We start from the raw sequence: 112,594 nt of genomic DNA on the forward strand, positions 1-112,594 counted from the left end.
AATTCGCGATCCTTCAACGCGGAAGGCAGCAGCCGTGGAATGTTACCGCGCTTGCCGACCAGATCCGCCGCGAACTTTCCGGGCCCTTCTTTCGCGGCGACAAGCAGATCGAACTCAGCGTCTCGATGGGAATCGCAGTCGCTCCCGAGGACGGCGCCGAGACGGACGTACTGCTCCGCAACGCCGGCGTCGCGCTCTCGCAGGCCAAGGCGGACGGGCGCAAACACGAGCGCTTCTTCACCAGCGAGATGGCCTCCCGCATCCAGGCCCGTCACGCGCTCGAAGCCGACCTTCGCCTAGCGCTGCAGAACGACGAACTCGAGTTGCACTACCAGCCGCTCTACGATCTGCGCCAGCAGCGCATCTGCGGCTTCGAAGCGCTCGTGCGCTGGAACCATCCGACGCGCGGACGCGTGCCGCCGATGGAGTTCATTCCGCTCGCCGAGGAGGTCGGCCTTGTCGTCGATATCGGGCGCTGGGTCCTGAAAAAAGCGTGCAGCGAAGCATCGTGCTGGCCGGAAGACATCAAGATCGCCGTCAACGTCTCGGCGATCCAGTTCACCAGCAGCGATCTGCTGGCCGATGTCGATGAGGCAGTCGCGGAGGCGGCGATATCGCCGGCGCGGCTGGAACTGGAGATTACCGAAAGCGTGCTGATGGAAAATCTCGACGATACGCTGCCGATCCTCCATGCCCTGAAAGAGCGCGGCACCCGGATTTCCATGGACGATTTCGGCACCGGCTATTCGTCGCTGAGCTACCTCAGCAGCTTTCCCTTCGACAAAATCAAGATCGACAAGTCCTTCGTCAGCGGCATAGCCGAAAACAAGGAAGCCTACGCGATCATGCACGCGATCATCCTGCTCGGAGATGCGCTCGGCATGCGCGTCACGGTCGAGGGCGTCGAGACGGCCGAGCAGAAGAGCCTGCTCGAAAGCGAGGAATGCGACGAGATTCAGGGCTACTACATCAGCCCGCCGGCGCCGGCACCTGATGTCGCTCGCCTGCTTTCGGCATCACGCTCCGGATCCATGGCGAAGGCGAGCTGAGTGCTTCATTGCGACTCGTGTCCGGAAGCTTTATGCGGTAGCCCAGTTTTTGCAAAATCCCGGTGACACGCATGTTCGAGGCCAAGGCCTTCTCTCCCTTCGAAAGCCTCGCGGCCGAACTTATTCCCTATGCCACGGAGGGCGATGACGGGTCTCATGATCTTGCCCATATCCTGCGTGTCTTCCGCAATGCGATGCGCATACACGCGACAGAGGGCGGCAACGGTCGAATCCTGTCCGCCGCCGTGCTGCTCCATGACTGCGTCGCGGTCGAAAAAAGCTCGCCGCTGCGCTCCAAAGCTTCGGCGCTCGCGGCACAGAAGGCGTCCGGCATCCTGAAGGAACTGGGCTGGACGGCAGAGGAAATTGCGGCCGTTGCACATGCGATCACCACACACAGCTTTTCCGCCAACATCACGCCGGAAACCCTCGAAGCGCGGATATTGCAGGATTCCGACCGCCTCGACGCAATCGGCATGGTGGGCGCGGCGCGCTGTTTCTATATCGGCGGGCGCATGGCTTCCGGCCTTTATGATCCGTTCGACCCGGCTGCCGAACACCGCCCGCTCGACGACCGGCGCTACGCCATTGACCATTTCCAGACAAAGCTGTTCAAACTTGCCGACGGATTTCAGACGGCGGCAGGACGCGCCCTTGCAGCCGAACGCGACAAAGGTCTTCGGGGTTTCCTCGCGGCGTTCATGGACGAGATTTAGGAGAACAGAATGCGCGTCAGCGATCTTTTTATCTATCCGCTCAAGAGCGCCCGCGGCATCGCCATTCCTTTCTCGGCGGTCGACGCCTTCGGCCTTCCCGGCGACCGCCGCGCCATGGTGACGGATCCGGCCGGTCATTTTATCACGCAGCGCGAATTGCCCGCACTTGCTCGGATCGAAGTGCGACCCGAGCCGAACGCTTTCCGGCTGCTGATGGCCGGAAAGCCGGATATTGCCGTGCCAGTGCCGCAGCCGGACCGCCGGATGGATGTCGTCGTCTGGAAATCCTTGGTAAATGCCGCAGTTGCCGACGACGAAAGCAATGCGCGGCTTTCCGAATGGCTCGGACGTGACGTGAAGCTGATTTTCTTCGATGGCCAGGCGCGACGCATCGCAAGTGCCGAATGGGCGGGCGATGGGACGCCTGTGACGTTCGCCGACGGCTACCAGATCCTGGTGACAACGACCGGTTCGCTGAAAGCGCTCAACGCCAATCTCGCCGCGCATGCGGAAGGCAGCGTCGGCATGGAGCGCTTCCGGCCGAACATCGTCATCGAGACCGACGAAGCCTGGCCGGAAGACCGCTGGGCGGCAATCGAGATCGGCGGCATCCGCTTCGATCTCGTGAAGCCCTGCGCGCGCTGCATCATGACGACGCAGGACCAGATGACCGGCTCGCGCGAGGTTCCAAGCCCTATGCCCGCGATGGGCCGCATCCGCATGTCGGCAGACCGCCGCGTGCCGGGCCCGATTTTCGGCTGGAACGTTACGCCGCGCGGCACCGGCAGCATCGCGATCGGCGACGCTGTGACCGTCGTCGAGGAACGGCCGGAAGGCTGGGCGTTCAAGGTGCGCGCGGCGGATTAACGGCCCGCCAGCGCGGCATCGATCTTCGCCATCACCTCGTCAGGCAGCGGTCCCTTTTCCAAGGCGCCGGCGTTTTCCTCAACCTGGGCGACGGTGCGGAAGCCAGGAATGGGCAGCGTGCGCGGCGAGCGTGCCCATAGCCAGGCAAGAGCGCCTTGTGTCAGCGTGCGGCCGCCGGTGGTCAGCAGATCGCGAACGGCCTCCAGGCTTGCGGCGAATTCCGGCGCGATGCGCCCATCCTTGAAATAGACCATCCAGTCGAGGCTTGCGCCGCGGACATCCTTGGCGCCGACTGCCTTGTCCGCGGTGAACTTGCCGGTGAGAAGCCCCATGGCCAAGGGGCCGCGGTTGATCGACAGCAGGCCGTTCTTCTCGATCACATCGATCATGGCCGGAACCGGCTCGAAGACATTCATCGTATGCTGGACGGAAACAAAACCATTGTGGCCTGCGTGGCGGGCGGCGCGATCCGGGAAATCCGTGCTCCAGCCGAAGGCGTCGATCTTGCCTTCGGCCTTCAAGGCCTCGAGCACGCCGAAAACTTCGTCTGAAGCTTCCAGCGGAAAGTCGTTCAGGTGGAATTGCAGGAGATCGAGCCGCTCGCGCTTCAGCCGGCGCAGCGAGGTTTCCGCCGATTGGCGGATGAAAGCCGGATCGGCAAAGGCGCCCGTTGCCTGCTTCGATTTCTCGTCGGTGGCAAAGCCGAATTTCGTGGCGATGACGATATCGTCGCGGTTGCCGATCGCGCGGCCGACGACCTCTTCCGAATGCCCGGCGCCGTAATTCGAAGCCGTGTCGAAAAAGCAGATACCGAGATCGACGGCGCGGTGAATGGCCTCGATCGACTCTTCGTCATCGACCTCCCCCCAGCCGAGCGGCACGTCGCCTGCGAAAAAGGGCCCGCCGATCGCCCAGCAACCCATGCCGAGCCGCGGGATTTTGCGGCCATTCCAGAGCATGATCGTTGTCGCATTATCTGTTTTCGTCAGCATGAAAATCCTCCTTGAACAATACCGGCAGACATAGGGAGAGCGCCGGAACGGATAAACCGCCAATTCCGCAACATGTTTTTCAGCTGTGAAAAACGGCTCTCAGACCGAGAGTTCGTCCGGCGCGGCAGGAACGGCCCTGAGAGATGGATTGAGCGCCTTCAGGGCAGCCTGAATGAACCCCTCGCGGGCGACAGCCGATTCGATGCCGCGCGGCTCGTAGACATGGCGATGCAGGAAAAAGCCCGTCAGCCGAAAGGCCGCGCTCAGACTGTCGAAGTCTGCGGCATCATTGCCGTCGGCGCGCAGAAAGGCCGGAAGCACGAACATCTTGTCGGCCCAGGGGGCCCCGGCTGCCCGGCTGACCGCCCGGCCGGATTTCGGCGAGACGTAGGCAAGATCGGTCCGCGCACCGGTTGCGGCGCATTCGGCAAGATCAAGGCCGAAGCCGAGATCGTTGAGCACGGCAAGCTCGAAGCGGACGAAGAGCTCGCCGGCATCCGCTGGATTGTGGAGATTGTCGAGGATGACTTCGAGCGCATCGTAAAGATGCGGATGCGGGTCGCGCTCCGGCAGAAGCCGCAAAAGCGCGCCCATCGCCTGCACGCCGTAGACAGCGGTGGCCGTCTCCATAAGACGCGCGGCGCGCAACCGCAGCGGTTCGACGCGGAACTCGCCGAGATGCTCGTCGAGGCGCGCGCGCCAGATGATATCCACCTCGTTGCCGGGCTGAAGCACCGGCTGCATCGCTCGTGAGCGGCCGGAGCGCACGAGGCCGAGATGCCGGCCGCGAGCACGCGTCATCACCTCGGCGATGACGCTGGTCTCACCGTGGCGTTTGACGCCAAGAATGATTGCATGATCCTGCCACTGCATCAGAAAACGAACCTTTAGCCCTGGGCATCAATCCTAACGCAGGCCGGGCCTTATGTCATGAAGCCGGGCCCAATTCGGCCGTCGGAAACAGCTTCTCGAGGAATTCGCGCATCGCGCTTTCGTCGAAGGGCTTTACGAGAAGCGGCACGTCCTGGAGGTCCGGCGGGAAATCCTGCGTATCGGAATAGCCGCTGACGAAGCCGAAAGGAATGCCCGTGTCATTCAGATGCCGCGCAAAGCCAAAGCTCATTGTCTCGCCGAGATTGACGTCGAGCAGCGCAAAATCATAGCTTTCCGACTTCACGGCATCCATCGCCTGATCGAGGCCGCTTGCGATATCGATGGTCTCCACGCCGACGGCGCGGAGCATATCTTCCGCTTCCATCGCGATGATGAGACTGTCTTCAAGGACCAGAACACGGCTTGCGTTCATGATCTCCGCGCCCTTCGCTGAACGCCGCTTACGGCGCACACCGCCTGCTTAACCCGCATCTCTACCTCTGGTACCCCAAATAACCCGATTACCGGGCCATAGCCATGCGACCTGAGTGAGCCGCTTTTCCGATTTTTGTCGATAGGCAGCAAAATAGGAGGAAAGGTGGCAGACCGAACTTATTTTTAGTTTGACCGATTTGCATTCAAAAAAGACGTGACCGCAGAAATTTTATGGGCGGTCGCTTGGTTTGGCCAAGCCGGCGGCCTCTCTCAATCGGTCAACGCGGAAAGTCGAGCCCCATTTCCCGGAATCGCTCCGGGTCGTCGCCCCAGTTCTCGCGGACCTTGACGAAGAGAAAGAGGTGGACCGGCTGCTCGAGGATTTCGGCGAGTTCCTTGCGGGACGCCGAGGAGATCGCCTTGATCGTCTCGCCGCCCTTGCCGAGCGTGATCTTCTTCTGGCTGTCGCGCTCGACATAGATCACCTGTTCGATACGCACTGAGCCGTCCTTGCGCTCTTCCCACTTTTCCGTTTCGACGTGGGAGGAATAAGGAAGCTCCTGGTGCAGGCGCAGGAAGAGCTTTTCGCGGGTGATTTCGGCCGCGAGCTGGCGTATCGGCAGATCGGAAATCTGGTCTTCCGGATAGTACCACGGCCCCTCCGGCAAGGTCTCTGCCAGGTAATCCATGAGGTCGTCGCAGCCGGAGCCGTTCTCCGCCGAGATCATGAAGGTTCGGTCGAAGGCGATCTTTTCGTTTGCGGCGGCGGCCAGCGCCAGAAGGTCCTCGCGCTTGACGCGGTCGATCTTGTTGAGCAGGAGTATCTTCGGCTGCCGCACCTCCTTCAGCCCTTCCAGGATCGCTTCCGCGTCGCCGCGCAGGCCGCGCTCGCTGTCGATCAACAGCACGATGAGATCAGCATCCCTGGCGCCACCCCAGGCCGACGTCACCATGGCGCGGTCCAGCCTGCGGCGCGGCTTGAAGATGCCGGGCGTATCCATAAAGACGATCTGCGCATTGTTGTGGATCGCAATGCCGCGGACGATGGCGCGCGTCGTTTGCACCTTGTGGCTGACGATCGACACCTTTGCGCCGACGAGGCGGTTCACCAGTGTCGATTTTCCGGCATTGGTCGGGCCGATCAGGGCGACGAAGCCGGAATGCGTTTCGCCATTGGTTTCAGGGGCGCCTTCATGCGCCATGTCGTTTTCTTCGGTCATTGTCCCGTTCAATTTCCGGCAGAGGATTTCTGCCAAATGCCTTCGCGTTCCAGCATCTTCGTCGCGGCGACCTGTTCGGCCGCACGCTTCGAGCGCTCGACGCCCGTTTCCGGCTTCACGCCGGCGACTTCCACCGTCACCGTGAAGCGCGGATCATGATCCGGCCCGGTGCGTTCTTCAACCCGATATTGCGGCGTGACGCCGAATTTCGCGTGAGACCATTCCTGCAGCTCGGTCTTGGCGTCCCGTTTTGCGCCATCGGCGCGGGTCGCCCGCTTCTCCCAGTATTTCAGGATGAAGCAGCGGGCGACTTCGAGGCCGCCGTCGAGATAGAGCGCGGCGATCAGGCTTTCGACCACATCGGCGCGCACGTTCATCATGCGCTTGCCGGTAAGTTTCTTTACGTCGGCGCCTGTGCGGATGAAGAGATGCAGGCCAAGCTCGTCGGCCACTTCCGCGCATGTCTCGGCGCTGACGAGCTGGTTCAGGCGCACCGACAGTTCGCCTTCCCCGGCCGTCCCGAAGGTGCGGAAAAGCAGTTCGGCGATGCAGAGGCCGAGCACACGGTCGCCCAGGAATTCCAGGCGTTCGTAATTGCCGCCCTTCTGAGCGCGGGCGCTCGCATGCGTCAAAGCCCGGCCCAGGCGCTCCTTCTCGGCGAACTCGTGGCCGATCAAGGCCTCAAGCCTCATCCGGTCCGCCGCCGAAAGCGTCTGCACTTTGCTCATTCAACAACCTTGAAGAGGCGGTCCCACCGCATGTTGGCCGGCCATTTCCAGATTTCGCGGAACGATGTGTCGTTGCCGAGCGAGAAGAAGATGACGCTGGCGCGGCCGACAAGGTTTTCCGCAGGAACGAAGCCGACGTCGAAACGGCTGTCGAGGGAATTGTCGCGGTTGTCGCCCATCATGAAGTAATGGCCTTCCGGCACGACGAAGTCCTGCGTGTTGTCGCCACGCGAAACGGGCGACTGGTCGAGCGTGTCGTAAGTCTTGCCGTTGTCGAGCGTTTCGCGGAATACCGGCACGTCTTCGCCCGGATCGAGCTTGTAATCCGAAGTAAAGACGCCGTCCGTCACCTTCGGAACCGGCTTGCCGTTGATATGAAGCACGCCATCCGTCACTTGGATGTGATCGCCCGGCAGGCCGACGACGCGCTTGATGTAATCGATGTCCGGGTTCGGCGGGAAGCGGAAGACCACGATATCGCCGCGATTCGGCTCGGAGCCGAAGATGCGGCCGCTGAAAAGGTTCGGCGAAAAAGGCAGCGAGTATTTCGAATAGCCGTAAGCGAACTTGTTGACGAAGATGTAATCCCCGACGAGCAGGGTCGGCATCATCGAGCCGGAGGGAATGGTGAACGGCTGGAAGAAGACCGTCCGGATCACCATCGCCAGCAACAATGCCTGAATAATGACTTTAATATTTTCCCAAAGGGCGTTCGGCTTGGTTTCGGCTTTTTCGGACACGCAGTCTTGTTCCTTAAGGGCGCCGCAGCGGCGCATTCTCTATTTGCTTCTCTCTAGCGGCTTCGGTCGGTGGCGGCAATGCCGCGAACATTAAAAGCGACGGCACGCCGTTGCTCATGCGCTTTCCGGCAGGGCTTCAATGATCACGAATGCCTGAGCAAGCGGGTAATCATCGGTGATCGTCAAATGGACCATCGCCTTGTGCCCGGTGGGCAGCATTGACTGAAGCACGACGGCGGCACCGCCCGTCAGTTGCATCGTCGGCTTGCCGCTCGGCAGATTGACGACGCCTAGATCCTTCCAGAAAACGCCTTGCGCCATGCCCGTTCCGAGCGCCTTCGAGCAGGCTTCCTTGGCGGCGAAACGCTTCGCATAGGATTCGGCACGGTTGGCGCGGCGGTCGGAACGCGCCCGCTCGATCTCGGTGAAGCAACGATGGGTGAAGCGCTCGCCGAAGCGCTCGAGCGACTTTTCGACGCGGCGGATGTCGATGAGATCGCTGCCAATACCGATGATCATGCGATGCCTCCCTGTCGAAACGAAATCATACGGTCGGAGTATCCTGCGCGGGATGGGCAAGGCGAAGGCGCGCCCGCTCCATCAGCCTCTCGCGGCGGCGGACCTGAAAGCCCTTCACGGTGTAAAACGTCAGGACATAAAGCACAACGGACGTGATGACGGCCGGAGGAATGGCGCCGACGAGCATGGGCTCCAGCACCGGCTTCCAGAGCTCGGTGAAACGGAGCTTATGAAAAAGCTCCGTCAGATCGACGGACTGCCCGGTCATCGCATTTTCGCGCATGAGAAGCCGATGACCGATTTCCCAAGTCGCCGCCCAGATGAAGGGATAAGTGAGGGGGTTGCCGAAGGCTGCCGTACCGAGTGCCGCCGCCACCATGTTTCCGGAGAGGACATAGGCGAGCACGAAGGCCATGATGAAATGCACGCCGATGAACGGCGTCCAGGATACGAAGACGCCGGCTGCGACGCCCATTGCCACGGCGTGCGGCGGAGCCGTCAGGCGCAGAATGCGCATCTTCAAATAGCGCAGCGGACGCAGAAAGCCTTTGCGGGGCCAGAAGAGTGCCCGCATCCTTTCGTAAAATCCTGCAGATTTTCTGCGGCGAAACAGCATGGCGGCTATTTAGTGCAACGCACGTCGCCATGACAAGAGCGGTAAACTCACGGGGCTCGCCTCAGCCGCCGTCGAAGCTCTCCACCAAAGGGCGCGCGTCATGCATGGCGCCCTTTCGCATCCTTGGAAGTATAGACCCGCAATCAACGGCTACGGAACAGGCCCCGGTCGACCTGACGCTGACGGTATTCAAGATCGATACGGTCATACGAACCATTGAGGTATGCCATTTCACGTTCCTGTACGCTCGGAGCGCGAAGAGCGCGGGCGATTTTCTTGATCGGAGTAAACATAGCGTTGGCTCTTTCTTTCGTTCATTCTCTGATGATCCGAAGATAGGTGCTGCAGTGCACAATTACCAACGCTCTAATATAGGTACAGCCATGCATAGGATGCACGCCTCGCCTTTCTGGCGCGCGAATTCTGCAATAAAGCGGTCATAAAATGTGCAGACGCCTCAGTCGTAGAGGCGCCGTACCGTCGCGATGCAATCCAGATCCTTCAGCTGGGCCAGCAGCTGGTTGAGCTGGCGGAGATCCCAGACTTCGACATCGACCGCCATTTCGGTGAAGTCCGCGGCGACGCGCACCGTGTTCAGGGAACGGATATTCACGTCAAGGCCGGCAACGGACTGCGCCACCTTGGCCAGCGTGCCCGGCTCGTTCAAAGCGTTGATGAGCACGCGCGCCATGAAGCGCGACTTGTTGGCCTCGTCAAGATCCCAGCGCACATCGATCCAGCGATCGGGCTGATCATCGAAACGCTGCAGCGCGGACGACTGGATCGGGTAGATGGTGATGCCCTTGGCCTTCTCCATGATGCCGACGATGCGATCGCCGGGCACGGCGCCCGCCGGCGCGAACTGCACGGCGATATTGCCGGAAATGCCGCGGATCGGGCCCATATCGGCATCAGTCTCCGCCTCCGTCTTGGCCTTGTCCGGCACCTTGAAGATCATGCCGGAGGCACTGCGGACATTGAACCAACCGTCATCGCCACTCGGCTTGACGGTAACGCGCTCATCCTGATGGTCGGGATAGACGGCGCGCAGGACATCGAGCGACGACATCTCACCCCGGCCGACGGCAGCGATCGCGTCTTCGACATCCTTCTGGCCGAGGCGGTGCAGCGCCGGCTTCATCGCGTCCCGGGAAAATATCTTTCCCGCCCGCTCAAAAGTGCGCTCCAGAATGCGATGGCCGAGACCGGCATATTGCTTGCGGATCGCCAGGCGCGTGGCGCGGCGGATGGCCGCGCGCGCCTTGCCGGTCACGACGATCTCTTCCCACGCAGCTGGCGGCACCTGGACACCGGAGCGGATGATCTCGACCTCGTCGCCGTTCGCAAGCCGCGTCACCAGCGGCATGATGCGGCCGTTGATCTTGGCGCCGACGGTGGTGTCACCGATATTGGTATGGACGGCATAGGCGAAGTCTATCGGCGTTGCGCCGCGCGGCAGGGCGATCAGCTTTCCCTTCGGCGTGAAGCAGAAGACCTGGTCCTGAAACAGCTCAAGCTTGGTGTGTTCGAGGAATTCTTCGGGGCTGTCGCCTTCGGCAAGCGCCTCGATCGTGTGGCGGAGCCATGAATAGGCATTGGATTCGCGCGAGAGAAGGTCGCCCTCGGTATTGGTCGCACCGTCCTTGTAAAGCGCATGCGCGGCGATGCCGTATTCGGCGATCTCATGCATGCGCTTGGTGCGGATCTGCAGCTCGATGCGCTGGCTGGAGGGACCGACGATCGTCGTGTGCAGCGAACGGTAGTCGTTCTGCTTCGGCGTCGAGATGTAATCCTTGAAGCGGCCAGGCACAACGCGCCACCGCATATGGACGATGCCGAGCGCGCGATAACAGGCCGGAACGTCTTCGACGAGGATACGGAAACCGTAGACATCCGAAAGCTGCTCGAAGGAGAGCGACTTCGACTGCATCTTGCGGAAAACCGAATAAGGCTTCTTCTGGCGCCCTTTGACCTTGGCAGTCGTCAGGCCGTTGGCCACCAGCAGGTCATGCAATTCCGTTTCGATCTTCTTGACCAGGCCCTCATTGCGCTGCGAGAGTTCCTGCAGACGCTTGGTGACGGTTTCGTAGGCCTCCGGATTGATGTGGCGGAAGGAGAGTTCCTCCAGCTCATCGCGCATGTCCTGCATACCCATGCGGCCCGCGAGCGGCGCATAGATCTCCATCGTCTCCTCGGAGATGCGGGCGCGCTTGTCCGCCGTCATATGGTCGAGAGTGCGCATATTGTGCAGGCGGTCGGCCAGCTTGACGAGCAGCACGCGCACATCGTCGGAGATCGCGAGTAGCAGCTTACGCAGGTTCTCCGCTTGCTTGGCCTTCTTGGTGACAAGATCGAGCTTCTTGATCTTCGTCAGGCCCTCGACCAGCCGGCCGATATCCTCGCCGAAGAGCTCATCGATTTCGGCACGCGTCGCCGTCGTATCCTCGATCGTGTCATGCAGCAGGGCGACGGCGATGGTCGACTCGTCGAGATGCATGTCCGTCAGGATCGCGGCGACTTCGAGCGGATGCGAGATATAGGGATCGCCACTGGCACGCTTCTGCTGTCCATGCTTCTGCATGGCATAGACATAGGCTTTGTTCAGCAGAGCTTCATTGGCGTCGGGCTTATACTTCTGCACCCGCTCCACGAGCTCGTACTGCCGCATCATCCCGGAACTACTCCAATAAAAACAAAAGCGCGCCAATCACCGATTGGCGCACGCACAGGCAATAATATGCCTTAGCAATAAAGGCGCAAGATTGACGATTGGTAATCGTCCCGCGACTTCTTAGTAGTCGTCGCTCTTTTCCGGCGGCACGAGGCCTTCGATACCGGCAAGGAGCTCTTCTTCCGACATCTGATCGAAAGTAACCGTCTCGGGCTGATCGTCCTGCTCCAAGCCGTCCGCAGCAGCAGCGGCGCCAGCGGCAATAAGGCTGGCCGGATCAGGCTCAGGCTCATCGACTTCGACGTGCTTCTGCAGCGAGTGGATCAGGTCTTCCTTCAGATCGTCGGGAGACAGCGTCTCGTCGGCGATTTCACGCAGCGCCACGACGGGGTTCTTGTCGTTGTCACGATCGATAGTGATCGAGGCACCCTGGGAAATCAGCCGGGCGCGGTGGCTGGCAAGTAGAACCAGCTCGAAGCGGTTCTCAACTTTGTCGATGCAATCTTCAACTGTGACACGGGCCATTGCCTGTCCTTTACGGTCGTGATTTCGGGATTAGCATGCCCGATACAATTAAAAGCCGGCGAATTCAAGTTTTTCGTGCACGGTCCCGCCGTTTATGCGCCGTCCTGCTAAAATTTTCGAAGGAATGTGACAATTCCACCGTTAGTTGCTTGGAATATGCCGAATCGTGCCCTAAATCTCCTTTATATGAATAATTCATAAATTAAGAATTATTCTTTCTTCGTTTAATTAAGCCATTGTTTTTATGGAATTTTGACCGAAGAAGATTTGGATTACTCTAATTGGATTGGCAAGCGATGTTCGACCCACGCGAAAAAATTGCACTCTTCATAGACGGCGCCAACCTCTACGCTGCATCCAAGAGCCTTGGCTTCGATATCGACTATCGCAAGCTGCTGAAAGCATTCCAGAAACGCGGATACCTGCTGCGCGCCTACTACTACACCGCGCTGATCGAGGACCAGGAATATTCCTCCATCCGCCCGCTGATCGACTGGCTCGACTACAACGGCTACAAGGTCGTCACCAAGCCTGCCAAGGAATTCACCGACTCCATGGGCCGCCGGAAGATCAAGGGCAACATGGATATCGAACTGGCGATCGACGCCATGGAGCAATCCGAAACCGTCGACCACTTGGTTATCTTCTCCGGAGACGGCGATTTTACGACTCTGGTGGAAGCCCTTCAGCGCAAGGGCCGCAAGGTGTCGATCATCTCCACGATGGCCACCCAACCGCCAATGATTGCCGACGACCTGCGCCGCCAAGCGGATCACTTTATCGATCTGCTGTCGCTGAAAAGCGAGATTGGCCGCGACCCGTCCGAACGCCCACAGAAGCCTGTCGAGATCGCCCCGGCGAGCGACTTCGAGGAGTAATCCTCAATCCAAAGCCTCGAACAGGATCGGCTGGGCGCCCTTCCAGAGCACCAGGTTGCCCATATCCGCGAGCTGCTCGCGGCCTTCGACGATCGTCAGGAAATGATTGCCAGCAAGGGCGCCCATCTTGCTCGCAAATGACGAGCTGCCATAGGCAAAGAGCAGTTCCGTCTCGCTGTGTCCGCCCGGATAAAGCAGAATATCGCCGCGCGACGGATGGCGGGTGTGGTTTTCGAAATCCACGCCGAACTGATAATCGCCGAGCGGCACCCAGACCGCCTCCCCGCTCCAGCGCGAATGGATGGTCCGATTTCGAAAAGGCAGCAGCGACGTAAACGCCGCGCAGGTCTTCGGCGCCCTCTCAATCTCCAGCTTCGCCACGAAGACATGCGACGCGACCGAAATCTTCAACCTTCGCATCGGTCAGCGATTGTCCTTCAGCAGGCGGCTCTTCTGCCTGTTCCAATCGCGTTCCTTCTCGGACTCGCGCTTGTCATGCAGCTTCTTGCCCTTGGCGAGCGCCAGTTCCATCTTCGCCCGGCCGCGGTCGTTGAAATAGATCTTCAACGGGATCAGCGTCATGCCTTCACGGTTGATGCCGGCGCGCAGCCTGTCAATCTCGCGACTCGACAGCAGCAGCTTGCGGCGGCGGCGCGGCTCGTGATTGAAGCGGTTGGCCTGCAGGTATTCCGGCAGGTAGGAATTGATCAGCCAGATCTCGCCGCCTTCATCCGACGCGTAAGATTCGGCGATATTGGCCTTACCTTCTCGCAGCGACTTGACCTCGGTGCCCTTCAAGACGATCCCGGCCTCATACGTATCGATGATTTCGTAGTTGAAGCGGGCCTTGCGGTTTTCGGCCACGACCTTCTTGACGACGCGCTCGCTGCCTCTGGGGGCCATGATTTATTCCAATTCCTTGCAGGGGCGCGCGCAAAACCGCGCCCTCATTTCCTGCCCTTATGTAGGGAAGCAGCCGGAACTTGTGAAGACAGACGCCGCCCGCCTTCACGCTCCGCTCAGTTCAGCAAACCGGCGTGGCGCATGGCGGCGTCGATTGCCGCTTCCGTTGCCGGCTCTAGCGTGGAGATGAGCGGCGAGCGCACGTTGCGGCTCATGCGTTCGAGCTTATGGAGGCCGTATTTCGCGCCGCAGAGGCCGGGCTCTAGGAAGATCGCCTTGTGCAGCGGCATCAGGCGGTCCTGGTATTCGAGCGCCTTCGTGTAATCGCCCGCAAGCGTCGCCGCCTGGAACTCGGCACAGAGACGTGGTGCGACATTCGCCGTCACCGAAATGCAACCGACGCCGCCATGGGCGTTGAAGCCGAGGGCCGTCGCATCCTCGCCCGAGAGTTGGCGGAAATCCTTGCTGCAGGTGATGCGCTGTTCGGAGACGCGCTCGATCTTGCCGGTCGCATCCTTGACACCCACGATGTTCGAATGCGCCTTGGCAAGCGCGCCCATCGTTTCCGGCGTCATGTCGACCACCGAGCGGCCGGGAATGTTGTAGATATAGATCGGCAGCCTGACGGCCTCGGCGACCGCCGAGAAATGCGCGATCAAGCCTTTCTGCGTCGGCTTGTTGTAGTAAGGCGTGACGACGAGCACGGCATCGGCGCCGGCCTTCTCGGCGTGCTGGGCAAGCTCGATCGCCTCGCGCGTATTGTTCGAGCCTGCGCCTGCCATGACCGGCACGCGCTTGGCCGCCGCTTCGATGCAGATTTCCACGACCCGTTTGTGCTCGGCATGCGACAGCGTCGGAGACTCGCCGGTCGTGCCGACCGGAACGAGACCGCTGCTGCCTTCCCTGATCTGCCAATCGACATGGGCGGCGAAGGAGGCTTCATCCACCAGTCCGGCATCAGTGAAGGAGGTGACGAGGGCGGGAATGGATCCCTGGAACATGCGCAACTCCTCACGGCTGATATCCACGCTTCAGCCGCATTCCTTGAATATAGGTTGCGCACCATAAAGCGGCGAAATCGCCGCGACAAGCGCGCATGGATCGGTTTAGGGCAAATTCCGACATCAAATGTGAACGAATTTTACCGGTTTCGGTAAGGTTTCATTAAGAGGCCTGTTGCGAAACTCAAGGCATATTTTCCTCGCGAGTATCCCGGATGAAAAGAGCTGTGTTGATCCTCTCCGCCCTCGGCCTTTCGGCCGCCGCGTGGAGCAGCGCCGCCGCGCCGCTGCCTGACACGAGCGCTCCGGTGCCCGAGATAAAGCCGATCGGCTTCGTGCCGCAAACCTCCGTGCCGGAATCGATCATGACCGGCGCCATTCCGCGCAGCACGACCGTCGCGCCCGTGAGCGGCAGCTTGAAGGCCGGATTAGACGCGCTTTCCGACAAGAATCCGCAGCAGGCCATCTCGATCCGCAACGGCATGGGCAAGGGGACGCTCGACCGGCATATCCTGACATGGGCGATCGCCGTTTCTGGCATCAAGGGCGTGCCTTCCTACGAGATTGCCGGCGCCGCACAGGAACTCAAGGGCTGGCCGGGGCTTTCCAAGCTGCACGCGAATTCCGAGCGCGCGCTCTACGACGAAAATCCGGACCCGGCAGCGGTCCTTGCGGCCTTCGGCGATACCGCACCGGAAACGACCCCGGGCGCGATGATCCTTTCGCGCGCACTGGTTTCTGCGGGCAAGCAGGCGCAGGCCGAGAAATATATCCGCAAGGTCTGGCGCAGCGAAGCGCTGGACAAGGAGACGGAAGACAAGATCCTGACGGAGTTCTCGGCTCTGCTTGGTGCGGCCGACCACAAGGCGCGGATGGAATATCTGATGTATCGCGGCCGGACGGCACAGGCCAAGCGCTTCGGCGACATGGGCCAGGCGCAGTCTCTCCACAAGGCATGGTCGGCAGTCGCAGGCAAGGCTGCCAATGCCGGCGCGCTTCTGAATGGAGTCGACAGCAAGTGGTCGAAGGATCCGGGCTATCTCTTCGCCCGCGTCGAATATCTGCGCAAGCAAGACAAATATGCCGAAGCCGCCAAGCTTCTGGGGCAGATGCCCTCCGTGCGCGATGCGCTGGTCAATTCCGGCGAATGGTGGAACGAGCAGCGTATCGTCAGCCGCGGCCTCGTCGACCAGGGCCAGTTCAAGGAAGCCTACCGCATTGTCGCCAACCACGTCGCGACGAACCCGACGGACATCGTCGAAGCCGAATTCCATGCCGGCTGGTACGCGCTGCGCGGACTGCAGGATCCGGCAACGGCCGAGACGCATTTCCGCAAGATTCTGCAGGTTTCGAACGGTCCGATCTCCGTTTCGCGGGCCTGGTATTGGCTGGGTCGCGCGGCCGAAGCCGGCGGGCCTGGCAAATCCGCTGAATTCTACGCAAAGGCAGCAAACTTCCCGAGCACTTTCTACGGCCAACTCGCGGCCGAGAGGCTGGGCCGCAAGACGCTTAACGTCTCCTATCCGTCGCCGAGCGCCGAAGACCGGCAACGCCTCCAGTCCCGCGAGGCGGTGCAGGCGATTTCACGGCTTGAGGCCGCTGGCCACGGCTGGCGCGCGGCCAGCCTTTACCTGGCGCTTGCCGAGCAGTTGCAAAGCGCCGGCGAACTTGCGATCCTGACGGCGCAGGCCGAACGCTCCGGCGACCATCACCTGTCGCTCCAGGTCGGCAAGATCGCCTATTCGCGCGGCATGGATGTCGCCGCACTTGCCTTCCCTGTCGGCGTCATCCCCGCGAACGCGAATATCTCCGGCTCCGGAAAGGCGCTTGCCTATGCGATCGCCAGACAGGAGAGCGCCTTCAACCCCGCCGCCGTCTCGGCCGCCAATGCCCGCGGCCTGCTGCAGTTGCTGCCCGGGACTGCCAAGTCCGTCGCCAAGCGCCACAACATCACCTATTCCGCCGACAAGCTGACGGCAGACGCCGGCTACAACGCGACACTCGGCGCGCATTATCTCGGCGAACAGATCGACGCCTTCGGCGGCTCCTACATCCTGACCTTCATCGCCTACAATGCCGGGCCGAAGCGCGTGCCCGAATGGATCAGCCGCTACGGCGATCCGCGCGGCAAATCCATCAACGAGATCGTCGACTGGATCGAGCGCATCCCCTTCCCCGAGACGCGCAACTACGTGCAGCGCGTGATGGAGAATTACGAGGTCTACAAGGCGCGCCTCGGGCAGACGCCGGACATCGAGCGCGACCTGATCGGCGGGCGCTCGTCATCCTGATTTCCTTCTGTGCTGAAGCAGGCTAGATTTCCTGAAGATAAATCGGGAAATCGCAATGTTTTCAAGCACCACTAACGGCTTCGAGGAGAAGACATACCTATCGGCCGACGGCCTCAAGCTCTACTCCCGCCACTATGGCGCCGGGAATCCGGCGGGATCCGCCTCGCCGCCAGTGATCTGCCTTCCCGGTCTGACGCGCAATTCCCGCGATTTTCATCAGCTCGCGCTGACGCTCTCGGAGGATCCGGAGCGTCCCAGGCGCGTGATCGCGCTCGACTCCCGCGGACGCGGCCGCTCGGCGTGGGACGACAACAAGCAAAATTACAATCTCGCCGTGGAAGCAACCGACGTCCTGACCACTTGCGCCGCTTTCGGCATTACACGTGCCAGCTTCATCGGCACCTCGCGCGGCGGGCTGATCCTTCATTTGATCGCCGAGATGAAGCCAGATCTGCTGGCATCCGTCGTTCTGAACGATGTCGGCCCGGTGCTCGAACCGGAGGGGCTTCGGCATATTCAAGGCTATCTCGCAAATCCACGAAGGCCCCGCGACTGGGACGAGGCGGCCAGGTTGCTTCGGGAATTGCACGAAGCGGAGTTTCCCGCTCTTTCCGCCGATGACTGGCGCGGCATGGCCTACGCGATCTATCGCGAAACAGCCGATGGGTTGGCCGCGGATTTCGATCCGGCCATCGCCGAGGCGATGATCGCCGCCGACTTCAACAGGCCGGTGCCGGATCTGTGGAAGCAGTTCGACGCAATGGCGGAGATGCCGCTGCTGGTCATCCGCGGCGAGAATTCAAAACTGCTGTTAAAGGCAACGGTCGAAGAGATGCTGAGGCGTCATCCGGCAGCACGGCAACTCATCGCAAGACGTCAGGGACACGCACCGCTGCTGCATCGCGATGAAGTGGCAGCGGAAATCCGTCGCTTTCTCCACGATCTCTGACGGCAAAGCCGCCTCCGAGCCGCCGGATGCGAACATCCACCGCGCAAAAAGCCCGGCTCGAAAGCCGGGCTTCCCGATTTGACCGATGGTCAGATTAGAACGAACGCTGCAGGCGGAAGAAGCCCGTTACGCCGTCAACGTCTTCAGCATCGTCGAAATCCTCGGCGACGTAGTTGACAGTGACCTTCGTGGAGAGGTTCTCAACGATTTCGTAGTCGAGCGTGACACCAGCGCGCCATTCGCTGCCGCCGTCGAATTCGCCTTCATCGTCGGACTCGATGTTGTTGGTGTACTGAACAGCCGGGGTGATAGTGAACTTGTCGGTTGCCTTGACAGCGTACTGAGCAGCGATTGCCCATTCGCCGTTGGCGTAGTAGTCCGACACACCGCTTGCCCATACACCGGCAAGACCGAACGTGCCCGGGCCGATGTCTGCATAGATGATGCCACGGATGGCGCCATCTTCACGGTCGATGTCGTAACCGCCGAGAAGTTCCCAGCTGATGGCACCGAACTTGCCGCCAACAGCAGCATCGATACCGACGTTGTTACCACCATTAGAGGGGAAGGTCCCCACCGGAACACCGCCAATCGCGCGAATTTCATCGCCGGTGCGTGTCAGCTCTTCAACAGCGATACCGGCGTAGAAGTCGCCAGAGTCATACTGGTAGCGGATCGCGTTGAAGTTGGTGTTGTTGTTGATGGATTCCGTTTCACCGGAGAAGTCAGCATCCCACCAGTTGACGAACTTACCAACGCGGAAGCCGGCGATGTCGATGTAGGCTTCATCGATAATCGTGTCGTTCTGGTCGTCCTGGCTGTTGGCAACGCCGTTCGGGCGGAAGTTCGCCTGATAGACGATAACGCCGGTGAGCGGGCCGTATTCGGTGTCGCTCTTGGCCGTAAAGGCAACCTGACCGCGGGTACGGGCAGACCAGTCTTCGCCGCCATAGATCTGGTCAGCAACGTCACCAGCGGACCAGTCAACCTGGAAGCGGATGTAACCCTGGATCTTGAGGCAGGTTTCGGTGCCTGGGATGTAGAAATAACCAGTGCCGTAAGCGTCGCAGACGCGAACGTATTCAACCGGCTCCGGCTCGGCAGCGACGATGGCGTCGGCAGCCTGGGCGCCGGAAACTACTGCGAGAGCAGCAGCGGAGCCGAGAAGAAGGCTCTTGATTGTCATAGTGACCTCCAATTCAAAGTTTCGATCGGGTCTGGGATTTTTCGCCGTTAGAGCAGCGTTCCCTGCCCCATCCCCATGTTTCAAGAAGTCGGACGATCAACCGCCCTCGCTTCCGAAGTTGAAAATACAAGACCGCGCCTCTCACGCAATCACCAACTTACGCCTTTGTGGTATTTGCATCCGCCTTACCGGCGTCCTGTTGCTGAAAGGCCACAAGTTGGGCAGGCGCCGCCGCATTTCTTTATGGTTTGTTAAGAAACTGCCGGTTTTGCAGGGGTTTAGCATCGCCTCACATATGTGGCACGACGCCTCCTGTGCCGCATTGATACCAATTTCCGGTCGGATTCGGCGGCGTTTACGACGGCCCCGCAATGCGGGCATGGATGAGGGGGCACCCGAATTGACGATGCTTCACCGCACGAATCACTGCCTAGCAAGGATTGATTCTTCGCACGCGATTCTGATCGCGGATGAATTCGGTTTCACGGCAAGCGCATCGGCCGGGACGATGTACGATCCTGCGTAGCCGCATGACGTCCATGGGAACTTCAGCGTGAATTGTGGCTTCGCAATTTTCCGCTGTTGCGGCATCACTTCATCACAATCCGAAATCCTCTCGAAATCGCTCGATCTGGTGCATGCGCTGATGCAGGATCGTCACGATACCGATGTCGCCGTTGCTGAGCCGTCGCCAATAGACGAAATGCCTTTCGTAGCGAAAGACATAGCCATCGACTCCGAACTCCGCGGGAACCGGGCCTGACAGCACCTCGTGCGTTTCTATTCTGTCGGAAGCTGCGAACAGGCCGGTGAGATAGCGGTCGGCCACTCAGCACCCCATGTACTGGTAGATTTCGTCCAGACGGTGAGACGCCGCCTGCTGGATGCGGACGGGCGCCATTCTTGACTATGTCGCGTTGCGCGCGATGACGTCGGCCGCCGAGAGCGGATGGTAGGCGGACTCGGGGGCGGCGAAGGCATGAGTCAATTCCGCTTTCAGCCGATCGAATGCTTCTTTGTCCGCCCGTTCCTTGTCGCGGCGGATCAGGTCACGAATGTACTCGCTGACATTTTCGTAGGAGCCCGTCTCGCCGACATTGGCGGCAACGAAGTCGCTGAGTGCTCCGCGGAGACGGACCGTCATCGTCGTTGTACGGGACATGGCGGCATCCTCGCATGCTTTCTGTCTTCAATATAAACTAAAATGAACACGCGAAGCACGAATGGGCTGCCTACCCCGCGCCCTCATCACCGGCTTTGTAGGAAGCATCGACAACCCGTTCGGCACGAGGTTGTCACCCATGTCTTAGGTACGATCTGTTACCGATGTCTCCGGGTCGGACAATGGGGGTGGTGGCGGAGAGGAAGGGATTCGAACCCTCGATACGCTTTTGACGTATACTCCCTTAGCAGGGGAGCGCCTTCGACCACTCGGCCACCTCTCCGGTGGGAGCCCTGATAGAGTCATTCGACAGGTGAAGCAAGCGCTTTTTCGGCTTCCGCCCGAGAGAAAACGATGCTGCGATCTCAGACCAGCAACTGCTTAAGATCGGCGGCGGCGTCCGCCAGCACGGCCTTGTCGGGATTGATTCCCGATTCCAGCAGCTTCTTGCCCGTCACATAGGCTTTCGCGTCGTTGATCGCGTCGACGGCGATGAACTGGCCGTTCCGGAAATACCAGATGGAATGGGCGCCTTCGCGGGCGCCGGGGCGAAGGAGGGTTTCGTCGTAGCCGAGGTTGAAGCCGGCGATCTGCAGCTTCACGTCATACTGATCGGACCAGAACCACGGCTTCGGCTCATAGGGCGCATGACCGCCGGCGATGACCGCGGCGGCGGCGTCGGCCTGGTCGACGGCGTTCTGCACCGATTCGAGCCTTATCTGCCCATCGTGCCAGGGCTGCACGGCGCAATCGCCGGCGGCAAAGATCGAAGGGTCCGAGGTGCGGGCGAATTCGTCGACGAGGATGCCGTTCGCAACGTCGAGGCCGGCTTCCTTGGCCAACTGGTCGTTCGGCACGACGCCAATGCCGACGATGACGAAGTCAATGTCGATCACTGAGTCGTCGGAGAGCTCGGCGCCGCAAACATGTCCGTCCCTGCCGACGAGACGCTTGAGCCCGGTCTTTTCGCGGATCACCACGTCATGGCTCTCGTGGATCGCGCGGATGATGTCGGCCGTCTCCTTGGCGGCGACACGCTGCAAGATGCGGTCGGCCATTTCGATGACGGTCACTTCGAGGCCGCGATGGCGCGCGACGGCTGCCGCCTCGAGACCGATATAGCCGCCGCCTATAATAAGGACGCGCCGGCCGGGGCGCATCTCGTCGGCCAGAAGGTCCGCGTCGCGCTTGTCGCGGGCGACATAGACGCCGTTAAGGTCGCCGCCGACGGCTGCCGGCAGCTTGCGCGGCGTCGAACCCGTGGTCAGCGCCAGCGTGCCGTAGTCAAGAATCGAGCCATCCTGCAGCGCCACCTGCTTCTTGTCGCGATCGATCTGCTCGACCCAGGTCGCGAGACGGATTTCGACATTGTTGTCCGGATACCAGTGTTCCGGGCGGAACAGCAGGCGATCGAAGGTCATCTCGCCGAGCAAATATTTCTTCGAGAGAGGCGGGCGCTGGTATGGCAGAACGTCCTCGGCGCCGATGATGGTAATCGGGCGGGTGTCCTGTAGCGCGCGCAGCTTTGCGGCCATCGCGAAACCAGCCTGCCCCGCGCCGATGATTACCAGTCTGTCCGTCACTATCCCACTCCCAGAAGCAGCGTCATTATATAAAGGCGAGAGGTACCCCCCGCCCCTGGCGCCGTCAACAGGAAGCCGATCTTGCCCGTCAGCCGATCTCGATCCAGCGGCGCTCGTGGAACGACTGTGCCATGGCGTGAACAGACTTCTCTATCCTGAGACCGTCTTCGAATGTCACCAAGGACGACGGGGCGCCGGAAATGGCGCGGATCAGCTCGCGGCATTCGATGATCTTCAGGTCGTTGAAGCCGAGGCCATGGCCGGGTGCGGGAATGAAGCGGTCGTAGGGCTGGTGTGCGGGTGCTGCGAGGATCTTGCGGAAACCCTGCTCCGTGCCACGGCCTTCGGCTTGGTAGAGCTCGAATTCGTTCATGCGTTCCTGATCGTATGCGATTGAGCCTTTCGAGCCGAATACCTGCAGTGCGATGCGGCCCTTGCGGCCCCAGGCGGCACGGTTTGCCATCAGCACGGCGGAAATGCCGCCGCCAAGTCGCATCAGGACGTTCGCGCCATCGTGATTCTCGACGGCACGGCGACCTCCCTCCTTCGTGGGGCGGTCGGCATAAGGCTTCACCATATCTGTAATGACGGCCTCGACGTGGCCGAAGAGATACCAGAGCAGCGACAGCGGATGCACGGCGAAATCGTCAAGCGCGCCGTAACCGGAAGACAGTTCGCTCTTCCAATAGAAGACGCCGTCCGGGTCGGCCATGAAATCCTCGTCCATCTCAACGCGGATGTGGTTGACGGTGCCGATCGCGCCCTCGCCGATCAGCGTCTTGATGTGCCGCATCACCGGGTTCTGGATATAGTTGTAGCCGAGCACGGCGACTTTGCCGGAGGCCTTTGCCGCTTTCAGCATCTGCTCGGCTTCGGCAAAAGCGGGCGCCATCGGCTTCTCGCACCAGACATGCTTTCCGGCTTCGAGCGCCGCAATCGCCATTTCGGCATGGAACTGGTTCGGTGTAGTAACGGAGACGACGTCGACCTCCGGATCGGCAATCAGCGCTTTCCAGTCGGCCGCCGCCTTTTCGAAGCCGAATTCGGCGGCGCGCGATTTTGCGAGGTCCGCATTGGCTTCGGCGAGGTGCACGAGCCTTGGGCGCTCGACATCACCGAAGACAGTTTTCACCGCATTCCAGGCCAGCGCGTGGCACTTGCCCATATAACCGGTGCCGATCAAACCGATGCCAATTGGCTTCATTTCCACCACCTCCTCCATGTCCGTGGCTATTTTTGGAATATTTGGACCGTTTTGACAAGCCGGCATGGCTGCGTCATCTGCGCCAGGCAACGCCGAATACTGTTCAAAACCCTTCAATTCCACGGGAATAAAAACAGTTAGGATCGAAAAGCGAAATCATTTATGCTTTTGAATATGGAATATTTGTTTCATCTTCTGGACCGCCTGCATGGATAACGACCCCAAGAGATTCGTGCGCGTGCCCCGCGATTTCGAAAGCCTGCGCAGCACGATCATCGAGCGCAAGGCAAGCATGCCGAAGCGGCTGGCGCAGGTCGCTGCCTTTGCGCTCAGCCATCCCGATGAGATCGCCTTCGGCACAACGGCAAGCATTGCTGCTGCTTCGGACGTCCAGCCGTCGACGCTGGTGCGACTTGCGCATCACCTCGGCTATGAGGGTTTCTCCGATCTCCAGAGCATTTTCCGCGAGCGGCTGCGCGACAGGACGCTGAGCTATGAGGAGCGCCTCGCCACGCTGGAGCAATCCGGCGGTGCCGACGAGGACGCCAATCTGCTTTCAGGGTTCATCGCCGCGGCCACCCAGTCCATCAACCGCATGGCGGCGACGGTCGGGACGGAAACATTCACCCGGGCCGTCGACATCTTGGCTGCGGCGGATACCATATATCTTATAGCGAAACGCCGCTCCTACCCGCTGACGGCGCATATGACCTACGCCTTTTCGAAACTAGGCATCCGCCACCAGATCGTGGCCTCACCGAACGGGGTCGATCCGGAGATGGTACAGTTCGCAACGCCGAAGGATGCGGCAATCGCGGCCAGCTTCTCGCCTTATGCTGCCGATAGCCTCAGTCAGGCCGAAGGGCTGGCTGATCGCGGCGTGCCAGTCGTCGCGATCACCGATTCGGCTTTCTCACCGCTTGCGGCCTGCGCTGCCTGCTGGTTCGAAGTTGCCGAAGCCGACTTTGCCGGCTTCCGCTCACTTTCCGCCTCCATGGCGCTGGCGATGGCGCTGCCTGTGGCGATCGCCGAGCGCCGGCGCAAGTTTCACCACCCGAAAACCTCAAAAGAGAAAATGGAATAAACATTCCGAATTGACAAAAATACGGAACTAATGTTTCATTATTCAAAATTTGCAGGCGGCAATGCCCTGCACGAATCCAGCGGGAGGACATCATGGCACAACCGAATCCGGGTCCGCGGCCCGAGCCGTCTCTTGATGTGATCACCATCGGCCGCTCGTCCGTCGATCTCTATGGCCAACAGATCGGCTCACGGCTGGAGGACATCGGCTCTTTCGCCAAATCCGTCGGCGGCTGCCCGGCCAATATCGCGATCGGCACAGCCCGCCTCGGCCTCAAGTCCGGCCTGATCACCCGCGTCGGCAATGAGCAGATGGGCCGTTTCATCATCGAGCAGTCGGCGCGCGAAGGTGTTGCGACCAAGGGCATCAAGACCGACAAGGAACGGCTGACGGCCCTCGTGCTGCTTGCGGTGGAAGGCGAAGGCGTTTCGCCGATGATCTTCTATCGTTCGGACTGCGCCGACATGGCGCTCGACGAAGACGATATTGACGAGGACTTCATCAAGTCGTCGCGCGCGGTTCTCGTGTCCGGCACGCATTTTTCCCGCCCGAATACGGAGGCCGCGCAGCGCAAGGCGATCCGTATTGCCAAGGCGAATGGGCGCAAGGTGATCTTCGACATCGACTACCGGCCGAATCTCTGGGGGCTTGCCGGCCATGCCGAAGGCTTCGAGCGCTATGTGAAGTCCGACCGCGTCTCTTCCAAAATGAAAGAGACGCTGCCGGATTGCGATCTCATCGTCGGCACGGAAGAAGAAATCCTGATTGCTTCCGGCGCGGACGACGTGCTTGGAGCACTGAAGGAGATCCGCCGCCTTTCCGCGGCAACGATCGTGCTGAAGCGCGGCGCGATGGGCTGCATCGTCTACGATGGGCCGATCGCCCACGATCTGGAAGCAGGCATCATCGGCCAGGGCTTCCCGATCGAGGTCTTCAACGTGCTCGGCGCCGGCGACGCCTTCATGTCCGGCTTCCTGCGCGGCTGGCTGAAGGACGAACCGCTGAAGACCTGCGCGACCTGGGCCAATGCCTGTGGGGCCTTCGCCGTCTCCCGCCTGCTCTGCTCACCGGAATATCCGACCTGGGCGGAGCTCGACTTCTTTTTGAAGAACGGCAGCGAGCATCGGGCGCTGCGCAAGGACGAGGCGATCAACCACATCCACTGGGCATCGACGCGCAAGGGCGACATTCCGTTGCTGATGGCGCTCGCCATCGACCATCGATCGCAACTCACCAGCGTCTGCGACGAGCTGGGCATCGACTACAAGGAGATCGTCGCCTTCAAGCGGTTGGCCGTCGAGGCGGCGGCACGCGTTGCCGATGGCCGCGATGGTTATGGCATGCTGATCGACGAACGGTTCGGCCGCGATGCCTTCTTCGATGCGGCGGCCAAGAACTTCTCCTGGATCGGACGGCCCGTCGAATTGCCGGGTTCAAAGCCTTTGCGCTTCGAGTTCAGCCAGGACATCGGCTCGCAACTCGTCGAATGGCCGCTCGACCACTGCATCAAGTGCCTCTGCTTCTATCATCCGGACGATCCGGCCGATCTGAAGAGCGAGCAGCAGGAGAAGCTGCGCACACTCTTCGAGGCGGCGCGCAAGGTGGGCCGCGAACTGCTGGTCGAAATCATTGCCAGCAAGAACGGACCACTGACCGACGGCACGATCTCGACTGCCATGGAAGAGCTTTACGCGCGCGGTATCAAACCCGACTGGTGGAAGCTGGAGCCGCAGGCTTCGACAGCTGCCTGGAAGAAGATCGAGGCCGTGATCGCCAAGAACGATCCGTGGTGCCGCGGTATCGTGCTGCTGGGGCTGGAGGCGCCCGCCGAAGAGCTCGTGAAAGGCTTCGAGGCCACGCTTGCTGCGCCCTCCGTCAAGGGTTTTGCCGTCGGCCGCACCATTTTTGCCGACGCGGCGCGCGCCTGGCTCTCTGGCAACATGAATGATGAGGAAGCGATCGCCGATATGGCCGGACGCTTCCGCCGACTGACCGAGGCCTGGTTGAAAACCCGCGGGCTGCATTAATTAAGAGCATTTGGGAGGTGCCCGATGGGCAAGACAATCCGATTGACGATGGCGCAGGCTGTTGCGCATTTCCTAACGAAGCAGATGACCGTGATCGACGGCAGGAAGGTACCGATCTTCGGCGGCGTCTGGGCGATCTTTGGCCACGGCAATGTTGCCGGCATGGGCGAAGCTCTCTATCAGGTGCGCGGCGAGCTGCCGACCTATCGCGCACATAACGAACAGGGCATGGCGCATGCGGCGATCGCCTATGCCAAGGCGAGCTTCCGCCAACGCTTCATGGCCTGCACGAGCTCGATTGGCCCTGGCGCCTTGAACATGGTGACGGCAGCCGGCGTCGCGCATGTCAACCGCATCCCGGTGCTCTTCCTGCCCGGCGACATCTTCGCCAACCGCGCGCCCGATCCGGTGCTGCAGCAGATCGAGGATTGGGGCGACGGCACGGTTTCGGCCAACGACGCCTTCCGCCCGGTCTCGCGCTATTTCGACCGCATTACCCGCCCCGAGCAGATCATCACGGCGCTCAAGCGTGCCATGCAGGTGCTGACCGATCCGCTCGACTGCGGCCCGGTGACGCTCTCGCTCTGCCAGGACGTCCAGGCGGAAGCCTTCGATTATCCGGCGAGCTTCTTCGAAGAAAAAGTCTGGATAATCCGCCGTCCGCAGCCGGACACCGATGAGCTCGCTTCTGCGATCGCGCTCATCAAGTCCGCCGAAAAACCGGTGATCATTTCCGGCGGCGGTGTGCTCTATTCACAGGCGACGAAGGAACTGACAGCCTTCGCCGAGGCGCACGGCATTCCTGTCGTCGTCAGCCAGGCCGGCAAATCGTCGATCGACGAGCGCCACCCGCTGGCACTCGGCTCCGTCGGCGTCACCGGTACGTCGGCTGCCAACGCCATTGCAGAGGAAACCGATCTCATCATCGCCGTCGGCACCCGCTGCCAGGACTTCACCACCGGCTCCTGGGCGCTATTCAAGAACGACAAGCTGAAGATCCTAGGCCTCAACATCGCCGCCTACGATGCCTACAAGCATAACGGTCAGCCGCTGGTCACCGACGCCCGCGAGGGCCTGAAGGCGCTGTCGAAGGGGCTTGGCGGCTGGAAGGCGCCGGCAGCACTTGCGGAAAAGGCGACGAAGGAAAAGAATCTCTGGATGGATGCTGCCAACAAGGCGATGGCTTCCACCAATGCCGCCCTGCCCTCGGATGCGCAGGTGATCGGCGCGGTGACCCGCTCGATCGAACTGGAAAAGGCGATCGGCCTTTGTGCGGCAGGCGGCCTGCCGGGTGAGATGCACAAGCTGTGGCCAGCCACAGCCCCCGGCAGCTACCACATGGAATACGGCTTTTCCTGCATGGGTTACGAGATCGCCGGCGGCCTCGGTGCGAAGATGGCGAACCCGGACAAAGAGGTCTTCGTTCTGGTCGGCGACGGCTCCTACATGATGCTGAACTCCGAGCTTGCGACCTCGGTGATGATGGGCATCAAGGTGAATATCGTTCTGCTCGACAACCGCGGCTACGGCTGCATCAACCGGTTGCAGATGGAAACGGGCGGCGCGAACTTCAACAACCTGCTGAAGGACTCCTATCACGAGGTGATGCCGGAAATCGACTTCCGGGCGCATGCCGAGAGCATGGGCGCCATCGCGGTCAAAGTTTCCTCGATTGCCGAACTGGAAAAGGCGATTGCCGATTCGAAGAAGAACGAGGGTACCTCGGTCTTCGTCATCGACACCGATCCGCTGATCACGACGGAAGCCGGCGGCCACTGGTGGGATGTCGCAGTGCCGGAAGTGAGCCCCCGCCAACAGGTCAACAAGGCTCATGCGGCTTACGTAAAGGCACGCGCCGCCCAGCGCGTCGGCTGATCGGCTGCTGCCATTTTACTGGAAGAGCGGTCCCGCTCTTCCAACAATGCCTTTAAGGAGACTATTGATGAAGGCCAAACTTGGCATGTCGCCCATCGCCTGGTGGAACGACGATCTTCCTGAGCTCAGCGACGATGTGTCCCTCGAGGAATGCCTGCGGCAGTCGCGCAGCGCGGGCTTTACCGGCATGGAAAAGGGCCGCCGTTTCCCCGAAGACCCGCAGGTGATGCTGCCCATCCTGCGCGCCGCCGACGTGACGCTGTGCGGCGGCTGGTTCTCAGGCACGCTAGTCGACGAGGAACTTGCCGCGAACAAAGACCGCATCGCCCCGATGATCGAGTTGTTCAAAGCGGTCAATGCGCCCTGCATCGTCTATGGCGAGGTCGGCCGCTCCATCCAGGGCGACCGCTCCAAGCCGCTCGCGACCAAGCCGCGCCTCCCCGATGACGAGATGAAGGCCTATGCGCGCCGCGTCACCGAGTTCGGGGAATGGTGTGCCGAACAGGGCATGCCGCTTTCCTATCACCATCACATGGCCGCCGTGGTCGAAACCGAGCCGGAACTCGACGCCTTCATGCACAATTCCGGCGAAGGCATTCCGCTGCTGCTCGATGCCGGGCATCTGGCCTTTGCCGGCGGCGACGTGCTGCGCGCTATCGACAACCACCACGCCCGTATCAACCATGTTCACGTCAAAGACATCCGCAGACCTGTCGTGGATGGACTGGACCGCAGCCGGCAGTCCTTCCTCGACGCGGTGGCGCTTGGCGCCTTCACCGTGCCTGGCGACGGCTCGCTCGATTTCGGCGCCATCGTCCAGCGGCTCGCCGATTACGGCTATGAAGGCTGGTTCGTGGTCGAGGCCGAACAGGACCCACGTAAAGCGCCCCCGCAGAAGATGGCCGAGATCGGCCATGCTGAATTGATGCGCGTCATGACGGCTGCGGGTTACACGGTGGAAACGGAAGGCTTTCCCAAGGGGTAACGGGAGACCCTACCGGGTCTTTGGAGCAAGACGCAGCGCGGCACATCCCTTCTCCCGTCGGGGAGAAGGTCGCGGCAGCCGGATGAGGGGGCCGCCACCCACTAACGTACGAGGAGAAACACCATGCCAAACCTCAAGGTGAAGCCGTCCGGCACGAGCGGCCGCGTCATCCATGTCACGCCGGAAAGCGCCGGCTGGACCTATGTGGGCTTCGACCTCCACCGGCTGAAGCCGGGCGAAACGGCGTCCGGCGCGGCCGGCGACCGCGAGATCTGCCTCGTCTGGGTGAGCGGCAAGGGCAAGGCGACGGCCGGCACGGAGGATTTCGGCACGCTCGGCGAGCGCATGAGCCCGTTCGAGGGGGCGCCGCATGCGCTCTATATCCCGATGGAATCAACCTGGTCGGTGACGGCCGAGACCGATCTGGAGCTCGCTGTCTGCTCCGCTCCCGGCGGCGGCACTTACCAAGCCAAGGCGATTCCGCCCGGCACGCATCCGTCGCTCACACGCGGCAAGGGCACGAATGTCCGCTACGTCAACAATATCATGCCGGAGGACGACGGCTCGGCGCATTCGCTGCTGGTCGTCGAAGTCATCACGCCCGGAGGCCATACCTCTTCCTATCCGCCGCACAAGCACGACCAGGACAACCTGCCTCACGAAAGCTTCCTCGAAGAGACCTATTACCACCGCCTGAACCCGCCGCAGGGCTTCGGCTTCCAGCGCGTCTACACCGACGACCGGTCGCTGGACGAGGTGATGGTGCTGGAAGACGGCGACGTGACGCTCGTTCCCAAGGGCTATCACCCCTGCGCCGCGACGCATGGCTACGACCTATACTATCTCAACGTCATGGCCGGTCCGAAGCGCATCTGGAAATTCTACAACGCACCCGAGCACGAATGGCTGCTGAAGGCTTAGCGCCGCGTTCGATCGCTAAATAATCTGACAGCGCGAAAGCCGCGCAGGTGGTTCACTGCCTCCATCCAATCAGAAAGGATGGAGGATCATCACCATGCGCGGCTCAAGCTTCATAATCCCCGGCCCGGCAGTTCCGTTCCTCGCAAGCGGCGCAGCCATGGCTGCTTGCGGTCCTCATCGCAACGGTACGCTGGTTTGCGCGTAAGATGGTGGAACGGCGCAACCGGAATGCTCTGCTCGAGCTTCTCGATCTTGGCTTTTCGAGCCACAGCCACTTCAGTGCCTCCTTCAAGCAAGCCTTCGGCCAGACGCCGGCCGAATTTCGGCGCTCGGCGCGACTGAAGTGAACCGCAGAACCGATCGCTAAAGATTTCGACAGCGGCGATCCGGCTCCTGATGATCTTATGGTCCCGTCCCGATCAGGGGACGATCAACCGGAGGATCATCAGATGAAGAAGACCACATGCGCTGCCTGCGACTGCGAACTCGGTCCCGGAGCCATTAGCGTCAAACTCGGCGGCAAGATCGTCGAGGTGTGCTGCGAAGAATGCGCCGCAGCGCTGAAGGAGGCCGACGCCGCTGCAACCACAGCGGCGACCGGCAAGAACTAGACCTCTCCGGCGGCTAGAGCCTTTCCGGGCTAGATATCGAGCGCCAGATGCGGCCGGCCGTTCGATGTCTTGCGCGGCGAGACGCCGTTCGTGTCAACCTGCGCGTTGATGCGCTGGCGGAAGGCGGAAAAGCTCTCGAAGGTCACGACATCCACCGGTTCATCGAAATGGATTGTGATCTTGTGAAGCCCGCCGCCGGTCTCTGCGAGTGCCAGAACCTTGCCGGAAACGGCTGGTTCAGGTAGCGGCCGCGCACCTGCGAGCCGACGGAGAGCGCCGCGATGGGATCGGCGTTCGGTTTCGTTGCGAGAGCCGACAGCGTGTTCCAGTCACGCACGCCATGCTGCTGGGCAACGAGTTCGAGTGCGGCACTGTGCGAAATCGCACTACCGCGCGTTTCCATCGCCTGACGAAGCCGCTTTGCCTGCGCCTTCAGTTCATCGATGGGAAGATAGGTCGTCATGTGTTCAGCCTTTCGGAAGGCATGCCATTTCGACTGCAAAGGGGAGCTCGCATTGCCGTCAGTCAGCATGCACCAATTGGCTGCGACGTGAACTTCGAGGGCTTCACCATGGACTTTCATCCGCGAGCGGCCGGCGCCTCGAACCAGCGCCTGATATGGGCGACACCGCTCGTCCTGTCAAGAACGCCCCAGAATGGACCGCCCTGCCCTCCACCGATCGCTGAAAATCAAGGGATTTCCTGTCCAGCCACGCATAAGGCTCAAATTCTATTGATCCTGTTCAATACCTGTCAGCATTCTTGCGTTACCTTTCAATCGCACAACGAGTGGAGGCTAATATGGCCTTTCAGACGCACCTCAACGACGACAATAACGAGCAGGAGAAATCCTACCGAGATTTCTCGCTCGACCGGCCCGGCAAGATCATTTTCGTCGGCCATCACCTCAGCACCGGCACGCAGGTCCGCTGCCTGATCCGCACCATCAATCTCGCCGGCGCCGTCCTCGAAGTGAGCCCGACGCTCGAGGTTCCGAACCACTTCTTCCTCGAAATTCTCGGCATCCGCGACGAGATCGGCTCGACGGTCGTCAAGCGCGAAGGCGAGCTCGTGACGATCAGCTTCAACATGCTGATCAATGCGGAATTCCTGCATCATGTGCTGCGCCTGAGCTTCGAAGCGGACGTCTGACGCGCTTCGCCTTCGGGTCGGGACGGCGGGCGCTGTCGCGCGCGGCAAACCACACGATCAACGGCAGGAGCCACCGCAGGCCGTCCCATTCCGGCTCGTCGAGCGGGTCCGCGAAAGGGTCGCGGCGGCCCGTTCTGTTTCTTGTCTCCAGGTCGTTCCAGAGAATTACCCAGTTGAGAAGCATTGTCAGGTTCTCCATCTATCTGTTGGAGCACTTGAACTAAGCCTTCGCCGTCGCCGAATGTAGAGCTTGCGGAAGAAAGGGGGTTTTCAGAAATGAAAGACGCGAACTGGGACGATCTTCAACTCTTCTTCCACGTGGCGACCGCCGGCGGACTGTCGGCAGCTGCGGCAAAGACCGGCCTCAGCGCGCCGACGATCGGTCGGCGCATGCTGGCGCTGGAGCGCGCCACGGGCCGCGCGCTCTTCACACGCGGTCCGACCGGCTATCTGCTGGAAAAGGACGGCACGGCCCTTCTGGAGCACGTGCGCCTGATGCAGGAGGCCGCGCAATCGATCTCCGACTGGCGCGGCGAGGTGCTGACCCTGCCGATCGTTTCGACGGCGGCCGACAGCTGGACGTCGCGTTTCATCGCCGACCACCTGGCAAGAATCTGGACGCCGAAAGACCGGTTCCGCATGTGCTACAAGACCTGCGATATGAATATCGATTTCACCTACCGCGAAGCGCATATCGCCATCCGGCACAGCCGCCCGGAAAACGGCAATATCGCAATCCGGCGATCGGTGACGGTCGCGCACGCCGCCTACCAGGCGGCAAGCTTCGATAATGACAACCGCAATTGGATTTCGCTCGGCACCGACACCGCCATCACGCCGGCGGACAAATGGACCTTCGAGCAGCCGGACTCCTGGATTACCGGCTGGACGAATACGCCGCACATGCTTTTCCACCTGATCCGCGGCGGCGCCGGGCGCGGCGTGCTTCCGTGCTTCATAGGCGATGCGGAGCCCAGCCTGGCGCGCGCCGGACCGATCATCGAGCCGCTCACCTATGACATGTGGATCACCGCGCATGACGACGAACGCCAGCGGCCGGAGGTGCGCGCAGTCATCGACAGACTGGCAGCGCTCTTCGGCGAGAACGAGCATTTGTTTGCGGGACGGAAGATCGGCGGGTGAGAGGAGCGCGAGCCCTTTGCCCACGCTCTTCTTCCGGTGGACCGATCAAGCAACTAGGCGGCGCTCGATCTCATCGACCGGCATGTTGGTATAATCCTTGGGGACCTCCGCCGAGATGGCTGCCAGCGCTTCGGCGCTCAGGTTCGGCCTCAAAGTACCGAGCGCCTTGGGCGGCGCCACCAGGATGATGCGGCGAGCGTTCTTTTCACGGACCAGCTTATCCAGCTTCGCAGCGATCTGCCTCAGAAAATCGGCTTCCGCCTGCGCCTGCCAGTCCGTTTGCTCCATGGCGCTGCCGCTCGTGCCGTCCGGAGCGTGGGCCCGTCCCGGCTTGTCGGAGCCGAGTTCGCGGGTGGGCTCGCTGGGTTGGCTCAGCGTTTCATGCACCTGCAGGTTCATGAGAAGCGCATTGCCTGCATTGCGCATGATCAAAGCCTTCGCACCATCACAGACCACAACCCATGATTCCCACGGCACTTTGATGTCAGCCATTTTCGTTTCCTCTTGATGGATTATTCGAAGCGAAACGCTTCATCGACAGAGGCAAAACGTACAGTAATTGAAAGAGTTCGGAGGGTCCACGCATAAATCGATTCGGAGAGGTGATCCGATACCTGAACTCGCGAAATCAGGCTTGTGCGCCTAAAAACAAAATTAGCTTTCATTAAAATTGTCCCGATCCGTTTGACGAATGCGAAAAGCATTCCTGTGACGCTATGCGACAACAGGGTCAGGATGAGCTGGCCTAGGGAGAGCCGCGTCATGTCCATGCTCCGAGCAACGCACCTTGCTACGGTCAGATCGGAACTCTACGACGTACGCTGGGAACAGTTCGATGTGCGGCGCCCGGCCCGCATCGTCGCCGTCCGTCCATGCCTGACGGGCATCTCGCTTCGAAGCGCGGAAATCCTCGATATTTCCCGCGGAGGTGCCACCTTCGTCGTCTCGTCGACGGCCGGGCTGCCGAAACACTACTATCTCAACATTCTCGGCCTTGCCTATCGAATCGGTTGCGCGGAGGTCTACCGCAACAACGAGCGCATCGGCGTCCGCTTCATCAACGTCATGGATCCTGAAATCCTTCGACGCGTCGTGCGCGCCGATTTCATGGCCGGCAACATCGAGGCAATGGAAGCGCGCCGCTCGACGCGCATCGAAAGCAGACCGTAGGCTAGTTCGCGCGCTATGAAATAATCTTCCTTGCCTTGAGGATGGCAGCGCCTATTGTTGGCGCGATTTTTCATCGTCCCGGGAATCTGCATTTCGATGTCCGCCTTTTCGCGCTTCACGCCACTGGTCAGCGCCCTTCCTTCCACCGTTCCCTTTGTCGGTCCCGAGGCCATCGAGCGCCAGCGCGGCCTCAAGGTCGAGGCCCGCATCGGCGCCAATGAAAACGGCTTCGGCCCCGCGCCCTCCGTGCTTGCCGCGATGCGCGAGCAGGCGGGCGACATCTGGAAATACAACGATCCGGAAAACTTCGATCTCCGCGAGGCGCTGGCTGCCCATCTCGGCGTGACGGCTGCTAACATCGCGATCGGCGGCGGCATCGACGAACTGCTCGGCCAGATCGCCCGCATGGTGATCGAGCCGGGAATGCCGGTCGTCACGTCGCTCGGCGGCTACCCGACGTTCAACTTCCATGTCGCTGGCTTCGGCGGGCGGCTGGTGACGGTGCCCTACGCCAACGACCGCGAGGACCTCTCCGGCCTGCTCGATGCGGTGAAACGCGAGAACGCACCGCTCGTCTACTTCGCCAACCCGGACAATCCGATGGGTAGCTGGTGGGATGCGGACAAAATCATCGCCTTCGCCCGCGCCCTTCCCGAAACCTGCCTGCTGGTGCTCGACGAGGCCTATAGCGAAACCGGCCCTGCCGGCTCGCTTCCCTCGATCGAGGCGCTGATCGGCCTGCCGAACGTCGTTCGCACCCGGACCTTTTCCAAGGCCTATGGCTTAGCAGGGGCCCGGGTCGGCTATGCGATCTCGACGCCCGGCACGGCTCTGGCCTTCGACAAGATCAGGAACCACTTTGGCATGAACCGGTTGGCGACGGCGGCGGCACTCGCCGCGCTCAAGGATCAAACCTATCTCGCTGAGGTCGTCGGCAATATTCATGCCGCGCGCGAGCGCATCGCCGCAATCGCCCGCGCCAACCAGCTGTCGCCGCTGCCGTCCGCCACCAACTTCGTCGCGATCGATGCGGGACGCGACGGTGCCCATGCCCGCTCGATCGTCGAAGGGCTGATGCAACACGGCGTCTTTATCCGCATGCCGGGGGTCGCGCCGCTCAACCGCTGCATCCGTGTCAGCGTCGGACCAGAGCCGGATATGGCCCGCCTCGAGGAAGCCCTGCCCCAGGTTCTCCGCTCGCTGGGTTAGATTGAAACGTTCTGTTGGCTCTAAACGGAAAACCCGCGCCGGCCTTGTTTCTGCCGGTCGCGGTTTCGGTTCTCCCGGCTCAGGCTTCGTCCAAAGCGCCCGCCAGCCCCTCTTTTTGAGGTTGTTATTTCTCTCGATTACTCCTTCGTGCCGGAGACGGTCTCAGTGGACCGTCATCCACTCGCGGGCGGCGCGGAGTGCCGCGGCGAGCTGCATCTTATCCATCGTGGCGGCGACATCGGCGCGAAGCTCGGCAGCACGGTCGTTGCCCTTGATCGCGGCGATGTTCAGCCACTTGTGCGCGGCGACGAGATCGACGTCGCAGCCGCGGCCTGTTGCATACATCAGTCCCATTTCGCAGAAGATATCGGCGTTGTTGTCGCCACCCATGGTGGCCATTTCAGCATTGTGCATTTCAAAGCGTGCCATCGGTTTAATCCCTGTTTAGCCTGTTATCGACTTGCCCTGTTTTACCTTCCGCGCCGTGCCGTCTATCGCAGCTTTCGGTCCCGTCGGTGTGGCGGGTTTGCCCCGCTCGTTTGATGGCTCCACTATGCCGGCACGCATTCAAAAAACGCCTAAAATGCATGATTAATTTGAGACAAACAAAGTGCAAACACTTGGTAAAATTGGGTTTTCGTTAAACATCGGAGTCCCTGCGCATTAAGGACTTTTCGCACAATTTTACGAAAGATTCATATTTGAAAATCAACCTTTCGTTCACCACAAAATCAGCCCGCAAAAAGAGAAATGGAAAAATCCGGCGCAAAAGCACGCTGGAAATCGGCGATTTTCACCGACGCGGATATTCACCTTTACGTTCGCGTCAGTTATTTTCGCCGCGCTCAGGACATCAGGGAGGAAAAGATGATCCGTACACTTATTCTTGCGGGCGCCATGGCGCTTTCAGCCAGCCTTGCTTATGCGGAGGAGCCGATCGTTGGCAGTTGGAAGACGGACTCGGGCGAAACCGCCCAAATCGCTTCTTGCGGTGGCAGCTACTGCGTAACGCTGAAGACCGGCAAATTCGCCGGCAAGAAGATCGGAACGCTTGCCGGCACCGGCGGCACTTATAATGGCGAGATCACCGACCCGAAAAACGACAAGACCTACAGCGGCTCGGGAAGTGTTACCGGCAATTCGCTGAAGATGAAGGGCTGCGTGCTCAAGGTGCTCTGCAAGTCGCAGAGCTGGACGCGGCTTTAAGACGCCCAGTCCGTCGCAAAGTCGACCTTGCGCTGATTTTTGCGACGGACATTTTCCTTGGAATTTACTGACAACGAGTTTGGCACGAATGTCAGGAATCCACGACAACATCGTGGTGTCAGGGGACCCAGTCGGCCCCGAAACGATCGGAAATCATTTAGAATAGGTTTTTGCCGTCGCTCCTCGGATCACCGTTTACCTGATGAGGCGTGTAAAGATCGGTCCGGACCCGTCGCCGCCATGGCCTTGCAAGATTTTCCGGATCAATTTTGATGTCAGTGACAGCAACAGCGGGCATACCGTTCTTAGGGCATTGTGCTGCCCACTGACCATCTGGAGCGGCAATTCCCGAGGGAACGGCCGTACTCTGGGGTGCAAGGGTGGAATAGCTGATCCAGTAAATATTGCTTGCCGCATGCCCCAATACCTCAGCGGCAAATGCCGGAGCATTAGAAGGGCTATCTCCTGCTGTCGAAAACAGGACGCAATCGACATTAAGTTTCTCGTATTCGATGAATATCTCGGGATAGTGCGCTTCCATGCCGATCGCGCAGCCGAAACGGAAGCCATCCACCTCAAAAGTCACTGGGATCTTCCCCGGCGAATACATGAACGAGATTTTCGTGTTCGATAGCAGGCGCTCATCATAGCGCGTCACCAGCTCCCCACGGTCGGAGACGACATAAAGGCTGTTATGCGGCCGGTGCGGCGAGGTGAGCTGATGGACGGAACCGAATATCGTCCAAAGCTTAAGCTCGTTCGCAAGTCTTCTGGTCGCTTCCAGTTCCTCGCGCAAAGCGCCCCATTCGAAGCGCGTCCAGTCGGAAGGCCCGATTTCTCTAGGCCCGATTTCGGACATGATTCGTTTATGTGGCCAGCAGGTTGTTCCTTCCGGAAAATGTAAGAGGCGAGCCCCTGCCTTATGAGCTTCCTCCATGAGGCGACGCATTTCTGCTGCGCTGGCATGAAGCGCCAGAATTTCACGGGGATCGTTGAACAGTGATGTTTGCGCTACAGCGATCCGCATTGAATGGATAGCGGGCTTGTCTGGCGGCCGGCGAATATGTTGGAGAGCTGCGGTGTATGATTCGCCGGTTTTGGCCGCGCGAGCACGTACACGGCGTTTGAGATTTCCGTTTTGCGTCATTGTCAGGCCTTTCACGTCCCGGACGCAGTTCCCCAGCAACCCACCCGAAACGATCGGACCAAGACAGCGACCCGAGACAGAAGTCCCTTTGCCTCCGTTCAAGACCATGCTGGGGAAGGTCTGGGAGGTTAGGCGCAGGCCACGCCAGAACAAGATTGTCGGGCAAGTGCCGATTCGTCAAGCTGTCGCAAAATCCCCCGATTAAAGCGACACTTGTGTGTCTGACTTTTGAACATTGCAAAACCAATCCTCGACCCGCGCCGAAATATCTTCAGCAGCGACGGCCGCCCTCAGCACCATGCTTCGAGTGACCGTCGCTTTCAGCCCTCGGGCTTTCCCGTGTCAGCGGGCGCGCTGGTTGAAGAGGATCTTCTGCGCTTCCTTGTCGTCAGCAATATTCGCCTGGCGTTCGCGCTCTTCCTTGCCGACTTCGATTCCCCTTAGAACCGCCGGGCGCCGGTGCATGCGCTCGAACCAGGCCTTGAGGTTCGGAAACTCGTTGAGGTCCTGGCCCTGGCGTTCATAGGGGATGACCCAGCCGATTGAGGCCATGTCGGCGATCGAGTATTCGCCGGCGAGATAGTCCCGCCCTTCCAGCCGCCTGTTCATGACGCCATAGAGGCGGTTCACTTCGTTGGTATAGCGGTTGATGCCGTATTCGATCTTCTCCGGCGCATAGCTGCGGAAGTGGTGTGCCTGGCCGGCCATCGGGCCGAGGCCGCCGACCTGCCAGAAGAGCCATTCTTCCACCTGCACGCGCATCCGCTCGTCCGTGGGATAGAACTTGCCGTGTTTGCGGCCCAGATATTGGAGGATGGCGCCGGATTCGAAGACCGAGATAGGCTCGCCGCCGGGGCCGTCCGGGTCGATGATCGCCGGCATGCGGTTGTTCGGCGCGATCTTCAGGAAGTGGGGCGCGAACTGCTCACCCTTGCCAATGTTGATGTACTTCACCTCGTAGGGAACGCCGAGTTCCTCGAGCATGATGCTGATCTTAAAGCCGTTCGGGGTCGGCCAGTAATAAAGTTCGATCGGTGCCGTCATCAAAATCTCCTTTGCGGGACTCAACACATAAGTGGCAGGGCGCCGCCTTCAAGCCGTCAACCATTGTGAACGCCAAATGAACCGGGACCTCAGCACCCGTTCAGCCGCGGTGTGGCAAGACTTATCTCAACGATAAGACGCATCTCGGCCCAAGGAACATGGACGTGCTTATTCTGGCAAGACGCTTCACCGTCATCACGCTGTTCGCGGCGGTTTTCGCGATCACATTTTCCGCAGCCGTCGTGCGCGGCGGCGGGGGCGGCGCACAGTCGCATTTCGGCGCGAACTACACCTGCCTCAATGTGACCAGCCCCTTCTGCACCGGTATGCGCTAAAATATTCCCCGGCGGGCTGCAGGCGCGTCGCTTGCTTGTTAATAAGGGCAATCTATAATGTGCCATGAGCAAAAGAATCTCTCCATTACCTCTTGATATTTCCTCGCCGCCTGCCTTTGAACCGCAAAGCTTCGACGATCCGGCACAGGCGGTCGACGCGCTAACAGCGCTTTACGAACGCAATACCACCTTCCTGATCGACAGTTTTTCGGAGCTTGCCAAGGGCGCGCCGATCACGTCGCGCTACCGCGCCTTCTACCCTCAGGTCAGTATCGAAACGACTAGCTTCGGCCATGTCGACTCCCGTCTGTCCTACGGGCATGTGACGGCGCCGGGCGTCTATACGACAACGGTCACCCGGCCGAAGCTTTTCCGCCATTACCTGAAGGAGCAGTTGGCGCTCTTGATGAGGAGCCACAACGTTCCAATCGTCGTGTCCGAATCCTCGACGCCGATCCCGCTGCATTTCGCCTTCGGCGAAGGCGCGCATGTCGAAGCCTCCGCCTCGACCTTCATCGACATCCCGATGCGCGACCTCTTCGACACGCCGGACCTCAACACGACCGACGACGAGATCGCCAACGGCGAATATATCCCGCCGCCGGGCGAACCCTCGCCGCTTGCGGCTTTCACGGCGCAGCGCATCGATTATTCGCTGGCCCGGCTTGCCCATTACACGGCAACGAGCGCGCAGCACTTCCAGAACTTCGTGCTCTTCACGAACTACCAGTTCTACATGGATGAGTTCTGCGCCTGGGCGCGCGAGACGATCGCCAAGGGCGGCGGCGAGGACGGCTACACAGCCTTCGTCGAGCCGGGCAACATCATCACACACGCCGGATCGAGCCAGCCGGAAACCGATGCCACGCCCCCCCGCCTGCCGCAGATGCCGGCCTATCACCTCAAGAAGAAGGGCCATGGCGGGATCACCATGATCAATATTGGCGTCGGCCCCTCCAACGCCAAGACGATCACCGACCACGTGGCCGTACTGCGCCCGCATGCCTGGCTGATGCTCGGCCACTGCGCGGGCTTACGCAACAGCCAGCGGCTCGGCGACTACGTGCTGGCGCACGCCTATATGCGCGAGGACCATGTTCTCGACGACGACCTGCCGGTCTGGGTGCCGATCCCCGCACTTGCCGAAGTGCAGGTGGCGCTGGAAGCGGCCGTCGCCGAAATCACCGGCTACCAAGGTTTCGAGCTGAAGCGCATCATGCGCACCGGCACCGTCGGCACAATCGACAACCGCAACTGGGAACTGCGCGACCAGCGCGGCCCGGTGAAGCGGCTGTCGCAAGCGCGCGCCATCGCACTCGACATGGAATCGGCAACGATAGCCGCCAACGGCTTCCGCTTCCGCGTGCCTTATGGAACCCTGCTTTGCGTTTCCGACAAGCCGCTGCATGGCGAGCTGAAGCTGCCGGGCATGGCGACGGCCTTCTACCGAACGCAGGTCAACCAGCACCTGCAGATCGGCATCCGCGCCATCCAGAAGCTCGCGGCGATGCCGCCGGAAGCACTGCATTCGCGCAAGCTGCGCAGCTTCTTCGAGACTGCCTTCCAGTAAGGTCTTACCTCGCCGTCTCCAACTTTGTGCGATCCGCAAGCATCTGCGGATCGACATCGCGTGAGTCCGCAACTTGCAGGCCGGCGATGACTACCGCAAATATCGCGAAAGCAACCACGAGCCGCGCAAAAAACGAACGGATATCTGTCTCGTGAAATTCTTCGCGAGCCTGCTCGTTGCGCCGCGCCCAGATGAGACTTGCAATGGCGACTTCCAAAACTCCCATGTCCTTCACTCCTTCGAGGTTATCGATGGAGCTTTGTCGAATGCGCGACGGCGATTTCGACATTCAGGCCTGAACAAAGATTTTTTTCTTTGCTGTCGAATTGCGTCTAGTCTCTTCGTCAACAGGCTGTGAGAGGAAGCCGGGAGGAAGTAGCCATGAAATATCTGTGCCAGGTCTGGTTCGAGCCGTCCGTGCTCGAGCGCATGAGCGAAGGGGAGAAGAAGAGGGTCGACAGGGATTCGCGCGCTTATGACGAGGACCTCGTCGCCAGCGGTCACATGATCCAGGCCGAGGCGCTGCAATCGCCGAAGAGTGCGGTGACCGTTCGCGTTCGCAGTGGCGAGATGTCGGTGACCGACGGCCCCTATGCCGAAACGAAGGAACAACTCGGCGGCTTCATCCTCATTGACGCGAAAGACCTGAACGATGCCATCCGCGTTGCCGCCGGCATTCCGCTGGCAAAAGTCGGCAGCATCGAAGTTCGCCCCATCTACACTTTCGGCTGAGGAGGCATCCATGAAGTTTCTTTGCCAGTTCTGGTTCGATACCGAGAAAAGCAAGCTGGTTCCGCAGGAGGAATGGGATGCACTGACGCAGGAGTGCATCGCCAGCGACGACCTCTGGCAGGAGCGCGGTTTCCTTCAGGAAGCACTTGCGCTGCGCGAGCCGGCGTCAGCCGTCACGCTGCGAATCCGGAAGGGAGCGACAGTCGCCACGGATGGTCCATTTGCCGAAATCAAGGAACACCTCGGCGGCTTCGTCTTGCTCGAAGCCAGGGATATGGAGGAAGCGAAGTCCATCGTCTCGACCTTCCCGATCCTGAAATACGCTTCGGTCGAAATACGCCCCGCCTATTCGGTCACGGACGGGAGATAGGTCAATGCGCTATCTCTGCCTGATCTATAATCCCGCCGACATCGACGGTACACTGACGCCGAAGGAGGGCGACGAGCTCGTCAAGGCGCATTTCAGCTTCGATGAAGAGCTGAGCCGCGACGGCATCATGATCCACTCCGATGCGCTGGAGATGCCGGAGAAAGCGACCGTGCTGCGAGTCCGCAACAACATGCTGCAGGCGACCGACGGCCCTTATGTCGAAACCAAGGAGCATCTTGCAGGTTTCTACGTCATCGAAGCACGGGACGATCAAGCGGCGAAGGAGATTGCGGCACGCATCCCCTCCGCGCGTGTCGGCGCCGTGGAACTCAGGCCGGTGCGGATACTGACTTTACCGGAGTAGCATTTGGAGAAACTGATCGAAGACATATACCGGTCGCAATCGCGCAGGGTTCTGGCAACGCTCATCCGCCTGCTCGGCGATTTCGACCGGGCGGAGGAAGCGCTGCACGACGCCTTTGCGGCGGCGGCTCGCACATGGCCGCGCGACGGTGTTCCCGCCAACCCGTTTTCATGGCTCGTTTCCACGGGCCGCCACAAGGCGATCGACCATATCCGGCGGCGCAGGCGCTTCGATGCGTCGCTGCAGGATATCGAGGACAGTTTTTACGGCGAGGCCGATACGACGGAGATCGGCGACATGGAGCTTATTGGCGACGACATGCTGCGGCTAATCTTCACCTGCTGCCATCCGGCCATTCCGTCGGATGCGCAGATGGCGATGGCGCTGCGTGAAGTCTGCGGGCTGACGACCGAGGAGATCGCCCATGCATTCCTCGTTCCGGCACCGACCGTGGCACAGCGGATCGTGCGGGCGAAAAGCAAGGTACGGACGGACCGCATCCCGTATGAAGTTCCCGACCTCGACGAACTGCCCGAGCGGCTCGACCGCGTGCTGCACGTCATCTATCTCGTCTTCAACGAAGGCTATTCAGCGTCTTCGGGCACGGAAGTGGTCCGAACGGACCTGACGGCCGAGGCGATCCGGCTGGCGCGGCTGGTGGAAGACCTGCTGCCGCACCCCGATGTTGAGGGACTGCTTTCGCTAATGCTGCTGCAGGATTCGCGCGGGCGGGCGCGGCGCACTGAGGATGGCGGCCTGATCCTACTTGCCGAGCAGGACCGGTCAGCCTGGGATCGCAGGAAGATAGAGGAAGGCCTGGACCTGCTGCGGCGGGCGATGGAGCCCAGCGAGGTCGGTCTCTACACCGTCCAGGCCGCTATTGCCGCCGAACATGCCAAGGCCGAGACGCCGGAGGCCACGGATTGGCCGCGCATCGCCGCCTATTACGACCTGCTGACTACGGCACAGCCCTCGCCGATCGCGGAGCTCAACCGGGCGGTGGCGATCGCAATGTCGGAGGGGCCCCAAAGAGGCCTTGAGATCGTCGACGGCATCCTGGCATCCGGGAAACTCGGCAGCTATCACCTTGCGCATGCCGCACGCGCCGATTTCCTGCGCCGGCTCGGCCGCCGGGCGGAGGCGATCGCTGCCTATGAACGCGCGCTGTCCCTCTGTCAGCAAGGGCCAGAGCAGGCTTTTCTGCGCAAGCGGATATCAGAACTGACGGCGGCGTCCGAGCGGCAATGAGATCGCGGTTCCCGTCAGAGCGGAAACGATGATCAGCAGATGCGCATTGATGCTTGCCTGAGCAAGCGCATCGAGCGCCGCCTTGCCGGTCGATGCGCCCAGGGCAACGGCGCCTGCGGTAATGCCTGCCGGATAAGTGCCAACGCCGCCCGGCGCATGGACGGGCAGTACTGAGGAAAGCTCGCCGCCGAGCGCACCGCCGAAACTCGCCGTCAGCGGCGAAACGCCCATGAGGCTGAGCGCCCAGGCGAGCACGACGACCTTCACCAGCCAGTTCACCGCCGTCATGGCCCAGGCGCGTGCGAAGGCTCTGGCATTTGCGGGCAGGCCGATTTCGATTTCCGACAGGAAGCCCTGCGCCTTGGCGGGAAAAAGTCTGAAGCCGAAGCGAAGCAGCGGCCTGCGGATCACGAAAGCCGCGACCGGCAAAAGCAGGAATGCGGCCCACAAAAGCCAGGCCAGAAGGGCATTCGGGGCGGCTGCCGCAAATCCGATGCCGGCTGCGGCGAGCAGCGCGTGCAGATCGAGCAGGCGCATGACCAGAAGAGCGGAGGTTGCCCGCGTCAGCGGAATGCCGAATTCCGCGCGCATGAGAACCGGAAAGCTCGTCTCGCCGGTGCGGAACGGCAGCATGATATTGAGCAGGTTATGAATCTGCGTCACCCGGAAAAGCGTGCGGAACTGGCCTGCCGTCTCCCGCGGGAAGTAATCGAGAATGCGCCACGTCCGCAGGAAGTAGGTGCTGGTCAACAAGGAAAGCGCCACAAGGATCGGTATCGCGCCGACGGTGGCCCACTGGGCGATGATGGCCGACCATCCCCAGAACCACTCGATGAAAAGCGCATAGGCTGCGACGATTACGACCGTCAGCAGCGTCATGCGATTGCGCGCCAACCAGGATTGTCGGCTAGCGCCAACCGGAGAGTTCATGTACTAGGCTTCCTGACTTCAGCGGACAAAACGCCGCTCGACTGGCCGTTGCGGCCTTTTAGGAGCAATAAGAGTTGCAGACAACGTCAGAGTCGCTTCGAAGCGCAAATGATCTAGACCAATCGCTCGAACTTTCGCTTGTGGTGCCGGTTTTCAACGAGGAAGAAAGCGTCGGCCCGCTTGTCGAACGGATATGCGATGCGATGGTGACATACGCTTGCCCGTGGGAGCTTATCCTGGTCGATGACGGCAGCACGGATGCCACGCTCGTCAATGCCCGCAAGTATCTCGGCCGTGAAGGGCTGGCGCTCAGGATCGTGGAGTTGCAGCGCAACTTCGGCCAGACCGCCGCGATGCAGGCCGGCATCGACACGGCGCGGGGCCGGCTGATCGCAACGATGGACGGCGACCTGCAGAACGACCCGAAAGACATTCCGTCGATGGTTTCCGAACTCGAGCGCCGCGAACTCGATCTCCTGGTCGGCTGGCGCAAGAACCGCAAGGACGCTCTGCTGTTGCGCAAGATCCCGTCCTGGTGCGCCAATTACCTGATAGGCCGCATCACCGGCGTGAAGCTGCACGACTACGGCTGCAGCCTGAAGATCTACCGCGCCTCGATCATCAGGCAGGTGAAGCTGATGGGCGAAATGCACCGCTTCATCCCCGCCTGGGTCGCCGGCGTCGTCCCGAGCTCGCGCATCGGCGAAATGGCCGTCACTCATCACGCCCGCCAGCACGGTCAGTCGAAGTACGGCATCTCGCGGACCTTCCGCGTGATCCTCGACCTTTTGTCGGTTATGTTTTTCATGCGCTACAAGGCGCGGCCCGGCCATTTCTTCGGCTCGCTCGGCCTCGGCCTCGGCGCACTCGCGGCGCTGATCCTGCTTTACCTGTTCTTCGACAAGTTCATTCTCGGCAACGATATCGGAACCCGTCCAATGCTCATGGTCGGCGTCGTCCTGCTGCTGTCGTCCGTGCAATTGATCACCACCGGTATTTTGGCGGAGATGATCGCCCGCACCTACTATCGCGACGACGCCTCGCCGAATTACATCGTCCGGCAGATTTTTGATGGAAGCGACGTTTGACAGGCGGCGGGGCGACCCGCTGATGCAACGGTTCTGCAGCACGATTGGCAGCGCGAGCATGCTGCTTGCCGGCTATTTCCTGCTGAACATCCTACTGCGCGCCGCCCTGCCCCACTCGCTGGAGCTCGACGAGGCGGAGCAGACCTTCTACGCGCAATATCTGCTGGCAGGCTACGGTCCACAACCGCCGTTCTACAACTGGATGCAGTATGCCGTCGATGCCGTTGCCGGACCGTCGATCTGGGCGCTGAGCATTCCGAAAAACGTCCTGCTCTTTCTATGTTACCTCTTTTACGGTCTTGCCGCGCGCGAGATGCTGAAGGACCGCACGCTACAGGCTGCGGCGATGCTCGCGCTGATTACGCTTCCGCAGGTCTCTTACATGGCGCAGCAGGACCTGACTCATACGGTCGCGCTACTTTTCGCCACTTCGCTGTTCCTCTTCGGCTTCTTCCGGACGCTGGAGCGCCCGAGTCTTCTCAGCTTTCTCATTCTCGGCATCGCAACCGGGGTTGGCATCATCTCGAAATACAATTTCGCACTGATGCCGCTCATCGCGGTGGCGGCTGTGATCCCGGATCGGGAATGGCGGCAGCGCCTCCTCGACTGGCGGATTCTGCCGGCGTTTGCGATTGCGCTGGCAATCACATTGCCGCATCTCCACTGGCTTTACGGCAACGTCGAACTGGCTTCCCACGGCACGCTAAGCAAGATGATCGATAGCCGCGAGGCGAGCGACCTGTTCCCGGCAGGTAAGGGCCTACTCTCCCTTCTTATTGCGATCATTGCTTTCGCGGCACTGCCGATCGCGATTTTCGCCGCTGCCTTCCGGCGCGATTTCGTCCATGGACTTTCGGCGGGCGACTGCTGGACAAGACTGATGGAGCGCATGATGGTCATCAGCCTGATCGCGATCGTCGCGGTGATCCTCGTGACCGGCGCAACCCATATCCGCGAACGCTGGCTCGATCCGTTCCTGCTCATTCTGCCTATTTACATCTTCCGCAAGCTCGAAGTGGCAGGCGCCGATCTCTCGCTTGGGCTCAAGCGTTTTCTCAACGTCGTTCCCGTGCTGATGGCACTCGTGCTGATCGCGCTTGCGGCAAGGGTAACCGGGGCGGAGTTCATCGGTTCCTACACGAAGCTGAACGTCCCCTTCGCTGATTTCGCCAAGGCGATGACGGACAACAGGCAGCCTCCCGCCCTCATCATTGCGAGCGATCGCTATGTCGGCGGCAATCTCAGGCTCCAACTGCCGGACGTGCCAGTGATAATATCCGGCTTTCCGAACCCCGGAATCGCGATGAACGCTGCGGCCGCGCGGCCGATCCTCGTCGCCTGGCGGGGGCCGAATCCGAAAGAAGCGCCGATGCCGCCGGAAATCTCGACCTGGTTGAAGCAAAACGGCTTGGAACCCGACGCGATCGGCTCGCTGGCGCTCCCCTACCACTTTGGCAAGAGCGGCGACACCTATGCGCTCGGCTTTGCCTGGCTTGAACGGAAATGAAATGAACGAGGACATGGACAAGGCCCGCGACACCGACATGCGGTGGGTTTTCGCGCTGCTTGCTGCATATTTTCTCGTGCAGATCGCGGTCCGCCTGGCCATGCCGCCGACGCTCGGACTCGACGAAGCCGAGCAGGCCTTCCGCTCGCAATGGCTCGCCGCCGGCTATGGACCCCAGCCGCCTTTCTACAACTGGCTGCAATATGCCGTCTTTTCGCTCGGCGGCGTCTCGCTGCTTTCGCTTGCCGTCGTCAAGAATGCCCTGCTCTTTACATCCTACCTGCTTTACGGCCTGACAGCACGGATGATCCTGAAAAACAGCATGCTCGCCGCAATCGCGACGCTAGGACTTTTGACGCTTCCGCAGGTCGCATTCGAAATGCAGCGCGACCTGACGCATACGGTCGCGGTGTTCTTCTCCGGCTCAGTCTTCCTCTACGGATTTATCCGGTCGCTCAAGAAGCCGGATATGCTCTCGTATCTCGTGACGGGCGTCGGCATCGGCATCGGCCTGCTGTCGAAATATAACTTCGCCTTGCTACCGGCCTCGGCGCTTCTGGCGGCACTGCTCGATCCGCCGATGCGCAAGCGCGTCTTCGACTGGCGTACGGTCGTGACCGCGGTCACAGCATTCCTTATCACCCTGCCGCATCTTTTCTGGCTGAAGGACAATCTCGGCTTCGCCACGGCCCGGACACTGGAAAAGCTGACCGACAGCGGCAACGCGAGCTATGCCATGCAGGTCGTCATGGGTTCAGGGTCGCTCGTTCTGGCCGTGATTGGCTTTTGTGCGGTCACGTTACTTGTCTTCGCGGTCGCATTCGGCAAGCCGTTTCTCTCGGCATTCTCCGGCAGATCGGCATGGACACGGCTCCTTGAGCGCATGATGCTTTTTTCCATCCTCGGCATCCTGCTTCTCGTCCTCTTCGGCGGAGCGGCCCATGTCAAAGACCGCTGGCTGGTGCCGCTCTTCTTCATCATCCCGCTTTATCTGTGCCTGAAGATCGAGGCATCGCATGTCCAGTATTCGAATCCTCTGCGCCGTCTTTTGCCGATCCTCGCGATAATCATGATTGCCGTTCCCGGTATTCTCTTCGGACGCATTGCGGCTGCCACCCTGAACGGCGACTACGAGCGCTTGAACATGCCCTACGCCCAACTGGCGGCCGCACTCCGGCAACAGGGTGAGCCTGCCGCGGTTTTGGCGGAAGGCAGCCTGCTTGCGGGGAATTTGCGGAAGGACCTTCTTCCGGCGACCGTGATTTCAACGGACTATCCAGGGTTCAAGCCTGCAGTCTCGATCTCGAAAAAACACCCGCTTCTCATTGTCTGGCCGCTCGGCGCTGCGGAAGGCAATGCCCTGCCCGGCAGAGCGGCCGAATGGCTGAAATCAGTGCCAGAACTCAGCAGCATCGCGCCCGAGATTTCGATAATCGAGGTTCCGTATTACTACGCCCGGAACCGCGATTCCTATCGTTTCGGTTACGCGTGGGTCGCCCCGGCGGATTAGGTTTTCAGCTCCTTCCACGCCGCATCCAGCGCAATCTTTGCAATCCGCGCCATTTCATCGACCTGCTCATGGGTGATGACCAGCGGCGGTGAAGCGAGCATGCGGTCGCCGGTGGCTCGCAGAACGAGGCCGTTCGCAAGCGCGTGGTTGCGGACGAGCGCGCCAGCCGCGTCGGGCTTTTCGAAGCGGGCGCGCAACTTCTTATCCGCCGTGAGTTGCAGGGCGCCCATCAGGCCGATGCTGACCGCTTCGCCGACGAGGTCATGATCGGCCAGCGCGCCCCAGGCTTCGGCGAAGTAAGGGCCAATATCGCCGCGAACGCGGTCAACCAGCTTTTCGTCCTCGATGATGCGCAAATTTTCCAGCGCCGCAGCGGCGCAGACCGGATGGCCGGAATAGGTGAAGCCGTGATTGAAATCGCCGACCTCGTTGATCAGCACATTGGCGATGCGATCGCTGACGAGCACGCCGCCAATCGGCAGGTAGCCCGATGACAGGCCCTTTGCGATCGGCGCCAGATCCGGCTCGACGCCGAAATACTGATGGCCGAACCACTCGCCAAGGCGGCCGAAGCCGCAGATGACCTCGTCGTTGACGAGCAGGATGTTGCGCGCCTTGCAGATGCGGCCGATCTCCGGCCAGTAGGTTTCCGGCGGAATGATGACGCCCGCCGCACCCTGCACCGGCTCCGCAACAAAGGCGGCGACATTCTCCTCGCCGAGTTCATCGATCTTTGCCTCCAGTTCGCGGGCCACCTTGAGGCCGAATTCCGCAGGCGAAAGGTCGCCGCCCTCGCCATACCAATAAGGCTGGCCGATATGGACGATGCCGGGGATCGGCAGGTCGCCCTGTTCATGCATGTATTTCATACCGCCAAGGCTGGCGCCGGCGACCGTCGAACCGTGGTAGCCATTCCTGCGGGCAATCACGATCTTCTTCGAAGGCCTGCCAACAGCACTCCAATAGACGCGCGCCATCCGGAACCAGGTATCATTGGCTTCCGATCCGGAGCCGGTGAAGAAGACATGATTGACGCGCGGGCCGGCATGCGCGGTCACCTTCTCGGCGAGCAGGGTCGTGGGCGTGCTCGTGGTGCCGAAGAAGGTGTTGTAGTAGGGCAGCTCGTTCATCTGCCGCGCGACGGCATCGGTGATCTCCTTGCGGCCGTAGCCGACATTAACGCACCACAGGCCTGCAAAACCGTCGAGATACTTCCTGCCGTGGTTATCCCAGATATAGACACCTTCGCCGCGCTGGATGATGCGCGTGCCATCGGCATTCAGCTTCTTCATGTCGGAGAAGGGATGCAGATGGTGGGCGGCGTCAATGGCGGCGAGATTTGAGCGCTGGTAAGTATCGGACATGATTTGCAAAACACCTGCGGAGATTGAAAGGCCCGTCTCAATGAGCTACGACCTTGGGCTTGTCCGAGGGGATTTTCAAGATCATGACGGCTGACATCATGCACGGCAAAGCTGCGGTGGGCGAACCGCGGATCGAAATCCTGCTCGTCGGCATGAATGGCGATTTGCGCGGTAAGCAGATGCCGCTGGACGCTCAGAAGAAGATCCGGGAAGGCGAGGTGCGGCTCCCCTCCTCGACGCAGTCGCTCGACATCTGGGGCGACGATAATGATGACATCACCGGCCTGTCGCTAACGATCGGCGATCCGGACGGCAATTGCATAGCTGACGAGCGCAGCCTTGCGCCGATGCCCTGGGCGCCGGAAGGCTCCATGCAGGTGCTGGCGACGATGCACGAATTCGACGGCAGCCCGAGCTTCATGGATCCGCGGGCGATCCTGGCAGCGGTGCTGAAGCGCTACGACGAACGCGGCCTCACACCGGTCGTCGCGACGGAACTCGAGTTCTACGTCATGGAACAGGACTGGCGGGATACCGGCCGTCCTTCACCGCCGAAAAGCCTGACCTATCGCGGCGAGCCAAACGGATTCCAGCTCTACGACATGAGCGCCGTCGATGCGCTCGACGATTACTTGCAGACGGTGCGCGCCTATGCCAAGGCGCAGAACCTGCCTGCGGAGGCGACAACGGCCGAGTTCGGTCCCGGACAGTTCGAGATCAACCTGTTGCACCGGCCCGATGCACTGGCGGCGGCCGACGACTGCATTTACCTGAAGCGCATCGCCGAACAGGCGGCTCGCAAGCATGGCCTCAAATCGACCTGCATGGCCAAGCCCTATTCCGAACACGCCGGTTCCGGCCTGCATGTGCATGCCAGCGTCATCGACAGAGAAGGCCGCAACATCCTCGACGCCAGGGGCGGAGAGCCGACGAAGCTGAAATCCGCCTGCGCTGGGATGCTGAAGACGATGCGCGAAGCGCAGCTGATCTTCGCGCCTTTCGCCAATTCCTACCGCCGCTTCCAGCCAGGCTCCTTTGCGCCTATCGATCTCACCTGGGGCAACGGCCACCGCGGCACGGCTATCCGCATCCCGGACATGAACGGACCGGCAGCGCGGATCGAGCACCGCGTCGCCGGCGCGGACGCCAATCCCTACCTGCTGCTGGCCGCCATCCTCGGCGGCATACTGCTCGGCCTCGATAACGAGCTCGACCCCGGCGAAGAGACGACGCCGTCGCATGTGCCGGCAAACGCGGCGCGGCTGACGCATGATTTCCTGACGGCAGTGGAAGCCTTTCGCGCATCACCCTTCGTCGCCGACATCTTCGGCGAGCGCTACCGGAAGCTCTACGGCGACACCAAGCACAAGGAAGCAGTCACCTATCTGCGCACAGTCTCGGACTTCGACTATCGGACTTATCTGCCGCGGGTTTAAAGCTTGCTGAGATACGCGTTAAAGCGAGAACTCTCCCTCTGTTGATGTTACGCGCCGCAGCGCGGCAAACACCTGCCTCATAACCATCTCAAAGGTGGACCGGGCTGTGTACAAGTCGTAGAATAAACTTCCTGAGGCGGAGGCTTCCGAAAGGAGCGCGGCAAATGGCTATCTTCATGGACCGGCATGAACTGACGGGAACCACAGCCGCCGACGTTGCCGAGGCACATCGCAAGGATCTCGAGATTCAGGACCGGTATGGGGTCAAGTTCCTCACCTACTGGTTCGACCAGCGGCGTGGAACCGCATTTTGTCTCATGGACGCGCCCGACGCGGAAACCGCCCAATGCGTGCACCGCGAAGCGCATGGTTTCGTCGCCGGTGAGGTTGTCGAAGTCGCTCTGTCGGCCGTTGAGGCGTTTCTCGGCCGCATTCATGACCCTGAGCCGGCGCCTGGGCAAGTCTCAAGCGAAGTGGATTCGGGCCACCGGGCAATCCTGTTCACCGATATGGTCGGCTCGACCGCGATGACAACGCGCCTCGGCGACCGAATGGCGACCGAATTGGTCAGGGCGCATGACTCGGTTGTGCGCAGATGCCTCGACCACTGGTCAGGCCGCGAGGTGAAGCACACCGGCGACGGCATCATGGCGACGTTCGCCTCGATAGCTGCGGCCGTCGATTGCGCAAGAAACATCCAGCAGGAATTCAAACGTTACAACCGCGGAAATCCTGAGCCGATTCATGTTCGCATCGGATTGGATTGCGGCGAACCCGTCGAGGATAGCAACGATCTGTTCGGCTCCACGGTGCAACTTGCAGCACGATTGTGCGCAGCCGCCGCAAGCGACCATATCCTGGTGTCGGAGAACATTTTTCGGGAGTACAGCACCACCGATATCTTCACGCACGCGATGCGCCGGCGGTTGAAGGGATTTTCGAAGCCCGTGCTCGCCTTCCAATGCGACTGGGCCGATGGTGGCGTGAAGAGGGAAACTAAGCCGCAGGCTCCCGCCGCTCGGCCTCATTGACCTGCGCGGCAAGACCCTGCTTGACCAGCACCTTAAGCTCTTCGGGATGCAGCTTGATGGAAATGTCGCGTGCGAGCGGCAGAAGCTCGCCGTCCATGACGCAATTGGCCTTTGCCCTCAGCTTCGGGAAATGCAGATGCACTTCGGCCGGATGCATGACCATCACGTCGGCGTTTTCGCGCACCTTGCCGCGCAACATGTCGATGGCAAGGCGGGCGACGCCGATCGGCTTCAGCGGCTTTGCCGTGTAGAAGCCGAGCTCGCCGCTGCGCAGGTTGTCGGCATACAGCAGCGCGTTCTGGCCAAAGGGGTTGTTGGACACGGAAACGGCCGATACGCGACGCGTCTCGCGCATGCCGAGCGCCTGGAATTCGACTTCGAATTCAGGCGGGTTGAGCACGACGCCGAAGGCTGCGCGGACGCTGGCGCGCATCTTGCCAAAGCGGGAGCGATAGCTGAAGGAGTTGCGGTAGCGCACCATTCGCGCATGAAGCCCCGCCGAGAACTGATGGATGAAGGGCCGGCCGTTGGCGCTAGCAATGTCGACATGATCGACCTCGCCGGTCGCCAGCACATCCAGCGCCTGCCAGATATCGAGCGGCACTTTCAGCGAGCGGGCGAAGAGGTTCATGGTCCCGGCCGGTACGACACCGAGGGCGACGCCGTTCTTCCAGGCGATCGAGGCCGCCGCCGAAATCGTGCCGTCGCCGCCTCCCGCGACGATGCCGTCGATGTCGTCGCGCCGGGCAGCGCGCTCCATCGCAGGAACGATCTCCTTGCCGGAAAAGACGATAGCCTCGAAGTCATGTCCCGCTTCCCGGAAGGTCGCCTCTGCCCGCTTTTCGTAGGCCTCCATATCGGTGGTCCGGAAGGTACCACCGTCTTTGTTGAAAAAACCTACAAGCTTCATCAGGCGTGCCGTTCCTCGCGTCGTGGCTTCTCGTTCCAAGTCCCTTAAGATGGTTGGAGCCGCCTCGTTTTCAAGCGCGGCATGCCTTTAGCTGCCGTTTGTCTGCGAAACCCAAACGCAAATTTTGCAATGGACATGTGCACATAGCAGGACGCTGCACTGCGAAAAACGCACTCGACGCCCATGGCGCGATCCCCCATAACTTCAATTTTGGAGACCCTTGTTTCCACCTCCCGCCATAGAACGGCCGACATCCGCCTCAGCGCCCGCTCTCCGGATGGTTTGCCCTGCAGACATGCCTCAGGAGCTCCCGTGAGCCAGATCGCCGTAGACGATTCCATCGATTCCAGTTTGGCTTCGGAAGCCCCCTCGCCGATGGCGGTCGCTCTGGTGCAACTGGCGCTTGCCTGTGGCGGCTTCGGCATCGGCACCGGCGAATTCGCCATCATGGGCCTGCTACCGAATGTGGCGAACACATTTTCGGTCACGACGCCGCAGGCAGGTTACGTCATCAGCGCCTATGCGCTAGGCGTCGTCATCGGCGCGCCGGTGATCGCCGTTCTCGCCGCCAGGATGACGCGCCGCTCGCTGCTTCTGCTGCTGATGGGCATTTTCGTGGCCGGTAATATCCTGAGCGCTCTTGCGCCGACCTTCCAGAGCTTCACCGTGATGCGCTTGATCACCGGCCTGCCGCACGGTGCCTATTTCGGCGTCGCGGCAATCGTCGCCGCCTCGATGGTGCCCGTGCACAAACGGGCGCGCGCCGTCGGCCGGGTCATGCTGGGTCTGACAATCGCAACCCTGCTCGGCACGCCGCTCGCCACCTTCTTTGGCCAGTCGCTCGACTGGCGCGTCGCCTTCACCTCTGTCGGCGTCATCGGCCTCGTGACCGTGGCACTCATCTGGTACTACGTGCCGCGCGACCAAGTCGCGGACGGCGCCAGCTTCTTGCGCGAGCTCGGCGCCTTCAAGCGGCCGCAGGTCCTCTTGACGCTCGGCATCGCAGCCGTCGGCTATGGCGGCATGTTCGCGATGTTCAGCTATATTGCCGGCACGACCACGAAGGTCGCCATGCTGCCGGAGAGCATGGTTGCCGTGATGATGGTCCTCTTCGGCGTCGGCATGAATGCCGGCAACGTCGTCGGCTCCTGGCTTGCCGACAAGTCGATCATGGGGACGATCGGCGGTTCGCTGGTTTTCAACATTGCCGTGCTGACACTATTTTCGCTGACGGCATCGAGCCCTATCATGCTGGCAGTCTGCGTGTTCCTCGTCGGCTGCGGCTTTGCGGCCGGTCCTGCGCTACAGACGCGGCTGATGGATGTCGCCGCCGACGCACAAACACTTGCCGCCGCCTCCAACCACTCCGCCTTCAACATCGCCAATGCGCTCGGCGCCTGGCTCGGCGGCCTCGTGATTGCCTCGGGCTACGGCTTTGCTGCAACGGGTTATGTCGGCGCCGTCCTGTCCTTCCTCGGCCTCTTCGTCTATTTCGCGTCGCTACGCCTGGAGCGCAGCAGCTGGAGTGCATGAAGGATCGCGCAGTTCGTGGCCCTCCGGGCGGCAGAGAGCATATTCGTCGCCCCAGGCCGCCAGTGCTCGGATGACCGGCTTCAACGTTTCGCCGAGCGGCGTCAGTGCATATTCCACGCGCGGCGGCACGACCGGATAGACGGTGCGCGAGACGAGGCCGGATTCTTCCAGTTCCCGCAGCTGCTTGGTCAGCATGCGCTGCGTCACCGCAGGCAGCTTCCGGCGCAGCTCGTTGAAGCGCAATGTTCCGTCGATGAGGTGGAACAGGATCACGCCTTTCCATTTTCCATCGACATAGCTCAGCGCCGCCTCGACCGGACAGCCGGGGAAATTCTTCGTCAGCTTGGCGCGGGGCAGAGACATTTACAGTATCCTTTTTGGTACTACGTACAGAATTTGTGCATTCTTGCGCGCTTGGAACATAAGACGCATCTAGCCTCTGTGCAACGAACACAGGAGTTTTCCATGCGCGCCGTCGCCTACAATATCCCACAGCCCATTTCCGCCGAAACCTCGCTGATCGATGTCGACCTGCCAGTCCCGGAAGCGACCGGGCATGACCTGCTCGTCGAGATCAAGGCCGTCTCCGTCAATCCGGTCGATGTGAAAGTGCGGGCGCATACGGCACCGCCTGCAGATGAATTGAAGGTTCTCGGCTGGGACGCCGCCGGCATCGTCAAGGCCGTCGGACCGGATGTCACACTCTTCAAGCCGGGAGACGAAGTCTACTATGCCGGTGCGATCAATCGCCCGGGTTCGAACGCGGAGTTTCATCTGGTCGACGAGCGCATCGTTGGCCGCAAGCCGAAGAGCCTCGATTTCGCGGCCGCTGCCGCACTACCGCTGACGTCGATCACCGCTTATGAAGCCTTGTTCGACCGGTTGAAGGTTCAAGATCCCGTGGCGGGGGCCGCACGCTCGCTCCTTATCATCGGTGGCGCCGGTGGTGTCGGCTCGATCGCCATCCAGATCGCCCACGCGCTGACCGATCTGACGGTCATCGCAACCGCCTCCCGTCCCGAAACACGGGCCTGGGTGAAGGAACTTAGCGCGCACCACGTCGTCGATCACTCGAAGCCGATCGCGCCGCAGATTGCCGCCCTCAGCATCGGCGCTCCGGGCTTCGTCTTCTCGACAACCAACACCGACAGCCATATCGCCGACATCGTCGAGTCGATCGCACCGCAGGGCCGCTTCGCGCTAATCGACGATCCAAAGGTGCTCGATATCGTACCCTTCAAGCGCAAGGCAGTTTCGGTGCATTGGGAACTGATGTTCACACGTCCGCTCTTTTCGACACCTGACATGATCGAGCAGCATAAGCTGCTCAACAGGATTTCGGAGCTTGTCGATACCGGCAAGATCCGCACCACGCTCACCGAAACCGTCGGCACGATCAATGCAGCCAATCTGAAGAAGGCGCATGCAAGGGTCGAAAGCGGCCGGATGAAGGGCAAGGCGGTACTCGCCGGTTTCTGACCAACGCCGATGTTCACGCACAATGCCGCGGAAGGTGCGGCATTGTGGCTCACCAACCGCTGCCGCTTGACTTTTCTCAATCGGAGGGGCAGGTCTTGCGGCACGCGGATGACAGCTGTTTTCCGCGAATAATCAACGGAGCCATCAACACGATGCCAAGCGACAGTAGCAGTCGATTGCCCTTGCCGTACCGGGCCGCCGTGCGCTGACCGACTCCTGTCGGGCTCGCCCGTCGGACGCTGCGGCGGATCGACGGAAAGGCGAGCCAATGAACTTCAATCGCTTCCCCCTGCGGGCAGGCCATGCCGCCCGTTTCTTCACCAACGACAGCCTCGGAGCGGTCACCACCGCAGAGCACGTCGAGCGTCTAAATACACTCGAAACCTCGGAGGCAGCGGCGACCCTCGCCGCGCTTCCGCAGCTGAAGGCCGTCCGTATTCTCGGCAGGCCGGAGCTGCACAACGCTGCCGCAATCCTCGCCAAGATGCCGGTCGAGCATGCGGCGCGGCTCCTCAACGCCGCTGCAAACGACCGCGTCGCCGATCTCTTCCTTGAACTGAACGAGGATGCACGCGCAACCCTCTTCGCAAAGCTCGACCACCCGACTGCGCTCGCCGTCAAACATCTGTTGGGCTATCCGCCGCGCACGGCCGGCGGCATCATGACGACCGAGTTCGTCAGCGTGCCGGACAGTTGGACCGTTGCCGAAACACTGGACCATGTTCGCCAAGTCGAGCGCTCGCGCGAGACGGTCTATGCGATCTACGTCCTCGACGCGGCAACGCAGGTGCTGACCAATGTCGTGACACTGCGCCGCCTCATCACCGGCGAACCGCAGGCGTCGGTTTTTTCCGTTGCGCAGAAGGGCGGCCTCGTTCGCTGTCACCCGTTGATGACGCAGGAGGACGTCGCCCGGCTGATCCGCAAGCACAACCTGCTGGCGCTGCCGGTCGTCGACGATGACGGCCGCATGCTCGGCATCGTCACCGTCGACGACGTCATCGACACGATGATTGCCGATACGACCGAGGACGCCCAGAAGTTCGGCGGTATGGAAGCGCTCGGCAAGCCTTACATGAAGATCGGCTTTCCCGGCATGATCCGCAAACGGGCCGGCTGGCTTTCGGCCCTCTTCCTCGGCGAGATGCTGACGGCAAGCGCCATGCAGTATTTCGAGGGCGAGCTGGAAAAGGCGATCGTGCTGACGCTCTTCGTGCCGCTCATCATGAGCTCGGGCGGCAATTCCGGATCGCAAGCAACTTCGCTCATCATCCGCGCCCTGGCGCTCGGCGAGCTCAAGCTTTCGGACTGGTGGCGCGTGTTCTTCCGCGAGTTGCCGACCGGTATCGTGCTTGGCGCCATCCTGGGGCTCGTCGGCCTTGCCCGCATCGTGCTGTGGCAGAAGATCGGGCTCTATGACTACGGCGAGCACTGGCTGCTGGTCGCCGTCACCGTGTTCGCAGCCCTGATCGGCATCGTCACCTTCGGTTCGCTCTGCGGCTCGATGCTGCCGTTCCTGCTGCAAAGGCTCCGCCTGGACCCCGCCAGCGCCTCGGCCCCCTTCGTCGCCACGCTGGTCGACGTGACCGGTCTGGTGATCTACTTCTCGGTCGCGCTGCTCATCCTCAGCGGGACGCTGCTTTAGGGAAACCGTTCCTTCGAGGCTCCGCAGCTTCGCCTTTAGGCACCTCAGAACGAGACGAGTGAAGAGGGTGCAGAAGGTCTCGGCGTCTCCGCATTCTCCCTCATCTCTGTGCTTGTCACAGAGATCCAGCCACGGCGCGTCCGCCTCGTGATTGTTTCTTCAATGAGAAGGGAGTCTTGCGCGCCCAGGATTTGGGCGCGCTGGATTCCTGTGACAGGCACAGGAATGAGGGAAGAATATATGACAGCGCCAGGCGGCAAGCTCGTATTTGCCGCAGCTTTGCCTGGGACCGAAGCGCTTGAAATGCTCCCTCATCAACTGACTTGATGAGGGGAGTCAGGGACAAGCTCCCGGCACCATCAAAGGCTGGCTCGCATGCCTCCGTCCGCTTGGCCGGCCGACTTGGCGAACGTGCAAGATCCTACCTTTCCTTCGGCAGCTTCAAAGGGCCATGGGTCTTCATGCTGCGGATGGCGAAGTTCGAGCGGATGTCGCTGACATTCGGGAGCGTCAGCAGCGTGTCGGTGAGAAGCCGCTCATACGCCGCAAGGTCCTCCACGACGACTTCGGCCAGAAAATCCGCGCTTCCCGAGATCAAGAAGCAGGAGACGATCTCCGGGATCGCCAGGAGAGCCGCCTGCTGGGACTCCGCATTTTCGCGGCTGTGATGGATGACCTTGAATTCGACGAAGACCGTGAGCCCCAGCCCCACCTCCTTCCGGTCGATATCGGCACGGTAACCCCGGATCACACCCGCCTTTTCCAGGTTCCGGATTCGCCGCAGGCAGGGCGACGGCGAGAGGTTTACCTTTTCGGCGATTTCGACGTTGGTAGCGCGCGCATCCTCCTGCAGGCATTCGAGGATGGCCAGATCGAATCTATCCAGTTTTGGCATATTCAGTAACTTCTATTTTCATTATTGGCATATCATTGCTGATAACATGTCTTTCACGCCATAGATAGCAAGGACATGCTTCGGCCTTTCGGAATAGTCTTTTCCTCAGCCGGAACCGATCCGGACCAAGGAAGGATAAACCGATGACCAGCTTCAGCGTCACCAACGAGAAGTCCGCATCCCTCATCACCGGCTATGCGGGCGGAACCGTCACGGTGCTCATCTGGGCAACGTGGCTTCTTGCGACCCGCCACAGCGCGGCAACGCCGCTCGGCTCGATCGATATCGGGCTCATCCGCTACGGCGTCCCGGCACTTGCCCTTTCGCCCGTTTGGCTCAAAACCGGCCTGCTGCCGAAGGGCGTTCCCTTGCATCTGCTGGCATTGATGGTAGCCGGCGCCGGGGCCGTCTTCTTTCTCGTCACCACGCTCGCCATCCACGCGACCCCGGCGGGTTCGTCGGGCATCCTGCTCGGCGGCTCCATGCCGCTTGCAACGGCGCTGATCGGCGTGTTCATCTTCGGGGAGCGGCCCGATATTACTCGCAAGCTCGGCCTCGCTGCGATCGTCGGCGGCGTGCTGATCTTGCTTGTGCAGAGCCTTGCGGATGCATCGCTGCCATGGACGAGCTTCGTGCTTTTGCCGGCGGGCGCCGTTCTCTGGGCAAGCTATACGCACGCCTTCCGCCGCAGCGGGCTCACCGCCATCCAGGCAAGCGCGCTGATCGCCATCTGGTCGTTCCTGATCATTGCCGCACTTGCCGGCGTCTTCGGCACCTCGCTGGCGCAGGCAAGTGCTGAAGATCTCGGACTGCAGGTCCTGAGCCAGGGCATCTTGTCCGGCCTTGTCGCCATGGTTGCCTATGGTACTGCCGTCAAAACGCTGGGCGGAACACAGGCGGCTGCCTTCACCGCGATCACGCCGGTGCTTGCAACGCTTGGCGGGGGAGTCCTGCTGGGGGAGGAGATCGGCCTTGCGGAGACCGCCGCCGCTGTCATCACCGGGATCGGCGTAGCATTGTCGACCGGCATCGCCGCCCGGCGGCGCTGAACAAAAAACAAAGAGCCCGGCGTTTGCCGGGCTCCTTATGTTTGAAAATCAAGCCTGCTCGACCTCACATGTTCGGATAGACCGGCCCCTCGCCACCCTGCGGCGGCACCCAGTTGATGTTCTGGTTGGGGTCCTTGATGTCGCAGGTCTTGCAGTGCACGCAGTTCTGGGCGTTGATGACGAAGGTGTCCTTGCCGTCCTTCTCCACCCATTCGTAGACGGCGGCCGGACAGTAGCGTGCCGACGGGCCGGCGTAGATGTCGTGCTCGGACGATTTCTGCAACGCCATGTCCTTGACCTGCAGGTGCACCGGCTGGTCTTCCTCGTGATTGGTATTCGACAAGAACACGGAGGAGAGACGATCAAAAGTCAACACGCCGTCCGGCTTCGGATAATCGATCTTCGTGTGCCGGGCGGCCGGCTCCAGCGAGGCGGCATCGGTCTTGCCGTGTTTCAGCGTACCGAAAAAGGAGAAACCGAACAGCGTGTTCGTCCACATGTCCAGGCCGCCGAGCGCCACGCCGACAGCAGTGCCGAACTTCGACCAGAGCGGCTTGACGTTTCGGACCTTCTTGAGGTCCTTGCCGATATCGCCCTTGCGCCATTCGTTTTCGATCTCGATGACCTCGTCATTGGCGCGGCCGGCAGCCATCGCTTCGGCGATCTTCTCGGCCGCCAGCATGCCGGAAAGCACCGCATTGTGGCTGCCCTTGATGCGCGGCACGTTGACGAAGCCGGCCGAACAGCCGATCAGCGCGCCGCCGGGGAAGGAGAGCTTCGGCACCGACTGGTACCCGCCTTCGGTGATGGCGCGGGCGCCGTAGGAGAGTCGCTTGCCACCCTCGAAGGTGCCGCGGATCGCCGGATGCGTCTTGAAGCGCTGGAACTCCTCGAAGGGATTGAGATAGGGGTTTTTGTAGTTCAGGTGGACCACGAAGCCGACGGCGACGAGGTTGTCTTCCAGATGATAGAGGAACGAGCCGCCGCCGGTCTTGAAGCCGAGCGGCCAGCCGAAGGAGTGCTGCACGAGGCCCGGCTTGTGGTGTTCCGGCTTCACCTGCCAGAGCTCCTTGAGGCCGATGCCGAATTTTTGAGGTTCTCGGTCCTTCGAAAGGTCGAACTTGGCGATCAACTGCTTGGCAAGCGAACCGCGCACGCCTTCTCCAATCAACGTGTATTTGCCGAGGAGCGCCATGCCGCGCGTATAGTTTGGGCCGGGCTCGCCGCTCTTCTCGATGCCCATGTCGCCGGTGGCAACGCCAATAACGGCGCCTTCGTCGTTATAGAGCACTTCGGTTGCCGCGAAGCCCGGATAGATCTCGACGCCGAGCGCTTCGGCGTGGCCCGCCAGCCAGCGACAGACGTTGCCGAGGGAGACGATGTAGTTGCCGTGGTTGTTCATCAGCGGCGGCATGGCAACGTTCGGCAGGCGAATGGAGCCAGCCGGGCCGAGCACCAAGAAGTGGTCGGCCGTCACCTCCGTCTTGAAGGGATGATCGCTTTCGCTGCGCCAATTCGGCAGCAGCCGGTCGATGCCGATCGGATCGACCACGGCGCCGGAGAGGATATGCGCACCGACTTCCGCGCCCTTTTCCAAAACGACAACCGAAAGCTCCGGGTTGACCTGCTTCAGCCGGATCGCAGCCGACAAGCCGGCAGGTCCGCCGCCGACGATCACCACGTCGAATTCCATGCTCTCGCGTTCCGGCAACACAGTCATGTCGGTCATTCATCCGTCTCCGCTCGGCCGCCGATGCGGCCATAATCCCCGTCGGGTCATTGTCTTGTCAAAACCGGAAAGCATTGTCGAGCCGGGAAGCGACAGCCGATCCTCCAATTCGCACAATGCTCAACTCCTCTGTCGTTAATGCTCAACTCCTCCGTCGTATATAACGCTTACGTTAACGTCAATTATTCTTCGGCCAATGCGACCAGGATGTGCCTTCCCTTTCCCGGGTGCTGCGCTTTATAGAGAAAGCCGAAGCACCTGGAGGATATCATGGATCTCGGCATCAACGGCAAACGCGCACTCGTCCTGGCCTCGTCGCGCGGGCTCGGCCACGGCATTGCGGTTGCGCTGGCGCGCGAAGGCGCGAACGTGCTTCTCTGCGGCCGCAGCGGCGAGCAGCTGGCGGCGAACTGCAAAGCGATCAACGCCAACGGCAACGGCAAGGCCGACTGGATCTGGGCCGACCTTTCCGACGAGAATTTTGTGGAGACGGTGGCTGCCGCCGTCAAGGAAAAGTCTGGTGGCTTGGATATCCTGGTGAACAACACCGGCGGCCCGACACCTGGGACCACGGAAGACATGACGCCGGAGAGGCTCGAGACCTATTTCTTTTCGATGGTGCTGCGGGTTATCTCTCTCACCAACGCCCTGCTTCCGGGCATGAAGGCGCAAGGCTGGGGCCGCATCCTCACCGTCGCATCGTCGGGCGTCATCGAGCCGATCGCCAACCTGGCGCTTTCCAACACGCTGCGCCCTGCCCTTGCCGGCTGGTCGAAGACGCTCGCCTCGGAAGTCGCAAGCCATGGCGTGACGGCCAATCTGCTCCTTCCCGGCAGCATTCTGACCGGACGCCTCGACGAGCTCGACGGTGCCGCCGCCAAGCGCACCGGCAAAAGCATGGAGGAAATCCGCAGCGACAAGGAAGCCCGCATTCCTGTCGGCCGCTACGGCAAAGTGGAGGAATTTGCCGCAACCGCCGCCTTCCTCTGCAGCCAGCAGGCGAGCTATATCACCGGTTCGCTGATCCGTTGCGACGGCGGTGCGGCGCGTTCGGTTTGATGGCGGGCGCGAAGCGCCGATCATTACAAAACTTTTAGCCGTTATAACTGCTTAGTGATCGCCTTCGGCAAATTATGTCTTTTTCACGCCGCATATTGGCGTCTCAATTGGGGCCGGAACTTAGCGCAACCCGTCAAGACCGGTCTCATTCTATGAGGAAATTCTGGATCACCCTCAGCGTTATTGCTGTTGCTGCCGCCGGCATTTGGCAGTTCGGAAACAGGATTCCGTTCGTCGCCGAGCTTCCCTATGTCTCGCAATTCATCAAGGCGCCCGCACGACAAGGTGGCGAGACGCGCCAGGCCGCGGTCGGCCAGACGCCAACGGATCAGCAAGGCGGACAGCGGAACCGGCGGAGCAGCGGCGGACCTACTTTGGTGAAGACGGTGGCCGCCATGAAGACCGTGCTGCCCCGGGACGTTACGGCGTCTGGCTGGGCGGATGCCAACAACACCACGACGATCGCCGCGCAGGAACAGGGCCTCGTTACGTCGATCGCTGCGGCTGATGGCGCAACGATCAAGCGGGGTGACCTGATCGTCAAGCTCGATGACCGGACCGCACAGGCGGCAGTCGACAAGGACAACGCGACGATCATCCGCGATACCGCAACGCTTTCGGAAGCGGAGACCGCGCTGAAACGCGCCGGCGATCTGCTGGCGCAGAGGGTCGGCACCCAAGAGGCCTACGACCAGGCGAAAGCCGCCCGCGACACGGCCGCAGCCACCGTCGAGGCTGACAAGGCCACGCTCGCCGCCGATCAGGTCCTGCTCGAGCACACCGAAATCCGTGCACCGTTCGATGGCCGGCTTGGCGATATCACCGTTAGCCCTGGAGCTTTCGTCGATGCCGGATCGGCGATCGTGACGATTGCCGAGTACGATCCGATCTACGTGAAATTCCATCTGCAGGAGCGCGACCTACACCAATTGAAGCAGTCGCTCGCCACAGGCCCCGTCGATGTCACGACTGCGCCGGATTCGGCAAACGGCAGCGTGCGCCACGGCGCGATCAGCTTCTACGACAATGCGGTCGATGTTGCCTCGGGCACGATTCTCGCAAAAGCGCGCTTCGAAAACGCGTCCGGCGCACTCTGGCCCGGCCAATCGGTCAATCTCGCGGTTCACTTCAACAATAAGGAGGAGCAGATCGTCGTCCCGACCGTCGCGGTCAGCCCCGGCGCGGATGGCTTCTTTTCCTATGTCGTGAAAGACGGCAAGGTGAAGATGACGCCCGTCACCGTCGCCCGCGAGAACGGCGGTTTCACCGCTGTTTCCGCCGGGCTCTCGGAAGGCGATCATGTCGTCATCGAGGGACAGGCCCAGCTTGCCGACCAGCAGCCGGTCGAAGAACAGTTCGACGATAAGGCGCTGAAAGTCGCTTCCGCCAGCCAGCCGGCCCATCAAACCGAAACCCTGGCGGGGGCGGAACAATGATCCCGAACTTCTGCATCCGGCGGCCAGTGGCAACGACGCTTCTCGCAATCGGCGTGATCCTTGCAGGCCTCGCCGGTTACCGGCTCCTGCCCGTCGCGGCATTGCCGCAGGTCGATTTCCCGACGATCAACGTCTCGGCCGCGCTCACCGGCGCCTCGCCGCAAACCATGGCGAACTCGGTCGCCACCCCACTGATAAAGCAGTTCGAGACCATCCCCGGCATCAGCGAAATCAGCGCAACCAACTCGCTCGGCAATACCAGCATCGTCCTGCAGTTCGACCTCAACCGCAACATCGACGCGGCTGCGGCCGACGTTCAGGCGGCGATCTCGAATGCGACACGGCAATTGCCGGACAACATGACAACGCCGCCGAGCTATCGCAAGACGAACCCGGCCGACGCGCCGGTTATGCTGCTTTCGGTGCAGAGCGATACGATGCCCCGCGCTAAACTGGACGCGATTGCCGAAAACATCATATCACCGTCGCTCTCCACCCTGCCCGGCGTGGCCGAAGTGTCCGTGTTCGGCGCGCAGACTTATGCGGTCCGCGTCGAGGTCGATCCGAACAAGCTGCTTGCCCGCAACATCGGCATCGATACGGTCAACCAGGCGATCAGCGCCGCAAACAGCCAGGTGCCGGTCGGCACGCTGCAGAACAGCTCGCAGAGCATGACGATCAATGCCGACACGCAGCGCACCAACGCGAGCGAATTCCGCTCCCTTGTTATCGCAAATCCGAACGGCGCGCCGATCCATCTCGGCGACATCGCCGAAGTGAAAGACAGCGTCCAGAACCAGTACACCGGCGGCTGGTACGACGGAAACCGCGGCATCGTCCTTGCGATCCAGCGCCAGCCAGATGCGAACACAGTCGAGGTCGTGGATGCGATCAACGCCAAGCTGCCGACGCTTCATGCCGAGATCCCGGCATCGGTCACGATCAAGGTCATGAACGATTCCGCGACGCCGATCCGCGAGGCGATTTCCGACGTGAAGTTCACCCTGCTGCTGACGATCGGCCTCGTCGTGCTCGTCATCTATCTGTTCACCGGCCACCTGACAGCAACGATCATTCCTGGCCTTGCCGTTCCGCTGTCGTTGATCTCTACCTTCGGTATGATGTACGTGCTCGGCTACAGTGTCGACAATATCTCACTGCTCGGATTGACGCTCGCGGTTGGCCTGGTGGTGGACGACGCGATCGTGATGCTGGAAAACATTCTTAGGCATATCGAAGAGGGAATGCCGGTCCTCGATGCAGCTATCAAAGGCGCGGGCGAGGTTAGCTACACGATCATTTCTATGTCGGTGTCGCTGATTGCGGTCTTCATCCCGATCCTACTGATGGGCGGAGTCGTCGGCCGCATCTTCAATGAGTTCGGCATGGTCGTTGCGATCGCCATCGCCGCTTCCGCTATTGTCTCATTGACAGTGACGCCGATGCTCAGCTCACGGCTTTCCAGCGGTCACGGCGAGCCGCCCTTCTTCATCCGCTGGTTCGACCTAGGTTTTGAACGCACGCTCAGAGGCTACGACCGGGCGGTTGGCTGGTGCCTCAGCCACCGGCCTACGATCCTCGGCCTGTTCCTCGCCTCGGTCGGGTTGACGGCCTATCTGTTCGTGGCGCTGCCCACGAGCTTCTTTCCGTCTGAAGACATCGGTCGCCTGAACATCTCGACGCGCGCCCGCCAGGATATCTCCTATCCGGCGATGGAAGCCTTGCAGAACCAGGCGGCGGCGATCGTGAAACAGAATCCCGCCGTCAGCCACGTCATGTCGATCGTCGGTGGCAATGCCCGCAGCCCGCTCAACAACGGCACGATGTTTGTCGAGTTGAAAGACAAGGAGCAGCGTCCGCCGCTCGACCAGACCTTGCGCGAACTCAGGGCAAGCATCGCCAAAGTACCAGGCCTGCAGGCCTTTATTACGCCGCAGCAGAGCCTGCGTTTCGGTGGCCGCCAGACCGCGAGCCAGTATCAGCTGGTCGTTCAGGCGCTCGGCGCCGACCAGACCAATCTCTGGGCCAACAACATCCAGCAGGCAATGCGCAGCGATCCGCGTTTCACCGACGTGACGACCGATGCGCAGAACAACGCGCTGCAGGCCAATGTCGTCGTGGATTTCGAAAAGGCAGCCGCCTTCGGTATCGACAACAACCAGTTGCGCACCACTCTGCAGGAATCGTTCAGCGGCTATACGGCAGCGCAAATCCAATCCACCGGCGACAGCTACGACGTCATCGTCGAATACGATACCGACAGGCCCTGGGATGACCAGAAGCTCCAGGACATCCGCGTCGCCTCCACCAACGGCACGCTCGTTCCGCTGTCGAATTTCGCAAGGGTCGAGCGCAACACCGGTCCGGTGACGATCAATCAGACGGGGCAGCTTGTCTCGACGACCGTCTCCTTCAACCTGCCCGCCGGCGAGGCGCTCGGCGATGCGACAGCCGCGGTCGACCAGATCAAGAAGGACATCAACATGCCGTCGGACGTCTTCACGTCCTATGGCGGTACGGCACAGATCTTCGAGCAGTCGCAGGGCAATACGCCGCTTCTGATCCTCGCTGCGGTCCTGACGATCTATGTCGTGCTTGGCGTCCTCTACGAGAGCTTCATCCACCCGCTCACCATTCTGTCCGGGCTACCGGCCGCCGCTCTCGGGGCGCTGCTGGCTTTGAAGGTGATGGGCTTCGACCTCTCGATCATCGCGCTCATCGGCCTCTTGATGCTGATCGGAATTGTGAAGAAGAATGCGATCATGATGATCGACGTGGCGCTGGAGAACCTGCGCTCCACGTCGATGTCGCCCATGGAGGCCATTCACGAGGCCTGCGTACGGCGCTTCCGGCCGATCATGATGACGACGTTCTGCGCGCTGCTCGGGGCCCTTCCGATCGCGCTCGGCACCGGCGCCAGCTCGGAACTGCGCCAGCCCCTGGGCATCGCCGTCGTCGGGGGCCTCATTGTTTCCCAGGCTCTGACGCTCTTCATCACCCCCGTCATCTTCATCGAGATGGACCGGCTGAGCAGTTGGCTCCAGACCCTTGGACGGCAAAGGAAGCCGGTCCAGGAGGAAGAGAAACCGACGGCGATCGCGGCGGAGTAAGGACGAAGCAGCGGTCGGTGGTGCGTGGCTGGCCGGAAGATCCGCTACGCGCGCCGGCACACGCGCAATTGCTGTCGTGCGTTGGCTTATCTCCTTCCCTCATAGAGTCAGTTGATGGGGAACATTCCGAGCGCTTCGATTCCAGGTAACGCTACGGCAGACATGAGGTTGCCGTCTGGCGCCGCCATATATCCTTTCCTCATTTCTGTGCTCGTCACAGGATCCCAGCAGCAGCGCCAAAATCCTTGGGCGCAGGAGACGCATTCAAGGCAAATGACTTATTCACGACGCGGACGCGCCGTGGCTGGATCTCTGTGACGAGCACAGAAATGAGGAAAAGAAACAAACCGCCGCGTCACCCGCCGTCCTCGTTCAGAACACAAAAACCTCTCACTTTCCGCCTGCACTCAATCCTGCGCCCCCTTGAATGTGTGGTCCCTCTGTGGCATCACGCGCCCTCCTAATTCTGGGCGCGCGGGCGCCCTTCATGCGGAGTATCGCTCCGGTCTCAATCACAATCGGCATGAAGAGGTGCGGGCATGGCTCAGGCGCTGGGTTTCGACTTCGGCACGACGAACACGGTTCTCGCCACGGCAAATGGCGGGACAACGCATTCGATGGCGTTCACAAACGCGGAAGGCACGGCCGACAGCATGCGCACGGCGCTGTCCTTCATGAAGGATCCGCGGCTCGGCGCGTCGACCCCGAAAGTCGAGGCCGGACATGCGGCGATCCGTCAGTTCATCGACAATCCCGGCGATTGCCGCTTCCTGCAGTCGATCAAGACATTTGCGGCAAGCACCCTCTTCCAAGGAACCTTGATCTTCGCCAAGCGCCACAGCTTCGAAGACCTGATGGAAATCTTCATCCGGCGGCTGCGCGCCTATGCGGGCGAAAACTGGTCGAGCGATGTCACACGCATCGTCACTGGGCGGCCGGTGCACTTTGCCGGCGCCAATCCCGACCCGGCTCTCGCCACCGAACGCTACAACAAAGCGCTCTTGCGCTTCGGCTTTCCGGAAATCCACTATGTCTACGAGCCGGTTGCCGCCGCCTTCTACTTCGCGCAGAACTTGAAGTCAGACGCCACGGTGCTTGTTGCCGATTTCGGCGGTGGCACGACGGACTATTCGCTGATCCGCTTCGAAACCGTTGCCGGCAAGCTCACGGCAACGCCGATCGGACACTCGGGCGTCGGTGTCGCGGGCGATCATTTCGACTACCGGATGATCGACAACATCGTCGCGCCGCAGATCGGCAAGGGGAGTTATTTCAGGAGCTTCGACAAGATCCTTGAGGTGCCGTCGAACTATTATTCGAGCTTCGGTCGCTGGAACCAGCTTTCGATCTTCAAGACCTCGCGCGAATTCGAGGATCTGAAGAAACTGGTCCGCACGGCGCTCGAGCCGGAGAAGCTCGAAATCTTCATCGATCTCGTCGATCATGACGAGGGCTATCCGCTCTATCAGGCGATCTCGGCCGCCAAGATGGCGCTGTCGTCAGCAGACGAAGCGCCCTTCGATTTCGGCCCGCTCGGCCGGGGCGGCCATCACATCATTCGCCGGAAGGATTTTGAAAGCTGGATCGCGGAGGACCTGGCTCGTATCGAAGGCGCGCTCGACAACGTTTTGGAAAGGACGGAGACCCAACCCGGCGAGATCGACAAGGTCTTCCTGACCGGCGGCACGTCCTTCGTGCCCGCCGTCCGCCGCATCTTCAACGAACGCTTCGACAGCAGCAAGATCGAGACCGGCGGCGAGCTTCTCTCGATCGCCCACGGTCTTGCCCTGATCGGCGAGCGCGACGACATCGCGCAATGGACTGTGCAATAGCCACAGGGCACGCCGCCCACCCTTTCATTGCCGCCGCCACTTCGCTAAGGTCGCCGCATGGTCTCCGTCAACGAACTTTCCCCGGCCGAGCTTGCCGCACTTCTGCATTTCCATGCGGAAGCCGGCGTCGAATGGCTGCTGGAGGATGAGGCCGTCGACCGCTTCGCCGAGTTCGAGGCGATGAAGCAGGCCCGGCGCAACGCCGCCGCTGCTCCGCAAAGCCCAGCCCAGCCGGCAGCGCAACGTCAGGCGGCAGCGCCGGCTGAGCGCGCAGCCCCTCGTCCGCAACCTGCCATTCCGGATGGCGAAGCTGTGCAGCAGGCACGCTTTGCGGCCGAGAGTGCCCGTTCGCTTGCCGAGCTCAAGACCTCGATCGAAGCCTTCAACGGCTGCAACCTCAAGCACAGCGCACGTTCGACGATCTTTGCGACGGGCAACGCAGCAAGCGGCATCATGGTGATCGGCTCGGCGCCGGGCGCCGACGACGACCGCGAGGGCATGCCCTTTGCCGGGCGGGCGGGACAACTGCTCGACAAGATGCTGATGGCGATCGGCCTCGACCGCGAGGGCATTCTCCTGACGCAGGTCATCCCCTGGCGCCCGCCGGGCAACCGGGTCGCCTCGCCTGCCGAAATGGATATCTGCCGTCCCTTCATCGAACGCCAGATCGCGCTTGCCGAACCGAAAGCCATCCTGCTGTTCGGTAATTTCGCCGCTCGCTTCTTCTTCGGCGAGAACGACACCATTCACGGCCTGCGTGGCCAATGGAAGGAAATCGGCGCCGGGGCGCTGACGATACCGGCGATCGCGACGCTCCACCCGCAGGATCTTCTAACCGCGCCGATCAACAAGCGGCTGGCCTGGAGTGACCTGCTGGCATTTCAGGCACGGCTCAAGTCGCTCGGCCTGATTAGAAAATAGACAAATGTTAAGTTCTTATGAAACAACCCATGCGCTCATCGCATGGCTGTATCCTATTTTGGTGCATTGCAGAATCGATGCTGCACTGCAATATATAGTCTTGTCTTGGGAGGAATCTGACAGGAACCAAGGCAATGAACGCACGTTTTCGTCCTATCCACTGCGGGTTTGAAACCCTCCGCCTAGCAGGCGATCCGGCTCGTACTACGCAAGGCTACAGCCGTCTGGGCTTTGCAACCAACGAGCAGATGATCGCGCGTGGGACCGGCATCAGCGGCCGTACGACGCGGCCCTCGGCAATCTTCGTCGATTTCCAGGAATACTGAGATGAGCGCGCAGCCCGGCTTCGGGCGCGCGACCGGAGTTTTGTGATGTCTGCAGTTCTCATTTCGCTTCTGCGCAACATTGATACCATCGAGCATATCCGCGCTGCCGTCTGCGCCGCAAAGGTATCAGCGCGAGCTTTCCGCCGCCAAGCCGATTTCGCTGCTCAAGGACATCGCGGCGATCGCGCTTTAGAGACTAAGCTTCCGCGGGCACTTTGGCCGGCACACCCTTGAGCGTTGCCCTGGCCAAATGGAAGGCCTGCTCGACATAGGCGAACTTGACCGCCTGCCATCCGCAATATTCCCTCACGAAATCGCGCGATATCCATAACTGCGTCTTCTTGGGCTCATCATGCCAGCCGAGGCAGCCTTGCTGCGCCGCCTTTGCAAAGAGGCGCTGCAGGTGCGTTCGCGACATCATGAAATCGCCGGCGAGATTGCGCGTTTCGACGCGGCCGACGTCGAACCTCTCCGTGTCGGCACCGCTGAGGTCAATTCGGGCCATCAGATGGTCCACCACCAGACCGCCCGCCTCCGTCCATAGGAAGAGCGCAATCGGCGCTGGCGGCTCCCGCCAGGCCACATCTTCGAGGCAACTGCGGGCAACCAGCGGCTGGGCGATCCGAAGGAGCTCCGGATGGGCCTGCAGGCAGCCGGCGCGGTCGCCGCCGTCCAGCATGTCGAGGGCGGCGAGATTGGCGAGAAGCCAGCCGTACATAGCCTGATTGCTGACTTCGGTCGGTTCGAAATGGCGCGGGCGGCGGCGCTCCTCACCCGGCGCGTGGGCGATGAAGCGATAGGTGAAGAGTTCTTCGATGAAGTTCAAAACCGTGTTGCGGCTCGCGACCTTGTGCTGCGTTATCAGCGTCGTCAGCGAAACCGCGGAAAAACCCGAAGAAGGATCGCCGGGATCGTACTGCATGGCGAGCGCATAGGCCGTCTGGGTAAGCAGCCAGCGCTGGTGCGAGGTGAGCAGACGGGCAAGGCGCGGACCGGCTTGGAACATGCCGCGCAAAGTCCCGGCCAGATGACGGATGCTGAGCAGAAAATCAGGGTGCCGCGCCAGTTCTTCTGCCGTAAATTCCATAGGCGTCCCGCTCGCAAGCCAGCGTTCGGAGCAGCTAAGCACGGGGACCAAAGTCTGGCATTAGCGGCCAATCAGACATGCAAGGCTTTGAATAAATGAAGTTTCGTCATATTTAGAAACCACATTTGGGGGCCGATTGGTATCCTTAAATTTCGCCAGTGCATTCGCCATCGGGCGTCACAATCAGCAGGCAGATTTCCGCCTTGATCCGATCAGGGCTGCGGCGTGCCGGCTTTCCGGGCTTTGCGGCGCTCCAATCCGAGTTGATGCTCGCGGTAGATGATGAATATGCCGGCTGCGACGACGATCGCCGTTCCTGCCATCATATGGACGCCCGGGACATCACCGAACACGAAATAGGCGATAACGCCGCCAAGCAGGATCGACGTATATTCGAACGGCGCCACCGTCGACACGTCGGCGTGACGGTAGCTCTCTGTCAGAAGGATTTGCCCGACGCCGCCGCAGAAGCCGGCACCGACCAGCAGAAGCACCGTGTTGAGATCGAGTGAGGCCCAGCCGAACGGCAGCGTCGCGAGCGAGAAAAGCGATGCAATCATCGAGAAATAGAGGACAATCGTCGCCGTCCTTTCCTCTTCGACAAGTTTGCGTACCTGGATCATCGCCATGCCGGCGAGCACGGCGGCCGTCAGGACGCACAACGCCCCCACCGCCTGCTCCGCTTCCATGCCGCCTTGTCTGAGAAGCGTCAGCTTGGGCCACGAGACGATGGCAACGCCGATGATACCAAAGAAAACCGCGCTCCAGCGATATGCTCTGACCGTCTCCCCAAGAAATACCGCCGCGAAAATGACCGCGACCAAAGGCGTCGCATAGCCGAGTGCAATCGCTTCCGGCAACGGCAGATGCAGCAGGCCGTAGAAGCCGAAGGCCATGGAAAGGATGCCGATCGTGCCCCGCTTCAGATGGCCGAGCGGGTTTGCCGTATAAAAGGCCGTCCGCAACTGTCCGCGATAGGCAAGATAGGCCATGATCGGGAAGAGCGCGAAGAAGGAGCGGTAGAAGGTCACCTGCCCCGGCGCGATGTCGGAACCGGCGAGCTTGATGAAGGTCTGCATGCCGAGGAAGACCACCACCGATGAGACCTTCATCAGGATTCCTCTCATCGGATTTTCGAAAGCCGACTGCATGTCAGAAACTCGTGCGTCAGTTGTTTGAAGCGGGGGAAATACGTCAGACTCGACGCAACATGACTGTGGCAGGCGTTGCGCTCGAAGAACAGGCCAAAAGTGAAAAAAGGCGCCAGCCGATTCAGTTCCCACGCTTTTCGGTTCAACGTTGCACAAAAAAACATCACATGAGGGATATGCCCAAAAATGTTCGCCTGAATATTTCAACTCTTAATCTTTTGAAAACCATAAGCTCGCATTGATTTTCAGAGCATCGCTGCCGTCATTCTCACACTGCCAGGATCATTTGCATGTTGCCGCTTAAATCAAGTGATAGCGATCGGACGCAGCAGAGCACAACGCCACGCTCCATGCGGGTTGTGACGGAGGGGATCGGAACCGATCTTGAGCATTTCAGCGCGGCCAACACGCATGTGGTGAAGCAGATCAAGCTGCTGGCGATCAACGCGCTGATCGAGGCTGCCCGCGCGGGCGAAGCCGGCAAAGGTTTTGCGGTCGTCGCCAACGAAGTGCAGCGGCTGGCGCAGGTTGCCAGCGATATTGCTGGAAAATTCGAGAGCAACGTTCTTGGCCGCATCGGGCTTTCGCGGACGATGGCGGAATCGCTGGTGAACGAGATGGAGGGGGTGAGGCTGACGGACCTTGCGCAAACCCTCGTCCAGCTCATCGTGCGCAACCTCTTCGAACGGACGGCTGACGTGAGGTGGTGGGCGACCGATACCGCGCTGTGGCAGGCGGTGCAGGGGCCGGGCAGCGGCACGGCGAGCTTTGCGGCCGAGCGGCTGGGCATGATAAACCGCTTCTACACGGTTTATCTCGACCTCGTGCTGACCGATCTTTCCGGGCGTGTCGTCGCCTCGGCCAATCCCGAGTTCCAGCGCAAAATCACCAGCCGTTCGCTTGCCGGCGACGCCTGGTTCCAGGCGGCAGCCCATTGCAAGTCCGGCGACGATTACATCGTCGACGAGGTGCGGCCCAGCCCGCTGCACAACGGCAGGAACGCCCTAGTCTACGCCACAGGGGTTCGCGAAGGCGGCAAAGTCGACGGCAAACTCGTCGGGACGCTCGGCGTCTATTTCGACTGGCAGAACCAGGGACAGGCGGTCGTCGAGAAAGAGGCCAACCTGCCGGCGCAGGTCGCGGAAAAGACGACCGTGATGTTGCTCGATGGCGCAAACAGGATCATCGCGGCAAGCAATCCGGCGCTTCTCTTCACGCACTTCGCGCTGCAAAATCAGGCAGGCCAATCCCGCGGCAGCTACTACGACAATAACGGGTCGATCGTCGCCTATGCAAAGACTTTGGGATACGAGGATTACGACGGTCTCGGATGGCACGGCGTCGTCGTCCAGCGCACAGAAGACGATGCTGCCATTAGGGCCGCCCTCAATCTCAGATAGTGCACGCGCGTCCGCTCGTCAGCCAAGCATCTCCGCCAATTGCGCCATCAAAACTTGTGCTCCCTCCATTTCGCTTTAAGTTTAGTTCAGACTTTAATGTAATGATGCCGCAAAACTTACGGCAGAGCATTCGCGTCTGTCCCAGCCCATATCGATAAAGGTCTTCAGGGAACAATATGCGTACAGACACGGGCCAGGTCATCAATCTGGCAGACTACCGCCCCACCGACTTCGTTCTGGAACGTGTGGACCTGACCTTCGAGCTTGATCCCACGGAAACAAAAGTCGAAGCGCGCTTGATCTTTCATCGCCGCGAAGGTGCTAGTCTGAAGGCGCCGCTTGTTCTCGACGGCGACGACCTTTCGCTTGCCGGCCTGCTGTTCGATCAGGTGGATATGTCGGCGGAGCAATATACAGCAACGGCCGAGAGCCTGACCGTTTATGACCTCCCGGCAGCCGAGCCTTTCGAACTGACGATCACGACGATCATCAATCCGGAAGCAAATACGCAGTTGATGGGCCTCTACCGCACCGGCGGTATCTACTGCACCCAGTGCGAGGCCGAGGGTTTCCGCCGCATCACCTATTTCCCCGACCGCCCGGATGTTCTGGCTCCCCTACACCGTCAACATCATCGCCGACAAGGCCGCTAATCCGCTTCTACTTTCCAACGGCAACTTCCTCGGCGGCGCCGGCTATGGTGAGGGCAAACATTTCGCCGCCTGGTTCGACCCGCATCCGAAACCGAGCTATCTCTTCGCGCTCGTCGCCGGCGATCTCGGCGTCATCGAAGACACATTCACGACGATGTCTGGCCGGGACGTCGCGATGAAGATCTATGTCGAGCACGGCAAGGAGCCGCGCGCCGCCTATGCCATGGATGCGCTGAAGCGTTCCATGAAGTGGGACGAGGAGGTCTTCGGGCGCGAGTACGATCTCGACATCTTCATGATCGTCGCTGTTTCCGACTTCAACATGGGGGCGATGGAGAACAAGGGCCTCAACATCTTCAACGACAAGTACGTTCTTGCCGACCCGGAAACCGCGACGGACGCCGACTACGCCAATATCGAGGCGATCATCGCGCATGAATATTTCCACAATTGGACCGGCAACCGCATCACCTGCCGCGACTGGTTCCAGCTCTGCCTCAAGGAGGGCCTGACCGTCTATCGCGACCATGAATTCTCGTCCGACCAGCGCTCGCGCCCGGTCAAGCGCATTGCCGAGGTCCGGCACTTGAAGTCGGAGCAGTTTCCGGAGGATGGCGGTCCGCTCGCCCATCCGGTCCGACCGACGCAATACCGGGAAATCAACAATTTCTATACGACCACGGTCTACGAGAAGGGGAGCGAGGTGACGCGCATGATCGCCACCCTGCTCGGCAGGGAGACCTTCAAGAAGGGCATGGACATCTATTTCCATCGCCATGACGGCGAGGCCGTGACGATCGAGGATTTCGTCAAGTGCTTCGAGGATGCGAGCGGCCGCGATCTTGCGCAGTTCTCGCTCTGGTATCACCAGGCCGGCACGCCGCTTGTCACCGCCTCCGGCAGCTACGATGCGACCGCCAAGACCTTCAGCCTATCGCTGGAACAGATGGTTCCGGCAACACCGGGCCAGACCGACAAGAAGCCGATGCATGTCCCGCTCAGCCTCGCTCTCTTCGGCGAGAACGGCGGCAAGATCGAACCGGCCTCCGTCGAAGGCGCGGAATATGCAAGCGAAGTGCTGCATCTGACAGGCCGCACGCAGACCGCTGTTTTCCACGGCGTCGGCTCCCGGCCGGTCGTTTCGATCAACCGCAGCTTCTCGGCGCCGATCAACCTGCATTTCGACCAGAGCCCCGCCGACCTTGCGCTGCTCGCCCGTTACGAAACCGACCACTTCGCCCGCTGGCAGGCGCTGACCGATCTGGCATTGCCGAATCTGTTGAAAGCGGCGCGTGATGCACGCGACGGTAAAGCAATCGTCTGCGAACGGACCTTCATTGATGCACTGCTCGCTGCCGCTGCCGACGAAAGCCTTGAGCCTGCCTTCCGCGCTCAGGCGCTCGCACTGCCGAGCGAAGCCGATATTGCCCGCGAACTCGGCAGCAACAACGATCCCGATGCGATCCATGCCGGGCGTCAGGCCGTCATGAAGCAGATTGCCGATCAGGGCGCCGAGGTTTTCGTCAAACTCTTCGAGACGATGACCACGCCCGGCGATTTCAGCCCGGATGCGCGGAGCGCCGGCCGCCGCGCGCTGCGCAATGCCGCGCTGACTTACCTTTCCTACGCCCAGTGCAGCCCGGGACACGCCAAGGCCGCTTTCGACGCTGCCAACAACATGACCGAACTGCTGCACGCGCTGACGATCCTGGCGCATCGCTTTCCCGAAAGCCGCGAAGCGATTACCGCTCTTTCGGCGTTCCGGGACCGCTTTGCGCAGAACGCGCTCGTCATCGACAAGTGGTTCTCCGTACAGGCGACCATCCCGGGCGCGGCCACGCTCGACCGGGTGCGCAAGCTCATGGAAAGCCCGCTTTTCAAACACACCAACCCGAACCGCGTGCGCGCCCTTGTCGGCACCTTTGCCTTCACCAATCCCACCGGCTTCGGCCGGGCCGACGGCGAAGGCTACCGCTTTATGGCGCGCGAGATCCTCGATATCGACCAGCGCAACCCCCAGCTCGCCGCCCGAATCCTGACCTCCATGCGTTCTTGGCGCGCACTCGAACCGGTGCGCGCCGGTTTCGCCCGCGCGGCCCTGACGGAGATCGAACAGGCACCTGCCCTTTCGACCGACGTGCGCGACATTGTCGAGCGCACGCTGAAGGGGTGATTTGCCCGCCGGGAACGCCGCACGACCCTGCGGCGCTTCGAAATGACTCGGCAAAAAATCAGCACTTATAAATGGTTAATAGATTTTTACCTTTCCCTCTGGACACGACGAATCAGTAGTGATTCATTGAGTCAGGTTCGGGCGAGCGGCGTCGCGAATCACACGAGGGATCAAAGCTGGTGATGATGAACGTGCGGCGGGCAACTGCGGCCGAAGGGCGGCTGCGTGTCGATTTCGAGGGGCTTCGTGCCTGGCACGGCAATGCCTCCAAGCGCACCGCGGCGATCTCCAAGCCGATTGCTAACCGTCTTCCGCAAGCCGAGATTATCCTGAAACGGGCCATCCCGGCTCTGATCGTCGCCTTCCTGACCGTCGTCGCGGCCTCGCATTTTTTCGGGATGATGTCGGATTATGCTCGCATGGGCACAGCCGCCCGGCACGCGACCGCGCTTTCGGCCGCGACCGCAGCCGCCGTCTTCGCCGACTCGACCGACCTCTTCGAAAGCGGAAACGCCGAGCAGGCGCAGACGAAGCTGGCGAAATTCCTGCCGCAGGACCGCCTCGGCCGCGGCTCCTTTGTTCTCCTCGTCCAGACAAGCGGCAAGGTCTTCGCAGCATCGACCGCGGGTCTTGCCTATGTCGGATCGAATGCTGGCGATTTCTTTCCCGAGGTTTCCGCCATCCGCCGCTTCGGAGATCGCGCCGGCGTCATCGAAACGACGATCGGCGGCGATCCGCACTATGCCGAAATCACCCTGGTCGGCAGCACCGGCGGCTATATCATCGCCGCAACCTCGCTGGACGAGATCGGAAGGCTGTGGCGCGAAGAGCTGACCCTTAACGTCACGCTGTTTGCCGGCATTTCCTCGATCCTGCTGGTGATCCTTTACGCCTACTACATGCAGGTCAAGCGCGCCCGCGACGCCGACGAGATCTTCGTCGAATCGAACCAGCGCGTCGAGACGGCACTCTCGCGCGGCCGCTGCGGGCTTTGGGATTTCGATTTCGACAACCGCGAATTCTTCTGGTCGCGCTCAATGTACGACATGCTCGGCCTGCCGGCTTCCGACAAGACGATGTCCTTCGGCGATGCGGCCCGGCTCATGCATCCTGAGGACGGCGGGCTGCACGAGATCGCGCGCTCGATCGCCAAGGGCAGTTCCGGCCAGGTCGACCAGGTCTTCCGTATGCGCCATGCCGGGGGCCACTATGTGTGGATGCGCGCCCGCGCCCAGATGATCCGCAGCAATTCCGGCCGCGTGCACATGATCGGCATCGCGATGGACGTGACCGAGCAGCACCGTCTCGCGCAGCGCTACGCCGAGGCCGACCAGCGCCTTGCGGACGCCATCGAATGCACGTCGGAAGCCTTCGTTCTGTGGGACAAGAACGACCGCCTGGTGATGTGCAACGCCCACTTCCAGCAGGCCTACGGGCTTCCCGATAGCGTCCTCGTTCCAGGCACTGAGCGCAGCGTGGTCAACGCCGCCGCCGCCCGGCCAGTCATCGAGCGCCGAATGGCCGATGCCGATGGCGCCGGCCATTCTCGCACGACGGAAGTCCAACTTGCAGACGAGCGCTGGCTGCAAATCAACGAGCGCCGCACCCGCGACGGCGGCATGGTTTCCGTCGGCACCGACATCACGCTTCTGAAGCGCAACCAGGAGCGCCTGCGCGAATCCGAGCGGCGCCTCATCGCGACCATCGGCGACCTCAAGGCATCTCGTCAGACGCTCGAAAGCCAGAAGGCGGCTCTCTCGGTCGCGAACGCCAATTATCAGGCCGAAAAGGAGCGTGCAGAAGCGGCCAACAAGGCAAAGTCGGAATTCCTCGCCAACATGTCGCATGAGCTGCGCACGCCGCTCAACGCCATCCTCGGCTTCTCCGAAATCCTGCAGAACCAGATGTTCGGTCCGCTCGGCTCGTTGAAATACGACGAATATGCCCGGGACATCCATGACAGCGGCAAGCACCTGCTCAACGTCATCAACGATATACTCGATATGTCGAAGATCGAGGCCGGGCACATGAAACTGCACCGCGAGAAGATCGATCTTGCGCCGCTCATCGAGGAAAGCCTGCGCTTCACCGCCATTCCGGCGGCCAAGAAGAACATCATTATCGAACAGCGGGTTTGCGAAGGCATGACGCTGACGGCAGACCGCCGGGCCATGAAGCAGATCCTGCTCAACCTTCTCTCCAATGCGGTGAAGTTCACGAACGAGGGCGGCCGTATCGCGCTCCGCACCCGGCGCGATGCGGAAGGCGTCGTCGTCACGATCGCCGACACCGGCATCGGCATCCCCTACGAGGCGCTCACCAAGATCGGCCAGCCCTTCGAGCAGGTGCAGAACCAGTATGCCAAGAGCAAGGGCGGCTCCGGTCTCGGCCTCGCGATCTCCCGCTCGCTGACGGCGCTTCACGACGGCAAGATGCGCATCCGCTCGCGCGAGGCGATCGGCACTGTCGTCTCGTTCCGCATTCCGGACGGCGCGCGCTAAGAATTCACCGTCGCCTGGAATATCTTCCGGACAGCCTTGGAAAGCCGTTTGACCTCGCTTTCAAGCGTCTTAATGTCCGGGCAATCTCCGGCCCGGCACACCAGCTCGGTCAGGCCGGACGGCGCACCCTTCGGATCAAATGGCCCGTCGATGCAAAGCCGGATCAGCTGCGACAGTTCCGTGTAGAGCGTGAACGCCTCCAGGCAGAGATCGAGGTCGGCCGCCGGCATCAGCTTGCCGCCAAGCGTCTTCAGTGCATCGCCGGTATTGTTCATTCCGCCGATCTTCGCCGTCACGTCCCTGGCCGGAGCAATCAGCGCCAGATACTGCGCGATGAATTCAATATCGATCACGCCGCCGGAAATAAGTTTCAGATCCCAAAGGCCGTCCGGCGATTTCTCCTTGTCGATCAGTTCGCGCATCTCCGCGACGTCACGGCTTACCTTTGCGACGTCGCGTCTCTTTGAGAGCACATCGCCGATGATCCGCTCCGCCTCGCTCACCAGGCTCCGGTCGCCGCAGATCAGGCGGGCGCGGCTGAGCGCCATATGCTCCCACGTCCAGGCTTCGTCGCGCTGATATTTCTCGAAGGACCTGATGCGCGTGGCGACCGGGCCCTTGTTGCCCGAGGGGCGAAGCCGCATGTCGACTTCGTAGAGAACGCCCTCGGCGGTGGGCGCCGAGAACGCCGCGATCAACCGCTGCGTCAGGCGGGTGAAGTACCTTGTCGCGTCCAACGGCTTCGCGCCGTCGGACTCGGAAGCGGCGTCGTCATAGTCGTAGAGGAGGATGAGGTCGATGTCGGAGCCCGCCGTCAGCTCGAAGCTGCCGAGTTTGCCCATGCCGGCAATGGCGACCCTTCCGCCGGGAAAATCGCCGTGCGCCGCCCGCATTTCCTGCCTCACCGCTTCGAGGGCGGCTTCGATCGCAAGATCGGCCAGATGGGTGAAGGCGCGGGCCGCCATCAACCCGTTGATCGCGCCGGTCAGCAGCCGGATGCCGATCAGGAAGCGCTGTTCGGCGGCAAAGATGCGCAGCCGATCCAGCACCTCCTCGTAATGGCTCGCCTGCCCCAGCGATGCCTTCAGGCGTTCGCCGAGATAGTCGCGTGTCGGCAGCTCCGCCATCAGTCCCGGATCGAGCATGCCGTCGAAGACGTGCGGCTTGGCGGCGATCACCTCAGCAAGCTTCGGCGCCGAGGACATGATGTTGACGATCAGCGAAAGCAGCGCCGGATTGCTGCCGAGCAGTGAGAAAAGCTGGATGCCAGCAGGCAGGCCGGAAATGAAGCTGTCGAAGCGCAGCAGCGCCTCGTCGGCCCGCTTGCTTTCACCGAAGACGCGAAGCAGCTCCGGCGCGAGTTCCGTCAGCCGCTCCCGCGCTTCGACGGATTGCGTCGCGCGATAGCGGCCGTAATGCCAGGTGCGGATGATACGGGAAATGTCGGACGGACGCTTGAAGCCGAGCTTCTTCAGGGTCTCCAGCGTATCCGGATCGTCGGCCTGGCCGGTGAACACCAGATTTCCGGTCTCGGTCGACAGTCTGGTTTCCTGCTCGAAGAGCCGCGCATAACGCCGCTCGACGGTCCGCAGAACCTCCACCAGCCGCTCGGCGAAACTCGACGTATCGGTGAAGCCCATCATGAAGGCGATGCGCTTCAGGTCGGCCTCCGTTTCCGGCAGCAGATGCGTCTGCTCGTCGCGCACCATCTGGATGCGGTGTTCCACATCGCGGAGAAACCAGTAGGCCTCCGTCAGTTCGTCACGTGTTTCCGCATCGATCCATTTCGCCTTGGTGAGTTCGGCTAGGGTCTCCTCAGTACCGCGGCTGCGCAGCGCCGGCATGCGCCCGCCGGCGATCAGCTGCTGCGTCTGAACGAAGAATTCGATCTCGCGGATGCCGCCGCGGCCGAGTTTGACGTTGTGCCCCTTCACCGCAATGGCGCCGTGGCCCTTGTGAGCGTGGATCTGCCGCTTGATCGAATGGATGTCGGCGATCGCCGCATAGTCCAGATATTTGCGGAAGACGAAGGGGATGAGCCCGCGCACGAACGCCTCGCCCGCCTTCGTATCCCCGGCGACGGGCCGCGCCTTGATGAAGGCTGCCCTCTCCCAGTTCTGGCCGCGTCCTTCGTAATAGACCATCGCCGCATCAACCGGGATCGCAAGCGGCGTCGAACCTGGATCGGGGCGAAGGCGCAGATCGGCTCGGAAGACATATCCGTCGGCTGTCCGCTCCTGGAGGATCCGCACGAGCCGCCGCATCAGCCGCGGAAAGATGTCGATCGCATCCTCGGGATCTGGCACGACGCCGGCCTGCTCGTCGAAGAAAATCACAAGATCGATATCGGACGAATAATTCAGCTCCGATGCGCCGAGCTTTCCCATCCCGAGCACGACCAAGCCGGAGCCTTCGCTGGGATCCTCGATGTCCTTCACCTGCAGTTTACCGCTCTCATGGGAGGACAGCAGCAGATGGTCGATCGCCGCTTTGACCGAGGCCTCGGCCAGAGCGCTCAGCCAGGCCGTCGTCTGCCGCCCATCGAAGAGCCCGGCGAGATCGGCGAGCGCGATAAGGAAGGACACTTTCCGTTTGATGATCCGCAACCGGCTCATGACGGTAGACTCGGCAGGCGAAATCCCGGCCTCCGGTTTCCAGCAGCCGCGCGCTTCGGCGATCAGCACGTCGATCTGCGGCTCGAGCGGCGATGAAATCGCAGCAGCGAGAACCGCATTGTCAATATTCGCGACGTCGCGAAGATGGGGCGAAAGCGTCAGCCCCGCAGCAATGAAATCGCACATCGGGCCACCGGCCTGCAGCATCGCCGCGACCGCCGGTTCGTGTCTGCCGATATCCTGAAGGTGAGCGAGCGCCAGCTTGAGTTCGGATTGGTTCAATGGGCGCAGCAGGCCGCTGCGCACATCCTTCAGGCTATGTGTCGATTTCGTCAGCATTCCACCTCCCGGGACGGCAGCACCCCCTAACCTAGGGTCACAATCTGGAGCGGCCAACCCTAAGCAGGCTTGACGGGGAAAATCATGCTGACGGTGAGGCCACAGCCGTCTTCTTTTTTCGGATCGGCGTCTGAAAGCTCCAGCGTGCCGCCATGCAGCTCCATCACCGCCTCGACCAGCGAAAGGCCAAGCCCCGTGCCGGGCTTCGACCGGCTCTCGTCAAGCCGCACGAAGCGCTTGACGACGTCCGCGCGCTTGTCGGCGGGAATGCCCGGCCCGTGATCGGCGACCGAAAGGCAGATGCCGTCGGGCCGGCGCTGCAGCTTCAGACTGATTTCACCGCCCTTGGCATCGCCGGAATATTTGATCGCGTTGTCGATCAGATTGAAGATTGCCTGGCCGATCAGCTCGCGGTTACCTTGCACGGATATGTCGGGTTCGATGCTGGATGTCAGCGCCAGCCCGGCCTCTTCCGCGACGGGCTCGTAGAGCTCGGCGCTATCGGCAACGATCGCCGACAGTTCGATTGGCGACATCTCCGCTGCGACTGAGCCCGCTTCCACGCGCGAGATCATCAGAAGCGCATTGAAGGTTCGGATCAATTGATCGGATTCCGAGATGATCCCTTCGAGAGCCGCGCGGCGCTGGTCTTCATCGGCCGTGTCCATCGCATCCGTAGCCTTGTTGCGCAGGCGTGTCAGCGGCGTCTTGAGGTCGTGGGCAATGTTGTCGGAAACCTGCCGCAGCCCTTCGTTCAGCTTTTCGATGCGCTCCAACATCGTGTTCAGCGAAACCGACAGACGATCGAACTCGTCACCCGACACGCCGACCGGCAGGCGCTGCGAGAGATCGCCCGCCATGATCTTCTTGCTTGCGGCCGACATACGATCGATCCGCTTCAGCGCGTTGCGGCCGATACCGAACCAGATGATGATCGCGCCGAGGCCCATGATCGCCAGCGCGATCATCAGTGCCTGGCGCACCAACACGCGGAAGCGCTCCGGTTCGCCGAGATCGCGGCCGACGAGAATGCGCAGGCCGTTGTCGAGCACGAAGATATTGGCGATCGCCATATGGCGGCGTTCGCCGCCGCCGCTATCGGTGTAGCGCTGATAGGAAAACGGAATAGACGTCCAGCCGGTTTCCTCGAAGACGCCCGGCTGCACCGAGGCGACGTTGCCGGCAAGGATATCGCCCGACGGACCGGCAATGACGTAGAGATTGGCGCCCGGCTGGCGCGTGCGGCGCTCCATCGCGCGCAACAGCGCGTTCATGCCGCCCAGATCATAGGCGCGCCTGACCACGTCGACTTCTTGCTGGACGGCTTCGCGTATCTGCCCGCTGAGCAGCCGCTGCGACATCGCCGTCACATAGAAGACGAGCGTTGCGGCGCAGATTGCGAAAAGCAGGATGTATAGTGCCGAAAGGCGGACTGCGGTGGACTTGAAGAGAAACCAGAAGCGGTTCATCCCTCGTCCTTGATCATGTAACCCGCACCGCGGATCGTCTTCAGCAGCGGCTGGCTGAAGTCCTTTTCGATCTTCGAGCGCAGGCGCGAGACATGCACGTCGATGACATTCGTTTGCGGATCGAAATGGTAGTCCCAGACATTCTCGAGAAGCATGGTGCGCGTGACTACCTGCCCGGCATTCTTCATGAGATATTCGAGAAGCCGGAATTCCCGCGGCTGCAGCGGGATTTCCTTGCCACCGCGCCGGACTTCATGGGAAAGCCGGTCGAGTTCTAGGTCGCCGACCCGGTAGACCACATCCTGCTCCGGCTTGCCCTTGCGGCGTCCCAGCACTTCGACGCGTGCAAGAAGCTCGCTGAAGGCATAGGGCTTCGGCAGATAATCGTCGCCGCCGGCGCGAAGGCCGGTCACGCGGTCATCGACTTGCCCGAGGGCGGACAGGATGAGAACCGGCGTATGAACACCCTTACGCCGCAACTCGCTGATGACGGAAAGCCCGTCGCGGCGCGGCAGCATGCGGTCGATGACGATTACGTCGTAGCTGTTTTCGGACCCCATGAAGAGGCCGCTTTCGCCGTCGCTTGCATGATCGGCGACGATGCCCGCCTCGCGAAAGGCCTTCGTGAGGTAGGCCGCGGCTTCAAGATCGTCTTCGATGATGAGAATCTTCATGCGGCCGACATTACCTGCCGGTTGCGTTTGGGCAAGGCTCAAAGCGTCGTCCTGTTGCAGTGGGGTCATCGCAGTCGTCCTCGTAAAGGATGGAGAAAGGGAGCCGCGTAGAGGTCGGATCGCGGCTCCCCTTTTCAGACCAAGCTGGGAGGATCAGCCTTGGCCGTTGATCGGCAGCGCAACGAAGCGGCTGCCGTCCTGGGACTGGATCTGGAAGAGCGCCCGGGTGCGGCCATCCTTCTTCGCCTGGTTCAGAACCTTGACGATATCATCGGCGTTCGCGACCTGCTGGTTGTTCACCGAGGTGATCTTTTCGCCTTGCTTGATGCCCTTGTCGGCAGCATCCGAGTCCGGGTCGATACCGGTGATCGTCAGGCCTTTGCCATCTTCCGAAGGACCGACCGTCAGGCCTAGATCGGCAAGTGCCTTCTCGGATGCCGGTGCCTCCGGCTGCGCCGGACCGCCGTCGTCGCCGTTGGAAGCGTCCTTTTGGTCAACCGGCAAGGTGCCGAGTTCGACGGTGAGGGACTGCGCCTTGCCATCCCGCCAGACCGACACTTCGACCTTGCTGCCCGGCTGCATGGCGCCAATGCGGCGGCTGAGGTCGCGAGCATCCTTGACCGTTTCGCCGTTGACGGCGGTCACGACGTCGCCAGCCTTCATGCCGGCCTTCTGGCCCGGCGTGCCGTCCTGCGCGGAGACGACTAGCGCACCGTTGGCTTCCGACAGGCCAAGCGAATCGGCGATGTCCTTGGTGACCGGTTGGATCTGCACGCCGAGATAGCCGCGTGAAACAGCACCGTCCTTCATCAGGTCGGCAACGACGTCCCTGGCAGTCGAAGCCGGGATCGCGAAGGCGATGCCGACGCTACCGCCCGACGGCGAGAAGATCGCGGTGTTGATTCCGACGACCTGGCCGCTGAGGTTGAAGGTCGGACCACCAGAATTGCCGCGGTTCACGGCTGCGTCCACCTGCAGGTAGTCATCATAAGGACCGGAGCCGATATCGCGGCCGCGCGCCGAAATGATACCTGCCGTCACCGTCCCGCCAAGACCGAAGGGGTTCCCGACCGCCACAACCCAGTCGCCGACGCGGACATTGTTGTCGTCGGCCCAATTGACATAGGTGAACTTGCGGCCCTTGCCATCGACCTTGAGCACGGCAAGATCCGTGCGCGGATCCCGGCCGATCAACTTGGCGTCAAACTCGGTCCCGTCGGTCATGACAGCAACGAAAGCCGAGCCGTCGGAAACGACGTGGTTGTTGGTGACGACATAGCCGTCCTCGGAAATGAAGAAACCGGAGCCCTGTGCGACCGGGCGCAGACGGCCCTTGCCATCTGGCGGGCCAAACCTTCTGTTCGGACCGCCCTGCGGACCGTTCGGGCCCTGTTCGCCGAACTGCTTGAAGAAGCGCTTCAGCGGGTGGTCGTCCGGGAGATCGTCGAAACCGCGGCCGTTGAAATCGAAGGCAAAGCCATCGGTGCTGTCGGCAGCCGGATTGATGCGGGATTCTACGCGAACGGAGACGACGGCCGGGGAAACGGCGTCGACGACATTCGCAAAACTCGGGACCGACGGAGCTTGGACATTGACGGCTTCGGCGTAGGAACGCGTGATCTCCAGCGGCACGCCGGTTGCAAACACGGCGGCAGCGAGACCTGCGACAGTGGACGCCTTCAGCATCGTGTTGAGGGATGGAGTCTTGAACATTTTCGGCACCTTCTCTTCTACTTGTCTTCGTCCCGGCCATTGCCGGTTCGGTCGATGAATGAAGATATAGGATGCCGCACCTTACTGCGAACTGTCCGCACAATGAAAAATTCGTAATGTAGGAACGATCGCTCTATAAATTTCAGTGCAACCCTGAGCAGGTTGAACACCGTAATCCTTGCTCCCCTAGATATATTCATGATATCTTAAATATTCGTCCGCTCGTACGGGGACCGCATATGCGGCAAGGGCATGCGATGAGGGTCGTCGGCATATCTCTGCTGGGAATTTTGCTCGGGCTTTCGACAGCCTGGGCCGGTCCACTGCACGATGCGGCAGGGGACGGCAATCGCGAACGCGTCGGCCAGCTTATCGATCAGGGCGCGAACATCGCCGAGCCGGATGCGTCGGGAGAGCCGCCTCTGCTAATCGCGGCACTTGCCGGAAACACGGATACCGTCACGCTTCTGCTCGAAAAAGGCGCCGATATCGAGATTAGAAACAAGGGCGGGCTGACGGCATTGCATGCAGCCGCCTATGGCGGACATCTCGATGTCGTCGAACTGCTCGTATCGAAGGGTGCGCTGATCAATGATGAAAAGAACTTCTACCAAATGTCGCCGCTTCATGCTGCAGCCGAAGAAGGTCACGCCGATGTCGTCGCCTTTCTCGTCACACACAAGGCGAACATAGAGGCAAAGGAACGCAACGGCTACACGCCGTTGACGCAGGCCGGATGGCGATCCCACTGGGATGCCGCCGACCTGCTGTTGAAAGCGGGCGCTGTTTGCCAGCAAGCCGATCTGGTCGGCGACTGGCTGTATGGCGAGTGCACGAAGCGGAAATAGCGCTGGCTGCATCTCATCGCCCGAACTGGGAGAATGGATACATGTCATATCACAAGCAGACAGGCGGCACTGCCGCCGCCATTATCGCTGGTGCCGCGATCCTCTTCGCGTTCGCGCAGCCGGCATCGGCGGAAGAACCGGTGAATACCGGCTATTTCGGGGACGTGGCGATCAAGGGCTACGATCCGGTGGCCTATTTCACCGAAAACAAGGCCGTGGAAGGATCTCCGGTCTATTCGCATCGGTGGCTGGGTGCCGAATGGCATTTCACCAGTTCCGAAAACCGCGACCGATTCATTGCCGACCCCGGCAAATATGCGCCTCAATACGGCGGCTATTGCGCCGACGGCGTGTCCTTCGGGACGGTCACGACCAATATCGACCCGAAGGCATGGCGGATCATCGATGGCAAGCTCTATTTGAGTTACGATCCCGGTGCCGCGGAAGGCTTCGAAAAGAAACCGACCAAGGTCGTCGATTCCCAAAAGCACTGGTCGGAGGTGCAGAGCACCCTGATTTCCGACAAGTTGCACAAGGACTGGCAGCATATCGCGGCCGAATGAATTCAAGGCGCCAACGAGAAGAACTTCAGCGCCTGCGGGGTCACGTGAACATACTGGGCGCCGGCTTGTCCGGCGTCCTTGTTTCTGTAGACCTGCCCGCACACCATGCGGTCGAGGAAATAGCCGCCGAACCGCTCACAGAGCCTGTTTCCCTGCACCTCGACCGTGCCGGTAATATTGGTGTTGGCGCTGCGGTAGGCGGTATTGCCCGCCTTGTCGAAATACTGGACGAACACAGTTCCGTTTTTGTGTTTTCCGCTCCACGTCTTGTCGCTGATCAGGTCGCGTAGGGCGTCCGCGTCCAGTCGATCGACCTCCGAGCCCACGAACCCGAAGGGCCACTCCGGAATCCCGGCCGCGCGCAATCCGCCCAGATGGTGCTCCAGGTCGTCTTCGCGCCAGTAGTCGTAGAGATAGCTGTAGTAGGTAAGGTTGGCGTCCGGAAACAGCTCCAGAAGCTTGCCCTTCTCCTGCTCGGCGCGAACCCGGTCCCCTTCATAGGCATAGGCAGCCGTCAGGTACTCGCGCGAAGGCTCCGCATTCGGCAGCGCATCCCGTGCCGCCTCGATGAGCGGGATTGCGCGCCTGTTGTCCCGCGCCGTGTAAAAGACGATCCCCGCCAGCAGCCGGACGCTCGGCTGCGGCTCGGGATCGAGCCGCAGGGCCTTTTCCATCTCGGCGACCGCCTCGTCGTGGCTTCCCGTATGGGCAAGGATCAGAGCCAGGTTGCCGAAGGCCTCCGCGCTGTTCGGCTGCGCCTCGACCGCGCGGTTTGCCGAATCCCGTGCCTCGGCGGCGCGCCCGTCCACCAGCTGCAACAGGGCGAGAACGGTGTGGGCCCGCGCATTGTCGGGGTCGAGCTTGAGCGCCTGTCCGGCGGCGTCATAGGCGATCTTGCGTGCCACCGCCGCCGACCAGAGGAAGTTATAGTCATTGCGCCAGACGTCGACGGCAACGCGCGCGATGCCAGCATGCGCATCGGCAAAGTTCGGATCGAGGTCGATGGCCTTCTGATAATAGGATAGCGTCCGGCGATAGGTATCCACGTCGCTGTAGGCAGTGCCCTCCTGCTCCGCACGCATGTAGTAATCGTAGGCTTCCAAGTTGTCGCTCGGTATCCGCTCCAGCTGCGTGCGCTCGCCTTCGCTGAGCTGAACCGAAAGCGCAGAGATGATCTTGCCGGTGACGTCGTCCTGAATGGCGAACAGATCGACATATTGGCGGTCGTAGCGCTCAGCCCAGACCGAAAGGCCGCTCAGCGCGTCGATCAGCTTGACGTTGATCCGCAGTCGTGGCCCCGCGCGCTGCAACGTGCCTTCGAGCACGTAGTGCACGCCGAGTTCCGCCGCCACGTCCTGAATCTTGCCCGCACTGTTCTGGATGGCAAATACCGAATGTCTGGCGATGACGAAAAGCCCCGAAACCTTGGATAGCTCGGTAATTAGGTCGTCGGTCAGCCCCTGGGCCAGGTGATCCTGCTCCGTATCGCCACTGACATTGATGAAGGGTAGCACAGCCACCGAAGGCTTGTCCGGCAAAGGATAGGCGAAGCGCTCGACCAGCGTTGGCGTCTGGCCAAGCTCCCATGGCTGTAACCAGTAGGCTGCGGCAGCGGCCAGCAACAGGAAGGCAATGGCAGCCGTAAGGCCGGCAGGTTTCCGCAACAGGCGCTTGAAACGCTTCGGCGCTGCTCTCGCCGAGACCGGGTCGAGCACGACCTGGTAGACGCGGATCGGCTCTACGATGCTCCGCACCTTCTGCATGCCGAGTGACGTATAACCGACGTCGAGTTTGGTTTTCACCTGATCGTAGGTCGTGCCGGAGATCGCGATCCCGCCCGGCTCGGCCAGCGCTTGTATGCGGTCAGCGATATTGACGCCGTCACCCTGAATATCATCGCCTTCGACGATGATATCGCCAAGATTCACACCGATGCGGAAATCGAGGCGCATCGCTCCATCGCCGGATTTCTTTCGCGCCGCCTTCTCGCGCTGTACGTCAATTGCGCAATGCAAAGCATCGACAACGCTGTGAAATTCGACCAGCAGTCCATCGCCCATGGTCTTGACCAGCCGGCCATGATGTTCGGTAATCTTGGGCCGGATAATGTCGTCCATATCCGCCTGGAAGTGGCGACGCGTGCCCTCTTCGTCGATCTGGCTCAAACGGCTGTAACCGGCGACGTCAGCGATCAGAATTGCTGCAAGACGGCGCTCCATGTCATCCCCGCGTCTGCGATGGCCCGCTCGGGTATCTTACCGCAGGTTGATTGGCGAAGCCATTATGCTGTCAGCGGGACGCGGGCCGGCTCACTTGCCGAGCAGTTCGTCGAGCTTTGCCTGCTCCTCCGCCGTCAGGCGGCTGCCGGTCGGCTTGCCGGCCCGCCGCCGCGCAAAGACCGTGAGCGCGACGCCGCCTGCGGCCACCAAGAGCACCGGGGCACCCCACAGCAGGATGGTCCGAAGACTGAGCCTTGGCTTCAGCAGCACGAATTCGCCGTAACGCGAGACGATGTAGTTCAGAACCTCCTCGTCGGTGTCGCCATCGGAGATGCGCTCGCGCACCAGGAGCCTGAGGTCCTTGGCAAGGTCGGCATTGGAATCGTCGATCGACTGGTTCTGGCAGACCATGCAGCGCAGTTCGGCCGACAGTGAGCGGGCGCGGGCTTCGAGCGCCGGATCGGCAAGCACCTCGTCGGGGTTCACGGCGAGGGCGGGAAAAGAGGCGAAGAGTATGAAGAGGGCTACGAGAATGCGAGAGAAAAAGTGCGATGTTCTAGGGACGCGCCGAACCTCTCCTCCCCTCACTCCTGTGCTTGTCACAGGAAATGAGTCTTCTGCGCCCAACGACTTGGGCGCGCTGGATTCCTGTGACAAGCACAGGAATGAGGGAGACAATGAACCTGTCACTCCGCCGCCTCCATGGCCGGTTTTACCGGTTTCGCCTTGCGGCGCGGCGCGCCGACTCGCAGCCGCCGGTCGGAGAGCGATACGAAGCCGCCCACCGCCATCATCAGCGCCCCGCCCCAGATGCAAAGAATGAACGGCTTCCACCAGACGCGGACGACAATGCCGCCGTCATTGGTCGGATCGCCGAGCGACACGTAGAGCTGGCTTGCCCCGAAAGTCAGGATGCCGGCTTCGGTCGTCGGCATCTGGCGGGCAGCATAGACCCGCTTCGACGACCAGGTGCCGGCGACTTCGACACCGCCGCGCCGCACGCTGAAGTGCCCGCGCTCCTCGCTGAAGTTCGGTCCGGTCGCCGGCTGCATGCCGTCGAAATGCAGTGTGTAGCCGCCGGCATCGGCAATCTCGCCGGGTTTCATCTCGAGCACATGCTCGGTCGAAAAGGCCGACACCGCAACGATGCCGAGCACGGTCACGCCAAGTCCGGCGTGCGCCAGCGCCGTGCCGAAGGCCGAGCGCGGCAGACCAGTGAGCCTCTTCCAGGCGACATGGGCCTTAACCTTGCCGATACCGGCGCGATACCAGAGATCGGCAACGGCGCCGAGGACGAGGAACAGCCCGGCCGCCAGCCCAAGCACGGACAGCACCGGGCCGCCGTGCTCGGCATAGAAGAAGGCAAGCGCCGCGACGAAGGCCAGGCCGGCAACCAGATAGAGCCGCTGCAACACGCCCATAAGATCGCCGCGCTTCCAGGAAAGCAGTGGTCCGAAGGGCACGACAAGCAGCAACGGAGCCATCAAGAGCCCGAAGGTCATATTGAAGAACGGCGCGCCGACGGAAATCTTGTCGCCAGTCAAGGTCTCCAGAAGCAGCGGATAGAGCGTTCCGGTCAAGACAGTGCCGCAGGCAACGGTGAGGATGAGGTTGTTCAGCACCAGCGCGCCTTCGCGCGAAATGGGCGCGAAGAGACCGCCCGCGCTCAGACGCGGCGCACGGAACGCAAACAGCGACAGCGCGCCGCCGATGAAGATCATCAGAATGCAGAGAATGAAGACGCCGCGGCTCGGGTCGCTCGCAAAGGCATGAACCGAGGTCAGCACCCCGGAGCGCACCAGGAAGGTGCCCATCAGCGACAACGAGAAGGTGAGGATCGCCAGGAGCACGGTCCAGATCTTTAGCGCCTCGCGCTTCTCCATCACCAGCGCCGAATGCAGGAGCGCCGTTCCGGCAAGCCATGGCATGAAGGAGGCGTTCTCGACCGGGTCCCAGAACCACCAGCCGCCCCAGCCGAGTTCGTAATAAGCCCAGTAGGAGCCCATGGCGATGCCGAGAGTCAGGAAGGTCCAGGCGGCCAGAGTCCAGGGCCGCACCCAGCGCGCCCAGGCGGCATCGATCCGGCCTTCCATCAATGCTGCGACGGCAAAGGAGAAGCACACCGAAAAGCCGACATAGCCGAGATAGAGCAGCGGCGGATGGATGGCGAGTCCGATATCCTGCAGCACCGGATTGAGGTCGCGGCCCTCGGCCGGTGCCGGGTCGAGGCGGGTAAACGGGTTCGAGGTCAAGAGGATGAAGAGGATGAAGGCCGCCGAAATCCAGGCCTGCACCGACAGCACGTTCGCCTTCAGCCTGTCCGGTAGATTGCGGCCGAAGAGCGCCACCAGCGCGCTGAACAGCGCAAGGATCAGTAGCCACAGCATCATCGAGCCTTCGTGATTGCCCCAGACGCCGGAATATTTGTAGATCAGCGGCACCAGCGAATGCGAGTTCTCCCAGACGTTCCTGACGGTAAAGTCGGAGGCGACATGCGCATAGGTTAAAATGCCGAAGGAGAAAGCCACCAGCGCAAAGAGCACGACAGAACCGAGTGGCGCCACATCCATCATCGCCGGATCGAGCCTGCGCGCGCCGATCACCGGCACGACCGAAAGAACGATCGCCGTCGCCAGCGCCAGGACGAGTGCGTAGTGCCCGATCTCGATGATCATTGCGTACCCTCGCCTTCCTGCCCCTTGCTTTCCTGCCAGAAACCCTGCGCCTTCAGCCGATCGGCGACGTCCTTGGGCATGTATTTCTCGTCGTGCTTGGCAAGCACTGTGTCGGCGATGAACTCCCGGCTGCCGACCGCAAACTTGCCTTCGGTCACCACGCCCTGCCCCTCGCGGAACAGGTCGGGCAGGATGCCGGTGTATCTGACCTTCACGGCATCGCCGCTGCCGTCGGTGACGGCAAATTCCACCGTGGAGCCGGCGCCGCGCACGACGCTGCCCTCGCCAACCAGCCCCCCGAGGCGGATGCGCGTCTCGGGTGCGACCGGCGTCCTGGCGAGATCGGCCGGCATGTAGAAATAGGCGACCGACTGGCTGAAGGCGAACATGACGAGCAGCACCGCGGCAAGGATGAAGCCCATGCCGCCGCCGATCACCGCCAGACGCTTCTGCTTGCGCGTCATTCCGTCTCCCCCTCCGCCGCAACGCCGAGCTCGCGTCCCAGCGCAATCAGCTGCCTGCCCTTTTCGCCATCCTCCGGAAACACTGCCAGCCCGCGCTTCAACGCGCTCGCTGCGCGATCCTTATCGTTCAGTACGGCATAGGAGCGAACGAGCCGCATCCAGCCCTCGAAATTATTGGGATCTGCCGCCAGCTTGTGATCTAGGCTTTCCACCATGCCGCGGATCATCTGCTGTTGGTCGCCGGTCCTCATATCCTGGGCTGCCGCGACGTCCTCCTCCGTGGGATTGCCAAGCGCCGTGCCGTCCGCCGCCGGAGCACCACCGTTCTTGGCGATGTGCTCGTTGACGAGCGGCAGCCACGGCGCATCGGCCGGCGATTCCTTTGCTAGCGCCTCGAAGGCTGCCTTGGCCTCGGCCGCCTGCCCCGCCTGCTCGATACTCAGCGCGACGTAGAATTTCGCACGCGGGTTTTCAGGCTCCAGCGTCAGCGACTGCTCGAGCACCTTGCGGGTTTCCTCGGTCACGACACCGTTCGCGCTCGCCATCAGCGTTTCGGCAAGCCCGTCGAGACGGGTCGGGGTCGGCCCAAGCAGCCGGATCGCATTGCGGTACGCCTTCTCCGCATCGGCGATCCGCAACGCATTGTAATAGATAGGCGCCAACACATCCCAGCCCTTGCCGTCCTCCGGATTCGCCGCCAGATGCCGCTCCGCCTTCACGATCAGCACCGCCATATCGTTGCCGGGGTTTTCCAACCGCGCCGCCAACGGCTGCGACGGCAGTTCCGGCCTGCCCATCGCGATGTAAAGACAGAGCCCGAGAACCGGCAGCAGCAGGAGAACGAAGGCCTCGCTGAGGCGGTGGTGCTGTGCAGGTTTGGTTACCGCCTTCGGCTCGGCAGCCGAGACGGCAATCAGCCTGCGGCCGATTTCCGCCCGCGCATAATCCGCCTCGTCGGCCGAAATCAACCCGCCGGCCAGATCGCGGTCGAGTTCGCGCAGCTGATCGCGGTAGACCGCCGCCTCGCCGGCACGGTCGTCCTCGGCCGCCGTCGCGCCGCGCAAAAGCGGATAAAGCAGGAGGGCGGCAACAGCCGCCGTCATCGCGGCCACCAAAATCCAGAACATCATACCGGCCCAAATACTTGAAGCGCGGGGCCATTCCAACTGGCAAAGCCAGAATGACGAAGATTTGAGGCGTTTGGCCGCATTTTAGAAGGAAGTTATGTGCAGAACCGGCCAAATTCAGCCGAGCGGCGACCAGCTTCCGTCGCTGTTGCGGCAGGCCGCGCCGCGCGCGATGGTATCCTTGCTGTCCGCAGTCAGCGTATGCGTGTATTGACGGCAGTTCTGCGAACCAACCTGATAAGGTGCGGCCGCCACAACCTTGCCGCTTACATTGCGTCCGCTCCAGACGACCGGCTGGCCAACGGCCGCGCCTTCGAGCGCCCGATATTCGGCTTCGAGAGCCCGCTGTTTGTCGCTGTCGCTCAGCTGCACGCCGCTGCGGCCGGCAATCCCGCCCTGCAGTGCCGTAATGAACGCCGCCGATGCCGAAGGTTTGCGGGAAAACAGCCCGCCACCACCCTTCGCGGTCGTGCACGACGACAGCGCAACGGCAACAAGAAGCGAGGAAACGATCAGAACATTCGGTCGTAACGTCATTCGGTGAAACCAGCATCGGGGTGTCGAATCGGTGCCGTCAGATGCGCATCGCCCCTTGTCGGCATTAAGGCAAAGCATGCTATGCAATTGCCTATGTCTTTGTGGCATCAAGCAATTGCTCATGCAACATCCTTTGTGACGCCGGGCAAAATCAGCCGCGCCTTGAGGCCGCCCCACTCGCCGCGGGAGAGCTCGAGCCGGCCCTGATACTCGTTGGAGATCTCAGTGACGATCGAAAGCCCGAGGCCCGTTCCCGGCTTGCTTTCGTCCAGTCGCCGCCCGCGCTTGAGCGCCTCGCGGATCTGGTCGGGCTCCAGCCCCGGCCCGTCGTCCTCGACGACAAGCTCCACCCAGTGCCGCCGTGCGCTCGCTTCGGCGCCCTTTACATCTCCTGTCACTTCAGCAGCGCTCAACCGCACCTTCGTCGTGGCAAAGCGCGACGCATTCTCCAAAAGGTTGCCGACGGTCTCTTCCAGATCCTGCTGCTCCATGGCGACCGCGAGATGTGGCGATATGCTGAGCTCGAATTCCTTGTCGACGTTGAGCCGCCGCATCACGCGCACCAGCCGCTCCAGCGCCGGTTCGGCGTCGGTTCTCGCCAGCACGGATTCGCGTTGGGCGGCAATGCGTGCCCGGTTGAGATAGGATTGCACCTGTCCCTGCATCGCTTCCGCCTGACTGCGCACCAGGTCGCCGTGCGGGCGCTCCAGAACCCTTGCCTCGTTGAGCAGGACCGCAATCGGCGTCTTCAGCGAATGCGCCAGATTGCCGACCTGCATCCGCGCGCGCTCGACGATGCGCCGGTTGCTGTCGATGAGCGCATTCACCTCGTTTGCCAGCGGCAGGATTTCTCGCGGGAAATCGCCCTTCAACTGCTCGCTCTCGCCCGCCCGGATGCGCTCCAGCGCCGCGCGGGCTTTGTCGAGCGGCTTCAGGCCATAAAGAATGGCGAGCGCGTTGACGATCAGGCTGCCGACCCCGAAGCCGGCAAGCGCCAGGTAGAGACTGTGGGAGAAGTTGCTGACGTCGCTCTCGACGACCTCGACATTGCCGCTCACCCTGAAACGCGCCGCGCGTCCGTCGGTGTCGAGCACGACTTCGGTTTCGGCCACCTGTACGCGGTTTCCCGTCGCGTCCGTCACCTGGTAGTAGCGCTCGTAGTTCTTGTCGAAGGGCGCTTCCAGCACGGACGGAACGGGGATCGTCGCCGATCCCAGCGACGGCGAAACCAGCGGGGCTGCCGTATAGGTCCCAAGCGGCTCCACCACCCAATACCAGCCGGTCCTCGGCTGGGCGAAGCGCAGGTCGCCAAGCTGCGGGCTGCCGCTCAAGGCGCCCTGGTCGCCGATCGTCACGGAATTGATGACGTTGTAGAGCTGGGCGCGCAGCAGATCCTGGAAGCCGCGTTCGGCGCTGCGGCGGTAAAGCGTGGAAATCAACAGGCCGATCACTACAAGCGCCACGGTCGACCAGACGGTCGTCAGAAGCAGAACGCGTGCGGTGAGCGACTTAATTCGCATTGTTCGGCGCTTGGATGCGGTAGCCGAGACCGCGCACCGTTTCGATCAGGTCCACGCCCATCTTCTTGCGCAGGCGGCCGACGAAAACCTCGATCGTGTTGGAATCGCGATCGAAATCCTGGTCGTACATGTGCTCGACCAGTTCCGAGCGGGAAACCACCTCGCCCATGTGGTGCATCAGATAGGCGAGCAGCCGGTATTCATGCGAAGTGAGCTTCAGCGTCACGCCGTTGACCATCGCCTTGGAGGTCTTGGTGTCGAGCCGCACCGGGCCGCAGATGATCTCGGAGGAGGAATGCCCGGCCGCGCGGCGAATCAGGGCGCGAATGCGCGCCAGCACTTCCTCGACATGGAAAGGCTTTGTCACGTAATCGTCAGCCCCGGCATCGATGCCGGCGACCTTGTCGCTCCAGCGGTCGCGGGCGGTCAGGATTAGAACCGGCATGCCGCGCCCCGCGCCGCGCCATTTTTCGATAACGGTGACGCCGTCCATCTCGGGCAGACCGATGTCGAGGATGATCGCGTCATAAGGCTCGGTGTCACCGAGGAAATGCCCTTCCTCGCCGTCGAAGGCCTGGTCGACGACATAGCCCGCCTCCTTCAGCGTGTCGGCGAGCTGCCGGTTCAGATTGACGTCGTCTTCGACTACCAGAATGCGCATCGGTCCGCTTTCACCTCGACTATATCACTGGTGCTTCATAGGCCGATTCCGCCTACATCGGAACCCTGACGGTCACCTTCCGCGGCCGCTGGCCGTTGCCCTGGACGAGAACGGTGATGATACAGGTGTTACCGGACGGCTGCACGGACAGAAGCTGTCCGCCCGTCTGCTCGACGACCTGCTCGGCCGCCGCGCTGCAATCGCCCGCGACGCGCACGATCAGAGGGCGCGAGTCGTCCGGCGAGGGCGCCGGTGCCGCCAGCCCGGCGGCCAAAGCTACGACGCTCAAGAGAGAGGCCATGTATATGCTTCCAACGTAATTCCAACTTGCTCCGACTATGTACTCACGTGACCTGAATGGCAAATGAATGCACTGTAAAGTCGGGCCTTTAGAACAATTCTGGACTGTATTTTTCCCAAGGCGTTTCGCAGCCGAAAGACGAGAGAGGGACGCCCGGAACCAAGGGCACCCGCCACGGAATTCGCGGCCTTCGGTAGAAGCTGCCCCAGCTTTCGAAGGATTTTTGAAGGCTGCTTCGCGCCTGAAGCGGTCGGCTGGAAACGGCATCCGATCATAGCCAAATCGCCGTCTCTTCCTTGGCGGTTCGGATGATCATCATGGTGAAGAAGCGGGCTACATTGGTCTGATCGCGAAAAAGCCGCTCGCAGAGTGCGTCCAATTCTTCCATGTCGCGCAGACGCACCATCAGAACGACGTCGGTTTCGCCCGTCACGGCATAGGCTTGTGAAACGGCCTCTTCTGAAGCCGCGATTTCCAGGAAGCGGCGCATGTGCTGCTCACCGTGCAACTTCAGCTCGACGGTAATCAGCGCCTTGATCCTGCGGTCGGCCTTGGTGGGATTGAGGATTGCTACAGTTCTGTCAATGAAACCTGATTTGCGCAGCCGCTGCACACGGCGCAGACAACTGGAGGGCGACAGGCCTACTTCCTCGGCCATGTCGACATTGGTGCGCGATGCGTCGCGCTGCATCAGGTTCAAAAGCTTCCGGTCGATCCGATCCATGTTCTCATCTCATCCATCAGTCACGTCTTTGCAATAAAATTGCACGGATCTGCAATCTTTGACCACAAATTCGAAACAGCCAAGGGTAGCAGATTGAGGCAACCGCTATGGAGGTCTCGCATGCCGTTCTTAATGCCCATCTTACGCACAACCCGAGAAACCCTCGAGATTTACTGGGTGCTTGTCCGCGTCATGGTTCCCATCACGCTTCTGACGGAACTGCTGGCGAGAATGGGCGTGATCAAGGCCGTGGCGCCTGCATTTGCGCCCGTCATGCACCTGATTGGCCTGCCGCCGGAGCTCGGGCTGGCGTGGCTGACAGGAATGCTTGTCGGTATATGGGGCGCGATCCCGCTGATTTTCGCGCTGATTACCGCATCCTCGCTGAGCGTGGCGGACGTCACCGTGTTCTCGGCGCTCATCCTCTTCGCGCATGGCCTGCCGACCGAGCAGAAGATCATCCAGCAAGCTGGACCGGGGATGATTGTGACGACGCTGCTGCGCATCTTGGGCGGCCTGCTCTACGCCTTCCTCCTCCATCATGTCCTCGTGGCCACGGGGTGGCTGTCGGCTTCGGTCAACCCGACCTGGATCCCAATGAGTGCCGCGGTCAGTTGGGCTGCATACTTCTGGGCTCTTGCCGAGACCATGATGTGGATGCTGGCAATCCTTGTCCTTCTGTCGTGGAGCCTCGAACTCATTCGGATAATCGGGCTATTAGACTTGATGATGAAAGCCCTATCGCCCTTGTTGCGCCTTGCCGGCATCCGTGGCGAAGCAGAGCATCTCACCGCTGTCGGCTTGTTCCTGGGTATTTCCTACGGTGCCGGTCTTCTGATCCGCGAGGCGCGATCGGGCGCAGTATCGCCGCGCCAGGTCTTTCTCTCGTGCGTGTTCATGGGCTTCGCCCACAGCGTGATCGAGGACACGATCCTGGTGATCTCGCTCGGCGCGGATGTCTACGGCGTTCTCTTAGGTCGTGTCGCTTTTGCCATAGTGGCAACCGCAGTGATTGCCGCTCTGCTTCGCCGCCTTTCCGATGAGACATTTTTCGCGCAAGTTTTCCGACCGCCGCACGCGCAGCCAGAAGGCGGATAAGCTATCATCTGCAAAGACCGCTTCGGCCGGAAAGCTGCCACTTGCTACCGAACGCCTGAAATTCCCTCAGCGAAAGGCCTGCCGGATCGCCAAGGTCGCCGTCAGCCTGCCATGGACCGCCAGCAGGCCGCCGATGGCTCCCGCGATATTCACGATCGGCTGAAATGTCGAAGCCCGTCGTATGCAGCCAGCGGGGAGAAGATGTCCGAAGGACAGATGAGGGGGATGCAGAGCGAAAGCGACGCGTGCCCTTGAGCGAAGAGCGAAAGGCGGCCTATGCCGCCAAGCCCCCTCATCCGGCATGCTGGCACCTTCTCGCCGATGGGGAAAAGAGGATATGCCGCCCACTCTAACACGGCCAGCAAGCCAGCGTGGGGCACGTCCCTCGCCCGTTTTAACGGGGAAGGGTTAAGGTGCGGGGCAAACGATCGGCCATCACAGTGCCCTCATGGTGAGGAGGCCCGCAGGGGCGGTCTCGAACCATCAATCGCAAATCAGCCGAACGGCTTTCTCACCGCTGTTTCGACATCATAATCCGCCGCAATCCGCATTCCCCGGACCGGCCGCACCAGGTCGATCGAGCGCTGGTAGTCCGGATGCGCCTTGTAAGCCGCAAGTGCCGCTTCGTCGTCGAATTCGCCGTAGACCACTAGGTCGACATCGGTGCCGAACTGGTCGGTTTTCACATTGGTACCGATTTCCAGCAGCCGCGCATGCGGTATCGCCGTCAGCACCGAAAGCCCGGCGCGCACCTTTTCCACGTTTTCCGCGCTGGCGGTGAAGAAAACGATATGGCGGATCACCGGGGCACTCCTTGACTCAGTCTCGACAAAGCCGTGCGATAGCACGCACGATCCACCCCTTCAACCGCTGCCAGACGCCCGGCGCGGCCTCGCGGCGCAAAGCCGCATGGAAGGCCTTGCCGTAAGCGGCGAGCTTTTCCGCCCGGTCCGTGCCGTTGACGATGCGCCGCGCGTTCATCCAGTCTTCCTTTTCGGCGTTCAGGTGATCGGCCAGCCTGTGCCCGGTGAAACTGCCCGCCACCATTCCTTCGATCAGGATCGTCACGGCGGCCGGCATCTCCATCGCCCGGTCCGGCTCGGCGACGAGATCGATGCCGGTCACCCTGCTCATCGCCTCGTAATTGCGCTTGTGGGTGAGCTGCACTAGGCCACGCCCCAGCCAGCATTTTCCATCCTCGTCCGGTTTCCAGTAGACTGTCTTTACCCAGGAAAGCCTGCCCGCCGCATAGGCGCGGTCGAGAATCTCGATCGCCCTTGCATCGCTGTCGGCCAGCGTCTCGCGCACCGGCTGCATCGTGAAGGCCGTCTCGTGGAAAGCCGTCGCCATTATATAGGCGAGCCAGCGCCAATCCGCCTCCGGCATGCGCGCCTCGAAGTAGTCGAAAATCGCCGCCGTGCCCTCGACTTGGCTGTCTGAAAGGGTGCCTTTGAACAGGCTTTGCCGCACGGTGTCGAAGAAGAATGTCCGGTCGATGTGGATAACCATGGAATTCGTCCTGGTCCTAATCGATTAAAATAATTTCAATCGTTTAAAGCACTTAAGCCCCTGATTTACACCGCATTTGGCCTATGTCATGCGTTATCTGTCGAAGCTCGCCGAAGGACAGGAGACCGAATGCAAACGCCCGCCAACAGCCAGCCCACCATTCCCCAGCACCTCGTCGACCAGATGGAAAACGAGTGGCGCCAGATCCGCCCGGAGCGCGAAACGCCGCGCCCGGCGCCGCAGCCGCCCAAGCAGCGATAAACCCGTAAAACACAAAAGGCGAGACGGCGGATCGTTCAAATCCCCCGCACCTTCGGTTCGCCGCCGCCGTCGAAGATCAGCGCCGTCAGCGCCCAGACGAGCGCGTCCACCTGCGCCACCACGCCGTTCGGCCAGACGCAACTTTGCCGCCGCCTCGTCTCCGCCACCTTGCGGAGCTCGACGAAGGCGGAAAACTGCACCCGCATCTCCACGTCATCTGGTTCAGCATGATGCGTAGCTTCTCACCGAGCACCGCTCCGCGCCTGCTCCTCGCTCTAGCCCCCCCGACAACCTCGCCCGCTGAGCCCACCCTCACCGATACCCGGTAGCATCCGCCTCTTTCCCCGCCTCCATCACCTCGTCCATATACCGCCAGCAGTCCGGCCGCGAGCCGTCCAGATCGTTGAAACCATAGATCTTCGCGAGCCCGCCGCTCGACAGCGATTGGCCGTTCCAGCGGGCGCGGTCCGGGTCGGCGGCAAGGGCTGCGACGGCGCGGCCGGTGAAGCGCGGGGTTTCGGAGATGACGAAATGCGGCTGCATCTTCGCCGCCTCCCACCAGTTCTCCTCGCGCACCTGATAGGCATCCAGCATCATTTCCGAGCGCATCCAGCCGGGCGTCAGCGCAACGGCCATCGCGCCATGTGGCGCAAGGTCCTTGGCATGCGCCCAGGCCATGCGGATCACGCCGGTCTTCACCAGGTCGTAATAGGGGTTCAGCCGGTAATGCGCGGCGTTGTATTCCGCGGTTCCGTCGGTCAGCTCCACCAGCAAGCCGCCCGGCCGCTCGATCATCAGCGGCAGCGCGTAATGGGCGGTGATGAGATGGGTGTCGATCGCCAGCCGTAGCATGTGCAGCCCCTTCTCCAGCGAATGCTCCCAGACCGACTTGTTCCATTCCGTCAGCTTCTCTCCGCCCCAGATGTCGTTGACGAGAATGTCGAGCCGTCCTTCCTCGCGGCGGATGCGCGCTACCAGCGCCTCGACCTCGCCGGCCTCCAGATGATCGACGCGCGCAGCAATGCCCCTGCCGCCGGCGGCCGTTACCATTTCCGCCGTTTCCTCGATCGTCTCGGGCCTGCCGTACTCCGATTGCCGCTCCCGGGTCGTGCGGCCGGTCACGTAGACGGTCGCGCCCGCCGCGCCAATCTCCACGGCAATCCCGCGTCCAGCGCCGCGCGTGCCGCCGGCAACGAGTGCCACCTTTCCCTTGAGGTCTGCTGCCACTGTCCCGTCCTCTACGCTAGAAAAGCTTCCGCGACGCCTGGACTACCCCTTCGCCCGCTCGCCGCCGCCCACCGTCAGCGGCCAGTCGACGACGTAGTCCTCCAGGTCGTCCGGATCGATCTCCGTCTCGCTGATCGTCCGCCCTCGGGCGGAGATGCCAGCCTGATGCACGGTTTCCGGATCGCCAGAGACCAGCGGATGCCACCAGTAGAGGTCGTGGCCCTCGTTCACCAGCCGGTAGCCGCAGGTCGGCGGTAGCCAGGCGATTTCCTGCACGTTCTGTTTCGTCAGTTGCACGCAGTCCGGCACGAAATCCCGCCGCTTCTCGTAGTTCGAACAGCGGCAGCTTTCGCCGTCGAGGAGCTTGCAAGCGACCGAGGTGAAATAAACGTCACCCGAGTCCCACTCCTCCAGCTTGTTGAGGCAACAGAGCCCGCAGCCGTCGCAGAGGCTTTCCCATTCCTCGCTGTTCATTTCATTCAGCGTTTTCCGCTTCCAGAAGGGTACTTCGTTCATCATCCGTTTTCTTGCAACAGCGCCCGCAAATTCGCGTGAGACGCCTTCAATTCTCTTGTTATCGGCCGCTAAATCAACCAATTATTCAGCATGCTTCGTTTATCGAAGAGCGCAATGCCGATAGATGGCTGTGCTCTGACGCCTGGCTCGCCAGCCGTCAAGCGCGATCGGGCGGGAAGAAGAACGTGCAGGATCCGGACAATCCAGAAAAGCGCCCGCGCAAGAGCCGGCACATCCTGCTGAAGATCGATTCCTGGATCGATTCCAGCCTCTGGAATGCCGGCTTCCGTTCCGCCGAGATCTGGGAAGACGTCACCATCTTCTTCCGCCGCTTCCGCGTGCGCGGCTGGAAGCGCATCGTCTTCGAACTTGGCGGCGAAGCATTGACGCTCGGGGCTGCCGGTTCGGTGCTGATGCTCCTCCTCGCCCAGCCTGCGTTAGAGGCTACCAAGGAAGATTGGCGCAATCGCGGCGATTTCGCCGTCACCTTCACCGACCGTTACGGCAATGTCATCGGCCACCGCGGCGTCATCCATCAGAATTCGCTGCCGATCGACGAATTGCCGGATTCGCTGATCAAGGCGGTGCTCGCCACCGAGGACCGCCGCTTCTTCGACCATTTCGGCATCGATTTTATCGGCCTGTTCCGCGCGATGAGCGAGAATGCGCGGGCCGGCGAGGTCGTCCAGGGCGGCTCGACGCTGACGCAGCAGCTTGCCAAGAACCTGTTTTTGTCCAACGAGCGCTCGATCGACCGCAAGATCACCGAAGCCTTCCTGGCGCTCTGGCTCGAAGCCAACCTGTCGAAGAAGGAGATCCTCTCCACCTATCTCGACCGCGCCTATATGGGCGGCGGCACCTTCGGTGCGGCGGCGGCGTCGCAGTTCTATTTCGGCAAGAACATCACCGACGTGAACCTCGCCGAGTCCGCCATGCTTGCCGGCCTCTTCAAAGCGCCGGCGAAATATGCGCCGCACATCAACCTGCCGGCGGCGCGTGCCCGCGCCAACGAAGTACTCACCAATATCGTCCAGAGCGGATTGATGACCGAGGGCCAGGTGATTGCCGCCCGCCGCAGCCCGGCGACGATCGTCGACCGCAACAAGCAGGAATCGCCCGACTTCTTCCTCGACTGGGCCTTCGAGGAGGTGCAACGCCTCGCCGCCCGCTTCCACCAGCATTCGCTGATCGTGCGCACCACGATCGACATGGGCATCCAGAAGGCTGCGGAAGACGCGGTCGAGACGTCGCTGCGCGAATATGGAGAGTCCTTTCATGCCAAGCAGGGCGCGATGGTGATGCTTGAAAACGGCGGCGCGGTGCGCGCCATGGTCGGCGGGCGGGACTACGGCGAAAGCCAGTTCAACCGCGCCACAAGGGCGCTGCGCCAGCCGGGCTCCTCCTTCAAGGTCTTTACCTATGCGGTGGCGATGGAGAGCGGCATGACCCCGCAGACCACCATCGTTGACGCGCCGATTTACTGGGGCAACTGGAGCCCGCACAACTATGCTAACCGCTATGCCGGCCGCGTGACGCTCGAAACGGCGATCGCGCAATCGATCAACACGATCCCGGTGCGGCTTGCCAAGGACAAGCTCGGTATCCAGCCGATCCGCGCCATGGCCAAGGCGTTGGGCATCGAATCGCCGGTGCGCAACGACGTGACGATCCCGATCGGTACGTCGGAAGTCACCGTGCTCGACCAGGCGACGGCTTATGCGGTGTTTCCGGCGGGCGGTTACCAATCTCGCCGGCATGGCATCGCGCAGATCCTCGATTACGGCGGAGACGTGCTCTACGATTTCGACCGCGACGAACCTGCTCCGAAGCGCGTGCTGTCAGAAAAAGCCGACACCTATATGAACCAGATGCTGACCCGCATCCCCTATTTTGGCACCGCCCGCAAGGCAGCGCTCGACAACGGCATCCTCACCGGCGGCAAGACCGGCACGACGCAGGCCTATCGCGACGCCTGGTTCGTCGGCTTCACCGGCAATTACACCTGCGCCGTCTGGTTCGGCAACGACGACTACACCTCGACGAACAACATGACCGGCGGTTCGCTTCCGGCCATGACCTTCAAACGCGCCATGGATTACGCCCACCAAGGCATCGTGCCGCGCGCCATTCCCGGCGTCGAAACCCCGGCACCGCCGGCCAAGGACACAGCCAAGACCGCCGCCGCCAAACCCGAAGACAGCATCCCCCAGCTCATCCGCCCCCGCATGCTCTCGGTGGAATCGACCAGGATGCTCAAGGACCTCGGCGAAAAACTGAAATCCGCCCCGCCGCTCGAAGCGCAGAAAGTGGCGAGCGCGGGGTAGGTTTCACTGCAAGGCTGATGGGTGGCGGCGTGTTTGCCCTCATTTTTGTACCTGTCAAGGGAATGAGGGAAGTTGGGGGAAGCGCGGCGAAAACAGCAACGTCGCTGCGGATGTAACGCTTCTGAAGAAGTGAGCGCTTGCCTGATACTCCTCATTCCTGTGCTCGTCACAAGCCGAGAAGACTCAAACAATCGGCCTGCGTCTTGCCCTGCAGCCCATGAAGATACCAGTGCACAGTCCAAAATGCCCCAGCAGGCGGCCTATCACTCCAATCCTCCACCCCATATTCCGCCGCGCCCCTCACCCGCACCATTCCACCCCGCCGGAATCAATGCTAACCCTTTCACCTGATTTGTTTCCAAGGGCATGCAGTGTTTCGATTCCCGCTTTTTATCGCGATCACGCTGATTGTCGCTTTCGGCGGCGGGATCGTGGTTTCGCTTTATGCGCTGGACGCGACGCAAGGGTTCGGCGCGTTCAAGCTCGGGGCCTGGGAGGCCTTTCCCGAGCTGCAGACGGCCGATGCCGATCCTTACGCGAAATCCCACCGCGCCCGCGCCGGCAAGCTGCTTTATGGCAGCGCCGAGGGACTGACATTCACGGCAAGCGTCGACGACAGTGGCGACCGGCTGAACGCGGCCTGCAGCTACCGCATCAGCGGCCAGACACCGCCTGCCCGGCTGTGGACGCTGTTCACCTCGGACAACAGCGGCAATCCTGCCTCAGTGCGCCCCGGACTGCCTGCGGCGCTGAATTCCTGGACGGTGCTCCGCCAGGCCGACAGCAGCTTCACGATCGACATTTCCGCCAATGCAAAACCGGGCAACTGGCTGGCGCTGCCCGCCGCCGGCACGTTCCGGCTGGTGCTGACGCTCTTCGACACGCCGACTGCTGGCAGTTCGGGCGTCATTGACCTTGCCATGCCGAAGCTTACGAAGATCGGATGCGGCAATGCTTAGGCTGATATTCGCGATCCTGGCCGGCCTCTTCGGCGCCGCACTGCTGCATCTCGTCATTATTCTCGCGCTGCCGCACTATACCGGCAGGGACGCGCAGACCCGGGTACTTGCTGAGGGCAGTCCGAACCGTTTCTATCTGCTGTCGGCGCAGAACGACGATGCGGGGCTTTCAAGCAGCGATCCTTTCGTGCGCACCGCCGTCTGCGCCTTCGATCTGGAAAACAATCCGGTGCGCTTCACGGCGAAAGGCAACGTGCCGTTCTGGTCGATTGCCGTCTATGACGGTGCGTCGAACGAAGTCTTCAGCATGAATGACAGGACGTCTGTGGGGGGAGCGCTGGATGTTCTTGTCGCAACGCCGATCCAGCTGACCGGTTTGCGCAAATCGCTGCCAGCGGAGCTGCAGCCGACCATTCTGGTCGAAATGCCCCATCCGCAAGGCTATGCGGTGCTCAGAACGCTTGCGCCGCAGGCAAGCTTCGACGAGGCAGCCAGAAGCTTCCTCGAGGGCGCTGGCTGTGAGGCCTATGCACCCGTCGACTGAGGCGTCGCCTCACTCGTTCTCGACGCGGTTCTCCACACGCGATGCGCGTTGCGCCGGGTGCTTCGGCATCTCCGGAAGGCGCTCGTAACGCACGCCCGTGAACAGCAGAATCTGAGCCTTGACCGGCTTCTTCTCCCTGCGGCGTGGCGCCCGTGGCCGCCGATCCGCCAATGCGACTACTATGGCCATTCTCGTCTCCATGCACTGCCCGAGACGGATGAACGTGAGCGGATTTCACCCTGCCCGCCTGCGCGGGCCAGCGCTTCCTGCGGTGCGGAATATTCCAGACCGAGGGCATTCGCGCCTTTCTCACGGCACCTATTCGACCGTGAAGCGGAATCTTGACGACTGAAGCACTCAATCGCACCGTTCCTATCCGAATTGAGACACACGATAGTTAACAGTTTACTAATATTTCAGGCTCGCGGCATCTGCACGACACCGCTTATTAAACGCCGTTACCGGCCGTTTGGTTTCAAGCCGCGTCAAACAAAAACAAAATTATAATTTTCAATTGATTTCAATGACTTGAAAGAGTGCGCCACCCAAAATGCCGGAAGCGTCGCCTGTTGCATATTTACGTCACAAAAATATTAATTGTAGTCGTCCCATTTGGGCGTATCGTTATCTTGCCGGTCGAGTTTCAGGGCAACGGCCGGTTGGGAGACCATGCATGCTCTTGCCGTAAGAACGGAGGGCAGATGATGTCTTTATTGTTGAACTCGTCATATTCCCCGGAAGACCTCGATGTGCTGAGATGCGCATTGGACGCGTGGTGCGCGGAAAAGCGGATCGACATCAAAAGTGCGGAAGCGCGATTTGCCGTCTCTGCCGCACTCGACCTTTACCAGGCAGGCCATACCGATAACGAAAAGCTGCTGGCGGCCATGCGCTCGCACAAGGGTCTTTGAATTGCACCCAGGAAAACGTTCGGAAGCGCCTTGCCGCCGCAAGGTGCTTTTCGTTGCGCCGGCGACCCCTCATGGTGCACGCCATGCGTGCACCATCGTCTCGCATTTGATTAAAATCTTCAGCAACCGTTAACCCTGCCGGTGTAGGATTTGTTCATCTTCGTATGGGTTGATGTGCGTTCCGCCAGCGCATGGAAGCCCCAAGTTCCGCGTTTCCAGGGTGTTCGTGTGCGTGACCGGTTTCGAGACCTAGAAGGCCCCTTGGCCATCCGGAAAAAGGATGTGGTATTGATGGCGACCATCAGCAGCTTCGAAGGATTGGCGCATCCGACGCGATCCGAGCTGCGCCAGTTCGCCGAACTGTTCATGCCGCTTTTCCAGGCCTCCTCCGACGAAGCGCGCCGCCAGGCGGTTGCAGCACTTTCCCAGTGCGAGAACATGCCGCCGGCGGTTGCCCTCTTCATCGGTAGCCAGCCGATCGCGATCGCCGCACCGTTCCTGACGGCCTCGCAGGCGATCGACGACGATACGCTGATCATTATCGCGCGGTCGCAGGGCGCCGCACATGCCAGGGCGATCGTCAGCCGCGACAGCCTTTCGCCGAAGGTCATCGACGCCCTCGTTGCGCTGCGTCAGAGTGCGCCTGCAGCCATTTCCGAAGAACCGGCCGAGCCGCTTACGCCGCCGCCGACCGCTGCCTCGATGGAAGCCGCCGAATTCGCGGAACGCATCGCCAGCGAAGAGGCGATGCGCGAAAGGATCAAGGGTCTTGCAGGACATCTCGGACGCAACGACGGCGACCGCCTCGGACTGCGCACGCTGTCCGGCATCCAGGAGGCGCTGCTCGTCCGCTTCGCCCGTGCACGGGAGGCTGGGTCCTTCGCGACGGCACTTGCCGATGCGCTCTCCACCAGCCGCTGGCTTGCCGAGCGAATCATGCTCGATATCTCCGGCCAGCAGCTCGCAACGACACTGACCAGCCTCGGCATGGGCTTTCTCGATACCGTCTTCGTGCTGGAAAGACTGTACCCGCATCTTGCCGAGCCACAGCACAACGTGACCCGCGCCTGGATGGTACTGGATGCGCTCGATCCGGAAGAATGCCATCAGCGGGTCGAAGCCTGGCGCCGCGCCGACAGCTATACCTACAAGCCGCAAGACCAGGCGCCGGCCGAGCAGCCTGCCGCTTCCGCCCCGCGCGCCGTGCGCCAGGTGCCGCCGGCGCGCGATATCCGCATGGTCGGCCGCCGGTAGGAACTTTACGGGCTTAGGTAGATCCTCGCATGGGAATATCTGTGTCAAGTTAGTTAAAACTTATCGTCATCCTCAAAGTACCGGTTCCAGGTTCCAAGCCAGACTGTGTGACACGGCTCGTTTTGCCGAGCCCTCATCTACCTCACATACGCTCGCCGTTTATTTCGGCTGCACCAACCTCCCGCTTCCGGCGCGCAGGGCTCAGGTCGACAAAACCAGGGTGGGTGTGGCGGTGTGCGGAGATCGCTTCAGAAACCGGGCGAAATCCTTGATGGCTCGGATATGAGCCTGCTGGGCTTTGTCGCCGATCCCACGGATACGCATGTCTTCGATTATCCGCTCGCGCAGCGAGGTGGTCCTCTCCTCCGTCATGGGAACCTCCTGTCTGATGATTGAGAAGACCCCAATCGTGAGCCAGGACTGCAAACCCACCCATGCACGACGTTCTAATCATTGCTGCACCCTCACCACGGGCGCCAGTGCCGCGCGAGCGGCTTCGTCCTTGGGCCGACAGCTGCCCTAAGGTGACGTATTCCAGGCGGGGCTCACGTTGGTGACACTTGCTACCGAAGACCGGAGGTCTAAAGCGGGTTCTTCCGTTCGTCCGCCAGCGGAACGATCTCCGCGACGTCATCGGCTTCGAGTTCGACGATCCAGAGGTCCGGGTCGAACTTCCGCTCGCGATCGAGCAGTTCGCGCACCTTTTCGGCCTCCGCCTTCTCGAGCCTGATTTCGAAAAGACGCATGCCGCTGTCCTCCTCGTCAAAGAAACTTTGCGGCGCAGGGGCGTAGAGCGTTTCGAGCCCGTCGCGGAAATGCTGGCGGATGAAGATGGCGCCCGCCTCCTCCGCCCCCTTCTTCTCGACAGCGGCGAAGTCACCGCGCGCAAAAACGCGGCGCACGAGGGCGGAAACGAAGATGTCGGTGCGAAGTCTCATTGATCCCGTATAGGGCAAGCGGCGGCGGCAACGCTAGACCTTTACCGCCAGCCTCAGCCCGCCCCAATGCCGTCCGCGGACGATAATCGGGGCGGAGATGTCCTTCATCATCACGAAATTGCCGCCGCCCATATCGCGGCGGTAGGTCTGCACGAGGAAGGGTGCGGTGCTTTTGCCCGCGGCAAGCCCGACCCGGTCGTTGAAGATGCGCCGGTTGCGGCAGTTGGCGGTGTTCCACACCGTATCGCCCGGCCGCTGCGGTTCGGAGAATTTCCGGTTATGCGTCGGCAGGTAGCCGTTTTCATCGACAGCAGCGCAAAAGGCGATACGCTCGTCGGAGGCGGCAACCGGTTCCTGGATCAGCGGCAGCAGGCGATCGGTGAGTTCCGTGAAGGCCGCCATGAGCTGCACCGGATCGGTGCCCGGGACCGGCCGGTATTGGCGGTTAAAGAGCGCCTCGAAGCCAATCCGGCCTTCGACGACAGCATGCTCGAAGGCTTCGGAAATCGCGCCTGCCACGCCTTGCGCCTTGGCGATCCAGAGGCTGTCAGAGGTTTCCACGCCGGCGCTCGCGGTCAGCTGCACCAGCTTCTCGGAAAGGCCGACGACGCTGTCGACGCGCTTTGCGGCATGCTGGAGCTTGACGTTGGAATTCAGCACTTCGGCGGACATCTCGCCGAGTTGGGCGACGAAACCGGCACATTGCTGGTCGACGGCCTCGGTTGTCTTTGCCATGACCGTGGAGCTGTCGAGGATCTGGGTGATCACATGCTCCATGTTGCCGAATGCGCCGCGCATCGCTTCCGACTTGTCCTTGACGCCGGCAGCACTTTCGCGCGCGCCGCTGCCTGCCGCCGAGAGCCGGTCTATCTTGATGCGCAATTCGTCCAGCGTTTCCTGGATGGACCCGGTCGCCTTGGAGGTCTGCAGCGACAGCGCGCGGATTTCGGAGGCGACGACGGCAAAGCCCTTGCCCGCCTCGCCGGCGCGTGCCGCTTCGATCGCGGCGTTGAGCGCCAGAAGGTTCGTCTGCCGGGCGATGGTGCTGATCTCGGCGGCAACCTTGTCGACATCGGCAAGCGATTTCGAAAAGGTATTGATCTCGGCGCTGATCTCCTCGGAGGAGCGCACCATATGACCGATTTCCTCGATCGAGCCGGAAAGCCGGCCGGCCGATTCCTTCAGCATGTGCCGGGCCTCGGCCGCCGTGCGGTCCGTCTCGCTAAGCGACACGGCAACTTCCCGGTTCGTTTCGGCGATCGAAAGTGCCGTCCGCGTCACGTCGTCGAATGCCGTCGCATGGCGCGCCGACATCGCCGCCATGTCCTGGATGGCGCCGGCGATATCGACGAGATCGATGCCGAGCGTGGACGCCTCTTCCGCGAGCCGGGACAGGACGTGGCGCAACGCCTCCGCGTCGTGCCCTTCCGGCTCATCGGCGACCTCCACCGTCTTCAGCGCATACATGCCCGGCTCCTCCAGTAGATTAGAGAAGGTTCAGGTAATATGGTTAATAAGTTGCAAACGAAGGCGGCGGTTTAGACTTAGGTTGTAGGGCGCACGCTTGAATCAGGGCAAACGTCCTCGTTCTTGTGCTGCGCATCCGGCTTCCCGGTGGTTGCCAAAAGCTCAGACCTCAGGTTTTTTGCATCGGTGATTTTGATCTTGTAGAGATGGGAAAGCCAGATGCCGTCGGCGGCCAGGCGGGCGATCTTCAGGCGCGTATCGCCGTCGGTCTCGTTGTGGCGCTGCGCCCGTTCCTCGACCCAGTTTGCCATGAGATCGCGCAGATACGGGTCCGTCAGCGCCGAAATCGTCAGGGGCGCCCATTGGCCGCCCTTGGCGCAGAGGTTATTCTCGAAGACCGAGTTGATATAGGCGCGGGTGAACGAGCCATAGGGCTCCGGGTCCTTGGCCATGCGTGTATCGATATCGTCATCGATCGCTTCAAGGAGTTCTCCGAAGACGGCGTCGATCAGATCCTTCTTGCTCGGAAAATGATGGATGAAGCCGCCCTTGGTCACGCCCGCAGCGTCCGATACAGCCTGAATGGTCACCGAGGCAAGCCCTTCCCGCACGGCCAGTTTTGCCGCTTCGTCTATCAGGGTCCGCTTGACTAGCTCCGGCTGTTTCCTGCGCCTGTATGAACTTTCCATCGTCTATCTCTTGCCCCCCGGCACGCAATCAGAACGTGCTCCGCGCGATGGTAATGTGTGCCGGATAAAATAACATCTGTGTTGCTTCGGGCAAATTCTTTTGAGAAGCTTGAGGCCGTAACGCAATGGTGACAATGCGTGAGCTGGGCGAGAAAAGCGGCGCGTGCGGGCAAGAGGGTCCGGATGCCTGTACCCGCCACGACGGTTCATGTATCAGTGCGGGGCCGGGATAAAAAATACAGGCGATGAGGGATCGTGAGTTCGAAAGCTGGGGAAAATGTAAAGAGGCCGCGCGGGCGCCCTAAAAGCGTGGACGCCGATCAGCGGCGAGATGAGATCATCGGCGTGGGGCGCGATGTCTTTATCGAATACGGATACATCAGTACGACGGTTGACGTGATCTCGGCCAGATGCGGCATTTCCAAAAGAACCTTCTACGAGTTCTTCGGCGGAAAAGCCGAACTTCTGCGGGATATACTGAAATCTCGAAGCGATTCGATTTTCTTCATACCGGAAATCGATGACCAGCTGCCGCTGGAGGAACGGCTCGCCAGTATCTTCTTTATCGACGAGGATGGTGCGCTGGATGCGGCCGGCATGAACGATTACTTCATGATAGAGGTCGGCTGGGAAGCGGCGGAACAGGTCGCCGAATTGCGGGACGATTTCAGCGTCGCGCGTGCCAAGCTCGCCGAGTGGTTCCGGCAGCTGAGGCGAAACGGCCGCATAACGGTTGTCGATGCGGACGCCGCCGCCACCATGCTGATCGGCATCGCCTTCGGGAGCTTGAGCATCGACCGCGCCGGCACCGGCTTGGCGGAACGCGCCACGCGGACGAAAGCCTACCTTCGCTCAAGCCTCAAGATCTTCGCCAAGGGATTGTATGTCTAAACAATAGACAGAGAGCCCGGCTGGGATACCGGGCTCTCCTCTCGAAACTGATCGGAGGTCAAGCTGATCAGTTTTATCTCTTCGATCAGAAGTCGCGCTGCAGGCGGAAGAAGCCTTCGACCCAGTCCTGATCCGCCGCGTTGTCGTGGTCGTCCTTGACATAGGTTGCGGTGAGCTTCGTGGAAAGGTTCTCTACGATCTCGTAGTCGAGCGTAACGCCGGCGCGAATCTCGTTGCCGCTGTCCCAGCTGCCGTCAGCGTCGGCATCGATGTTGTCGATGTACTGAACAGCAGGCGTGACCGTGAACTTGTCGGTTGCCTTCAGCGCATACTGAGCCGCAACGGACCATTCGCCGGCGTCGTAATAGCCGTTGAAGCCCTGATCGCCGAGACCCGTGGAATAGATACCGGCAACCGAGAGCGTGCCCGGGCCGACGTCAACGCCGACCTTTGCGAGTACGGCGCCTTCCTGGGCGTCGGTGTCGTAAGCGCCGAGAACCG

The 112,594-nt window shown here is 61.3% G+C and carries 106 protein-coding genes, 1 tRNA gene and 4 pseudogenes (2 of these 111 running past the window's edge); 52 read left to right on the top strand and 59 right to left on the bottom strand.

From position 1 onward, the window contains the following. From ACZ9BX_RS09305 to ACZ9BX_RS09315, 3 genes are all read left to right on the top strand, one after another. Positions 1–1,049: the 3' portion of a putative bifunctional diguanylate cyclase/phosphodiesterase gene (locus ACZ9BX_RS09305; RefSeq protein ID WP_476217348.1), read on the top strand. Its footprint begins 745 nt before the window's first position; the window shows 1,049 of its 1,794 coding nt (coding positions 746–1,794); its start codon lies beyond the left edge, outside the window; its stop codon occupies positions 1,047–1,049. Positions 1,050–1,120: 71 nt separating this feature from the next. Beyond that, complete coding sequence (locus ACZ9BX_RS09310; RefSeq protein WP_476217349.1) at positions 1,121–1,765, top strand: HD domain-containing protein; 645 nt, start codon at positions 1,121–1,123, stop codon at positions 1,763–1,765. 9 nt (positions 1,766–1,774) lie between these two features. Continuing rightward, complete coding sequence (locus ACZ9BX_RS09315) at positions 1,775–2,632, top strand: MOSC domain-containing protein (RefSeq protein WP_476217350.1); 858 nt, start codon at positions 1,775–1,777, stop codon at positions 2,630–2,632. Here ACZ9BX_RS09315 and ACZ9BX_RS09320 read toward each other — a convergent pair. The 11 genes and pseudogenes from ACZ9BX_RS09320 to rpoZ all read right to left on the bottom strand — a co-directional run bounded on the left by ACZ9BX_RS09320 (position 2,629) and on the right by rpoZ (position 11,951). After that, positions 2,629–3,624, bottom strand: a complete 996-nt coding sequence (locus tag ACZ9BX_RS09320) for an aldo/keto reductase (RefSeq protein WP_476217352.1) — start codon at positions 3,622–3,624, stop codon at positions 2,629–2,631. The genes ACZ9BX_RS09315 and ACZ9BX_RS09320 overlap by 4 nt on opposite strands. Before the next feature lie 99 nt (positions 3,625–3,723). After that, a complete protein-coding gene (gene recO / locus ACZ9BX_RS09325) occupies positions 3,724–4,497 on the bottom strand; it encodes a DNA repair protein RecO (protein ID WP_132567721.1) in 774 nt (257 codons plus the stop codon). 55 nt (positions 4,498–4,552) lie between these two features. Further along, positions 4,553–4,978 (bottom strand): annotated as a pseudogene (locus tag ACZ9BX_RS09330) (response regulator); the annotation flags it as partial. Positions 4,979–5,210: 232 nt separating this feature from the next. Beyond that, positions 5,211–6,152, bottom strand: a complete 942-nt coding sequence (gene era / locus ACZ9BX_RS09335) for a GTPase Era (protein WP_132567725.1) — start codon at positions 6,150–6,152, stop codon at positions 5,211–5,213. A gap of 8 nt (positions 6,153–6,160) precedes the next feature. After that, entirely contained in the window at positions 6,161–6,880 is a 720-nt protein-coding gene (gene rnc, locus ACZ9BX_RS09340; protein WP_476217356.1) for a ribonuclease III, read from the bottom strand. Beyond that, positions 6,877–7,620: a signal peptidase I gene (lepB, locus tag ACZ9BX_RS09345; RefSeq protein WP_476217358.1), complete on the bottom strand. Its 744-nt coding sequence runs from the start codon at positions 7,618–7,620 to the stop codon at positions 6,877–6,879. Before lepB ends, rnc begins: the two co-directional genes overlap by 4 nt. A 114-nt stretch (positions 7,621–7,734) precedes the next feature. Beyond that, positions 7,735–8,139, bottom strand: a complete 405-nt coding sequence (gene acpS / locus ACZ9BX_RS09350; protein ID WP_027507433.1) for a holo-ACP synthase — start codon at positions 8,137–8,139, stop codon at positions 7,735–7,737. A gap of 25 nt (positions 8,140–8,164) precedes the next feature. Further along, positions 8,165–8,755 (bottom strand): DUF2062 domain-containing protein, encoded by a 591-nt coding sequence (locus tag ACZ9BX_RS09355; protein WP_476217361.1) that lies wholly within the window; start codon positions 8,753–8,755, stop codon positions 8,165–8,167. Between the two features lie 143 nt (positions 8,756–8,898). Beyond that, positions 8,899–9,048 (bottom strand): DUF3563 family protein, encoded by a 150-nt coding sequence (locus ACZ9BX_RS09360; protein WP_084606358.1) that lies wholly within the window; start codon positions 9,046–9,048, stop codon positions 8,899–8,901. A gap of 164 nt (positions 9,049–9,212) precedes the next feature. Then, on the bottom strand, positions 9,213–11,426 hold the full coding sequence (locus ACZ9BX_RS09365) for a RelA/SpoT family protein (RefSeq protein ID WP_027507436.1): 2,214 nt from the start codon (positions 11,424–11,426) through the stop codon (positions 9,213–9,215). Positions 11,427–11,546: 120 nt separating this feature from the next. Next, on the bottom strand, positions 11,547–11,951 hold the full coding sequence (gene rpoZ / locus ACZ9BX_RS09370; protein ID WP_476217364.1) for a DNA-directed RNA polymerase subunit omega: 405 nt from the start codon (positions 11,949–11,951) through the stop codon (positions 11,547–11,549). Positions 11,952–12,247: 296 nt separating this feature from the next. Here rpoZ and ACZ9BX_RS09375 point away from each other — a divergent pair, with 296 nt between their 5' ends. Continuing rightward, positions 12,248–12,829 carry a LabA-like NYN domain-containing protein gene (locus tag ACZ9BX_RS09375; protein ID WP_022714635.1) on the top strand — a complete coding sequence of 194 codons (582 nt, stop codon included), beginning with the start codon at positions 12,248–12,250 and terminating at the stop codon, positions 12,827–12,829. A 3-nt stretch (positions 12,830–12,832) separates the two neighbouring features. Here ACZ9BX_RS09375 and ACZ9BX_RS09380 read toward each other — a convergent pair whose 3' ends face one another. The 3 genes from ACZ9BX_RS09380 to dapA form a co-directional block, all read right to left on the bottom strand. Then, on the bottom strand, positions 12,833–13,249 hold the full coding sequence (locus tag ACZ9BX_RS09380; RefSeq protein ID WP_476217365.1) for a DUF3830 family protein: 417 nt from the start codon (positions 13,247–13,249) through the stop codon (positions 12,833–12,835). Positions 13,250–13,252: 3 nt separating this feature from the next. Next, on the bottom strand, positions 13,253–13,732 hold the full coding sequence (gene smpB, locus ACZ9BX_RS09385; protein ID WP_476217367.1) for an SsrA-binding protein SmpB: 480 nt from the start codon (positions 13,730–13,732) through the stop codon (positions 13,253–13,255). Between the two features lie 116 nt (positions 13,733–13,848). Further along, positions 13,849–14,733 carry a 4-hydroxy-tetrahydrodipicolinate synthase gene (gene dapA, locus ACZ9BX_RS09390; protein ID WP_476217368.1) on the bottom strand — a complete coding sequence of 295 codons (885 nt, stop codon included), beginning with the start codon at positions 14,731–14,733 and terminating at the stop codon, positions 13,849–13,851. Positions 14,734–14,948: 215 nt separating this feature from the next. Here dapA and ACZ9BX_RS09395 point away from each other — a divergent pair, with 215 nt between their 5' ends. Continuing rightward, complete coding sequence (locus tag ACZ9BX_RS09395) at positions 14,949–17,024, top strand: transglycosylase SLT domain-containing protein (protein WP_476217370.1); 2,076 nt, start codon at positions 14,949–14,951, stop codon at positions 17,022–17,024. 55 nt (positions 17,025–17,079) lie between these two features. Continuing rightward, positions 17,080–17,973, top strand: coding sequence for an alpha/beta fold hydrolase (locus ACZ9BX_RS09400; protein WP_476217372.1), 894 nt, complete (start codon positions 17,080–17,082; stop codon positions 17,971–17,973). Positions 17,974–18,067: 94 nt separating this feature from the next. Here ACZ9BX_RS09400 and ACZ9BX_RS09405 read toward each other — a convergent pair whose 3' ends face one another. The 6 genes from ACZ9BX_RS09405 to ACZ9BX_RS09430 all read right to left on the bottom strand — a co-directional run bounded on the left by ACZ9BX_RS09405 (position 18,068) and on the right by ACZ9BX_RS09430 (position 23,108). Next, positions 18,068–19,159, bottom strand: a complete 1,092-nt coding sequence (locus ACZ9BX_RS09405) for a porin (RefSeq protein WP_476217373.1) — start codon at positions 19,157–19,159, stop codon at positions 18,068–18,070. Positions 19,160–19,757: 598 nt separating this feature from the next. Continuing rightward, positions 19,758–19,988 carry a type II toxin-antitoxin system RelE/ParE family toxin gene (locus ACZ9BX_RS09410; RefSeq protein ID WP_476217375.1) on the bottom strand — a complete coding sequence of 77 codons (231 nt, stop codon included), beginning with the start codon at positions 19,986–19,988 and terminating at the stop codon, positions 19,758–19,760. A gap of 78 nt (positions 19,989–20,066) precedes the next feature. After that, positions 20,067–20,321 (bottom strand): ribbon-helix-helix domain-containing protein, encoded by a 255-nt coding sequence (locus tag ACZ9BX_RS09415; protein ID WP_027507444.1) that lies wholly within the window; start codon positions 20,319–20,321, stop codon positions 20,067–20,069. A 192-nt stretch (positions 20,322–20,513) separates the two neighbouring features. Beyond that, a tRNA-Ser gene (locus ACZ9BX_RS09420) sits at positions 20,514–20,604 on the bottom strand. Positions 20,605–20,686: 82 nt separating this feature from the next. Next, positions 20,687–21,904 carry an NAD(P)/FAD-dependent oxidoreductase gene (locus ACZ9BX_RS09425; RefSeq protein ID WP_476217377.1) on the bottom strand — a complete coding sequence of 406 codons (1,218 nt, stop codon included), beginning with the start codon at positions 21,902–21,904 and terminating at the stop codon, positions 20,687–20,689. 88 nt (positions 21,905–21,992) lie between these two features. Further along, positions 21,993–23,108: a Gfo/Idh/MocA family protein gene (locus tag ACZ9BX_RS09430; protein ID WP_476217379.1), complete on the bottom strand. Its 1,116-nt coding sequence runs from the start codon at positions 23,106–23,108 to the stop codon at positions 21,993–21,995. 208 nt (positions 23,109–23,316) lie between these two features. On the opposite strand from ACZ9BX_RS09430, the gene ACZ9BX_RS09435 reads away from it, so the two are divergent. From ACZ9BX_RS09435 to ACZ9BX_RS09465, 7 genes and pseudogenes are all read left to right on the top strand, one after another. After that, positions 23,317–24,192 (top strand): MurR/RpiR family transcriptional regulator, encoded by an 876-nt coding sequence (locus ACZ9BX_RS09435; RefSeq protein WP_100772648.1) that lies wholly within the window; start codon positions 23,317–23,319, stop codon positions 24,190–24,192. Between the two features lie 92 nt (positions 24,193–24,284). Next, a complete protein-coding gene (locus ACZ9BX_RS09440) occupies positions 24,285–26,219 on the top strand; it encodes a bifunctional 5-dehydro-2-deoxygluconokinase/5-dehydro-2-deoxyphosphogluconate aldolase (RefSeq protein WP_476217382.1) in 1,935 nt (644 codons plus the stop codon). A gap of 24 nt (positions 26,220–26,243) precedes the next feature. Then, positions 26,244–28,094, top strand: coding sequence for a 3D-(3,5/4)-trihydroxycyclohexane-1,2-dione acylhydrolase (decyclizing) (iolD, locus tag ACZ9BX_RS09445; protein WP_476217383.1), 1,851 nt, complete (start codon positions 26,244–26,246; stop codon positions 28,092–28,094). A 67-nt stretch (positions 28,095–28,161) separates the two neighbouring features. Continuing rightward, on the top strand, positions 28,162–29,079 hold the full coding sequence (gene iolE / locus ACZ9BX_RS09450; protein ID WP_476217385.1) for a myo-inosose-2 dehydratase: 918 nt from the start codon (positions 28,162–28,164) through the stop codon (positions 29,077–29,079). A gap of 123 nt (positions 29,080–29,202) precedes the next feature. Then, complete coding sequence (iolB, locus tag ACZ9BX_RS09455; protein WP_476217387.1) at positions 29,203–30,000, top strand: 5-deoxy-glucuronate isomerase; 798 nt, start codon at positions 29,203–29,205, stop codon at positions 29,998–30,000. A gap of 245 nt (positions 30,001–30,245) precedes the next feature. After that, a pseudogene (locus tag ACZ9BX_RS09460) lies at positions 30,246–30,347 on the top strand (helix-turn-helix domain-containing protein); the annotation flags it as partial. A gap of 102 nt (positions 30,348–30,449) precedes the next feature. After that, on the top strand, positions 30,450–30,611 hold the full coding sequence (locus tag ACZ9BX_RS09465) for a hypothetical protein (RefSeq protein ID WP_476217389.1): 162 nt from the start codon (positions 30,450–30,452) through the stop codon (positions 30,609–30,611). 29 nt (positions 30,612–30,640) lie between these two features. Here the strand turns inward: ACZ9BX_RS09465 and ACZ9BX_RS09470 are convergent. Then, a pseudogene (locus tag ACZ9BX_RS09470) lies at positions 30,641–31,194 on the bottom strand (glyoxalase superfamily protein). A 218-nt stretch (positions 31,195–31,412) separates the two neighbouring features. Between ACZ9BX_RS09470 and ACZ9BX_RS09475 the strand changes: the two are divergent. Both ACZ9BX_RS09475 and ACZ9BX_RS09480 read left to right on the top strand, forming a co-directional pair. Then, on the top strand, positions 31,413–31,763 hold the full coding sequence (locus tag ACZ9BX_RS09475) for a hypothetical protein (RefSeq protein WP_132567767.1): 351 nt from the start codon (positions 31,413–31,415) through the stop codon (positions 31,761–31,763). A gap of 276 nt (positions 31,764–32,039) precedes the next feature. Next, on the top strand, positions 32,040–32,906 hold the full coding sequence (locus ACZ9BX_RS09480; RefSeq protein WP_476217391.1) for a LysR family transcriptional regulator: 867 nt from the start codon (positions 32,040–32,042) through the stop codon (positions 32,904–32,906). Positions 32,907–32,951: 45 nt separating this feature from the next. On the opposite strand, the gene ACZ9BX_RS09485 is transcribed toward ACZ9BX_RS09480, so the two are convergent. Next, the gene (locus tag ACZ9BX_RS09485) at positions 32,952–33,398 is read right to left on the bottom strand and encodes a baeRF12 domain-containing protein (RefSeq protein ID WP_132567773.1); all 447 of its coding nucleotides are present in this window, start codon (positions 33,396–33,398) and stop codon (positions 32,952–32,954) included. 270 nt (positions 33,399–33,668) lie between these two features. On the opposite strand from ACZ9BX_RS09485, the gene ACZ9BX_RS09490 reads away from it, so the two are divergent. Next, a complete protein-coding gene (locus tag ACZ9BX_RS09490; protein WP_476217394.1) occupies positions 33,669–34,076 on the top strand; it encodes a PilZ domain-containing protein in 408 nt (135 codons plus the stop codon). A gap of 96 nt (positions 34,077–34,172) precedes the next feature. Next, a complete protein-coding gene (locus ACZ9BX_RS09495; RefSeq protein ID WP_476217396.1) occupies positions 34,173–35,285 on the top strand; it encodes a pyridoxal phosphate-dependent aminotransferase in 1,113 nt (370 codons plus the stop codon). A 162-nt stretch (positions 35,286–35,447) separates the two neighbouring features. Here the strand turns inward: ACZ9BX_RS09495 and ACZ9BX_RS09500 are convergent, their stop codons facing one another. Further along, positions 35,448–35,714: a sel1 repeat family protein gene (locus ACZ9BX_RS09500; protein ID WP_022714612.1), complete on the bottom strand. Its 267-nt coding sequence runs from the start codon at positions 35,712–35,714 to the stop codon at positions 35,448–35,450. A gap of 438 nt (positions 35,715–36,152) precedes the next feature. On the opposite strand from ACZ9BX_RS09500, the gene ACZ9BX_RS09505 reads away from it, so the two are divergent. Then, the gene (locus ACZ9BX_RS09505; protein ID WP_476217398.1) at positions 36,153–36,491 is read left to right on the top strand and encodes a DUF2147 domain-containing protein; all 339 of its coding nucleotides are present in this window, start codon (positions 36,153–36,155) and stop codon (positions 36,489–36,491) included. Positions 36,492–36,648: 157 nt separating this feature from the next. Here the strand turns inward: ACZ9BX_RS09505 and ACZ9BX_RS09510 are convergent, their stop codons facing one another. After that, entirely contained in the window at positions 36,649–37,638 is a 990-nt protein-coding gene (locus ACZ9BX_RS09510) for a carbon-nitrogen hydrolase family protein (protein ID WP_476217400.1), read from the bottom strand. Between the two features lie 342 nt (positions 37,639–37,980). Then, on the bottom strand, positions 37,981–38,682 hold the full coding sequence (locus ACZ9BX_RS09515) for a glutathione S-transferase N-terminal domain-containing protein (protein ID WP_476217402.1): 702 nt from the start codon (positions 38,680–38,682) through the stop codon (positions 37,981–37,983). Positions 38,683–38,846: 164 nt separating this feature from the next. On the opposite strand from ACZ9BX_RS09515, the gene ACZ9BX_RS09520 reads away from it, so the two are divergent. Together ACZ9BX_RS09520 and ACZ9BX_RS09525 are read left to right on the top strand one after the other, a co-directional pair. After that, positions 38,847–39,017 (top strand): hypothetical protein, encoded by a 171-nt coding sequence (locus tag ACZ9BX_RS09520; protein WP_165928101.1) that lies wholly within the window; start codon positions 38,847–38,849, stop codon positions 39,015–39,017. Between the two features lie 64 nt (positions 39,018–39,081). Then, complete coding sequence (locus ACZ9BX_RS09525) at positions 39,082–40,587, top strand: AMP nucleosidase (protein ID WP_027507462.1); 1,506 nt, start codon at positions 39,082–39,084, stop codon at positions 40,585–40,587. A gap of 4 nt (positions 40,588–40,591) precedes the next feature. On the opposite strand, the gene ACZ9BX_RS09530 is transcribed toward ACZ9BX_RS09525, so the two are convergent. Continuing rightward, positions 40,592–40,813, bottom strand: a complete 222-nt coding sequence (locus tag ACZ9BX_RS09530; protein WP_476217405.1) for a hypothetical protein — start codon at positions 40,811–40,813, stop codon at positions 40,592–40,594. A gap of 155 nt (positions 40,814–40,968) precedes the next feature. Here ACZ9BX_RS09530 and ACZ9BX_RS09535 point away from each other — a divergent pair, with 155 nt between their 5' ends. From ACZ9BX_RS09535 to ACZ9BX_RS09550, 4 genes are read left to right on the top strand one after another with little or no spacing between them, the layout of a single operon-like run. Then, positions 40,969–41,319, top strand: coding sequence for a YciI family protein (locus tag ACZ9BX_RS09535; protein ID WP_476217407.1), 351 nt, complete (start codon positions 40,969–40,971; stop codon positions 41,317–41,319). Between the two features lie 10 nt (positions 41,320–41,329). Further along, on the top strand, positions 41,330–41,689 hold the full coding sequence (locus tag ACZ9BX_RS09540) for a YciI family protein (protein ID WP_476217409.1): 360 nt from the start codon (positions 41,330–41,332) through the stop codon (positions 41,687–41,689). A 4-nt stretch (positions 41,690–41,693) separates the two neighbouring features. After that, a complete protein-coding gene (locus ACZ9BX_RS09545) occupies positions 41,694–42,053 on the top strand; it encodes a YciI family protein (RefSeq protein ID WP_476217410.1) in 360 nt (119 codons plus the stop codon). Positions 42,054–42,056: 3 nt separating this feature from the next. Beyond that, positions 42,057–43,301, top strand: a complete 1,245-nt coding sequence (locus ACZ9BX_RS09550; RefSeq protein ID WP_476217412.1) for an RNA polymerase sigma factor — start codon at positions 42,057–42,059, stop codon at positions 43,299–43,301. Here ACZ9BX_RS09550 and ACZ9BX_RS09555 read toward each other — a convergent pair. After that, the gene (locus ACZ9BX_RS09555; protein WP_476217414.1) at positions 43,269–44,231 is read right to left on the bottom strand and encodes a lysylphosphatidylglycerol synthase domain-containing protein; all 963 of its coding nucleotides are present in this window, start codon (positions 44,229–44,231) and stop codon (positions 43,269–43,271) included. The genes ACZ9BX_RS09550 and ACZ9BX_RS09555 overlap by 33 nt on opposite strands. A gap of 74 nt (positions 44,232–44,305) precedes the next feature. On the opposite strand from ACZ9BX_RS09555, the gene ACZ9BX_RS09560 reads away from it, so the two are divergent. Genes ACZ9BX_RS09560 through ACZ9BX_RS09570 form a run of 3 tightly spaced genes read left to right on the top strand, consistent with a single transcriptional unit; the run spans position 44,306 to position 48,336 of the window. Continuing rightward, positions 44,306–45,319 (top strand): glycosyltransferase family 2 protein, encoded by a 1,014-nt coding sequence (locus ACZ9BX_RS09560; protein WP_476217416.1) that lies wholly within the window; start codon positions 44,306–44,308, stop codon positions 45,317–45,319. Positions 45,320–45,338: 19 nt separating this feature from the next. Beyond that, positions 45,339–46,826 (top strand): glycosyltransferase family 39 protein, encoded by a 1,488-nt coding sequence (locus tag ACZ9BX_RS09565; RefSeq protein ID WP_476219946.1) that lies wholly within the window; start codon positions 45,339–45,341, stop codon positions 46,824–46,826. Positions 46,827–46,839: 13 nt separating this feature from the next. Continuing rightward, entirely contained in the window at positions 46,840–48,336 is a 1,497-nt protein-coding gene (locus ACZ9BX_RS09570) for a glycosyltransferase family 39 protein (RefSeq protein WP_476219947.1), read from the top strand. Here the strand turns inward: ACZ9BX_RS09570 and ACZ9BX_RS09575 are convergent. Further along, positions 48,333–49,700 (bottom strand): aspartate aminotransferase family protein, encoded by a 1,368-nt coding sequence (locus ACZ9BX_RS09575; protein WP_476217418.1) that lies wholly within the window; start codon positions 49,698–49,700, stop codon positions 48,333–48,335. The two genes, ACZ9BX_RS09570 and ACZ9BX_RS09575, sit on opposite strands and share 4 nt — an antisense overlap. An 83-nt stretch (positions 49,701–49,783) precedes the next feature. On the opposite strand from ACZ9BX_RS09575, the gene ACZ9BX_RS09580 reads away from it, so the two are divergent. Further along, entirely contained in the window at positions 49,784–51,136 is a 1,353-nt protein-coding gene (locus ACZ9BX_RS09580; RefSeq protein ID WP_476217420.1) for a glutamine synthetase family protein, read from the top strand. Between the two features lie 164 nt (positions 51,137–51,300). Beyond that, positions 51,301–52,167 (top strand): nickel-binding protein, encoded by an 867-nt coding sequence (locus tag ACZ9BX_RS09585; RefSeq protein ID WP_132560014.1) that lies wholly within the window; start codon positions 51,301–51,303, stop codon positions 52,165–52,167. On the opposite strand, the gene ACZ9BX_RS09590 is transcribed toward ACZ9BX_RS09585, so the two are convergent. Further along, the gene (locus ACZ9BX_RS09590) at positions 52,133–53,077 is read right to left on the bottom strand and encodes a diacylglycerol/lipid kinase family protein (protein ID WP_027507474.1); all 945 of its coding nucleotides are present in this window, start codon (positions 53,075–53,077) and stop codon (positions 52,133–52,135) included. The two genes, ACZ9BX_RS09585 and ACZ9BX_RS09590, sit on opposite strands and share 35 nt — an antisense overlap. 312 nt (positions 53,078–53,389) lie before the next feature. On the opposite strand from ACZ9BX_RS09590, the gene ACZ9BX_RS09595 reads away from it, so the two are divergent. Further along, complete coding sequence (locus tag ACZ9BX_RS09595) at positions 53,390–54,610, top strand: MFS transporter (protein ID WP_476217423.1); 1,221 nt, start codon at positions 53,390–53,392, stop codon at positions 54,608–54,610. Here the strand turns inward: ACZ9BX_RS09595 and ACZ9BX_RS09600 are convergent. Then, positions 54,578–54,973 carry a winged helix-turn-helix transcriptional regulator gene (locus tag ACZ9BX_RS09600; RefSeq protein ID WP_476217425.1) on the bottom strand — a complete coding sequence of 132 codons (396 nt, stop codon included), beginning with the start codon at positions 54,971–54,973 and terminating at the stop codon, positions 54,578–54,580. The genes ACZ9BX_RS09595 and ACZ9BX_RS09600 overlap by 33 nt on opposite strands. A gap of 102 nt (positions 54,974–55,075) precedes the next feature. On the opposite strand from ACZ9BX_RS09600, the gene ACZ9BX_RS09605 reads away from it, so the two are divergent. Then, positions 55,076–56,089, top strand: a complete 1,014-nt coding sequence (locus ACZ9BX_RS09605; protein WP_476217427.1) for a zinc-binding alcohol dehydrogenase family protein — start codon at positions 55,076–55,078, stop codon at positions 56,087–56,089. Between the two features lie 268 nt (positions 56,090–56,357). Next, entirely contained in the window at positions 56,358–57,734 is a 1,377-nt protein-coding gene (gene mgtE / locus ACZ9BX_RS09610; RefSeq protein ID WP_476217429.1) for a magnesium transporter, read from the top strand. 421 nt (positions 57,735–58,155) lie between these two features. Here mgtE and ACZ9BX_RS09615 read toward each other — a convergent pair whose 3' ends face one another. After that, on the bottom strand, positions 58,156–58,629 hold the full coding sequence (locus ACZ9BX_RS09615) for an Lrp/AsnC family transcriptional regulator (protein WP_132560004.1): 474 nt from the start codon (positions 58,627–58,629) through the stop codon (positions 58,156–58,158). A gap of 143 nt (positions 58,630–58,772) precedes the next feature. Here ACZ9BX_RS09615 and ACZ9BX_RS09620 point away from each other — a divergent pair, with 143 nt between their 5' ends. Beyond that, positions 58,773–59,678 carry a DMT family transporter gene (locus ACZ9BX_RS09620; protein WP_476217432.1) on the top strand — a complete coding sequence of 302 codons (906 nt, stop codon included), beginning with the start codon at positions 58,773–58,775 and terminating at the stop codon, positions 59,676–59,678. 64 nt (positions 59,679–59,742) lie between these two features. Here the strand turns inward: ACZ9BX_RS09620 and ACZ9BX_RS09625 are convergent, their stop codons facing one another. After that, a complete protein-coding gene (locus tag ACZ9BX_RS09625) occupies positions 59,743–61,407 on the bottom strand; it encodes an electron transfer flavoprotein-ubiquinone oxidoreductase (RefSeq protein ID WP_476217434.1) in 1,665 nt (554 codons plus the stop codon). 270 nt (positions 61,408–61,677) lie between these two features. On the opposite strand from ACZ9BX_RS09625, the gene ACZ9BX_RS09630 reads away from it, so the two are divergent. The 6 genes from ACZ9BX_RS09630 (at position 61,678) to ACZ9BX_RS09655 (ending at position 70,091) form a co-directional block, all read left to right on the top strand. Further along, the gene (locus tag ACZ9BX_RS09630) at positions 61,678–62,466 is read left to right on the top strand and encodes an SDR family oxidoreductase (protein ID WP_476217436.1); all 789 of its coding nucleotides are present in this window, start codon (positions 61,678–61,680) and stop codon (positions 62,464–62,466) included. Positions 62,467–62,618: 152 nt separating this feature from the next. Next, entirely contained in the window at positions 62,619–63,902 is a 1,284-nt protein-coding gene (locus tag ACZ9BX_RS09635) for an efflux RND transporter periplasmic adaptor subunit (RefSeq protein ID WP_476217438.1), read from the top strand. Further along, positions 63,899–67,012: an efflux RND transporter permease subunit gene (locus ACZ9BX_RS09640; RefSeq protein ID WP_476217440.1), complete on the top strand. Its 3,114-nt coding sequence runs from the start codon at positions 63,899–63,901 to the stop codon at positions 67,010–67,012. Before ACZ9BX_RS09635 ends, ACZ9BX_RS09640 begins: the two co-directional genes overlap by 4 nt. A 539-nt stretch (positions 67,013–67,551) precedes the next feature. Continuing rightward, the gene (locus tag ACZ9BX_RS09645; protein ID WP_476217442.1) at positions 67,552–68,844 is read left to right on the top strand and encodes an Hsp70 family protein; all 1,293 of its coding nucleotides are present in this window, start codon (positions 67,552–67,554) and stop codon (positions 68,842–68,844) included. Positions 68,845–68,901: 57 nt separating this feature from the next. Next, a complete protein-coding gene (locus ACZ9BX_RS09650) occupies positions 68,902–69,765 on the top strand; it encodes a uracil-DNA glycosylase (RefSeq protein ID WP_476217444.1) in 864 nt (287 codons plus the stop codon). Positions 69,766–69,899: 134 nt separating this feature from the next. Then, positions 69,900–70,091: a hypothetical protein gene (locus tag ACZ9BX_RS09655; protein ID WP_027507487.1), complete on the top strand. Its 192-nt coding sequence runs from the start codon at positions 69,900–69,902 to the stop codon at positions 70,089–70,091. A 196-nt stretch (positions 70,092–70,287) separates the two neighbouring features. On the opposite strand, the gene ACZ9BX_RS09660 is transcribed toward ACZ9BX_RS09655, so the two are convergent. Further along, a complete protein-coding gene (locus ACZ9BX_RS09660) occupies positions 70,288–71,178 on the bottom strand; it encodes a hypothetical protein (RefSeq protein ID WP_476217446.1) in 891 nt (296 codons plus the stop codon). 212 nt (positions 71,179–71,390) lie between these two features. Continuing rightward, positions 71,391–72,329 carry a DMT family transporter gene (locus tag ACZ9BX_RS09665; RefSeq protein ID WP_027507489.1) on the bottom strand — a complete coding sequence of 313 codons (939 nt, stop codon included), beginning with the start codon at positions 72,327–72,329 and terminating at the stop codon, positions 71,391–71,393. A 290-nt stretch (positions 72,330–72,619) separates the two neighbouring features. On the opposite strand from ACZ9BX_RS09665, the gene ACZ9BX_RS09670 reads away from it, so the two are divergent. The 3 genes and pseudogenes from ACZ9BX_RS09670 to ACZ9BX_RS09680 all read left to right on the top strand — a co-directional run bounded on the left by ACZ9BX_RS09670 (position 72,620) and on the right by ACZ9BX_RS09680 (position 79,056). Then, positions 72,620–73,729, top strand: a complete 1,110-nt coding sequence (locus ACZ9BX_RS09670; RefSeq protein ID WP_476217449.1) for a methyl-accepting chemotaxis protein — start codon at positions 72,620–72,622, stop codon at positions 73,727–73,729. A 176-nt stretch (positions 73,730–73,905) separates the two neighbouring features. Beyond that, a pseudogene (pepN, locus tag ACZ9BX_RS09675) lies at positions 73,906–76,555 on the top strand (aminopeptidase N). Positions 76,556–76,737: 182 nt separating this feature from the next. Then, positions 76,738–79,056 carry a PAS domain-containing sensor histidine kinase gene (locus ACZ9BX_RS09680; RefSeq protein ID WP_476219949.1) on the top strand — a complete coding sequence of 773 codons (2,319 nt, stop codon included), beginning with the start codon at positions 76,738–76,740 and terminating at the stop codon, positions 79,054–79,056. Here ACZ9BX_RS09680 and ACZ9BX_RS09685 read toward each other — a convergent pair. From ACZ9BX_RS09685 to ACZ9BX_RS09700, 4 genes are all read right to left on the bottom strand, one after another. Then, the gene (locus ACZ9BX_RS09685; RefSeq protein WP_476217451.1) at positions 79,053–82,010 is read right to left on the bottom strand and encodes a bifunctional [glutamine synthetase] adenylyltransferase/[glutamine synthetase]-adenylyl-L-tyrosine phosphorylase; all 2,958 of its coding nucleotides are present in this window, start codon (positions 82,008–82,010) and stop codon (positions 79,053–79,055) included. The genes ACZ9BX_RS09680 and ACZ9BX_RS09685 overlap by 4 nt on opposite strands. Before the next feature lie 59 nt (positions 82,011–82,069). After that, positions 82,070–83,479, bottom strand: coding sequence for a sensor histidine kinase (locus ACZ9BX_RS09690; RefSeq protein WP_476217453.1), 1,410 nt, complete (start codon positions 83,477–83,479; stop codon positions 82,070–82,072). Continuing rightward, positions 83,476–84,153: a response regulator transcription factor gene (locus tag ACZ9BX_RS09695; protein WP_476219951.1), complete on the bottom strand. Its 678-nt coding sequence runs from the start codon at positions 84,151–84,153 to the stop codon at positions 83,476–83,478. Before ACZ9BX_RS09695 ends, ACZ9BX_RS09690 begins: the two co-directional genes overlap by 4 nt. A 153-nt stretch (positions 84,154–84,306) precedes the next feature. Then, positions 84,307–85,866 carry a Do family serine endopeptidase gene (locus ACZ9BX_RS09700; protein ID WP_027507496.1) on the bottom strand — a complete coding sequence of 520 codons (1,560 nt, stop codon included), beginning with the start codon at positions 85,864–85,866 and terminating at the stop codon, positions 84,307–84,309. 257 nt (positions 85,867–86,123) lie between these two features. On the opposite strand from ACZ9BX_RS09700, the gene ACZ9BX_RS09705 reads away from it, so the two are divergent. Next, positions 86,124–86,714, top strand: coding sequence for an ankyrin repeat domain-containing protein (locus tag ACZ9BX_RS09705; protein WP_476219954.1), 591 nt, complete (start codon positions 86,124–86,126; stop codon positions 86,712–86,714). A gap of 41 nt (positions 86,715–86,755) precedes the next feature. Beyond that, positions 86,756–87,277: a YHS domain-containing (seleno)protein gene (locus tag ACZ9BX_RS09710; RefSeq protein WP_476217456.1), complete on the top strand. Its 522-nt coding sequence runs from the start codon at positions 86,756–86,758 to the stop codon at positions 87,275–87,277. Positions 87,278–87,279: 2 nt separating this feature from the next. Here the strand turns inward: ACZ9BX_RS09710 and ACZ9BX_RS09715 are convergent, their stop codons facing one another. The 10 genes from ACZ9BX_RS09715 to ACZ9BX_RS09760 form a co-directional block, all read right to left on the bottom strand. Next, positions 87,280–89,496, bottom strand: coding sequence for an adenylate/guanylate cyclase domain-containing protein (locus ACZ9BX_RS09715; RefSeq protein ID WP_476217458.1), 2,217 nt, complete (start codon positions 89,494–89,496; stop codon positions 87,280–87,282). A gap of 90 nt (positions 89,497–89,586) precedes the next feature. Next, positions 89,587–90,030: a cytochrome c-type biogenesis protein gene (locus ACZ9BX_RS09720; protein WP_425376379.1), complete on the bottom strand. Its 444-nt coding sequence runs from the start codon at positions 90,028–90,030 to the stop codon at positions 89,587–89,589. Positions 90,031–90,182: 152 nt separating this feature from the next. Then, positions 90,183–92,171 carry a heme lyase CcmF/NrfE family subunit gene (locus tag ACZ9BX_RS09725; protein WP_476217459.1) on the bottom strand — a complete coding sequence of 663 codons (1,989 nt, stop codon included), beginning with the start codon at positions 92,169–92,171 and terminating at the stop codon, positions 90,183–90,185. Next, on the bottom strand, positions 92,168–92,635 hold the full coding sequence (ccmE, locus tag ACZ9BX_RS09730) for a cytochrome c maturation protein CcmE (RefSeq protein ID WP_476217461.1): 468 nt from the start codon (positions 92,633–92,635) through the stop codon (positions 92,168–92,170). Before ccmE ends, ACZ9BX_RS09725 begins: the two co-directional genes overlap by 4 nt. Beyond that, positions 92,632–93,765 (bottom strand): c-type cytochrome biogenesis protein CcmI, encoded by a 1,134-nt coding sequence (gene ccmI / locus ACZ9BX_RS09735; RefSeq protein ID WP_476217463.1) that lies wholly within the window; start codon positions 93,763–93,765, stop codon positions 92,632–92,634. Before ccmI ends, ccmE begins: the two co-directional genes overlap by 4 nt. Positions 93,766–93,879: 114 nt before the next feature. Then, the gene (locus tag ACZ9BX_RS09740; protein WP_132559963.1) at positions 93,880–94,299 is read right to left on the bottom strand and encodes a hypothetical protein; all 420 of its coding nucleotides are present in this window, start codon (positions 94,297–94,299) and stop codon (positions 93,880–93,882) included. 119 nt (positions 94,300–94,418) lie between these two features. Then, positions 94,419–95,819 (bottom strand): sensor histidine kinase, encoded by a 1,401-nt coding sequence (locus tag ACZ9BX_RS09745; RefSeq protein ID WP_087002503.1) that lies wholly within the window; start codon positions 95,817–95,819, stop codon positions 94,419–94,421. Further along, positions 95,809–96,480 (bottom strand): response regulator transcription factor, encoded by a 672-nt coding sequence (locus tag ACZ9BX_RS09750; RefSeq protein WP_087002505.1) that lies wholly within the window; start codon positions 96,478–96,480, stop codon positions 95,809–95,811. The genes ACZ9BX_RS09745 and ACZ9BX_RS09750 overlap by 11 nt, the downstream gene beginning before the upstream one ends. 52 nt (positions 96,481–96,532) lie before the next feature. Continuing rightward, a complete protein-coding gene (locus ACZ9BX_RS09755) occupies positions 96,533–96,781 on the bottom strand; it encodes a hypothetical protein (protein WP_027507507.1) in 249 nt (82 codons plus the stop codon). A 271-nt stretch (positions 96,782–97,052) separates the two neighbouring features. Continuing rightward, positions 97,053–97,505 carry an Lrp/AsnC family transcriptional regulator gene (locus ACZ9BX_RS09760; protein WP_027507508.1) on the bottom strand — a complete coding sequence of 151 codons (453 nt, stop codon included), beginning with the start codon at positions 97,503–97,505 and terminating at the stop codon, positions 97,053–97,055. A 120-nt stretch (positions 97,506–97,625) separates the two neighbouring features. Between ACZ9BX_RS09760 and ACZ9BX_RS09765 the strand changes: the two genes are divergently transcribed. Beyond that, positions 97,626–98,603: a nucleoside recognition domain-containing protein gene (locus tag ACZ9BX_RS09765; RefSeq protein ID WP_476217468.1), complete on the top strand. Its 978-nt coding sequence runs from the start codon at positions 97,626–97,628 to the stop codon at positions 98,601–98,603. A gap of 494 nt (positions 98,604–99,097) precedes the next feature. On the opposite strand, the gene ACZ9BX_RS09770 is transcribed toward ACZ9BX_RS09765, so the two are convergent. After that, positions 99,098–99,406 carry a Dabb family protein gene (locus tag ACZ9BX_RS09770; protein WP_476217470.1) on the bottom strand — a complete coding sequence of 103 codons (309 nt, stop codon included), beginning with the start codon at positions 99,404–99,406 and terminating at the stop codon, positions 99,098–99,100. Positions 99,407–99,422: 16 nt separating this feature from the next. Then, entirely contained in the window at positions 99,423–100,112 is a 690-nt protein-coding gene (locus tag ACZ9BX_RS09775) for a hypothetical protein (protein WP_476217472.1), read from the bottom strand. A gap of 129 nt (positions 100,113–100,241) precedes the next feature. Here ACZ9BX_RS09775 and ACZ9BX_RS09780 point away from each other — a divergent pair, with 129 nt between their 5' ends. Continuing rightward, on the top strand, positions 100,242–100,373 hold the full coding sequence (locus ACZ9BX_RS09780) for a hypothetical protein (protein WP_260307838.1): 132 nt from the start codon (positions 100,242–100,244) through the stop codon (positions 100,371–100,373). Positions 100,374–100,408: 35 nt separating this feature from the next. Here the strand turns inward: ACZ9BX_RS09780 and ACZ9BX_RS09785 are convergent, their stop codons facing one another. From ACZ9BX_RS09785 to ACZ9BX_RS09795, 3 genes are all read right to left on the bottom strand, one after another. Then, entirely contained in the window at positions 100,409–100,573 is a 165-nt protein-coding gene (locus ACZ9BX_RS09785) for a hypothetical protein (RefSeq protein WP_476217475.1), read from the bottom strand. A 112-nt stretch (positions 100,574–100,685) separates the two neighbouring features. Next, entirely contained in the window at positions 100,686–101,600 is a 915-nt protein-coding gene (locus ACZ9BX_RS09790; protein ID WP_476217477.1) for an SDR family oxidoreductase, read from the bottom strand. 42 nt (positions 101,601–101,642) lie between these two features. Beyond that, positions 101,643–102,116, bottom strand: a complete 474-nt coding sequence (locus ACZ9BX_RS09795) for a YcgN family cysteine cluster protein (RefSeq protein WP_027507515.1) — start codon at positions 102,114–102,116, stop codon at positions 101,643–101,645. Between the two features lie 185 nt (positions 102,117–102,301). On the opposite strand from ACZ9BX_RS09795, the gene ACZ9BX_RS09800 reads away from it, so the two are divergent. The 3 genes from ACZ9BX_RS09800 to ACZ9BX_RS09810 all read left to right on the top strand — a co-directional run bounded on the left by ACZ9BX_RS09800 (position 102,302) and on the right by ACZ9BX_RS09810 (position 105,943). Beyond that, positions 102,302–104,440, top strand: a complete 2,139-nt coding sequence (locus tag ACZ9BX_RS09800) for a transglycosylase domain-containing protein (protein ID WP_476217479.1) — start codon at positions 102,302–102,304, stop codon at positions 104,438–104,440. A 371-nt stretch (positions 104,441–104,811) separates the two neighbouring features. Beyond that, positions 104,812–105,399, top strand: coding sequence for a DUF1214 domain-containing protein (locus ACZ9BX_RS09805; protein ID WP_476217481.1), 588 nt, complete (start codon positions 104,812–104,814; stop codon positions 105,397–105,399). Further along, the gene (locus tag ACZ9BX_RS09810) at positions 105,392–105,943 is read left to right on the top strand and encodes a DUF1254 domain-containing protein (RefSeq protein ID WP_476217483.1); all 552 of its coding nucleotides are present in this window, start codon (positions 105,392–105,394) and stop codon (positions 105,941–105,943) included. Before ACZ9BX_RS09805 ends, ACZ9BX_RS09810 begins: the two co-directional genes overlap by 8 nt. Positions 105,944–105,952: 9 nt before the next feature. Here ACZ9BX_RS09810 and ACZ9BX_RS09815 read toward each other — a convergent pair whose 3' ends face one another. Next, complete coding sequence (locus ACZ9BX_RS09815; RefSeq protein ID WP_027507519.1) at positions 105,953–106,132, bottom strand: hypothetical protein; 180 nt, start codon at positions 106,130–106,132, stop codon at positions 105,953–105,955. 515 nt (positions 106,133–106,647) lie between these two features. Here ACZ9BX_RS09815 and ACZ9BX_RS09820 point away from each other — a divergent pair. Both ACZ9BX_RS09820 and ACZ9BX_RS09825 read left to right on the top strand, forming a co-directional pair. Continuing rightward, entirely contained in the window at positions 106,648–106,854 is a 207-nt protein-coding gene (locus ACZ9BX_RS09820) for a hypothetical protein (RefSeq protein WP_476219956.1), read from the top strand. Between the two features lie 228 nt (positions 106,855–107,082). After that, positions 107,083–108,108: a DUF2336 domain-containing protein gene (locus ACZ9BX_RS09825; protein ID WP_476217485.1), complete on the top strand. Its 1,026-nt coding sequence runs from the start codon at positions 107,083–107,085 to the stop codon at positions 108,106–108,108. Between the two features lie 201 nt (positions 108,109–108,309). On the opposite strand, the gene ACZ9BX_RS09830 is transcribed toward ACZ9BX_RS09825, so the two are convergent. The 4 genes from ACZ9BX_RS09830 to ACZ9BX_RS09845 all read right to left on the bottom strand — a co-directional run bounded on the left by ACZ9BX_RS09830 (position 108,310) and on the right by ACZ9BX_RS09845 (position 111,202). Continuing rightward, positions 108,310–108,480, bottom strand: a complete 171-nt coding sequence (locus ACZ9BX_RS09830) for a phage integrase N-terminal SAM-like domain-containing protein (protein WP_476217487.1) — start codon at positions 108,478–108,480, stop codon at positions 108,310–108,312. Between the two features lie 209 nt (positions 108,481–108,689). Continuing rightward, positions 108,690–109,046, bottom strand: coding sequence for a DUF1491 family protein (locus tag ACZ9BX_RS09835; RefSeq protein ID WP_132559936.1), 357 nt, complete (start codon positions 109,044–109,046; stop codon positions 108,690–108,692). A gap of 33 nt (positions 109,047–109,079) precedes the next feature. Next, a complete protein-coding gene (locus tag ACZ9BX_RS09840) occupies positions 109,080–110,513 on the bottom strand; it encodes a methyl-accepting chemotaxis protein (protein WP_476217489.1) in 1,434 nt (477 codons plus the stop codon). A 77-nt stretch (positions 110,514–110,590) separates the two neighbouring features. Further along, a complete protein-coding gene (locus tag ACZ9BX_RS09845; RefSeq protein ID WP_476217491.1) occupies positions 110,591–111,202 on the bottom strand; it encodes a TetR/AcrR family transcriptional regulator in 612 nt (203 codons plus the stop codon). A gap of 309 nt (positions 111,203–111,511) precedes the next feature. Between ACZ9BX_RS09845 and ACZ9BX_RS09850 the strand changes: the two genes are divergently transcribed. Further along, entirely contained in the window at positions 111,512–112,093 is a 582-nt protein-coding gene (locus ACZ9BX_RS09850) for a TetR/AcrR family transcriptional regulator (RefSeq protein ID WP_476217493.1), read from the top strand. 85 nt (positions 112,094–112,178) lie between these two features. Here ACZ9BX_RS09850 and ACZ9BX_RS09855 read toward each other — a convergent pair whose 3' ends face one another. Beyond that, positions 112,179–112,594, bottom strand: the 3' portion of a protein-coding gene (locus ACZ9BX_RS09855; RefSeq protein ID WP_476217495.1) for a porin. The gene runs 682 nt beyond the window's last position; 416 of the gene's 1,098 nt are visible here — the last part of the coding sequence; its start codon lies beyond the right edge, outside the window — the gene reads right to left on this strand; the stop codon is at positions 112,179–112,181.

It is taken from the genome of Rhizobium sp. USDA 3886 (assembly GCF_056279785.1).

Excerpts from the sequence above, each read along its gene's own strand:
- ACZ9BX_RS09310 (WP_476217349.1), top strand. The coding sequence starts at position 1,121 with ATGTTCGAGGCCAAGGCCTTCTCTCCCTTCGAAAGCCTCGCGGCCGAA.
- ACZ9BX_RS09315 (WP_476217350.1), top strand. The coding sequence starts at position 1,775 with ATGCGCGTCAGCGATCTTTTTATCTATCCGCTCAAGAGCGCCCGCGGC.
- ACZ9BX_RS09320 (WP_476217352.1), bottom strand. The coding sequence starts at position 3,624 with ATGCTGACGAAAACAGATAATGCGACAACGATCATGCTCTGGAATGGC.
- recO (WP_132567721.1), bottom strand. The coding sequence starts at position 4,497 with ATGCAGTGGCAGGATCATGCAATCATTCTTGGCGTCAAACGCCACGGT.
- era (WP_132567725.1), bottom strand. The coding sequence starts at position 6,152 with ATGACCGAAGAAAACGACATGGCGCATGAAGGCGCCCCTGAAACCAAT.
- rnc (WP_476217356.1), bottom strand. The coding sequence starts at position 6,880 with ATGAGCAAAGTGCAGACGCTTTCGGCGGCGGACCGGATGAGGCTTGAG.
- acpS (WP_027507433.1), bottom strand. The coding sequence starts at position 8,139 with ATGATCATCGGTATTGGCAGCGATCTCATCGACATCCGCCGCGTCGAA.
- ACZ9BX_RS09355 (WP_476217361.1), bottom strand. The coding sequence starts at position 8,755 with ATGCTGTTTCGCCGCAGAAAATCTGCAGGATTTTACGAAAGGATGCGG.
- ACZ9BX_RS09360 (WP_084606358.1), bottom strand. The coding sequence starts at position 9,048 with ATGTTTACTCCGATCAAGAAAATCGCCCGCGCTCTTCGCGCTCCGAGC.
- ACZ9BX_RS09365 (WP_027507436.1), bottom strand. The coding sequence starts at position 11,426 with ATGATGCGGCAGTACGAGCTCGTGGAGCGGGTGCAGAAGTATAAGCCC.
- rpoZ (WP_476217364.1), bottom strand. The coding sequence starts at position 11,951 with ATGGCCCGTGTCACAGTTGAAGATTGCATCGACAAAGTTGAGAACCGC.
- ACZ9BX_RS09375 (WP_022714635.1), top strand. The coding sequence starts at position 12,248 with ATGTTCGACCCACGCGAAAAAATTGCACTCTTCATAGACGGCGCCAAC.
- ACZ9BX_RS09380 (WP_476217365.1), bottom strand. The coding sequence starts at position 13,249 with ATGCGAAGGTTGAAGATTTCGGTCGCGTCGCATGTCTTCGTGGCGAAG.
- smpB (WP_476217367.1), bottom strand. The coding sequence starts at position 13,732 with ATGGCCCCCAGAGGCAGCGAGCGCGTCGTCAAGAAGGTCGTGGCCGAA.
- dapA (WP_476217368.1), bottom strand. The coding sequence starts at position 14,733 with ATGTTCCAGGGATCCATTCCCGCCCTCGTCACCTCCTTCACTGATGCC.
- ACZ9BX_RS09395 (WP_476217370.1), top strand. The coding sequence starts at position 14,949 with ATGAAAAGAGCTGTGTTGATCCTCTCCGCCCTCGGCCTTTCGGCCGCC.
- ACZ9BX_RS09400 (WP_476217372.1), top strand. The coding sequence starts at position 17,080 with ATGTTTTCAAGCACCACTAACGGCTTCGAGGAGAAGACATACCTATCG.
- ACZ9BX_RS09405 (WP_476217373.1), bottom strand. The coding sequence starts at position 19,159 with ATGACAATCAAGAGCCTTCTTCTCGGCTCCGCTGCTGCTCTCGCAGTA.
- ACZ9BX_RS09415 (WP_027507444.1), bottom strand. The coding sequence starts at position 20,321 with ATGTCCCGTACAACGACGATGACGGTCCGTCTCCGCGGAGCACTCAGC.
- ACZ9BX_RS09430 (WP_476217379.1), bottom strand. The coding sequence starts at position 23,108 with ATGAAGCCAATTGGCATCGGTTTGATCGGCACCGGTTATATGGGCAAG.
- ACZ9BX_RS09435 (WP_100772648.1), top strand. The coding sequence starts at position 23,317 with ATGGATAACGACCCCAAGAGATTCGTGCGCGTGCCCCGCGATTTCGAA.
- ACZ9BX_RS09440 (WP_476217382.1), top strand. The coding sequence starts at position 24,285 with ATGGCACAACCGAATCCGGGTCCGCGGCCCGAGCCGTCTCTTGATGTG.
- iolD (WP_476217383.1), top strand. The coding sequence starts at position 26,244 with ATGGGCAAGACAATCCGATTGACGATGGCGCAGGCTGTTGCGCATTTC.
- iolE (WP_476217385.1), top strand. The coding sequence starts at position 28,162 with ATGAAGGCCAAACTTGGCATGTCGCCCATCGCCTGGTGGAACGACGAT.
- iolB (WP_476217387.1), top strand. The coding sequence starts at position 29,203 with ATGCCAAACCTCAAGGTGAAGCCGTCCGGCACGAGCGGCCGCGTCATC.
- ACZ9BX_RS09465 (WP_476217389.1), top strand. The coding sequence starts at position 30,450 with ATGAAGAAGACCACATGCGCTGCCTGCGACTGCGAACTCGGTCCCGGA.
- ACZ9BX_RS09475 (WP_132567767.1), top strand. The coding sequence starts at position 31,413 with ATGGCCTTTCAGACGCACCTCAACGACGACAATAACGAGCAGGAGAAA.
- ACZ9BX_RS09480 (WP_476217391.1), top strand. The coding sequence starts at position 32,040 with ATGAAAGACGCGAACTGGGACGATCTTCAACTCTTCTTCCACGTGGCG.
- ACZ9BX_RS09485 (WP_132567773.1), bottom strand. The coding sequence starts at position 33,398 with ATGGCTGACATCAAAGTGCCGTGGGAATCATGGGTTGTGGTCTGTGAT.
- ACZ9BX_RS09490 (WP_476217394.1), top strand. The coding sequence starts at position 33,669 with ATGTCCATGCTCCGAGCAACGCACCTTGCTACGGTCAGATCGGAACTC.
- ACZ9BX_RS09495 (WP_476217396.1), top strand. The coding sequence starts at position 34,173 with ATGTCCGCCTTTTCGCGCTTCACGCCACTGGTCAGCGCCCTTCCTTCC.
- ACZ9BX_RS09500 (WP_022714612.1), bottom strand. The coding sequence starts at position 35,714 with ATGGCACGCTTTGAAATGCACAATGCTGAAATGGCCACCATGGGTGGC.
- ACZ9BX_RS09505 (WP_476217398.1), top strand. The coding sequence starts at position 36,153 with ATGATCCGTACACTTATTCTTGCGGGCGCCATGGCGCTTTCAGCCAGC.
- ACZ9BX_RS09510 (WP_476217400.1), bottom strand. The coding sequence starts at position 37,638 with ATGACGCAAAACGGAAATCTCAAACGCCGTGTACGTGCTCGCGCGGCC.
- ACZ9BX_RS09515 (WP_476217402.1), bottom strand. The coding sequence starts at position 38,682 with ATGACGGCACCGATCGAACTTTATTACTGGCCGACCCCGAACGGCTTT.
- ACZ9BX_RS09525 (WP_027507462.1), top strand. The coding sequence starts at position 39,082 with ATGAGCAAAAGAATCTCTCCATTACCTCTTGATATTTCCTCGCCGCCT.
- ACZ9BX_RS09530 (WP_476217405.1), bottom strand. The coding sequence starts at position 40,813 with ATGGGAGTTTTGGAAGTCGCCATTGCAAGTCTCATCTGGGCGCGGCGC.
- ACZ9BX_RS09535 (WP_476217407.1), top strand. The coding sequence starts at position 40,969 with ATGAAATATCTGTGCCAGGTCTGGTTCGAGCCGTCCGTGCTCGAGCGC.
- ACZ9BX_RS09540 (WP_476217409.1), top strand. The coding sequence starts at position 41,330 with ATGAAGTTTCTTTGCCAGTTCTGGTTCGATACCGAGAAAAGCAAGCTG.
- ACZ9BX_RS09545 (WP_476217410.1), top strand. The coding sequence starts at position 41,694 with ATGCGCTATCTCTGCCTGATCTATAATCCCGCCGACATCGACGGTACA.
- ACZ9BX_RS09555 (WP_476217414.1), bottom strand. The coding sequence starts at position 44,231 with ATGAACTCTCCGGTTGGCGCTAGCCGACAATCCTGGTTGGCGCGCAAT.
- ACZ9BX_RS09570 (WP_476219947.1), top strand. The coding sequence starts at position 46,840 with ATGGACAAGGCCCGCGACACCGACATGCGGTGGGTTTTCGCGCTGCTT.
- ACZ9BX_RS09575 (WP_476217418.1), bottom strand. The coding sequence starts at position 49,700 with ATGTCCGATACTTACCAGCGCTCAAATCTCGCCGCCATTGACGCCGCC.
- ACZ9BX_RS09580 (WP_476217420.1), top strand. The coding sequence starts at position 49,784 with ATGACGGCTGACATCATGCACGGCAAAGCTGCGGTGGGCGAACCGCGG.
- ACZ9BX_RS09585 (WP_132560014.1), top strand. The coding sequence starts at position 51,301 with ATGGCTATCTTCATGGACCGGCATGAACTGACGGGAACCACAGCCGCC.
- ACZ9BX_RS09590 (WP_027507474.1), bottom strand. The coding sequence starts at position 53,077 with ATGAAGCTTGTAGGTTTTTTCAACAAAGACGGTGGTACCTTCCGGACC.
- ACZ9BX_RS09600 (WP_476217425.1), bottom strand. The coding sequence starts at position 54,973 with ATGTCTCTGCCCCGCGCCAAGCTGACGAAGAATTTCCCCGGCTGTCCG.
- ACZ9BX_RS09605 (WP_476217427.1), top strand. The coding sequence starts at position 55,076 with ATGCGCGCCGTCGCCTACAATATCCCACAGCCCATTTCCGCCGAAACC.
- mgtE (WP_476217429.1), top strand. The coding sequence starts at position 56,358 with ATGAACTTCAATCGCTTCCCCCTGCGGGCAGGCCATGCCGCCCGTTTC.
- ACZ9BX_RS09615 (WP_132560004.1), bottom strand. The coding sequence starts at position 58,629 with ATGCCAAAACTGGATAGATTCGATCTGGCCATCCTCGAATGCCTGCAG.
- ACZ9BX_RS09620 (WP_476217432.1), top strand. The coding sequence starts at position 58,773 with ATGACCAGCTTCAGCGTCACCAACGAGAAGTCCGCATCCCTCATCACC.
- ACZ9BX_RS09625 (WP_476217434.1), bottom strand. The coding sequence starts at position 61,407 with ATGACCGACATGACTGTGTTGCCGGAACGCGAGAGCATGGAATTCGAC.
- ACZ9BX_RS09630 (WP_476217436.1), top strand. The coding sequence starts at position 61,678 with ATGGATCTCGGCATCAACGGCAAACGCGCACTCGTCCTGGCCTCGTCG.
- ACZ9BX_RS09635 (WP_476217438.1), top strand. The coding sequence starts at position 62,619 with ATGAGGAAATTCTGGATCACCCTCAGCGTTATTGCTGTTGCTGCCGCC.
- ACZ9BX_RS09640 (WP_476217440.1), top strand. The coding sequence starts at position 63,899 with ATGATCCCGAACTTCTGCATCCGGCGGCCAGTGGCAACGACGCTTCTC.
- ACZ9BX_RS09645 (WP_476217442.1), top strand. The coding sequence starts at position 67,552 with ATGGCTCAGGCGCTGGGTTTCGACTTCGGCACGACGAACACGGTTCTC.
- ACZ9BX_RS09650 (WP_476217444.1), top strand. The coding sequence starts at position 68,902 with ATGGTCTCCGTCAACGAACTTTCCCCGGCCGAGCTTGCCGCACTTCTG.
- ACZ9BX_RS09655 (WP_027507487.1), top strand. The coding sequence starts at position 69,900 with ATGAACGCACGTTTTCGTCCTATCCACTGCGGGTTTGAAACCCTCCGC.
- ACZ9BX_RS09660 (WP_476217446.1), bottom strand. The coding sequence starts at position 71,178 with ATGGAATTTACGGCAGAAGAACTGGCGCGGCACCCTGATTTTCTGCTC.
- ACZ9BX_RS09665 (WP_027507489.1), bottom strand. The coding sequence starts at position 72,329 with ATGCAGTCGGCTTTCGAAAATCCGATGAGAGGAATCCTGATGAAGGTC.
- ACZ9BX_RS09670 (WP_476217449.1), top strand. The coding sequence starts at position 72,620 with ATGTTGCCGCTTAAATCAAGTGATAGCGATCGGACGCAGCAGAGCACA.
- ACZ9BX_RS09680 (WP_476219949.1), top strand. The coding sequence starts at position 76,738 with ATGATGAACGTGCGGCGGGCAACTGCGGCCGAAGGGCGGCTGCGTGTC.
- ACZ9BX_RS09685 (WP_476217451.1), bottom strand. The coding sequence starts at position 82,010 with ATGCTGACGAAATCGACACATAGCCTGAAGGATGTGCGCAGCGGCCTG.
- ACZ9BX_RS09690 (WP_476217453.1), bottom strand. The coding sequence starts at position 83,479 with ATGAACCGCTTCTGGTTTCTCTTCAAGTCCACCGCAGTCCGCCTTTCG.
- ACZ9BX_RS09695 (WP_476219951.1), bottom strand. The coding sequence starts at position 84,153 with ATGAAGATTCTCATCATCGAAGACGATCTTGAAGCCGCGGCCTACCTC.
- ACZ9BX_RS09700 (WP_027507496.1), bottom strand. The coding sequence starts at position 85,866 with ATGTTCAAGACTCCATCCCTCAACACGATGCTGAAGGCGTCCACTGTC.
- ACZ9BX_RS09705 (WP_476219954.1), top strand. The coding sequence starts at position 86,124 with ATGAGGGTCGTCGGCATATCTCTGCTGGGAATTTTGCTCGGGCTTTCG.
- ACZ9BX_RS09710 (WP_476217456.1), top strand. The coding sequence starts at position 86,756 with ATGTCATATCACAAGCAGACAGGCGGCACTGCCGCCGCCATTATCGCT.
- ACZ9BX_RS09715 (WP_476217458.1), bottom strand. The coding sequence starts at position 89,496 with ATGGAGCGCCGTCTTGCAGCAATTCTGATCGCTGACGTCGCCGGTTAC.
- ACZ9BX_RS09725 (WP_476217459.1), bottom strand. The coding sequence starts at position 92,171 with ATGATCATCGAGATCGGGCACTACGCACTCGTCCTGGCGCTGGCGACG.
- ccmE (WP_476217461.1), bottom strand. The coding sequence starts at position 92,635 with ATGACGCGCAAGCAGAAGCGTCTGGCGGTGATCGGCGGCGGCATGGGC.
- ccmI (WP_476217463.1), bottom strand. The coding sequence starts at position 93,765 with ATGATGTTCTGGATTTTGGTGGCCGCGATGACGGCGGCTGTTGCCGCC.
- ACZ9BX_RS09740 (WP_132559963.1), bottom strand. The coding sequence starts at position 94,299 with ATGACGTTACGACCGAATGTTCTGATCGTTTCCTCGCTTCTTGTTGCC.
- ACZ9BX_RS09745 (WP_087002503.1), bottom strand. The coding sequence starts at position 95,819 with ATGCGAATTAAGTCGCTCACCGCACGCGTTCTGCTTCTGACGACCGTC.
- ACZ9BX_RS09750 (WP_087002505.1), bottom strand. The coding sequence starts at position 96,480 with ATGCGCATTCTGGTAGTCGAAGACGACGTCAATCTGAACCGGCAGCTC.
- ACZ9BX_RS09755 (WP_027507507.1), bottom strand. The coding sequence starts at position 96,781 with ATGGCCTCTCTCTTGAGCGTCGTAGCTTTGGCCGCCGGGCTGGCGGCA.
- ACZ9BX_RS09760 (WP_027507508.1), bottom strand. The coding sequence starts at position 97,505 with ATGGATCGGATCGACCGGAAGCTTTTGAACCTGATGCAGCGCGACGCA.
- ACZ9BX_RS09765 (WP_476217468.1), top strand. The coding sequence starts at position 97,626 with ATGCCGTTCTTAATGCCCATCTTACGCACAACCCGAGAAACCCTCGAG.
- ACZ9BX_RS09775 (WP_476217472.1), bottom strand. The coding sequence starts at position 100,112 with ATGGTTATCCACATCGACCGGACATTCTTCTTCGACACCGTGCGGCAA.
- ACZ9BX_RS09780 (WP_260307838.1), top strand. The coding sequence starts at position 100,242 with ATGCAAACGCCCGCCAACAGCCAGCCCACCATTCCCCAGCACCTCGTC.
- ACZ9BX_RS09795 (WP_027507515.1), bottom strand. The coding sequence starts at position 102,116 with ATGAACGAAGTACCCTTCTGGAAGCGGAAAACGCTGAATGAAATGAAC.
- ACZ9BX_RS09810 (WP_476217483.1), top strand. The coding sequence starts at position 105,392 with ATGCTTAGGCTGATATTCGCGATCCTGGCCGGCCTCTTCGGCGCCGCA.
- ACZ9BX_RS09815 (WP_027507519.1), bottom strand. The coding sequence starts at position 106,132 with ATGGCCATAGTAGTCGCATTGGCGGATCGGCGGCCACGGGCGCCACGC.
- ACZ9BX_RS09820 (WP_476219956.1), top strand. The coding sequence starts at position 106,648 with ATGTCTTTATTGTTGAACTCGTCATATTCCCCGGAAGACCTCGATGTG.
- ACZ9BX_RS09830 (WP_476217487.1), bottom strand. The coding sequence starts at position 108,480 with ATGACGGAGGAGAGGACCACCTCGCTGCGCGAGCGGATAATCGAAGAC.
- ACZ9BX_RS09835 (WP_132559936.1), bottom strand. The coding sequence starts at position 109,046 with ATGAGACTTCGCACCGACATCTTCGTTTCCGCCCTCGTGCGCCGCGTT.
- ACZ9BX_RS09840 (WP_476217489.1), bottom strand. The coding sequence starts at position 110,513 with ATGTATGCGCTGAAGACGGTGGAGGTCGCCGATGAGCCGGAAGGGCAC.
- ACZ9BX_RS09845 (WP_476217491.1), bottom strand. The coding sequence starts at position 111,202 with ATGGAAAGTTCATACAGGCGCAGGAAACAGCCGGAGCTAGTCAAGCGG.